This window comes from Oceaniglobus sp. K40-3, from assembly GCF_055808395.1.
This window is the reverse complement of sequence record NZ_JBVVRW010000004.1, coordinates 57,672-172,382: the sequence shown is the minus strand read 5'-3', so window position 1 is coordinate 172,382 and position 114,711 is coordinate 57,672. Positions and strand designations below refer to the sequence as shown.

Sequence of the window (114,711 nt, the reverse complement as noted above, 5' to 3'; positions counted from 1 at the left end):
CAAAATGCCGGGGTCTGGCCAGCCTGGGGCATCACGGGTGATCATGCGGGCTGGATGAACATGCGTTGGGTTTCCTCGCCGTCCCGATTTGGGCCGCGAATGGCGCGATAGGCATGCCAAGTGGCATGGCCCAGCACCGGAAACACCAGGATAAGGCCAAGCCCGGCCGTCAGAACCGACACCAGGAACAGGCCCAGAACAATGGCCCCCCAGGCGAGCATCACGGGAAGGTTGCTCCAGACCATCGCCATGCTGGTCCCGAGGGCCGTCATGGCGTCAACCCGTTCGGTCAACAACATCGGAACCGCGAAAATGCTGATGGCAAAGGCGAAAGCCGCAAACAGCCCCCCCACAACGCCGCCCGCAACCAACAATCCCCAACCGGTCGGGGTCAGGAACAGCATCGGCACGATTTCGGCCGTGCCGGGAAAGGTGACCATTCCGAAGAACAACGCATAAATCAACACGGCAGCGCGCATCCAAAGCATGAACAGCGCCAACAGCAACACCCCCATGAAATAGCCCGAACCAGCCTGCGGCCTGACAAATATCATCTGGCCAAAACCGGTGTGTTCGCCGTCTTCCAGGCGGCGGCTTTTTTCATACAAACCATTGGCAATCAGGGGACCAACCACCATGAACCCGGCCAGCGCGGGAAACAGCGCATAATCGTATTCAAGACGGAACAGGAACCAGACGACGAACGCCGACACCAGAAACACCCCCACGCCATAGACCAGACTGGGCAGGGGGTTTGTCCACAAATCGGACCATCCGGCGCGCAACCACGAAAATGCTGTCCGCCAGGGCAATTCACGGGCATGGGTCTTTTTGCGGGGCAGCGGCGGCACCACCTTGGGGATCATCCCGTGATCCTCATCCAGATCTTCGGGGGGCGGGGGTGTCTTGATCGTTCAGCATGCGGGTTTCGCCGCGCGATAGGACGCGGCGCCTTCTGTGGATGTCAGAACGCAGTCTGGTTGCGACGACAGTGAAACCGCAACCAGATGTGTATTGGCCGCAACAAAGAGCGCGACCACAAGAAACGCCGTGGTGACCGCAAAGAGTCGCGGGCGATTAATCAGCATGGTCCGTCTCCTTTGCAAGATCTTGAACATAGAGCGTCAGAATCTTCCGGTCGGCAAGGGTCAGGCGACTTTCCCAAGAGGGCATCCAGCCGTGCCGCCCACCATAGATGGTCGTGAACAATGTCGCATCATCGCTCCCGTAAATCCAGTTGGCATCGGTCAGGTTCGGGGCGCCCACATCATGCGATCCCGTGCCATCGTCCCCATGGCAACTGGCGCAGTTGTCCGCAAAAATCGTGGCCCCTTCGGCAAGGCGCTCCTGGCTGGCGTCGGTTTCCAGCCCCGACAGGGATCGCACATAATCGGCGACAATACGGATCTGGTCGCGCTCCAGCATGCCATCGCGGCCAAAGGCCAGCATTTCGGCATAGCGGGTGTCGGGATGGGGGGCATTGATGCCGACGCGCAGGGTTTCCATGATCGTGTCCGCATCACCACCCCAAAGCCAGGCGGCATCCACAAGGCTGGGAAAGCCGGGGCCGCCAGCCGCATTGATGCCATGACAGGCGGCGCAATTATCGCCGAACAGCATCGGCGCAGTGTCGTTGACATGGCGCATGAGGGCTGGATCGGCGCGGATGTCATCGGGGGCAAGCGCGGCGATCTGGCTGGTCCAGACCGAGCGTTCAACATTCGCTTCGGCAACCTGGCGTTCAACCCGTTTCTGTTGATCAACGCCCAGAATGCCCTTGGTATAGGTATCCCCCAAGGGCCATGCAGGCATCAGCACCCAGTAGATCACCGCCCAGATATGGGTGACGATGATGAAAAACCAGATCACCCGCGGCACCTTGGTGTTCAGTTCGGTGATGCCGTTCCATTCATGCCCGGTGGTCAGATGCCCGGTAAGCGGGTCGCGTTCTTTTACTGACATGGCCCGTCCTCATCATCGAGAATGCTGTTTGCCGCCTTGTCGAACCGTTTCCCAAGGGACGGCCAGAAGGCATAGATGGTTATCCCGACCGACAGGGCAATCAGATAGAAAAGCCCAAAGGATTTGGCGACCATCGAGGTCAGTTCATGGGTGATTTCCATCTGTTCACTCCCCTCTTTCCGGTTCGGTCTTTGCCGCCACGTCCGTCAGGCCCCCGAGAATCTGAAGATAGGCCACCAGCGCATCCATTTCGGTCAACTGTCCGGGGCGCCCGTCAAATGCGCGGATGTTGGTTTCATCACCATAGCGTTCAGAAACACCATCTGCACGATCCGAATCCGGGAGCGCCTGCCCCCCGCGTCAAGCGCGGCATTCTTGATCTGTTCATCCGTATAGGGAACGCCAACGGCGCGCAGCGCCGCGAGCCGATCCGGCAGGCTGTCCACCTCAAGTTCGCGCTCCAGCATGAAGGCATATTGCGGCATCACCGATTCAGGCACGACGTCGCGGGGATTCACAAGGTGGCGCACCTGCCAATAATCCGAATATTTTTCGCCGATACGGGCAAGATCCGGCCCGGTGCGTTTCGATCCCCAAAGCATCGGGTGATCGTATTTCGATTCCACCGCCAGCGAATACGGCCCGTAACGATCCACCTCGTCGCGCAAAGAGCGGATCATCTGACTGTGACAGGCATAGCACCCCTCACGGACATAGATATCACGCCCTGCCTGCTCCAACGGGGTGTAAAGCCGCATGTCGGGGGCGGCTTCAACGGTGTCATCAATGGTGAACAGGGGCGCGATCTCGACAAAGCCGCCGACACTGCCGGCAACGATAATGCCAATGGTCAGGGCCATCGAATGCCGTTCAGCCCGATAGTGGGTTTTCGCCTGAAATTCGAACAGGCGCGCGAATGGGGAAAGCAGTTTTCGGAACATCGGTTTACTCTCCTGCCGGCACGGCGGGTTCGCCCGCTTCGGAACGTGTCGGATAATCGCGTTGCGGTGCATGGTCAGGCACCCGGCGCACGGTCATGACGACGTTGATCAACGCCAGAACCGCCCCCGCAAGGAACAACCCGCCCCCCAGCGCCCGGGCAATATAATAGGGATGCATCGCCACCAGAGTATCGACGAAGGAATAGGCGAGCGTGTCACTTTCGGTATAGGTGCGCCACATCAACCCCTGGGTGATGCCACTGTTCCACATGGCGAAAACGTAAATCACCGTGCCCGCCAGCGCGAGCCAGAAGTGCCATTCGACCAGTTTCCAGGAATACATGGATTCCTTGCGCCACAGCACCGGCACCAGCGCGTAAATCGACCCAAAGGTGATCAGCGCAACCCAACCCATGGCCCCGGCATGAACATGCCCGACAGTCCAGTCGGTGTAATGGGACAGTGAATTGACGGGGCGCACCGCCATGAACGACCCTTCAAAGGTGGACAGCCCGTAAAACACCGCGGCCACCATCATGAACCGCAGGGTGGCGTCGTCGCGCACCTTGTGCCAAGCGCCGTTCAGCGTCATGAGCGCGTTGCCCGCACTGGCCCAACTGGGAATAAGCAGCATGATCGAAAAGGTCATGCCCAGGGTCTGCACCCATTGGGGCAAGGCGGTGTAATGCAGGTGATGCGAACCAACCCAGACATAAAAGAACGTGATCCCCCAGAACGACAGGATCGACAGCCGGTAAGAATAGATCGGCCGCCCTGCCCTTTTGGGCAGAAAGTAATAGAGCATCCCCAGAAAGCCCGAGGTCAGGAAAAACGCAACCGCATTATGGCCATACCACCATTGGGTCATCGCATCCTGAACCCCCGAGAAGGCGGAATAGCTTTTCGCCCCGGCAAACGACGCTGGAACCGCCAGATTGTTGACGATGTGCAGGATTGCCACAACAAGGATGAACGCCAGATAATACCAGTTCGCCACATAGATATGCGGTTCGTTCCGGCGGGCCAGCGTACGGATGTAAAGCACGAAATACACCACCCAGACAATCACCAGCCAGATATCGGCATACCATTCCGGCTCGGCGTATTCCTTGGATTGGGTCACCCCCATCAGATAACCCGACGCCGCAACGATACAAAACAGGTTGAACCCCATCAGCACAAACCAGGGTGAAATATGCCCCGCCATCCGGGCGCGGCTGGTGCGTTGCATGATATGGAACGACGTGGCGATAAGAGCGTTGCCGCCAAAGCCAAAGATCACGCCCGAGGTATGCACGGGCCGGATACGCCCGAAGCTGGACCAGGGGGCGTCAAACCGCAGATCGGGCCAGGCCAGTTGCGACGCCACCCAAACGCCCATCCCCATGGCGACAACCGCCCAGATCAGCGCCAGAATGATTCCGGCTTTGGTCGGGTCGTCGTAATAGGTTGTGGCGCGGTCCTCGGTTGGTTCGGGGTCGTACAATGCCTTCATGGCGACCACGAAAAGGCCCCCGGCAAAGATCAGCACGATCCAGCCATGGGCACCCATCGGATCGCCATGCCCGACCGCTGCCATCAGCAGGCCAACAAGGGCAACCACGCCGGTCAGGAGCATGGCAAGCTGGCGTTCTCCTGTGTTCAACCGTGTCATCAAGGGGCCGTCTCCTTTTGTTGGCGGGCCGTATGTCTGGGGTTGCGGGCAATCGGGCGATCTTCGGCGTAAAGAATACGTTCGGCATCACCCGCCAGATCCTCGTATTGGTCGGCGCGAAGGCTCCACAGAAAGGCGGCAAGCCCCGCGATACCCATCACCAGCGATACGGGAATAAGGACAATCAGGACACCCATGCTGTAACCTTTCGTTTCTGCCCCCGCCCGGAAAAGCCCCCGGCGCGGCGGAATTGCGGCTCACCCAAAGTTGATTGACCGTGAGTTCACCATAAAGTTGTGAGCTATCGCAAGCCTCATGTCTCGCACAAGGCCCACCCGAAGCGACAAATTGTGCTAAATGGCGGGAAAATGGGCTTTTTCAGGCCCATCGCGGCCACATGTCGCAGCATTCCGCCCGGATCCGCCCATGTGTCGTCATGCCGCCCCGCCCTTCATGCGTTGCGCCAGATAATCCTGCAACACAACCGCCTGATTGTGGTCGCGATCCTTTGCCGCATAAAGCAGCGTCACAGGGCCTTTGGCACACCATTCCAGACAACGATCAACGGCATCGGGGTTTTCCTTCAATTCATGCATGTAACGGTTTCGGAACTCTGCCCATTTTTCGGGGTCATGGCCGAACCATTTGCGCAGTTCCGTGCTGGGGGCCACGTCCTTGATCCAGGCATCGTGCCCCAGATCATCCTTGGACACGCCCCGCGGCCAAACCCGATCCACAAGAATCCGGGCGCGCTTGTCCGTTGCCGGGTCATCATAAACGCGGGAAATCGTGATGTCGGATTGTGCTGTCATACCAAGGCCTCCAAAGCAGATGCAGGGCATTGGAAAAGGCGGCGCAGGGCGGCCTGCCTGCGGCCACAAGATCGCCGTGCCTTCGATGCTGCTGCACGGGAAGGCTAGGGCGAATAATAGGTATTGTAAATGCCAATTATAGGGCGGGCAGCCCGCAACGCTAAATGTCTCGGGCGGCCTTCAACTGTGCAATGACCCGGTTTGCCATGCCCACACAGCGGGCACCATCGAACGGAAAGATCGCGTCAAACCCGCCCTTGACCCGCTGTTCAAGCGCGATCCGCAACCGTCTGCGGGCACGGAACAGGCGGGTTTTGACGGTAATCGGGTTCAGCGACAGATCCTGAGCGATGGTACGCACGCTCATCCCTTCGGCTTCGCGCATCAGAAACGGCAGGCGCAGTTCACTGGGCAGACCGGCAACCGCATCCTCCAGAAACACCCGCATCTGCGTGCGCCCCAGCGCCGCTTCGGGCCGGTCGGGGGTGTGACCGGGAAAGGCAAGGATGCCGGTGCTGTTTTGGTCAACTTCGGCCACGGTGTCGTATTCCTCTTCTGGGTGGGCACGGCGAACCTGCATCAGGGCGGTGTTCAGCGCGATACGGGTCACCCAGGTGGAAAACCGCGCCTCGCCGCGAAATGTCTCAAGCCGGGTGAACGCCTTGAGGTAGGTTTCCTGCACCACATCCTCGGCGGCGGCGTCGTTGGCCACAATTCCGCGCGCAACCCGGAACAGGCGCGGATTCATCCGCCGGATCAGCTCGCGAATGGCGGTTTCGCTGCCGTTTCGGGCCGCCGCGATCAGTTGCTCTTCGGGGGTCGATGTCTCCGAGCGCGCGGCATCGTGGTGGTTCGGCTGCGCGGTCATACCTTGCCTTTCCGGTCGATCCGGCCACGGGCGAGGATGTCTTTCACATCAGGAAACGCCGCCAGCACCTCGGGCGACACATCGTCGGTGTCCGCGCTCGGCCCTTCCCACCCTTTGTCATCGGGCGTGCCGACGACGATGCGCCCGACCATGGCCGCCATTTCGTGGGGGATACAATAGTAATCATAAACCCCCGGCACATCGAGCGTAACGTCAAAGCTTTCGTCAGGCAAAAGAAACCCGCTGTCCCACGGCTTTGCCGCGTTCGGAATACGGCGGACCCGGTCAAACACATCAGGGTGATAGGCCGTGGACGTATGGCTGTTGCCCGGGTCGCGATTGACGAAACGGATCGTCGTGCCCGGCGAAACCGCAAGGCCCTGTGGCGAGAACCAAACATGTTCCCCCCGGGCGGTGCCGCGCATTTCGATCACCGGCAGCGGTGCGGCGCGCAAAGGCAAGGGGAGCGAAAGGGTGGCAAGAATGCCACCCCCCAGCATCACAAAGCTGCGTCGGGCGAGGGTCATTTCGCCAACCGCTCTTTGGCGCCGTCATCGTGATACAGCACGACGTGGGCGTGGGGTTTGTCAACGCCGGGATGCCCCGCGTTGTAATAGATGTCGACCGAGCTGACATTGTGCATCCCAACCGGCAGATCATCGAACGAAACCCCGTTCTTGAGGTCATCAAGCGGGGTCATGTAAACCGTGGCTGACAGTTTTCCGTCATGGTCATAGGCAAGAAACGGCCCCGCGGGCAGTTTGCTCGCATCCACGAACAGCGTCCCCAAGCCCGGAAGAAATGCAGGCAAGGGCAAGACATCGCTTACCTGCACATAGGGATCACCCGGAGGCGCCTGAAGCAGCGCCTTTTCGTCATGGGCGGCGGCAAGGGTTGCGGATGCGGCCAATAGGGTGGCACCCAGCAAAAGGGATTTGATCATGTTGTATCCTTTCAGTCTCACAACAGCGCCATTTCTGTGGCACTTGTCCCTTTGATGCAGCCTGGCGCAAAAGGTTCCCGTCCCCCTGTGCAAAAGTCACACGATCGACGCGCCCCTGCCCGCAAAGGGGGCCTGATATCGGGATTGCCATTGCACGGGCCGCAGGATAGCAATTCGCAACACACAATGTGGCGATAGAGGAGGGGACCATATGATGTTCAGCAGAATTCGTGAAACGGCGCTGGTTGCGGTCGCGGCGGTGATTGCCGGCGGTGCGGCGGCGGCCCAAACCGAGGTCAAGATCGGCTATGCTCTGGCGCCCGATTCCCATTACGGTGTCGCCGCCGAGAAATGGCAGGAAGTGGTTGAGGCCGAGACAGACGGCAAATTCAAGTTCCGGCATTTCCCCTCATCCGGTCTGGGTGGCGAACGTGAAGTTGTCGAAGGTCTGCAACTGGGCACCATCGAGGCGGCGATCGTTTCAACAGGGACGCTCAGCAACTTTGTTCCCGAAACCGGTGTTACGGACATTCCGTTCCTGTTCCGCAGTCTGGACCACGCGCGCCATGTGCTGGATGGCCCCATCGGGCAGGAAATCCTTGCCAAGTTCGATGATGCCGGTCTGGTCGCGCTGGCCTGGGGCGAACAGGGGTTTCGCCACATCACCAACAACCGCAACCCGATCGAAACCCCCGAAGACCTGGCGGGCATGAAGCTGCGCACGATGGAAAACCCGGTTCACCTGGAGGCGTTCAATGCCATTGGCGCCGCCCCCACCCCGATGGCATGGCCCGAAGTAATCGGCGCGCTGCAACAGGGCACGATCGACGGTCAGGAAAACCCGCTTTCGGTGATCGTTTCAGTCAAGCTGAACGAAGTGCAGAAATATCTGACCCTGACCGGCCACGTCTATTCCCCGGCCATGCTGCTGATCTCCAAGCCATTCTGGGATGGCCTTACGGATGAGGACAAGGCCGCGTTTGAAAAAGGCGCAACCGAAGCCGTGACCGCCATGCGCGCCTATGTGGACAATGTCGAAAAAACCGGCGTCGCCACCTTGAAAGAGCGCGGCATGCAGGTCAACGAATTGTCGGTTGAACAAAAGGCGGCGTTCCGCGCGGCAATCGAAAGCGCCTATGAGGACTACTATAAAACCTATGGCAAGGATCTGATCGACCGTATCGCGGCGACCGAATAATCCATGACGTAAATGCAAAAGCGGCTGGCGGCCCATGTCGCCAGCCGCTTCGTTTTCTATCGCCGGAGGGACGGTGCCCAAGCTCGAACGCATATTCGTTTCGCTGAACGGGGCGGTTGTTATTGCCATCCTGTCTGCCATGGCGCTGATTGTCGGCGCCAATGTCGGGCTGCGCTATACCACCAACCATTCCCTGTCCTGGGCGGATGAAGCGGCGCGATACCTGATGATCTGGATGACGTTTCTGGGCGCCGGTCTGGCGTTGCGGCAAGGTGGCCATGTGGCGATCACCAACCTGCACGATGTCCTGAGCACCCGCACACAACGAATTTTGCGCGCCGGGATCGTTCTGGCGCTGCTGATCTTCTTTGCCTTTATGGTCTATGTCGGGCTGGAATACATGCAGCGCGCCCGGTTTCAGAAAACCCCGGCGCTACGGCTTTCCTTTGGCTATGTCTATGCGGCGATGCCGGTCGGGTTTTGCCTTTTGATCGTGCATCTGCTGTTGATCGCAAAACCCTTTGTTCTCGCGGGCCACTACAAGAAAGCAGGGGCCGAGGTCGATGCCATGCCCGGTGGCGCAAGTGGCTGAAATCCTGTTTATCGCCCTTTTCGTTCTGCTTGCCCTCGGGTTGCCGGTGGCCTTTGCCATGGCCATTTCCGTGTTCGTCGCCATCGGTCTGGGCAGCTCGTACCCGCAGATCGTTGTTGTAAAGGAAATGTTCGCGGGGCTGGACAGCTTTCCGTTGCTGGCGGTGCCGTTCTTTATTCTCGCGGCGGAAATCATGACCGGTGGCGCGATCACCCAGATGTTGTTGCGCTTTGCCTCGCAATTCGTGGGGCACCTGCGCGGGGGCCTTGGCTATGCCAACGTGATTTCATCCACCATGTTCGCCGGTATTTCCGGGTCGGCGCTTGCCGATGCCGCAGGGCCGGGGGCGATGATGATCCGCATGATGGAAAAGGGTGGCTATGATCGCAGCTATGCCGGCGCGCTGACCATTTCCAGCGCGGTGATCGGACCGATCATTCCGCCTTCGATCGTGATGATCATCTATGCGTTGCAGGATCAGGCGGTGTCGGTTGGCTCGCTTTTCATGGCGGGGGTTGTGCCGGGGCTGTTGCTGGGGTGCGGCAACCTCGCGGCGAATTGGCATGTCAGTCGCAAACGCAATTATCGCAGCACGGCGCCCCGTCCGGGCAAGGCCGAAATGCTGCGCAACACCGCCATGGCGCTGCCGGCGCTGGGGCTGATCATTCTGATCATCGGCGGCATCCGTGGTGGCATCTTCACCCCGACAGAGGCATCGGTGATCGCCGTATTCTATGCAATGTTTTGTGGCATGGTGATCTATCGCGCCCTGCGTTGGCGCGATTTGCCGGGGATCATCCTGCGCGCGGCGCTGATCAGCGCCGCGGTGCTGCTGATCCTCGGGGCGGCGCGGGCGTTCGCCTGGGTGCTGATCATCGAAGGCGTGCCTCAGTTCCTTGCCGAAACGATCATCGGGTGGGAATTATCACCCATTCTGTTTCTGCTGGCGGTCAACGTGTTGATGCTGATCTTCGGATTGTTCATGGATCCGCTTCCCGGCGTCATGATCCTTGTCCCGATCCTTGCCCCGATCAGCCATTCCCTGGGAATTGCGCCAGATCACTTTGCCATTGTCGTCATCGTCAACCTGACACTGGGCCTGACGACACCGCCTGTGGGCAGCCTGATTTTCGTCGTGTCCTCGGCGGCGGATCTTCGGCCCGCGGCCTTGGTGCGCGAACTGCCGCCATTCTTTCTGGCAAACCTGATCGTCCTGATGTTGCTTACCTTCGTCCCCGCGCTCAGCACCTGGTTGCCACATATCAGCGGCTTTTGACCAATACACCGGTTACGTCCCGCCAATGTCGGTCATCCCTGACAGATGCGCGCGGGCGCCGTGCGGTTCAGCCAATGGCAAGCCCGGGCGCCGCGACCGACTTGCGCTCTACCAGCGTACAGTCAAGCCGCACAGCGACCCGGCGCTTGACCGGCGGTGAATCGTCGTCGATCTGGCGGACCGCCCAGGCCCCCATAGCCCGCTGTGGCAAAACCAGCGTGGTCAACTGTGGGTGCAAATGGCGCGAGATTTCTTCATCGTCGTATCCGACCACCGAAATGTTGTCGGGGATCACCAACCCCGCTTCCTTGATCGCCTCGTAACAGCCGATTGCCATCCGGTCATTCTGACAGAAGATCGCGGTCGGCCGCTGGTCAAGCGACAGCAACCGGCGCGTCGCCTCATACCCGGCGCTGGCTGACCAGTCGCCTTCGATCACAAGGTCGGGGTCCATGGGGATTCCGGCGGCTTGGAGCGCGCGGTGATACCCTTTCAACCGGTCCCGTGTCGCCTCCATCCACGGCTCGCCCGTGATCGTGGCGATCCGGCGGTGGCCATGATCCAGCAGATGTTGGGTGGCCCGTGCGCCCCCCGCCAGTTCGCCGGGCACCACCGCAGGCAGCGCCGCCCCCTTGCTGTAACAATTCAGCAGAACGACCGGCACCTTCAGGTCGGTGATCCACGCAGGAAGGGTGACATGACGGGTAAAAATCGTCATGTAAATCAGCGCACTGACCCCCGCATCACACAGCGTTTGGACCGTGCGTTCCTCGACATCGGGGTCATTCATGGTTTGCGCGACCATGATCAGGCGCCCGTCGTCCCAGACGGCCTGTCGGACACCGTCGATGGCCACCACGGCCTCGGGGCTGGTGGCCAGTTGATCCACGATAAAACCGATAACCTGTTTCTTGCCACCTGCCGCGTTGCCCGGGCTTTCGGCGGGGTCGCGGTGGGCCATGCCGGACGCGCCATAATTCAGCCTGCGCGCCGCCTCGATCACCCGGGCGCGGGTGGCGTCGGATATGGTGACACCGGGGGTTCGGTTCAGCACGAAAGACACGGTCGCCTGCGAACAAAGGGCAAGACCGGCAATATCTGTCATGGTGACGCGTCGCTGGCCGCCTTTGGCCTGTCGCCGCTTTCGCGGTGGGTTGGCCGGGGCCGGATCGTTCTTGGCGTTCATGCTGTTCTCCGCCTGCCGGGCACTCGCCGACCACACCCTCAATACCATGGCTCACAACGGGGCTACAGGCTTTGTTGATGATTATAAATAGTCATTGACTTATAAATATAAATAGCACAGCGTTTCCCCGTGTCCACATCTATCGGCCTTTGGGAGGAGACCAGAATGAGCATTTCACGTCGTCGTCTTATGATTACCGCAGGTGCCGCCGCCTTTGCCCGCGCCGCCTTTGCAAGCGCCCCGCCACTGGCCGTCAAGGACAGCTATAAGGTTGGTTTTGCACAAACCGAAAGCAACAACCCCTGGCGCCTGGCCCAGACCCAATCAATGAAAGACGAAGCCGCCGCGCGGGGCTGGCAGCTTGTCTATACCGACGCTGCGGGATCTGCCGCCAAGCAGGTTTCGGACGTGAATTCGATGATTGCCCAAGGTGTCGATCTGATTTTTCTCGCTCCGCGCGAAGAAATTCCGCTGATTCCCGCCATCCGTTCGGCCAAGGGTGCCGGCATTCCGGTGATCCTGCTGGACCGCAACGTCGATCCGTCACTGGCCACCGCCGGCGAAGATTACGTGACCTTCATCGGGTCGGATTTCATCGAGGAAGGAAAACGGGTTGCCGATTGGCTGGTCGCCAATGCAAATGGCAAATCCAAGATCATCGAACTTGAGGGCACCACCGGTTCGTCCCCCGCCAATGACCGCAAAAAGGGCTTTGACGACGTGATCAACGCAACCGAGGGCTTTACCATCCTCGCATCGCAGACCGGCGATTTCTCACGGGATATGGGCCGTCAGGTGGCCGAAACGCTGCTTCAGGCCCACCCCGACGCCGATGTGATCTATGCCCACAACGATGAAATGGCCATTGGCGCGATTTCCGCAATCGAGGCCGCAGGCAAAGTGCCGGGCAAGGACGTGATAATCCTGTCGATCGATGGTGGCAAAGAGATCGTGCAGCTGATCATTGACGGCAAGGTTGCCGCCGTCTGTGAATGCAGCCCCCTGTTTGGCCCCAAGGCATATCAAACCGCAGTGGACTATGCGAGCGGCGCCGATATTCCGGCCAAGCTGATCAACCCTGACCGGTTTTATGACAGCTCCAACGCCAAGGAAAGCCTGGCTGCCGCCTACTGACATCGCATCAAAGGGGGTGGCACCGGCTGCCGCCCCCTGCTTACCCCCACCATTCTGCTTTGCTATACAGGAGTGCCCATGGCGCCCCCGCTGTTGACCATCCAATCCGTGACCAAGACGTTTGGCGGCATCACCGCCCTTGCCGATGCGTCGCTGACCGTGGAAACGGGCGAAGTTCACGCTTTGATCGGTCAGAACGGCGCCGGAAAATCCACGCTGATCAAGGTGCTGACCGGGTACCACCGCAAGACCACGGGCGATGTGCGGTTTCTTGGCGCGCCGTTCGAAGTTGCATCGCCGCGCGCCGCGCAGGATGCGGGGATCAGCACGATTTATCAGGAAATCAATCTTGTTCCCCAACGTTCGGTCGCGGAAAACATCTGTCTGGGGCGGGAAACGCGCCGGTTCGGTCTGCTGGACTGGCGCGCCATGCGGGCCGAGGCGCGGCGGCTGCTGGCGCGTTTCAACCTGACCCTGGATGTAGATGCGCCACTGGCGCATTTTGCCACTGCAACACAACAGATGGTCGCCATTGCCCGCGCGGTCGGCTTTTCGGCCCGTCTGGTGATCATGGATGAACCCACATCATCGCTGGATGATCGCGAGGTTCAGGTGCTGTTCGACGTGATCCGTGGATTGCGCGATGATGGCATATCGGTGCTGTTCGTCAGTCACCGGCTGGACGAACTTTATGCTGTCTGTGACCGGGTGACGATCATGCGCGATGGCCGCACGGTGAAAGTCGCCCCGTTGCCGGACATCGGCAAGATGGATCTTGTCTCGACGATGCTGGGCCGCGATGTGGCCCGCTCCGAAGGCCACGCCACCGGGTTTGGTGCACCGGGGCGCGCGCGCGGTGCCACCGTGCTCGAGGCTACGGGCCTGTCGGACGGCGCCCTTGCGCGCGATGTGTCGCTGGCCGTGGGCGAGGGTGAAATTATCGGGCTGGCCGGTTTGCTGGGGGCGGGACGGTCGGAAACCGCGCGACTGATCTTTGGCGACATGGCGCCACGGGCCGGGGCGATGACACTTGACGCCGCCCCCCACCGGCCCCAGGCCCCGGCCGAAGCGATTGCCGCCGGTCTGGGATTTTGCACCGAAGACCGCAAAGAGGAAGGGATCGTGCCGCACATGAGCGTGGCCGACAACATGATGCTGGCCCTGCGCCCGGCGCTGGGGCGAAGCGGAATTGTGGATGCCGCCCGGCAGCATGCCATTGCTCTGGATTTCATCGAAAGGCTGAAAATCAAATGCACCGGCCCGGAGCAGAAGATCAGCGAACTGTCGGGGGGCAATCAGCAAAAGGTGCTTTTGGCGCGCTGGCTGTCGATGTCGCCCCGGCTGTTGATCCTCGACGAACCAACCCGCGGGATCGATGTGGGCGCCAAGGACGAAATCCAGCGATTGATCCGGTCGCTGGCCGACAAGGGGCTGGCGGTGCTGATGATCTCGTCCGAACTGGAGGAAGTGGTGGAAGGCGCCGATCGCGTGTTCGTTCTGCGTGATGGCATCACCGTCGCCGATATTGCCCGCGCGGGTCTGAGCGAAAACGCCGTTCTGGCCGCCATGGCCGAAGGTCCGGTCCACGGCGGCCCGGGCGACGATGGCACATTGGCGGGACCTGCCCATGTCTGACACTGCTGTGGCCCGTCGCATCACCCTGACCGGCATCCTTGCCAGATACGGTACCGGAATTGCCTTTGGGCTGCTTGTTCTGTTCAATCTCGCCGTCACGCCAAATTTTGCCACCATGCAAACCCTGAACGTGAACCTTACACAGGTCTGCGCCATCGTCATTGTCGCTATCGGAATGACATTGGTGATCGCCACCGGAGGCATTGATCTGTCGGTCGGATCGCTGATGGCCATCGCCGGGGCCATCGCGCCGATGGTGTTCATGGGCAAATTGTTCGCCATTGGTTCGTTGCCGCTGGCCGTTACCTTGGGCATCGGTCTGGCCATTGGGGCGGCGGCCCTGTGCGGGGCGTTCAATGGCTGGTTGATTGCACGGTTTCGCATCCAGCCCATCGTCGCCACGCTGGTTCTGTTCATCGCCGGACGCGGGATTGCGCAGGTGATGACCAACGGCAACATTCAGGTGTTCCGGGTGCCGGAGTTTCAATTCATCGGGCTGGGCCGGATTGCGGGATTGCCGGTGCAGGTGATCATCATGGTGGTGATTGCCGTACTGGCGGCGCTGATGCTGGCGCGCACCAACCTTGGCCGACAGATTCTGGCGATCGGCGGCAACGAACGCGCCGCCCGCCTGTCCGGTATTGCCACGGGGCGGGTCAAGATCATGGTCTATGCCCTGTCCGGCGCGTTGGCGGGGGTGGCCGGGCTGATCGTGATCGCGATCAATTCGGCGTCGGATGCCAACCTTGTGGGCAAGAACATGGAGCTTGACGCCATTGCCGCCGTCGCCGTTGGGGGTACTTTGCTCAGCGGGGGGCGGGCGACGATCATCGGCACGATCCTTGGCGCCCTGACCATCCAACTGGTGCGCTATACGCTGCTGGCCAACGGGGTGCCCGATGCGGCCGCGCTGGTGGTCAAGGCCGCGATCATTGTCGGCGCCGTCTGGTTGCAGGAACGGGGGCGGTCGGCATGAGCGGCAAGATAAACACCGGCCGGCTGCTGGCCAGCTACGGGGTGGTTCTGGCACTGGCGCTGGTGATCCTGTTTGGCTGGCTGCGCTATGACAACTTTCTTGGCGCTTTCAACATTCTCAGCGTCCTGCGCTATAACTCGATGTTCGCGCTGGTTGCTTTGGGGATGTGTTTTGTCATCATGACCGAAGGGATCGACCTGTCTGTCGGTTCGGTTGCCGCCCTTGGCTCTGTTGTGGCAGCGCATGCCAGCCCCTATGGCCTGCTCCCCGGAATGCTGGCAGGGGTCGGGGCCGGATTGGCGGTGGGCGCGCTGAACGGGCTGATCGTGACGCGGTTAAAGATCATGCCCTTCATTGTCACCCTGGCGACGATGCTGGGGGCCAGCGGTACGGCGTTGTTGCTGGCGGACAACAAATCGATCGCCGTATCCTATGCGACAGATTTCACATGGCTGGGACAGGGCAATCTGTTGGGCCTGCCGGTGCCTGCGTTGATCGCGCTTGCGGCCTATATCGCCGGGTCTGTCGTTCTGAACCTTACCAGCACGGGGCGCACGGTTTTGTCCATCGGGGGCAACGAAGATGCCGCGCGGATGATGGGGTTGCCGGTGGGGCGGGTGAAATTCCTTGTCTATCTCGCCTCGGGCGGGTGCGCGGGATTGGCCGGGGTCATACTGGCCGCCCAGTTCGGGGCCGGTCAACCCATCGAAGGCGTCGGGTGGGAACTGTTCGCCATTGCCGCTGTCGTTGTCGGGGGCACCCTTTTGACCGGTGGTTCCGGGTCGGTTGTCACCACATTGGCGGGCGTTCTTTTGCTGGGCGTGGTATTCAACGTCCTGAATTTCGAAAACGGCAAGGGCTGGATTTCACTTTCGGCCTATTGGCAGTCGGTGATCCGCGGGCTGTTCCTGCTGGCGGTGGTCATGTTGCAGGCCCAACTGACCAACCGGGCCGGCCGGGGCGCGGGCGCGCGATGACAATACCGCTGCACGGCGCCGTGCGGTTTGCCCGGCACGGTGGGCGGGACATCCACCAGATCACCCTGACATCGGACAGCGGTTTTCAGGCCAAGGTTCTGACCTGGGGCGCGGTGATCCGTGATCTGTCACTGCTGCGCAACAATGACCGACAGCCCATCGTTCTGGGCTTTGACGATTTTGCGCCCTATCCCGCCCTGTCACCCTATTTCGGTGCGGTGGTGGGGCGATATGCCAACCGCATCGCGCAGGGGCAATTCACGCTCGACGGCCAACGATACACCCTGGACCGCAACGAGAACCAGCGTCACACCCTGCACGGCGGGAACGGGGGTATCTCCGGACGGATCTGGAATATCCTGGATCATTCAGCCAGTCATGTCTTGCTTGGGCTGCACACGGGCGATGGCGATCAGGGGTTTCCCGGCGCCGTCGATCTGACGTGCCTCTACACCATTGGACCGGGTGACAGGCTTGCCATGCAACTGGGCGCCATGACCGACCGGCCAACACCGGTCAGCCTTGCCCAGCACAGCTATTTCAACCTTGAGGGGGGCGGCGACCTGTCAGGGCATATGTTGCAGCTTTTTGCCGATGCCTATACCCCCGTCGATGCAGGCAAGATCCCCACCGGCAAAATCACCGGGGTTGTCGCGACGCAGTTCGATTTCCGCCGGCCCCGCGCCTTTGGTCCCGAAATGCTGGATCATAACTTTGTGCTGCGCCCGGGGGGCACCCTGCGCCCGGCCGCCATACTGACCGCAGCACGCGCCGGGCTGCGCCTGCACATCGACACCACGCAACCAGGGATTCAGGTCTATGACGGGTCGATGATCGAACCGGGCCTTGTCGGATTGGGCGGCCGTATCTATGGCCCGAATTCCGGTGTCTGTCTTGAAACACAGGCATTTCCCGACAGCCCCAACCAGCCGGATTTTCCCTGTACGATCCTGCGCCCCGGCGCAATTTATGCACAGCGAACGACCTATCTTGTCGAAAGGCTCTGATCGCCGTGAATGCCGGTCATGATGAAGCGGCCCGCGCTGCATCAACCCGTACCGATATGAAAAACACGACAAGGCCACCACCCCCCAGCAGGGCCGCCGCATATCCTATGGATGCAACACCATAGCCCCAACTGATTGTCAGGCCACCGACAAACGCACCGATGGCATTCGCGGTGTTGAATGCGGCGTGGTTCAGCGACGCAGCCAGGGTTTGCCCCTCTGCGGCCACGTCCATCAATCGGGTCTGCAACGCAACCGCCATGACGGCAAAAGCCCCCACACAAAACAGGCTTGCCAGTGCCAGCGGCGCATAGGATGCCGTGAACGGCAATGTCACCGAAACGCAGATGTTAAAGACAAGCAGCCCACCGATGGTTTTCATCAGAGCCTTGTCCACGCAATAGGCGCCCAGCGTATTGCCCGTCGCCATACCCAACCCGAACAAAGCCAGCGACGGTGGAATCCAGGCTGGTGAAATCTGTGCGACCTCGCTCAGAAGGGGCACGATATACGAAATGACGGCAAACATACCGCCACAGCCGATGACACCAATTCCCAGCGTAAGCCAAACCTGCGAATGGCGCAGCGCGCCAAGCTCGGTCAGGGGGCTGGCAATGGCGGACCCCGGGCTATCTGGTACAAACCGCATCACAAGCAACCATGACAGCGCGCTGACGACCGCCACAAAAACGAATGCAGGCCGCCAGCCCAACGTCTGCCCCATCCAGGCAGACAAGGGCAGCCCAAGCAAGGTGGACATGGTCAGGCCCAGCATCACATAACCCACCGCCCGCGCCCGGTGGGTCGATGGCACCATCGACGCGGCAACAAGGGCCGCAAGGCCAAAAAAGGCCCCATGGGGAAGCCCCGCCACGAACCGCGACAGGAACAACGTGGAATAGGTTGGCGATGCCGCGCTCGCAACATTGGCCAGCACAAAGAAACCCAGCATCGCCAGCAACACGGCGCGCCGTGGCAATCTCGCCGCGAAGACCGCAATCAGTGGCGCCCCAACCACAACCCCAAGGGCATAGGCGCTGATCAGATGCCCCGCTTGCGGCTCTGTCACCCCAATATCCTGCGCCAGGTCAGGCAGCAGGCCCATGATGACGAATTCTCCGGTGCCGATCCCGAATGTACCGACGCCAAGGGCAAGAACGGCCAACCACGTGGCCAATGTGATCGTTGAGGGAACCGAGTCTGATGGGAACGACACGAATATACCTGCCTTTGAGAATGCGATTGTTTCAGCGCGGAACAGGAAACCGGCCACGCACATGGCATGACCGGCGTTGGGCGCTCCGTCAGGGAGGGGCGCAGGTCAGCCGAGGTATTCAGCGATATACAGGCCCAGACCGGCGAAATCGGTGATATACATCAGGCGGTTTTCGTCCACAAAAACATCGGTCGTATTCGCCACCAGCGGCCTGCCCTTGCGGTGATCCACCAGACGTTTCGGCGCAGGCGGCACAAAGGCGCCGACCTCGACCGGGGCATATTGATCGCGGATATCAAAAATGCGCAGTCCGGCATTCTGATAGGTCGCAAAGATCAATTCATCGCTGACAAAGCTGCCGGGACGGTTTTCATGAATGTTATGAGGCCCGAAATGCCCCCCGATTGCCTTGTAATCCTGATCTTTTGGTTTGGGCAGGGTCGAAATGCTGATCGGGTTTGACGGCTCGCGGATGTCGAACAACCAGATCGGTTTGTCGCCATCCTCTTCGTTGTCAAGAACGGCTTCGTCCACCACCACCAGAAGATCACGATCGGGCAATGGCACACAATTATGGGTGCCGCCGCCAAACGGAGGTGACCAGATCGTATGCGAGATAAGCTTGGGATCGCTGCGGTCACTGATGTCAAGCATGACAAGACAGCCATCGCGCCATCCGCAATAGGCGGTATCGCCATGCACGATGGGGTGATGCAGGCTGTAACGCCCGTCGTCCGTCGGCCATTTCCCGACCTCGCCCGCCGCCGTATGCTGACCGGGCAACCAATACCGGCCTGCGATCGTCGGGCGGGTCGGGTCGGCCATGTCGATCGAGATGAAAATAAAGTCAGAGAACCCGTCGAATTTTGCCGAGGCATAGGCCCAGCGGCCGCCGGAATACCAGATCCGGTGCAGCCCGACACCTTCGATGTCGAGAAACCCGATCTGGCGCGGCTTTTCGGGATTGGACAGATCATAAACCGCCATGCCCGCCGACCAGTTCTTTTCGGTCGGTGCAAGGATCGCGCCGCCTGCTGTCGGCTTGTAATAGGCGCGTTCGTCTTCCACCACGTCCGGAATGGAATATTGATCCTGCGCATGCACGACCAGCAACAGATTGTCATGAACCTGCAAATGAAGGTTCCACGTATTGGGCGGTGCAGGCACGAAATTTACGGTTCGCGGGTTTCGGGGTCTTTCACGTCAATGATCGTGAAACCCTTGGAAAAGATATGGCCCACATAGGCATAGCCCTTTTCGACCATGACCTGTGTGCCATCCAGCCGCCCGCCCTGATCGGAATGTCCCAGGATGCGGACGTTCTTGAGGTATGCCGGTTCGAGGATGTTGTCCTGAAGCATCGTGGTTCTCCGTTTTGGTGGCCCGCTTGCGGGCACATTTCACCCGGCCGGTTCCATGCAAAAACCGGTGCCGTGCCCAAGCGGGCGGATGTTGATTGGAAAGTGGGGTTATCCGGGCACGGCCCTGCATGCCCGGATGATGTGGCGTGGCGCCCTCTGGCGCGGTGCCTCAGAAATCGTAGTCGGCGATGTTGTCCTTGGTGAATTCAACACGCTCGGGCAGAACGATGATCCCGTTGCCATCGGCCTCGTAATCCCAGCCCTGCACCGCGTTCGGTTCGACCGTCACTTTGCCGACACCGGGCACATCGATTGAATCTCCGACGTTGAGCGGGCCATTCTTGAGAACATAATCAGCGACATAGATCGTGATCTTGCCTTGCTTGGTGACATCCCAAAGGCCGAAACGCTCCAGCGAGCCGCGCTCGATATAGGGGCGCATCACGTTGGGGGTGGAAAAGCCGGCGATCGTTACATCCTTGGTGCGACCAAGGTTTTCAGCGGCCTGCACGGCGGCGGGCAGCGCGGTTGCATCGGGGGCAATGATCGCATCCAGATCGGGATAGGCGTTCAGGATACTTTCGGCGCCCTGCAACGATTTCTGCGCATCCTGATACCCGTATTGGGTCGTCACGATTTCCCAGGTCGGGTGATCTTCGGCGATCTTCTGCTTGGCGATTTCAACCCACTGGTTCTGGTCGGTCACAGTCGGACTGGAGTAAAACAACGCGACTTTCGCATCGTCCTTTTTGATACCCTTGGCCGCCATATCAACCAGCATCGCCCCCAGTTGCGGCGGTGTGCCCTGGCTGACATGATAAGAACGGCACTTGGGGTCAACGTCGCTGTCAAATGTCAGGATCAACGCGCCACGGCTGTGGGCCCGATCAAGGGCGGGGCACAATCCATCGGGCGACAGGCTGGCGATCGCGATGGCGTCATAGCCCTGGTTGGAAAAGTTGTTGATGAACTGGACCTGCGCGGAAACGCTGGGTTCGGTCGGGCCGTCATAGGTAACTTCGTCGCCCAATTCCTTGCCGGCTGCCATCGCGCCGTTGCCAAGGCTGGTGAAAACACCGATGCCCACAAGCTTTGGAATAAAGGCGATGCGGGCCTCTTCGGCGTGCAAGGCAATGCTGCTGGCAAGAAGACCGGCACTTACTGTGACTGTGGCAAGCCACGGGGTCAATTTCGACATATTACTCTCCCTTTTATTTGTCTGGGTACAGGGTTGGCGCCCGAAAGAACGTCAACAACGATACACCGTCAGCCAGATGACGCCCGCTGACGGCGATAAGGAGGAGCGCCCCGGAAAGCGCGCCTGAAATCTGACTGGAAACGCCGCTCATCTGCAGGCCCTGCTGAAGATAGCCAACAAGAAGGGTCGCTATAAGCGTGCCGAAAATGGTGCCCTTGCCGCCATAGACCGAGGCCCCGCCCAAAGCGACGGCAGTGACGGCCGAAAGAAGGGTCTGTGTCCCGAGGTCAGTACGGGCCGACCCGAAATAAGACGTCAGCACCAGACCAGCGACAGCGGCAAAGACGCCCAGCAGAACATATGTCCACATCCTGACGCGATCCACCGGCATGCCGTTATAGGTGGCTGCCTTTTCGCTTAGCCCGACAAGGTAAACCATGCGCCCGAACCGGGTATACTGAAGCACGGCACCCAGGATCAGCGCCTCGATCAGCAGAACACTCAGCGGCATCGGCAGGCCAAGGATGTTCATATTGGCAATGTCGGTGAAAAAGCGCGGAAACCCCCCGATGCCCTCGTATCCGCCAGCACCGACAGAGCCGGTCAGAACGACAGCGATGCCGGAAAACAGATACAGCGACCCAAGCGTCACAACCAGCGGCTGTATGCGCGATGTCAGGATAATCGCTGCATTGAACAGCCCGCACAGCGCCCCCGCCAGAACGGACAGAACCATCGCCACCGGCACGCTCAGCCCGAAATGAACGGCAACCCCGAACACGATGGCGCACAGCCCGATCACCGAGGCAAAGGACACATCAATGCCCCCGGCAATGATCACGAGTGTCAGCGGCAAAGCGACGATGCCGATCTGCACAAAGTCACTGGTGGAATAAAGCAGGCTGGACGTCCGCAGGAATCGCGGGTTGATCGCGCCAAAGATCAGGATCTCTGCAATCAGCAGGAAGACCAGAAAGGCTTCCCAACGCACAAGTCCTTGCAACACGCGGCTCATTGCTCACCTCCTGAGGTCGTCGTCATGGCGGGGGATGCCGGGGCGCGGTCCTGGCCCTTGTCGGCGTCAGGATGGATGGCATAGCGTTTCGCGCGGATGGATTTGTCGATCAGCAACCGCAACCGCCCATCCACCATCAGCACAAGCAACAACATCGCGCCTGCAATCAGGTCGTTCCAATATCCCGGAATACGCAGATAGATCAGCGCGCTGTCGATCGAGGTCAGGAAAAACACGGCGATGACAAGCCCCGCCACCGTTCCGCTGCCCCCCAAAAGGCTGACGCCGCCCAACACACAGGCCGCGATGACCCGCAGTTCGATCCCCGCCCCCGCCTGCCCGGGCAGAAACCCGATCTGCGCCGCGAATATGATGCCGCCGACCGCGCTCAGCAAACCCGCGAACACAAAGACCAACAGTTCGATCCGCCGCACCGGCAGGCCAATGTGGCGCGCCGCTTCGCGGTTGTCCCCAACCGCATAGACAAACCGGCCCCGGCGCGTTTTCGATAGGAACAGATGCGCCACAAGGACAAGCGCGATCACGAAAAAGATCAGCACCGGAAAGCCCGCGAACCTGGGGCTGGCCAGCGCCTTGAGGCTTTGCGGCAGGTTTTCGATCCAGACGCCGCCGGTCATGATCAGCAACAATCCGCGGTAAAGGCCCAGCGTTCCCAGGGTGGCAATGATGGCCGGAACACCGATGACAGACACCAGAACACCGTTCAGCAACCCGGCAAGCGCGCCCGCACACAACGCCCCCGCCATGGCCAGCGGCAACGCCACCTGTGCCTGCAACAGAACCCCCAGAACCGCCGCGCTCAGACCAAGTGTCGAGCCGACAGAAACGTCGATATTGCGGGTCAGCAGCACGCCCATGACCCCCAACGACACCGTCATCATGATCATGCCGTTGATCAGGATCGTGCGCACCGTCGTGAACGACAGGAAACCGGGCGCAAAGGCACCGATCATCAAAAAGCTGATCACGGTGATGAAAAGCAAGGATGCAGTGCGGTTCTTGCTGAAGAAATGGATCACAGTGAAACCTCCGCCGAGAATGCGAGCCGGGCGATGGATTTGACCGTCACGTCGGCCTTTTCCAGCGTCCCCGACACATGGCCATGGGCCATGACGGCAACCCGATCGCAGACTTCTTCGATTTCATCAAAGTCGGACGAGATGACGATCATTGCCGTCCCCGCCGCCGCGAGCGCGAAAATGATGTTATAGATGTCGGCGCGGGCGGCCACATCAACGCCGCGCGTGGGTTCATCCAGAATAAGAACCTGTGGTTTCGCCGCCAGACACCGGGCCAGCAGCACTTTTTGCTGATTGCCACCGGACAACCGCAGAACATGCTGCCCCGTATTGCGGCACTTGATGCCCAGATCGCGAACAAAGCCGTCGGCCCGGGCGTTTTCGGCCCCCCGCCCGAGAGCGCAGGCAGGCGGTGCATGATCGCCGCCGAGACATTCCAACTGATCGGCGCCTCAAGAAACAGGCCATTCGATTGGCGGTCTTCCGGCAGATAGATCAGCCCAAGATCCGCGCAGATGCTTGGAGAGGCCTGTTGAATATCCTTGCCGGAAAGGATGCGGCGCCCGCCCGAAAGCGCGCGAAGGCCCACGATCGTTTCCGCCAGCTCGGTGCGCCCGGCCCCGACAACGCCGGCAATCCCGAGGATTTCACCGCGCTTCAACGCCAGCGACACATCCTCAAAGCCTTCGCCGCTCAGCCGCTCCAGCCGAAGCACCACCTCATCCGCCGCATGCGACACGCCGCGCCGGGCGCGTTCGGCCATGGCGTCGGTCATTGCCTCGACGATCTTGTCGTCGGAAATATCCGCAATCGGCCCGGAATGCACCATCACGCCATCCCGCAGGATCGTGATCTCGTCACAAATCTCGCGCACTTCGCGCAGCTTGTGCGAGATAAAGATAATGCCCATCCCCCCGCTACCAGCCGCCGCATTGTGGCAAACAGGGCATTCGCCTCGCGCGGGGTCAGGGCCGATGTCGGTTCGTCCAGAATAAGGAACGACGCATCACGGATCAGCCCGCGCAGGATTTCGATAATCTGGCGATCTGCGATTTCCAGCGATCCGGCGATTGCCTCCAGATCGAGAGAAACGCCCATTTCGCGGATGAATTCATCCAACTTGGCACCAAGCGCCGCGTTGCTGCCCGGCACGCCGATAACGATGTTTTCATAAACCGTCAGGCTGGCGAAAACATGCGCCTCTTGCGGAACAAGATACAGGCCCAGCTTGTGCGCCCTGATGGCACTGGCGGGGCGCAGTTCCTGGCCACCGATGAACACGTCACCCTTATCCGCCTTGGTCAAACCGGCGATCACGCGCATCAGGGTCGATTTTCCCGCGCCATTGCCGCCAAGCAATGCATGGATCTGGCCGCGGTCAAGCTGAAGGGAAACCCCTTTCAGGACAGGCGTTCCCGCATAGCCCTTCCAGACATCGCGAACGGTGACACCTTCGGCGCTAAGACTCACGTCGTTCTCCCCCACTCCGTGTTCATTTGTATCGTCTGAAAACATACGAACAGCAAATTCCATCACCGGTCAAGCTTAATCTAAGCCCGAAATCACCCCGCCACCTTAAAGACAGGCACACCAGCCAAAACAATCACAGACAATGAGGAAGGGTGTAAATTCCGCCATATACGTATATTATAAAGACATTTATGACAAAGCCGCACGCCCGGCATCCAACAGGTCGCGCCCACCCGAAACATCGCGCCCGGTGCGATGCAGATATTTTTTTGTTGAAGTCACAAGAGAAATGGATGAAAGTTGTGAGAGATCGAATGATATCGAAACACACATATGCTCAAATAGTTGAACCAACCGCATGTCAGATTCCAATTTCGACGCCACAATGCCCCCGGACGAAGAAAGCCTGCTGCCGCGGGTTGCGTGGTACTATTACCATGACGGCCTGACCCAGAACGCCATCGGCGAAAGGCTCGGCTTGTCGCGGATCAAGATTTCGCGGATTCTGGATGCCGGCCAACGCTCGGGGCTGTTGCAGGTCAAGATCAACTCCAGTCTTCAGGAAAGTTTCGAGATGGAGCGCGAAATCGCCGAGCGGTTTGGCCTTGATGAGGTGCGCCTTATCCCTGCGCTGGAAAATGGCGTGACAAGTGAGCGTCTGGGCCAGGCCGCCGCGCAATATCTGATGCAAAAGCTCCCGGCCAAAAGCATGCTGGCCGTGGGCTGGGGCGAAATGGTCAGCGCCGCGATTCAGCGTCTTGGCCATCTGTCCAACCAGCGACAGTTCGATCTGGTCGCCATGACAGGCGGCGTTCAAAGCTATGTGGACGGACTCAGGGTCGTGGGGCTGGGGCGGAAGATATATCTTGTACCGGCGCCGCTGGTGTGCAGCAGCCCCGAATTGACCCGCCAGCTTCTTGAGGAACCGGACGTCATCAATACCCTGAACATGTCGCTGGGCGCCGATTATGCCCTGATCGGCATCGGCGCGGTGACTGAAAACGCCAGCGTGCTGCGCGCGGGGCATATCCACCCATCAGAGCTTCCGGCCATGCGCCGTCTGGGCGCTGTCGGGGATGTGCTGTGCCGCTTTATCGACGAAAACGGCGAGGAACTTCCTCTTCCGGTTCACGACCGCGTGGTCGGTCTGCCCCTGAAAAAACTCACATCCACCACCCGTCTGATCGCGGCGGCCGCCGGCCCTGAAAAGCTTGCCTCGATCCGCGCGGCGCTCAATGGGCAATTCATCAACATCTTTATCACCGACGAAACAACCGCGGCCGCCCTGCTGTCCTAGCACCCCCGCCCTGCCGGGACCGCGCGAACGAAAGAACAATGAAATGATTCAATCCCGCTGGAATGAGCAGGACGAAAAGCGACTGACCCAAGATGCGCGCAGCGACGCCGAGCGTCAGCTTGCCCTGCGCGTCTATAGTGCGCGTCTGATCGGATCGGACCCCGATCTTGTTCTGCATGGAGGCGGCAACACCTCTGTCAAGATGACCGTGACCGATACCGACGGCGCCCCCCTCGACGTGATCCACATCAAAGGCAGCGGGCACGATCTTGCCACCATCGACGCAGCGGGAATGCCCGCTGTCAGGGCAGCCCCCTTGAGGAGTTCCGCGACCTGACGCAGTTGGACGATCTGGAAATGGTCGCCGGGTTGCGCCGCAACCTTCTGGACCCCACCGCACCGACGCCATCACTGGAGGCGCTGCTGCATGCCTATCTGCCCGGCAGGAATGTCGACCATTCCCATTCCACTGCCGCGCTTGTCATTGCCAATCAACCCGACGCCGCAGATCTGGCGAAACAGATTTATGGCGACACACTCGCGGTGGTCCCCTATGTGATGCCCGGTTTTGAACTGTCGATCGCCGCAGACCGGATATTCCGCAACGCCCCCGCCGGGGCCGAGGGCCTTTTTCTGGTCAACCACGGCCTGTTCACCCAAGGCGAAACGGCGCGTCAGTCCTATGACCGGATGCTGAATGCGGTAACGGCAGCCGAATCATTCCTTGCCGGTCGCAACATCGCCGTTGGCCTGCCCGAGGGTCATGACACCGCGCGCGACGCACAGGCGAAACCGATAGCGGCGAAATTGCACGACGCCCTGGACCGCCATGGTCTGGGTCATCTGGATTTCCGCAGCACCCCGTCAATCCGCGCCTACAGCCTGCTGCCCGACCTTGCAGAGATCAGCGCCCGGGGAACGGCCACGCCCGACCATGTCATCCGCACCAAGCCCTTTCCGCTGATCCTTGCCGAAAATGCCAACGCCAAGGATGTGGCCGCCGCATTCGACGATTTCGCACAGCGGTATCGCGAATATTTCGACCGGAATGCCGCCCTGGCTGATGACCCGAAAACCATGCTCGATCCTTTGCCCCGGGTGGTTCTTGTTCCCGGCCTGGGGGCGTTCGGCATTGGCAACAGTGCCACAGCGGCCCGGATTGTCGCGGATCTGGTCGAACAGACCGCGCGCATCATTCTGGCCGCCGAGACGCTCGGTCGTTACACCCCCATCGGCGACGCCGAACTGTTCGAGATGGAATACTGGTCACTGGAACAGGCGAAGCTGAAGAAAGACTGAGATGTTTCAAATGTTAGGGAGGCATATAGCATGTTGATGGCAATTGATGCCGGCACCGGCAGCGCCCGCGCAGTCCTGTTTGACACGGACGGCACAGAAATCGCCGCCGCACAGGAAGAGTGGCATCATCTGGAAGATGCACGTTACCCCGGGTCCAGCGATTTTGACATCGCGACCAACTGGGCGCTGATCTGCCGCTGTATCCGCAAGGTTCTGGCGATATCCGGGCGATCTGCCGATGGTATCGTCGCAATCAGCGCCACCAGCATGCGCGAAGCTTTCGTGGCCTATGACGAAACCGGTTCTGAAATCTGGGCCTGCGCCAATGTGGACAGCCGCGCCTCTAACGAGGTGCGCGAACTGACAACCAGCAAGCCCAGATTGCAGGCCCAGCTTTACGAAATCAGCGGCCAGACCTTCGCCCTGGCCACCCTGCCCCGCCTTCTCTGGCTGAAACGCAACATGCCCGATGTGTTTGGCCGGGTCCGCCGGATTTCGATGCTGTCTGACTGGATTCTTGCACGGCTGAGCGGCGAATTGTTCAGCGATCCGACCAATGCAGGCACAACCGGCCTGTTGTCACTGGAAACCCGCGACTGGAACCGCCCCGCGCTTGATTTGCTGGAAATGCCGGCGGATATCCTGCCGCCGATTATCGAACCGGGCGGCGTGATCGGCAAACTGACCGGCAAGGCAGCATCCGAAACCGGTCTGAAACAAGGCACTCTGATCGTTGCGGGGGGCGGTGATTGCCAGATCGGCAGTGTCGGGCTCAATCTGGTGCGGCAAGGCGATTGTGCCGTTCTTGGCGGCACCTTCTGGCAGCAGTTGGTCAATGTTTCCAGTGACCTGCGCGATCCGAATATGGATCTGCGGATCAACCCCCACGCCATTGCGGGCCTGAATCAGGCCGAGGCGATCAGTTTTTTTGTCGGCCTGGCCATGCGGTGGTTCCGTGACAGTTTCGGCCAGGAGGAATTGCGCAAGGCCGGGGAGATCCGTCACAGGCCTATACCCTGCTGGAGGCCCTGAGCGCCGATATTCCCGCCGGGTCCAATGGCATTCTGCCGATCCTGTCGGATGTCATGCATTATGGCCGTTGGTATCACGCCGCCCCGTCCCTGCTGAACCTGAGCCTGGACCCGGTCAGATCCGGCAAGGGTGCGATTTTCAAGGCGCTACAGGAAAATGCGGCGATTGTGGCCTCGCTTAACCTGCGTCGGGTGTTTGCCTTGGCCAAACAGGTGCCGGACCGCGTTGTGTTTGCGTCGGGCGCCGCGAAAAGCGACCGTTGGTGCCAAATTCTGAGCAACGTCACCGGCCTGACCGTCATGGTGCCCAAGGTAACCGAGGCCACGGCCCTGGGCGGTGCGGCGGCCGCCTCGGTCGGGGCCGGTCTTTACAGCGATCTGGGCGAAGCCGGCAGCGCCATGGTGCGCCCCGACCGGGAATACACGCCCGACCGCGATCTTGTCAGCGTCTATGACGACATTCGCGAGCGTTGGCAGATCGCCTATGCAAGCCAACTCGCCCTGGTGGATCAGGGCGTCACGACATCAATGTGGAAAGCCCCGGGGCTGTAGAGGAAAACTCATGTTCGTCCAATTTGTCACTATCAACGTAAAACCCGGCTTTGCCGCAGAGTTCGAAAAGGCCTTTCGCATCAATTATGACGGTACACGAGGCGAACCGGGCAACCTGCGCTTTGACGTTCTCAAGAACCATGATGATCCGAACCGATACACCATCTACGAGGTGTTCCGGAACGAAGAAGCATTTCAGGCCCACAAGAAAACCGACCATTACGCCGAATGTGTGCGCCTGATTGATCCGATCATCGTGCTGCCGCGTCCAAAACAATATTTCGATGCCGTCATGTTTGACATCGAAACGCCCTGACATGGTCAGAACGCTGCCCTCGCGCGGGCGGGCGGACGGCGGGTGAACGGACCCGAAAACACCGGGAAAAACGTTCATCCGGGCCAAAATCGCCTGCCATGAAACTTTTCGCTTTTCACTGACGTGGTTGTGATGGCACGGTCGGAAAAGTGCATTGGGAGATAGGCGGATTATGACCAGACATTTCATTCTATGTAATTACCTCATCGTTGCGGCACTGAGCGCGACACCCGCCCTTGCCCACGTCGGCGGCGATATTGGCGGGTTTGAAGCGGGGCTGATGCACCCGATTTCAGGGCTTGATCATATCGTCGCCATGATCGCAGTTGGCCTGTGGGGCGGTATCCTTGGGGCGCCGGCCATCTGGCTGTTGCCTGTCGTGTTTCCCCTGGCCATGGCCGTTGCCGGTGCTGCCGGTGCTGCGGGCATCCCCTTACCGGGGGTTGAGGTTGGTATCGCCTTGTCAGGCGTTATCCTCGGGCTGATGGTCGTGTTTGCTGTCCGGGCGCCGCTTTGGATTGCGGCGGTTATCGTTGGGTTCTTTGCCGTATTCCACGGCCATGCGCATGGCGCCGAACTTCCGGCCTCGGCCAATCCGATCGCTTACGCCGTGGGCTTTGTGCTGGCGACCGGGGTTCTGCACCTGATCGGCATCGCCATCGGGCAGGTTGGCAAATGGCCCATCGGGCGCATCGCGGTGCGCATCTGTGGCGGCGCCATCGCGCTGGCCGGCGGTGCTTTTCTGATCGGCGCTGCGTGAAAAGGGGTGCCTGCTGCTGCCGGTCGGCGCCTTGCTGGCCGGCCCTGCGCAGGCCCATGGGGCGCTTCCGGGGGGCGGTGGCTTTTACGCCGGCATCGCCCATCCCTTTCTTGCCTGGGAACATCTTTTGTTGGTTCTGGCGCTGGGGCTTTTGCTTGGGCGTCATACGCACAGCAAAAGGCGGCCCGCCCTTATCCTTCTTGCCGCCGCACTGGGGATCGGTCTGTCACTGCAAAGCGCCGGGGTGTACTGGATCTATGGACCCGCAGCCATTCTTGGGCTTGGCGTCGTTCTGGGGGGGCTGGTCGCGGCGGATCTGCGTTTGCCCGCCTTTGCGCTTGCCGCGCTCGCGGTGGCATCCGGGGCGATGATCGGGCTTGATACCGGCGTTCCCGCACCGACCAGTACGAACATCGTGGCGATCTGCGCACCCTATGCCGGTGTGTTCGTGGGGGTCTTCCTGATCTTGCTGAACACCGTGGCGCTGACATCGCTTGCCCTGCGCCCGCCCTATACGATTGGCGTGCGCATCGTCGGGTCCTGGGTGGTGGCGGCCTGTCTGATGGTTCTGGCCCTGACCATGCGCCAGCTCATTACAGGACCATAGAGGTGACGCAGATTCAGGGCCAACGCAATCTGTCTGGCACGGTTGTAATCGTCGCTGCCGCAATTCTGCTTGTGGTGCTTGCCGCCGTATCCGTGCGGCCGGATGGTGGAGAAGGGACGCCAAGGACCGACGACACCGTGGTCGCGACGCTTCAGACTGCAAAGCGCCAACACTCCCCCGAGCTGCTTGGCAGTCTGCGGGCAAGCCGGGCCAAACCGGACGATCTGCCCCTTGCCAAATCCGCGGCGCGCATCCTGATTTCCGAAGGGCGCGCACAGGGCGATTCCCGGCTGGTGGGCGGGGCCATCGGCATATTGCGCCCTTTCCTGGCCAACCCCGACGCCGAAACACTGTATATAGAGGCAACGGCGCGCCAGTATCAGCATGACTTTGACGGGGCACTGGGCCTTCTTAACCATGCAATCAAACTCGACCCCCGCGACGTCAACGCCTTGCTGACCCGCGCCACCATCCACACCGTTCTTGGCCGGTTCGATGTGGCAGTTGCGGATTGCCACCGGATTTCCCGTCTGCAACGCCCGCAGGTCGGGCTTTTGTGTCAATCGACCGCGCTTTTGCTAACCTCACAGGCCCCCGCGATCGCCCAGCGGCTTGGCGCACTGCTGAGCCGCCCAGGCCTGCTCAACCCGGGGTTGACAGGCTGGGCGTCGGGGTTGCTTGGTGAAATTGCGGCGCTGCGCGGTGATGATGCAACCGCACGCACATGGTTTGAGGCGGTTCTGGCGGAAAATCCGGCGGCGATCCGCGAACGATTGCTTCTTGCGGATCTTCTGTTGCGGCAGAACGCGCCAACAGAGGTTTTGACCCTGCTCGCCGCCGCGCCGGATGTGGACGGCGTTCTGATCCGGCGGGCGCTGGCCGCGCGTCAGTTGAACCGGCAATCCATCGCCCCCCCGGCAACCAAGGAAATGGCGCGCCGCGTTCGCCTCAACCTTGATCTGGGGCTGAAGGCCCACGCGCGGGAAGAAACCATGTATTTTCTCTGGCTCGCCGACGATCCCGGCGCGGCGCTGGCACGGGCAAAGGTGAACTGGAACCTCCAGCACGAAATTGAGGATGCACAGCTTTTGATTGATGCCGCCACCGCCGCCGGGCAACCCCAAGAGGCCGCGCCGGTACTTGACTGGATCAAGGCACAGGATGTTTCGGTCCCGACCCTGCGCATTCCCGATGCCGTTCGCCAGGCAGCCCAATGATGCGGCTTTCATCTCTTTGCACCATCTCTGTCGTCTGGCTGGCGCTGATCCTGTCGTTCAGCGCGCCTGCCCATGCCCATGAAACCACCCGGTCCTATGTCACGATTCAGCGCAGCGGCGCCGCAATCGACGCCCGGTTTCGCGTGGCGTTTCGCGATGTCGAGGTGGCCGTCTGGATGGACGAGGATCTGGATGGCAAGATCACCTGGGGCGAGGTCCGGCGCCGCCAGGATGCGGTTGCAGCATTCATTCAGGCCGGTTTTTCCCTTGATGCAGAAGGGCCTTGCGCGCTGACCTTCCAGCGGGCCGACACCTCGCGCGAGGGGGGCGTGGATTATCTCGATCTGGAGATGTCAGGCACCTGCCCCAGCGCAACCGCCGCGCTGACCGTCAGATCGCGCCTGTTTTATGACATCGACCCGGATCACCGGATGTTTGTGTCTGCCCTTGTTGCGGGCCAGACCACCACGACCGTCCTCAGCCGGGATGACCCAGAGGTGGTTGTTTCCGGCAATTCAGGGGGGATGCTGGCCGCATTCTGGAGCTATTTTCAAGCCGGGGTGGAACACCTGTTAGAGGGCGCGGACCATATCGTGTTCCTTTTGGCGCTGATGCTGCCCGCCGTTTGCGGCGCACAGGGGCAGGCGCGCAAGGCGGCCATAGGCGTGCTGACCGCGATCACCGGATTTACCGTCGCCCATGCGATGACCCTGACGGCGGCCACGACCGATCTTTTGCGGCCGCCGACCGACCTGATCACGATCCTGATCGCCCTGTCCATTGTCGTGACGGCCGTGGACAATATCAAACCGTTCATTCCGGCGCCGCGCGCTGCTGTGGCTGCATTTTTCGGCATCATTCACGGTTTTGGCTTTGCAACGGCCCTTGGCGCCCTGCAACTGACGGGGGGCGGGTTGGCCGTGGCCCTTGTGGGGTTCAACATCGGGATCGAGGCGGCGCAGGTCGGCATCGTTCTGATCACCATGCCCGCACTCTTTATGCTTCGGGGGGGTCGGGGGCTTCTTTGGGGGGCAGCCTGGGCGCCGGCGTGATCGGGGTTTACTGGCTTTGGGAAAGGTTGGCGCCGCTGGTCTGAGGCGGGAACCGGGCCATTCATGCTGTATCTACAACCACTCTGGCACAATCGGCCCGATGACCCACAGCAGGAAAAACCCAGCGGCAAGCCATGGACCGAATGCAAGGTTATCCCTGGCACGCAACCCACCCGCCAGCGCAAAGACCAAGGCGCATCCGGCAGACACCAGCACCACCAGCGGCAATGCACCAACCCCAAGCCAGGCCCCCGCCGCCGCCAACAGCTTGGCGTCGCCCATGCCCAACCCCTCGGCGCCGCGGGCGCGGAAATAAACCGCACCGATCACCCAGAACACCAGATACCCCGTGATTGCGCCCCAGATCGCGACTGTCGGCAATCCCCCGACGCCATAAGCGTTTATCCCGAGACCCAGCAAAATCAACGGCAGGGTAAAGCGGTCGGGCAAGCGCCGCGTTCGGATGTCGATCACGACAAGGCGGGCCAACACCCCCCCAAGGACAAGCGTGGCGACCGCAAATAAAACCGGCGGTAGATTTGACAAGCTGTTCATCCCGCCTACTTTTTCATGACCACCTGAGAAAACAATAAAATCTTTTTGGCAATTTCGAAACTATTCCAGGGTGCGTCCGTGGCTTCGATTGTGCGGGAGCATCTTGTTACCGACCGCAGTTCGATCTTGCTCTGAAAGAGCAACGAAAGCCTTGAACGCATACACTGGGAGTGAAAAATGAATATTTCCATCCACACTTTGTTACGGGGCACATGTGCAAGCGCGCTGTGCCTGACTGCGACATTGGCATCCGCGTCGTCACACCGCGAAGCGCCGGGCATCACCGAACAGCCCAAGATCGACGCGACCGATTTTTACATGTTCAAAAGCTATGAACCGGGCCGTGGCGATTATGTGACGCTGATCGCCAACTATCAGCCCTTGCAGGCGCCCAATGGTGGCCCGAATTATTTCACGATGGATCCTGACGCGATCTATGAGATTCATATCAGCAACGACCACGACGCCGAGGAAGAAATCACCTTCCAGTTCCAGTTTGACAACAATCTGCGCGACAAGACCGGCATCCAGCTGGATATTGGCGGCGAAATGGTTTCGATTCCGCTGCGGGCTGCGGGTCAGGTCACCAAGGCACAGCCAAACGCGGGCCTGGGTGAAACTGAAACTTATACAGTCACCAAGATCACCGGTGACCGGCGCAGCGGTGAACGTGCGGCGTTAACCAACGCCAGCGGCGCGACCTTTACCAAACCGCTGGATAACGTCGGGAACAAGACGCTTCCCAACTATGCCGACTATGCCAATGCCTATGTTTATGACAACGTGAACATCCCTGATTGCGACCCGGGCCGTGTCTTTGTCGGCCAGCGTGCCGAAGCCTTTGCCGTGAACCTTGGCGAAATCTTTGACCTCGTGAATCTGGTGCCGATCCAGGGCCCCGATTCCGCCGCATGGCCCCAGTACAACGATCCCAATTTCAACCCGGGCGGCATCGTGCAGGATCGTGCAAATGACGATCTGATCGGCAAAGCGAATGTCACGGCGATCGCTCTTGAAGTTCCGATTTCCTGTCTGACCCAGGGTGACGAACCGGTGATCGGTGCCTGGACCACCGCCAGCCTGCCCCAGGCCGAGCTGGAAGACCCAAGCCCGAGCTATGAGGAAACGTCGAAGTATGGCGGCGCCTGGGTGCAACAATCGCGCCTGTCGAACCCGCTTGTGAACGAAGTGGTGATCGGCCTGCCCGACAAGGATCTGTTCAACGCAGCCGAGCCGACCATCGACGAGGCACTTGCCGTTTATGTAACCAACCCGACATTGCCCGCGCTGATCAACGCATTGTTCAACGCAAACAGTGAATTCGGGACCGACAACATCGCGCCGTCCAACTTTCCGCGCAATGATCTGGTTACGGCATTCCTCAGCGGTTTCCCGGGTGTGAACCAGCCACAAGGCTTTGACCCGGAAACCGATCTTTCGGAAATGCTGCGCCTGAACACGACGTTCCCGGCAACACCCGCCGCGCAACAGAACACCTTTGGCCTTTTGGCCGAGGATCTGGGTGGGTTCCCGAATGGCCGTCGCATTGGCGATGACACGGTTGATCTGGCGCTGCGCGTCATGATGGGCCGCCTGTGTCACAATGTACCCCTTGGTCAGGAAGTCAGCGGCGACCCGACTGCCGAAGACAGCATCAACCTGGGGTTGTGCGGCGAGGGTGATCCTGCCACTATCGCACCTGCGGGTCTTGTTCCGCTGACCGATGGCGCGCCCCTGCGTGCGACCGAGTTCCAGACCGTGTTCCCCTATCTGAACACACCGCTGGCCGGTTCGCCCGATAATTGATTGCAACGGAAAGGAGAATTCCAATGTTGAAGAATATCTCAATCCTAGCGGTCTGCGCCGGCATCCTTGTCGCCTGCGGTAGCGACGGGGTGGCAAATGGTTTGGAAAGTCTGGGGGCTGACTTTGCCCGCATCTTTGGACAAGACCGAAACGACGAACCGCTTCCCTTGGGAAACATCGCGTTCAACCTGACGCCAGAACGTGAACCGTTCAACCCGTAACGGGATTCAGGGCGCGCCCTCCCTCGCGCCCTGATAAACTGCAACGCGACTGTCCCTCGGGATGGTCGCGTTTTTTATTGCGCCGCAGGGTCAGGGGCGCAGAGGTGGCGGCGCCAGCGGTTCGCGATCCGCCCAGCCGCTGCCGAATTTCCGCGAAATGACAAAGACGTTTTTCTGGCCAAGCCGGGTCTTGCGCAAAAGCCGCGAGGTCAGCGTCAGGCTGACACCATCCACCTCTGCGGTGCTTCGCACATCGAAAATCTGCGAGGTGAACCCAACGCCGTTCATCGCAATCACGCCTGCGTCGGTCATATCCCCCGGGTCAAAAACCCTTTGCGTTCCCGGGATTTGACCAATTGCCGCGCGCTGCTGGCCGAGCCGAGCACAGCGGCAATCACCACCTCGCTGGCTGTGTTCACGTTGATGGGTCCGGCCTGGGGCAAGAGGCTTACATAGTCGGACAGAACCGCGCGGTCCTGTGCATCCAACCCGTTGATTTCAGATAAATCCTGAACCGGGCCGCGCTGCACCAGTTGCGAAATTACTTCTGCCGCAACCCGGTCGGGCAGGCCGATCGCCTTGGTCAGACGAGCAAACATCTGTTGTTGCGCCAGTCGCCCGGCGGCGAGCGCGTTAAGATCAAACCGTGACCGGGCATCCGTGACCGAGATTGAAAACCTGCCGCTGGCCAACGCCACCTCTTTCTGCGTGGCAAGCGCCCAAGGTTCTTGAAAATGATCGGTGTCGGGCGCGGTTACCATATCGCGGCGCAATGCCGTCACCAATGATGCCTCTGCGCCCAACGTCAGGGCTTCGGCCTGGGTGATGTCCGCCGCGCGGCGGGTGCGATCCGTCAGGTTTTCCTGTGACGTGAACATCAGCACGACAATCGCCGCCCCGATCGCCAGAGTGACCAGCACGCTTACCAGAATGACGCCCGAATCCTGTTTCATTCGGGGAACGGCTGCGGCAGTGCAACCAGCCGCCTGAGGGTTTCGCCGCCGGCAAGGTGAATGACCATATCCACGGCCAGCGCCGCGCGCGCGGTTGCGTCGGGCCAACTGTCGCGCCATTCCCGGTCCGGGTCGAGCACCCGAAACCGAACGTCTTTCACATCGCCGATCAAGGCCTGTTCAAGGGGGAGCCGGCGTTTTTCTCACCTATTTGACGGTGCAAATCCTGTTCGCTCAAACGATAGCTTTGCTGTTCACGCCCGCCCGGGCCAAGCGCCGTCAGCACGTTATCATCAAGCGTGATCGCCTTTGGGTCGCTTTGGGCCATGTCCCGGCCAAAAATCAGAAGGGCGCGGTCCAACCGGGCCAGTCGTTCCAGCCTGCCGTCGGTGCGTTCGCGCACCTTCAGGATCGTATCCAGCGTTGTAAAGGACGCCAACCCAACCAGCGCAAAGATCACAAGGGCCACCAGCATTTCCACCAGGGTGATGCCGGCCTCATGATCCCGCGGCCCGTTCATACGGAGGTGGACCCGATAAGGTTGGTTGCGCTGCTGGTCACGCTGAGAATGGCAAGGGCGCGTTCACATTGGCCGTTCTTCTGAAACCGGTACGGCCCGAGAACCCCGTCAAACCCCGCGTCGCGCAACAGCCCTTTTTGATTTTGCCGCCCAAGACGGCCAAGGATGCGGGCCATTTCAACCACATCAAACGTCAGCCCGGCGACCACGCCCGCATCGCTTTGCCCGGCTTTCTCAAGGGCGGTTGCGAAGGCTTCGAACTGAATCGGGTCGGGGGCGGCAAACCATCCGCCGTGCAAGGCCGAAACCCGGTAAGGTGTGATCGAGCCCCATTGTTCCGACCCCAACAACTGAACCCCTGCCTTGCTGAGCGCGGCTGCCTGTTCCTTGAACGGGCCACCAACAACCGGCAGATAGACCGCATCCGGCAATTTGCCGCCGTTCGCATTTTGCACCGCCGCCACCGCGCCCGAACCGGACGCAAGGGTCACGGGTGCGGGCATGGTTATGCCTGCGCTGGCCGCCACGGATTGGGCCGCCGCCGCAGACAGGGCGCCAAACGCGCCCGGCGGCACGAGCGTCACGATATTGCGCTTGCCCCGGCTGGCGGCAAAGCCAAGCACCGACTTTGCCGATTGCATCGGCGTTATGCCAAAGACAAAAAGGTTTGGCGCTGCGATCGAACTGTCATTGGACAAGGACACAACCGGCACATTGCGCCCGACGGCATTGGCCACCGCAACGCTTTGCCCCGAAAACAGCGGCCCGAGAATCATTTGCGCCCCGCTGGCAACGGCGGCTGTGGCGGCTCTTACGGCTGTTGCGTCATCGCTGCCCGCATCCACGACGGCAACTTCCGCATCGGCGCCCGTGGTATTGCCCCCAAGGCTTGCGGCGGTCTCCATAATCTGGCCTATTGCACTGCGCGGCCCGGACAGTGGGGCCAGCAATGCAGCCTTTCCCACGGTGCCCGCTGGTGGCAGATCATCCTGTCCGCCCAGAGAAAGCCCGCTACACCCCGCCAAACCAAACAGAGCAGATGACCCACCCAGACCCAACAGCACCCCCCGACGAGACATCACCCCCCGGACATTTCGCGGGCGTATTCGGCTGGCGATTTCAGTGATCCTGTTGGCATGTTTTGCGTTCCTGATTTATGCGGCGGCGATGTTGGTGACCCTACCTGTTTCTGCCCTGCGCGAAGTTATCGCAATCCCCGGGCAAGTCACAGGTTTATATGGTGGCGTGTGGCAGGGTCGCGCCAGTCTGAGCGGCGGATATTCGCTTGACTGGCAGGTGCGCGGCTGGCCGCTGTTTGCCGCACAGGGTGTGGCAGACTGGACATTGCAGGGGCCTGACACGCGGCTTACGGGGGTTGCGACCATAACCCCATGGTCGGTCAGCGGCACCGATATACTGGGGCGTGCCGGCCCCGGGCTTCTTGCTCTTTTCCCTGATATGGCGCTGAAAAACTGCACCTCGCGCGCGGTCGTCGATGTGCAGGAGGTGGCGTGGTGGTGGCGCGGCGCGGTGGCGGCCTCTGGCGCTGTTTCGTTCGATGCGGGCAGTTGCCAGGATTTTCTGGGCCGCGACACCAGCGTGCCGCAGATGACCCTTGATCTGAGCACCCAACAATTTGACGCCATCGGCGCGTTGCGCGACCGGGACGGCAGGCTGGCGCAGGTCACGGTATCGGGCGACCGGCGCATCATCCTGCGGATCGAGCCGGAAGGCGCCACGCTTGTTCCCGGTATGCCGACGGGTGGTCCCATGGTGGTTGAATATCCGTTCTAGTTCACCAGATTGTTCAGGTTCACGATGGGCAACAGGATCGACAGAACCAACAGCATCACGATTCCGCCCATCACCAACAGCACCGCCGGTTCGACCAGCGCCACCAAAGCCGCGACCAGCGCGTTAAGATCCCGTTCCTGATCGTCTGCCGCGCGGCTCAGGGTATCGCCCAGCACTCCGCCCGCCTCGCCGCTGGTGACCATGGCGATCAGCATGGGCGGGAAAACCCCGGCCTCATCCAGCGCCCGTGACAGGGCCATCCCTTCGCGCACCCTTGCGGTTGCCTGGGTAACCTTGGCGCGAATATGCAGGTTCGGCACAGTCCGCGCCGCCGCCGCCAAGGCATCGACCAGCGGAACGCGGCTGACCGTGAGCGTGGCCAATGTGCCGGCAAATTGCACCGCATTCACCTTGAGCGAAAATCCCCGCGTCAACGGAAAGCGCGACAAGAACCGATGCCAGCGCAGGCGAATGTCCGGCTGGCGCAAAAGCGCGGCAATGGCCATCGCCACTCCGGCAAGCCCGCCAGCCACGACCAGCCCCCATTGATTGATGACGCTGCTGACGGTGATCAAGGCGCGGGTCAGAAAAGGAAGCTCGGCGCCCCGCGACGTGAACACCCGCACAATATCGGGCACCACAAAGGTGAGCAGCGCGACGATCACCAGCAATGAAACAATGGCAAGGATGGTTGGATAGAGCAGCGCCAATTGCACCGTCTGGCGGTTCTTGGCGCGGGTTTCCACAAAGCTCGACAGGTGGTCCATGACCTGCCCCAACTGGCCCGATGTTTCGCCCGCCGCCACCGAGGCGCGATAAAAATCGCCAAAGGTTTGCGGATAATCCTCCAACGCCTGCGCGAAACTGCGCCCTTCCAGAACCGAGGCGCGCAGGTTCAGCAACAGCGATGAAACCGCCGGTTTGCCGCTTTGGTCGGCCACGGTTTTAAGGGCCTGTTCCACCCCGATCCCCGACCCGACAAGGGTTGCCAACTGCCGTGTCAGCAACGTAAGCGCGCGGCGGGAAATGCGCGATTTTCCGATCAGCGATGCCGATGATTTCGTGCCTTTGCGCGCGGCGGTCGGCTCAACCGAAAGGGGCGCGAGATTGATCTTGCGCAGGGCACCGCGCGCCGCCGTGGCGCTTGCCGCCTCAATGATCCCCTTTGAGGCTTTTCCAGTCGAATCAAGGGCATGATAGGCGAAGGCGGGCATCTATACCCCCGCCAAATCGTCTGGCACCGCTTGCGCAACGGCATCTTCGTGTACGGCGCGCGCCACCTCTTGGGCGGTGGTCAGACCGGCGCGCATCTTTTCGATCCCGTCCCCCAGAATCCCGGGCGCCCGTTTGCGCGCCTCGGCCACAAGCCCCGCTTCGGATTGGCCCTCATGCATCAGCCGCTCAAGCGCCTGGTCAATCTCGATCACCTCGTAAAGGGGCAGACGCCCGCGAAATCCGCTGTCCTGACAGGCATCACAGCCTTTGCCCCTTTTAACAATGGTGCCCGGCGCGATGTTATGGGCCAGCAGCTCAGTTTCAGCCTGGGTGATTTCATGATCCACCAGACATTCGGAACAATTCTGCCGGACCAGCCGCTGCGCGATCAGGCCGCGCAACATCGGCGCAAGAAGAAACCGTTCAACCCCCATTTCCACCAGACGGGCCACGGCCCCGATGGCGGTGTTCGTGTGCAGGGTCGAAATCACAAGGTGGCCGGTCATTGCGGATTCAACCGCAATCTGTGCCGTTTCCCGGTCCCTGATTTCGCCCACCATGATCACATCCGGGTCTTGGCGCAAAATCGCCCGCAGCCCCCGGGCAAAGCTTAACCCCGTTTTGGCGTTCACCTGCATCTGGCCCACACCATCCATGGTGTATTCGATGGGGTCTTCGACGGTCATGATATTGCGCTGCCGGTCATTCAGCATATCAAGCCCGGCATAAAGCGTCGTCGTTTTCCCCGAGCCGGTCGGGCCAGTAACCAACATCATGCCGTCGGGCCGCGCCAGAATGCGTTTCAGCGCGGCAAGGTCACGCGCGGACAGGCCAAGGTGATCAATGCCGCGCAGGGTTTGCCCCCGGTCCAGCAACCGCAGAACGACCCGTTCGCCAAATTGCGACGGCACGGTGGAAATCCGCACGTCAAGATCATACCCCCCACCCGCAGCGACACCCGGCCATCCTGGGGCAGGCGTTTTTCCGCAATGTCGAGTTTGCCCATCACCTTGATCCGGCTGACCAATAACGGGGCCAGTGCGCGTTTCGGGCTGATCACCTCGCGCAAGATCCCGTCAACGCGAAACCGCACCAAAAGGCGGCGTTCCTCGGTTTCGATGTGAACATCCGATGCGCCATCCTTGACCGCCTCAAGCAACAGCGCGTTGATCAGGCGCACCACGGGGGCGTCGTCATTCTGTGCCAGCAGATCGTCAACCGAAGCGGCAGTATCGGCCAGCGTGGCCAGATCGTCATCGACGCTTGCCGCAACCTGCGCCGCCTCGGACGAAGAATCGCGGTACACCGTACCAAGGGCTGCCTCAAATTCGGCGGCCGAAATCTCTTGGAATGTGAGGGGCGTGGCGCAGATTCTTTGCGCCTCGATGAATGCCTCGAACGGGGCGTTGTCGCGGTAATGGCAAACGGCGCCAGTTTCGCCTGCCACCAACACGACACCGCTACTTTGGGCATACCCATAGGCAAGACGCGGTAAATTTGGCTGATCACTCATGGTAACCTTTCCAGCAACAAACGGGCCGAGACAACGCCGGGTTCGGGGCGGCGATCAATCTGGATGGATTTGACCGTAACATCGTGCAGATCCTCCAGATCGGCAAGCCAGACCAAAACGGTGGAAAAGGCCGTGTCGTCCAGGGTCACGCGGCTGCCTTGGCCTTCGGGTTCGATGCGCCGCAGGGTCAGCCCCTTTTCGCTGGCGGAACTGGTGATGCGGGTGGGCAGGGGGGTGTCATCGCGCAGTTTCGGTTCCGGCACGCCGCCCCGCCGGGCAAGGGCCGCCGTATCCTGCACCAGCCGGAACGCGGAAATATCGGCGCGCGCCTGATCCTGCGCCACCTGCATCGGGGACCAGACAAAATAATATCCGGCGACGACCAGCGCCAGAGGCAACACCATCACGATCAGCACCTTTTCCCGCGCGCTGAGTTGGCTGAAAGCACTCATTGTTCAGTTCCCCTGTTGATGCGCATTTCCACCTCGGCGCCGCCATTGCCCGCATTTGCCGCCCCGCTGCGCACGGCGAACCCGCTGGCCTCCAACGTCTGCTGAACCTTCTGCAATTCCTCCAGCCCCTCGCCTTGTACCAGCGCCACAAGGGTGTTTTCCTCGGCCCCCCAGGCAAGCCTGCGAAAGCTGACGGTCGTGTCAGCGTCGGCCAAAGCTGCCGTCACGTCGTTGAGCAGGGGTAAGAAACTGCCTTTCGCCGCGCCCGCGGTTTTCGGTGAAAGCCGCGCCAGGATCGGGGTGATGTTTCCATCAATGCTGACGCCCGGCAGCGGCTCTGCGATGGCAAGCTGGGCCTTTTCACGTTCTGCCCCGGCAATCCGGCGCAACCCCATGGTATCCAGCGCCGACAGACCAAGTTGCAGAACAAGCGCAACAGCGACGGTGATGATCGCCCCCCGCCAGAGGCTTATGCCCGACGTTCCCGGCTTGCGCATCCGCGCAAAGCTGAACGCCATATCGGCGGGGTCAGGCGGCGGAGGCGCTGTGGATATATCCTGCGCAGGCAGGTCTTTTCCCAATGGCGCCCCAAGGGATTGCAACGCCGGGTTGCCCCCCGTGCCCACATGATCGCAAACATATCCATGGTCGCCGCAAAGCCAGAGCCATCGGAACAGCGCACCACCACCCGGTCGCCTTCGCGCCAGACGGACCAGCACGGCCCCAAACCCGCATCCGGACGGGGAATCATCAGGAATTCCGGCAAAAGCGGCGCATCGACAGCATCGAACCCCGCCAACACATTTCGCGCGATTACAAAGGCCAGAACCGCCCCCGGCGTGTCAGATTTCAGCGGTCCCTGGACAACCGCAACCGTTTCGATCGGCGCCGCGATGCGATCTTCCACGGCGTATGTTATCAAGGCGTTGCGTTGTTTTGCCGTCGATTTCGGCAAGGTCACGACGTAACTTCCCACCAGTTCTGCCGGGACCAGCCGCAGCGCCGGATCACGCGATGTTTCGCTATAGCGCGCGGCGCGTTCAAGCAGGGCCGTGGCGGGTTTGAACCTCAAAGCGGCCTGTGTATCTGGCCCGCGCACAAAAACGGGTTGCCCGGAGGCATCGTTTGACGCGGTAACGCTTTGATTAGTCACGAATTATTACCTTTTCATCCCACCTGTTCCTGCGATAGTATCGACAAAACCACGCAGCAGATAGGGAAAGAGTTTCATGGCGCATTGGCAAAGGTTGCAGCGGCGCATCGCAAGTGCCGCATCATCCGGACGCGTGCCCGATGCCGGTGTCACGCTGATCGAAATGATGGTTGTGTTGGTGATCATCGCGCTGGTGGCTGCGATCATCGTGCCCAATGTGATCGGTCGCCCGGACGAGGCGCGCGTGACTGTCGCGCAGGCCGACATTCGCGCCGTCGGATCGGCGCTGGAACTTTACCGCCTTGATAACCAGAATTACCCGACCACCACGCAGGGTCTCAAGGCATTGGCCGAACGCCCCACATCCCCGCCCGAACCGCGCAATTGGGTCAGCGGCGGGTATCTGGCCGCGGTGCCGGTTGACCCATGGGGCAATGAATATCTTTACCGCTCGCCCGGTGACAACGCCGGGTATGATCTGATGTCGCTGGGGGCCGATGGCGCCCCGGGCGGAGATGGCACGGCGGCAGACATCGCCCATGGTCAGACCAAGTGATGCACCCGGCCCCGCCAAAACGCAACGGCACAGCAGGCGTGACCCTGATCGAGGTGCTGGTGGTTCTGGTGCTGATCGGCATCATGGCCGGGGTCGTGGGCCTGAGTCTGGGCCGCGTCGGGCGTGGCGATGTGGCCGGGCGCGAGGCCGATCTTCTGGTCGCGCGGCTGAATCGCGCCGCGGATGAGGTGATTCTGACCGGCCAGCCGCTCAGTTTCGTCTGGGGCCAGGATGGGTATCGTTTTGCAGTGCGCAAGGAACAGGAATGGGCGCCGCACCCCTTGGCGATCCTGCATGATCTGCATGTTCTTCCCGACACTGTAACGATTTCCCAGGCCGCAGGCGCGATGGTGCTGGGCGATGATATGCGCCCGGTTCCCGACGCGCCGCTAACCCTTACGCTGGCCGGGCGCAGCGGGCTGCGGGAAACCATCCGTTTCGATGGCATCAATGCCGTGCGGATCGAGAGTGACCTATGACCCGCCAGGCCGACGCAGGTTTCACCCTGATCGAGGCCTTGGTGGCCATGGCTGTTCTTGCGCTGGGGGCGGTATCCCTGCTGTCAGCGACAGAGGGGCACGTCCGGCGCATTTCGGACCTGAGCGACCGGGTTGCGGCACGCTGGGCCGCCGATTATACGCTGTCCACCTTGCGCGTCGGGCTGACCCCGGAACCGGGCAGCATCGAATTCAACGGCATCACGTTTGACGTGACCACCGAACGCAGCGCAACCGACGATCCGGCCCTTGAAAAGGTCACGATCACGGCGGTCAAGGCCGGCGAGGATCAACCGTTGTATCTGTTGGACGGATATCTGGACGTAGGAGAACCTTCATGACGGCGGGCGCACGCAGCGGGCGTTGGATTCGCCTTTGCCTGATTCTGATCGCCGTCGGCAGTGTCGCGGTGATTGGTGCGCAGGTCACCTGGCACCTGTCGGGCCATGACCGGGTGATTCCCCCCGTCGCGGTGTTGAGCGAACAGAAAACAGACGCCGCGCCGCAGACCGATCTTGGCGCGGCCCTTGCGCTGGCGCCTTTTGGCACGGCCGCCGTGCCCTCCAGCGAACCGGATGCACCGGCGGCCACGCTTGATCTTGTGCTGCTGGGGGTGATCGTGCGCGATGACCCGGACAGATCGCTGGCGCTGATCCGCGTGGCCGGAGAAGAAAGCAACTATCGGGTTGGCGAAGACCTTGCCCCCAACACCACAATCACGGAAATCGTACAGGACAGGGTTGTTCTGGACGTGAACGGCAAACGCCAGACGCTGTATTTCGCTGGCGCGGAAATCGCCGCCGAAACCGAAACTGTACCCACCGGCACCGAACGTCTTTTGGCGCTTGCCACCTCGGGACAGGGCACGTCGATCAGCGAAAAGGTGGATGCCGCACAGCGCGCACAGCCGGTCACCACGCAGGATTACATCGACATGTGGCGGGATCGCATCAATGCGAACCCGGCTCAGGTTTTGGATGAGATTGGTTTGGTTCCAAGCGAAAATGGCTATATTATCGCCGACAAACACGACGTGGGGGTAAACCGCGCCGGATTAAAGGCAGGTGATATCGTGACCAGTGTGAATGGCCAATCGGTCGGTGATGTGGAAAAAGACCGCGCGCTTTACGATGTGATTGCCGAATCCGGCATGGCCCGAATCGAGATCGAAAGGAACGGCCGCAAAATCATGATGTCGTTCCCCCTCCAGTGAGCATGTTTTTCCGCCACATCTGCGCCGCGCTTCTTGTGCTGCATCTGCTGCTGCCTGCCCCGGCGCGGGCGCAGGAAACCTTTGTGATCAATCTGCGCAAAGCCGACATTTCGGCGCTGGTCGAACAGATTTCCGAAATCACTGGCCGCACTCTGGTGCTTGATCCGGGGCTGACCGGCGACGTGACCGTCGTTTCGGCAGAGGCGCTGGACAAGGATGGCGTCTGGTCGCTGTTCCAATCCATTCTGCGGGTCCGGGGCTTTGTCGCTGTGCAGGCCGGAACCATATGGCAGGTTGTCCCCGAGGGCGAGGCGCGCACGGTCAGCGGCACCTTGTCCACGGAAAAGGAAGACTCTGGCAGTCAGGATTTCATGACCAAGATGCTGCGCCTCAATCGCCTGCCCTCGGCCGAGGCGGTGCGCGTTCTGCGCCCGCTGATCGCCGATGCGGGCTATATCGAAGCGGTGGAAGACCCCAACGGCGTGGTCATCACCGATACCCGCGCGAATGTTGACCGGATCGTCGCCATCGCGCGCAGCTTTGACGGCGACACACAGGTCACATCCGAGGTTTTGCGGTTTCGCAGCGCCGACGCCGCCGCCGTGGGAAATGCAATTCTCGAAGTGCTTGGCCCGGCAGGGACCGGCGCGCGGCTGTCGGTTGATCCCGGATCGAACCTTTTGCTGGTGCGCGGCACTCAAAAGGACATCGCCGAAATCCGCAGCCTTGCCATTGCCATGGATGTTGCCCCCCGGCGCGATCCGCGCGCCGCAGTGGGCACCACGGTTTTCAACCTTCAGTTCGGGGATGCCGCCATTATCGCCGAGATCCTCAAGGGCACTGTTGGCGATGCCACAAACATCACCAACGCCGTTGCCGCCGATGTCGGCGCCGCCCCCCGCCGAGGAAACCCCCGAAGGCCGGTTTGTCGCCCTCGATCAGGCGACAGAGCCGGACGCCGTAACGATTACCGCATCCGTTGCCACCAATTCGATCATTGTGCGCGGCACCGCCGCACAGGTGCAGGAAATCGGGCAATTGGTTCACGCCCTCGACGTGCGCCGCCCACAGGTGATGATCGAAGCCGCCATTGTCGAGGTGTCGGGCGAGGTTGCAGAACGCCTTGGCGTGCAGCTTGGCATGGGGCCGAACATTCCGAATGGCGCCATCGCGGCCACGTCGTTTTCCAATGGCGGGGGCGTGTCGCTGGGGTCGGTTCTGGCGGCTGTCGGTGTGCCTGCCGGCTCGGCCCTGTCCACGGGCGGCACCCTTGGGCTGGGCACCAATGATTTCGGGGTTCTGGTTCAGGCGCTGTCGCAATCCAACAGCGCGCGGTTGCTGTCCACCCCGTCTGTCACCACGCTTGACAACGAACCGGCAACCATTGTCGTGGGTCAGAACGTTCCCTTCCGCACCGGCAGCTTTGCAACGGATGGCAACACCGTCACCCCCTTTACAACCATCGAACGGCGCGATGTCGGCATCACCATGAACGTCGTGCCACGCATCACGGCGGGCGGGGTCGTGCAACTGTCGATCGAACAAGAGATTTCAAGCCTGACAAATGCCACCGTGGAAGGCGCCGCCGATCTTGTCACCAACCGCCGCGTCATCAACACGACCGTCATGGCAGACAACCGCGGCACCGTCGTGTTGGGCGGGCTTATCACCGACGACCGGATAAACGGCAGCACCAAGGTGCCGGGTCTGGGCGATATTCCACTGGTTGGCGAATTGTTCAAAACCCGCAACGGGCGCAACACCCAAAGAACGCTGTTCGTGTTCCTGCGCCCCACCATCCTGCGCAACCGCGAGGATGTGACGGCGGCAGCGGCCAACCGCTATGACCGGCTCAAGGCGGCCGATGTCAGACAGCCCCCGAGAACGGTCCTGAAAGAACGCGAGGTGCGTCAGTTGCCCTTGGAAATTCAGGGGCTTTACTGAACCGGATTTTCCGGCAGGCCCCACAACCCGGGGGTTCCGATATCGTCAGGGTCTACGGCAACCGATTTCATGATGGAAAAACAGGCGGTTCCGGGGGCCAGCCGCAGCGCGTCACATGATCGTTGCGTGACCCGGGCCAGCAATGTCTGACCGCCGATCGCCACAACCACCATGGCCCCCGGCCCGTTTCCCTTTCGGACCTCGCGAACCCGACCTTCAAGCATGTTCAGCGCCGAGATGCCTTCGGGCTTTTTCAGGGCCAGAATAACATCCTGGGCCGCGATCCTGACCCTGATCCGCGCCCCCACTGGCGAGGCGATGCGCGGCAAATGCAATTGCCCCGCCTCAACCGCAAGCTGGCTAAGCCCGTCGGTGTGATGGGCGACAACCCGGGCCGACAGCACCGCCCCGGCGCCGCGCACCCCAAACGCAGGGGAAACCGAAGGGTCGCCCAACACCTCGGTTGCGGGGCCTGTGCGGATCGCCCGACCGTCTTTTATCACCACGATCGTCGTGGCGAGGCGGGCAATTTCGGCCACGATGTGGCTGACATAGACAATGGGAATTTTGGTCTCGTCGCGCAGCCGCTCCAGATACGGGAGGATTTCCGATTTTCGCGCCTCGTCCAAAGCAGCCAAAGGTTCGTCCATGAGCAAAAGCCGAGGCGCCGACAACAACGCGCGACCGATGGCAACACGTTGCTTTTCCCCCCGACAGCGCGGCAGGGCGCCGCAACAGCAAAGGCCCGATGCCAAGCATATCGACGATGCGCTGAAATTCAGCGTTGCTGTGGCGCTGTTCCCCGAACCACTGCCCATAGCGCAGGTTTTGACGCACGCTCAGATGCGGAAAAAGCCGCCCTTCCTGAAACACATAGCCAACCCGCCGCCTGTGTGGCGGCAGCCAGCGTTTGGCCGAACTGTCAAACAGAACCTGCCCCTTTACGCTGACGTGGCCCGCATCGGGGCGCAACAGCCCCGCCACGGCCTGTACCACCGTCGTTTTGCCAGATCCCGACTGGCCGAAAAGGGCCGTCACGCCCGTAGGGGCATCAAACGCCACATCAAGATCAAAATCCGCAAAGCGATGGCGCAGGGAAACCGACAGGCTCATGCGCCACGCACCCAGCGCGCGACCCGAACGGCCAGAAGCTCGGACAGTAACAGCGCGGCCATGGCAACAACGACCGAGACAATAACCAGACGTATCGCCGATTTTTCTCCGCCGGGCACCTGAAGAAAGGCATAGATCGCTGACGGCAAGGTCTGGGTCTGTCCCGGAATATTCGACACAAAGGTGATCGTTGCGCCGAATTCCCCCATGGCCTTGGCAAAGGCAAGGATCGCCCCGACGATAATGCCGGGCAGGATCAGCGGCAAAGTGACCGTGGCGAACACCCAAAGGGGCGACGCCCCCAGCGTCGAGGCCGCCTGTTCCAGCTTTGGATCAACCGCTTCGATCGACAGGCGCACCGCCCGCACCAACAGCGGAAACGCCATGACCCCAGCCGCCACCACCGCCCCCGTCCAGCGAAACGCAAAGACGATTCCGAGATTCTGAAGCAGACCGCCGACCGGCCCCTGTGTGCCAAGCGTCAGCAGCAGCACATAGCCGGTCGCGACGGGCGGCAGGATCAGGGGCAGATGAACGATCCCGTTCAACAGATGTTTGCCCGGAAACTGCCAACGGGCCAGGGCATAGGCGACGAAAACCCCCAACGGCAAGGTAACAAGCGTCGCCCAAAGCGAAACCCGAAGCGACAGCGCCACCGCCTGCCATTCCTGAGGGCCAAGCCACGCCAACAGACCGCCCTATTCGCCCGGAACCGTAAAGCCCTGCCGCGCGAACGCCGCCTTGGCCGCGTCACTGTGCAGGAACGTCAGAAAGGCCGCGCACAGCGGGTTGTCCCCCGCCGCCATGGCCGCCGCCGGATAGATGATGGGCGGATGTGTATCCTCTGGAAAGGTGCCCACAACCGTCACGTTGTCATCGGCAACGGCATCTGTGGCGTAAACAATCCCATACGGCGCCTCTCCGGTAGACACAAACGCCAAAGCCGCGCGCACGTTGTCTGCCTGCGCCACCTTCGGTTCAACCGCCGCCCAGATGCCCAGGCTGGTCAGCGCCGCCTTGCCGTATATGCCGGCGGGCACGGCATCAACCAATGCCATGGCAAGCCGGTTGTCGCCCAGCATCCCGGCAAGATCAAACCCCGGCACAATGTCGACCGGCGCCGCATCGGGGCCATGGGCAATCAGAACGATGGAATTTCCCAAAAGGTCAAACCGTGTTCCTTGCGCGACAAGCCCCTGGGATTCAAGAATATCCATCCAGTCGGGATTGGCCGAAATGAAAATATCGGCCGGGGCGCCTTGCTGGATCTGCCGCGCGAGGCTTGAACTTCCCGCAAGGGAAACCGCGATGGTGTTGCCGGTGTCGCCGGCCCATGTCGCGGCGATGTCATCCATTGCGTTTTTCATGCTTGCTGCGGCGAAAACCGTTATTTCTCCGGCGGATGCGGCAAAGGGCGCGGTCATCGCGAAACCGGCGAAAAGGGCCGATGCACACCCATTCGCGGCCATGGATCTGAGGGTTCGGCGGATCGATGGTTTGGATTGCATGGTCTGCTCCCGGTCGAACGAATTCTTCTGGGGGATATATCGCAGAGGGTCAGGCGGCGTGGCAAGCTGATTGACGGTTAAGACGGACCGGGCGCGCGGGATGATCCGATCAATCATCCCATTCCACGTCAAACCGTTCTACCACTTGCCCGACTTGGGGGGCAGACAGGCCGATGGCCCCCAGACCGCGCGTCAACAGTGCAAGTTTCGCGGTTTCTTCCAGCTCTTCCATTGCGTAAACCGCCGCCTCAAGCGATTTTCCCGCAACAACCGGGCCATGATTGGCCAAAAGCACAGCAGAGCGCCGCCCGGCAAGCCCGCGCACCGCCGCGCCCATCCCGGCATCACCGGGCAGGAAAAACGGCAACAGCCGCACCTTGCCCAACCGCATGACGGCATAGGGCGTCAGGGCCGGAAGGGCGTTGTCCGGGTCCGTGTCGGGCAGCATCGACAGGGCAACGGCATGGCTGCAATGCAGGTGAACGACCGCGCCGGTGGTCTGGCGCGTGTCATAAAATGCGGTATGCAGCGGAATTTCCTTGGTCGGGGCATCCCCCGCCAACAATCGCAGATCGCTGGCCAGATGGCTGATGCGGGCCGGGTCGAGAAACCCCATGGACGACCCTGTTGGTGTCATCAGCAAAGACCCATCCGACAGGCGCATGGAAATGTTGCCCGAGGATCCACAGGTCAGCCCGCGATCAAACAGGGATTTCGCGAAACGGGCGATGTCGTCGCGCGCCTGTGCCTGTTCGCTCATGCCGGTTTTCCCAGCGCGGCAAGGGCCGTGGCAAAGAAATCGGGGCCACCGAAATTGCCCGATTTCAAGGCCAGTGCCAGATCACGCCCCGCGACCTGCAACGCCGGAACACCCGCCGCAAGCTTTGGGCCAATCCGCAGCGCCTGCGCGCCAAGGCCGCCGACCACAGCGCCCGAGGTTTCCCCCGCCACAACGATGCGCGCCACGCCATGTTCGACAAGCTTGCGGGCAAGCCCGGCAAACAGGGTTTCAATCGCTTCGGCCACGGTGTTTTGGCCAAACCGATCCTGCGCCGCGCGCACCACTTGCGGATCGGCAGAGGTGTAAAGCAGGGGCGCGTCGGTTTGCGCCAGCACCCAACCGGCCAGCGTTTCAACGTCTGCCGCGCCGGACATGACATCTTCTGCCGTGATTTCACGGTGCGGGGCGCGGGCGGCAAAGGCGGCAACCTGTGCGCGGGTCGCGCGGCTGCAAGACCCCGAAAGCACCACACCGGGGCCAGTCACCCCCGCCCAATCCGGGGTCGCGGGCCGCGCGCCAAAATTGCGCGGCAGGCCGATGGCAATGCCTGACCCGCCAGTCAGCAACCGCCGCCCCTGGGCCGCCGCGCCGATGCGGCGCAAATCATCATCGCTGATCGCATCGACGATCACCATGGCGCTTGTGTCGGGCAGGGCCGCGCGGATCGCCGCCGGCCCTTCCGCCACATGCGACGCCTGCACATGGGCAACCGGCCAATCGGTTTGTGCGCCCAGAACCCGGCGCAGATCGGGGTCGGTCATGGGGGTCAGGGGGTGGTCCTGCATGCCGCTTTCATTCAGCAGGCGATCACCGACAAAAAGATGCCCCATGAACACGCTGCGGCCATTTTCGGGAAACGCCGGACAGACCATCACGCAGCTTTCCCCAAGACGCTCGGCCAGGGCCGCCGTGACCGCGCCGATATTGCCCGAGGGCGTGGAATCGAAGGTCGAACAGACCTTGAACACGATCTGTTCGGCCCCCTGCGCCAACAGCCAGTCACAGGCGGCAAGGGATTGACGCACCGCGTCCCCTGCCGGGATGGTGCGGGATTTGAGCGCGACAACCCCCGCATCAATATCACCTGCGGTCCCTTCCGGGACACCGACAAACTGCACCACCCGCATCCCGCCTTCGGCAAGGGTCAACGCGATATCAGACGCGCCGGTGAAATCATCTGCGATCACCCCGATTTTCATGCCGCCCCCATGTTGATTGGCCCATGATCCAGCCGCACGATATGGTCGGCCTTGTCCCGGGCAAACCTCTGCATCACCAGCGGATCATGGCCGGGCACAATCAATTCCGGGCGGCTTGCCAAGCGTTCAAGGGTGGCGAAACCATCCAGCATGTCTTGCAGATCAACCACGATGGGAAAGGGTTTGCGACGCTGGACATTCTCGTAAAAATGCGCCGCATCCGAGGCAAGAACAAGCCAGCCCGCCGAGGTGCGCACCCGCACCGCCTGCAAGCCCCGGCTGTGCCCGCCGATGCGGTGAACACTTACGCCCTCGGCAATCTCGGCGTCGCCATCGTGAAAGATCACCTTGCCGGAATAAAGTCGCATGACCGCCTCGCAGATATGCGGGCCGCTGAACGGCAGACGCAAGGTGTCGTGGCACATGCAGGGGCCGGTGGCATAGGCCATTTCGGCCGCCTGCATATGCAGCGTCGCCTGCGGGAACAGATGCAACCCGCCTGCGTGGTCATAGTGCAGATGGGTGACGATGACGGTCTCCACAGCCTCGGGCGCGATCCCCAGAGGCGCCAGCGCCCTGCGCGGGTCAAGCTGAATGGGGCGGCCGCGCACCCGCGCTTCGGTGCTGTCATATCCGGTATCGACAAGGATCACCGCATCGCCGCGCCGCAACACCCAAATAAAATAATCCATCGGATGCGCGACATCATGGTTTTCATCGAACAAAAAGCTGTCACCGCGCACCCTTGCGTTGCGGTCGGCATATTTGACGGCGTGAACCTCCCAATCGCTCATGGTGCGACCTGCCCCCAGGTTGTCACCTCTTTTTCCGCGATCATCGCTGCGGTGGCGGTGCTGAAGCCCTGAAAATGTGCGCTGGCGCAGTGGGCATCAAACGCCGCCTGATCGGTGTAAAGTTCATACAGAAACACCTCATCGGGCCGTTTCTCATCGCTCAGCACATCGAAACGGTGGCACCCCGGTTCCTCGGTCAATGACGTTGCCGCATTGGCACGCATCAGCGCCATGAAATCACCCATCACCCCGGGATGCACCCGGAAGGTTACACAAACTGCAATCATCAATTCCTCCTCAAGCGGGCAAAGGCGCGGCGCACGATCGGCAGTTGCCCGGCAATAAGCGCCACGTTCAGCGCCAGCAGGATCGCCGCCGTCGGGCGGCTGACAAACCCCGACAAATCACCATCGCTCAGCAAAAGCGAGCGGCGGAAGGTTTCGTCAAACAGCCCGCCAAGAATGACCCCGATCACCAGCGGCGCAATGGGATATTTCATCAGGTTCATGAAATAGGCCAGCGCGCCAACCCCCAACATCAGGTAAAGATCGTTGATGCCGCCGCCGACACTGAAACTGCCGATGGTGGTCAGGATCATCACCACGGGCAGAAAGATCGTCTGGGGCAGGCGCAAGATCTGAATGAAAATCCGGGCGGTGAACAGGCCCATGATGAACATGGTGAACGACGCCAGAACCATGATCGCACAGACCCGCAGGATGATTTCGGGGTCAATGGTCGGCCCCGGAATGATATTGTTGATCTTGAACGCCCCCATCAATGCCGCAGCAGGCGGAGAGCCGGGAATCCCCAACACCAGAAGCGGAATCAAGGCCCCGCCGATACAGGCGTTGTTGGCGGTTTCCGAACACAGCAACCCTTCGATAGAGCCTTTGCCAAAGTTCTTGCCATCGTGGCTGACCGATTTTCCAACGCCATAGCTGACCCAGCCTGCAACGTCCTCGCCCACCCCGGGCAAGGCGCCAACGCCTGTGCCGATCACGCCGGACCGGGCGATGGTTGGCATATGGCGGCGCATGGCGCGGGCATTGGGCAGGATGCGCCCGGTCAGGGCGATGACATGGGCCGTTTTTGTGTGGCGCAGCCCGTCAATGATTTGCGGCACCGCAAAGGCACCCATCAGAACCGGCACCACCTGAAACCCCGAAAACAGATAGGACCAGCCAAAGGTATAGCGCGGCTCGCTCAACAGCGGGTCAAGCCCGACCATCGCCATGGCCAGCCCCGCCAGCCCCGCAATCCAACCCTTGACCACAAGATCCTCGGACATCAGCGTCCCGGACAACAGAATTCCGAACAGCGCCAAAAGCGCCTTTTCCGGGCTGGCGATGGATTGCGAAATCATCAGCAAAAGCCAGACAAACACCAAAAGCGCCGCCGTGCCGATCAACGTGCCGATAAAGCTGGCCGTGGTGGTCAGGCCCAACGCCTCGGCGCCGCGCCCTTTTTTGGCAAGGGGATAGCCATCCATCGCGGTTGCCGCACTTGCCGCCGTGCCGGGGATGTTCAACAGGATCGACGGGTAAGAGCCGCCATAAATCGCCCCGACATAGGCGCCAAGAAGGGCGATCAGCGCGTAATCCAACGGAATCTTGTTGCCGAAAAAACCGGTCAGGATCGTTACCGCAAGGGTTGCCGTCAGGCCGGGCAGCGCGCCGAACACAATGCCAAGAAAGACAGAAATGATGATATAGGGATAGGTGATTGGATCAGCGACAAGGCCCACGAAGGCAGATCCGAAGCCTTCGATCTGGGTAAGGAAGAAATGCATCAGCGGCTCCAGATCGGGCGAAGGTTGACGTAATACTGGTATTCGATCTGCGCAAACAGCAGCCCGCCCCGGTTCGGAATGTTCTGGCGAAACCCGAACGCCATGGCACAGACCAGAATAAGCGGGGTAAGAAGCGCGATCCACGGGGTCGCGCGGGCGATGCGGCCGCGATCCTGCACCAGCATCCAGACCGTCAACGCCAGCCAGACAGCCAGAGTGACCCAATCATCGTCATGGGGTTTGTTCCATTCCGATTGCGGCAGATGGGCAATCAGGGCGTAAAGCCCCGGCAGGGCAACCGCCCCGGCAACCAGCATCATCCGCCCCGGTTTACCGGCATGAAACCCATAGATGAACGCCGTGATGGTCAGCCCGCTTGCCAGAATGAAATCAACGCGCGGGACAAGGGCGAAGATGTAAAACACCATGATGACGGCGATACTGGCGATGCGCAGCGCCTCGTGCCGGTCCCAGCCGATGCCGACAGCCGAAAACGCGCGTTTTGCCCCGCCTTCGCGGATCGCGATGGTCAACAGAACAAAACCAAGGGCCAGCATCGCCACCCAAACACCAAAGGGGACGATCGCGGCGGAATTATACCAATCCGCCCCACTGACCCCGGCGCGGTTTTCGCCCAGAAACGGAATGAAACTGGTGCGCCACAGAAAGAACACCGCGCAGCAGATCAGAACCAGCGCCGCCCAGAAATCACGCGCGCGCAACAGCGTGGTGTCGTCGCTCGCCTCGTCCGGCCCGTGAATGTCCATATATCGCCCCTCACTTTTCGAAAAACGGGGCGTGAACCACGCCCCGTTGCTTATGTATTTACCAAAAGGCCTTACGGCTTTTCGATGCCAAGGCTTTCCGGATCAACGCTGGTAGAGCCAAGATCCTTGAGGGTATAGGCAAAGGTGCTTTCCAATGTAGCGAAAATCGCCTGGGCATCCGCGCCCGACTGACCGCCAATATCGTAATGGTTGGCGGCGGCCCATTCTGCCACGGTGTCAGATGCCATGGCCGCGTCGAACGCCTTGGTCAGCGTGGCTTTTACATCGTCGCTGGCCGAATTGGCGACGCCAAAACCGATGGATTGCTTGAGCGGCAGATAGGCATCAAGCCCGTCATACATCCCGAACGCCGACGGAATCGTCATGTCGCCCAGTTTGCCCTCGTCGGGCGTCAGCATCGCCAGCGGGCGCAGCTTGCCGCCTTCGATCAGCGGCGCCTGTTCGGCAAGGGATGTCACCACAAGCGCCACTTCGCCCGCCATCGCGGCCTCTTGCCCTGCGGCAGAGCCTTCGTAGGGGATGAATTTGAACTCGGCACCGGCGCCTTTTTCGATGGCCAGCAGGTTGAGATGGTGGATCGACCCGGCGCCAGACGCCGCCGCCGGAATGGACCCGGGCGCGGCCTTGGCGGCATCCACCAGCTCTTGCATGGTGGTATAGGGGCTGTCAGCGGGAACCGAGATCAGATCGGGAGAGCCGCCGATGATGAACGGATACCAGAAATCAAATTTCTTGTCCCAGCCGCCCTGAACCGCCGCCGTCACGTTGGATTCGGAAATACCGGCAAGGGTGTAACCGTCATCCGGCTGGTTCATCACGAATACCATGCCGTTCGATCCGGCAACGCCGCCGGTCTGATTGGTGACGTTGATCGACACCGGCAGATGTTTTTCCATCTCGGCCATGATCATCCGGTTGATACTGTCGGTGCCGCCACCGGCGCCCCAGACAACGACATCGGTGATGTCGCGAAACGGATAATCCTGCGCATGGGCCGCACCGGCCAAACCTGTGGCAAGTGCGGCAACAGCGGCAAGCTGTGCAAATCTTGTTCTCATCTTATCCTCCCATCGGATTGTGTTGGCTATTGCATTTTCTTGCGTATGCATTAATAAATGCATTGTCAACTCACAGATACAATACGGCCCGGTTTCCCCATCCCAGGGATGCCAGCCGAGAACAGGTAGGATAGCAATGCGGACTTTTAATATCGCGGTTTTCGAAGGGGATGGCATCGGCCCTGAGATCATGGCCCCCACCACTGCCATTCTGACCGCTTTGGCGGAAGATGCCGATGACTATGCCTTTGACTTCAACGTGGTCCCTGCCGGCGCCGCCCATTATGCGCAAAGTGGTGAAAGCCTGCCCGCCGCCTCGCTGGACGTGGCGCGCAGGGCCGATGCGATCCTGCTTTCGGCCATGGGGCTGCCCGATGTGCGCTATCCTGATGGAACGGAAATTTCGCCGCAGATCGAATTGCGCAAGATCCTGAATCTGTTCGCCGGGGTGCGCCCTGTCCGAATCGCACCGGGGCAACGCACCCCCTGAACCTGCCCGAAGGGCGCGCGGTGGATTTCGTTCTGGTGCGGGAAAGCACGGAAGGGTTGTTTTTCAGTCAGGGTCAGGGCGAGGTGTCACAGGACGAAGCCCGCGAAACCCTGCGCATCACCCGCGACGTTTCGGAAAAACTGTTCCGCTTTGCCTTTCAACTGGCCCATGACCGCAAGGCGCAAGGGGTTGGCACAGGCCGCGTGACCTGTGTGGACAAGGCGAACGTGTTCCGCGCCTTTGCCTTTTTCCGCAGCATCTTTGATGCTGAGGCAAAAGCGCACCCCGATCTGCGCGCGGATCATGCCTATGTTGATGCGACAGCCCTGTGGATGGTGCAAAAACCTTGGGATTTTGACGTGCTGGTAACGGAAAACATGTTTGGCGACATCCTGTCCGATCTTGGCGCCGGGCTGATGGGGGGCTGGGCCTGGCCCCATCGGCGGATATCGGTCTGGATCATGCGGTGTTCCAGCCCTGTCACGGCTCGGCCCCCGATATTGCGGGACAGGGGCGCGCCAATCCGATGGCGATGATCCTGTCAGCGGCGATGATGCTGGATTGGCTGGGCTTGCGCCACGAGGTGCCGGGCCTTGTGCGGGACGGTGCCAGATTGCGCACAGCGGTTGAGCGCGTCGTGGCCGAGGGAAAAATGCTGACCGCTGATATTGGCGGAACCGTCGGCACGCTTGAGGCCGCTCAGGCGATCGAAAAGGCTTTGCAGGCATGAGCCTGCGCGTTGCCTGTCTGGGGGCGGGTTATTTCAGCCAGTTTCATCTGGATGGCTGGCGGCGGATTGACGGCGTTTCCCTTGTCGGGGTCGGCGATACGTCACTGGCCAAGGCCAAGGCAACGGGTGCGCCCGCCTTTGGCGATCTTGACGCGCTTCTTGGCACCGCCCCTGACATTCTGGATGTCATACTGCCCCCTCAGGGCCATGCAGCGGCCATTCGCAAGGGGCTGAACGCGGGGGTGCGGGCGATCATCTGCCAGAAACCCTTCTGCACCTCGCTGACCGAGGCACGTGAAATGGCCGATCTTGCAGACACCGCAGGCATCCCGCTGATCGTGCATGAGAATTTCCGGTTTCAACCGTGGTATCGCGCGATCAGGGCGGCGCTGGAGGCCGGGCAGATCGGCACACCGCTTCAGGCGACGTTCCGGCTGCGTCCGGGCGATGGGCAGGGGCCGCGCGCCTATCTTGATCGCCAGCCCTATTTTCAACAGATGAAACGGTTTCTGGTTCATGAAACCGGGGTTCACTGGATCGACACGTTTCGCTATCTGTTCGGTGATCCCACCCATGTCTATGCCGATCTGCGCCGCGTCAATCCCGCGATTGCGGGCGAGGATGCGGGCTTTGTCACCTTTGATCACCCGGCTGGCGTGCGCACCCTGTTTGACGCGAACCGCAGCCTTGATCACGCCGCCGACAACACCCGCCGCACCATGGGCGAGGCGCTGTTTGAAGGCACCGGCGGCGCGCTTGATCTGTGGGGCGACGGCTCTGTCTGGATGCGCCCCTTTGGCAGCACCGACCGCGTTGAGGTTTTGGCGGCGGACCGCCATGATGGTTTTGGCGGCGATTGTACCCGTGCCTTGCAAAACCATGTGGTCTCTGCGCTGTTGCACGGAACGGCACTGGAAAATCAGGCGCGCGATTATCTGCGGGTCATCGAGATTGAAAACGCCGTCTATCGTTCGGCCCATGAGGGGCGCAAACTGGAGTTGTGATGCCTGAATCCGTCGACAAGCCCATATCAAACGCCGCCAGCGCCGTGGACCGGTTGCGCGCGCTGATCTTTGACGGAAGTTTGGCCGCCGGGTCGGACCATCTGGAAAGTGAGCTGGCGCTGCGGTTGGGCATGTCGCGCACGCCGGTGCGCGAGGCGGTGCTGATCCTTGCGGCGCAGGGATTGCTTGAGGTGCGACCGCGCAAGGGGGTGCGTATTCTGCCGGTTTCCGCCGCTGACATGCGCGAAATTTATGATGTGCTGACCGAACTTGAAAGCCTGGCCGCCGCAAACGCCGCGCAGGCCGGGCACCCCCGAGGCGCTGAACCCTCTGGCGCAAACCATCCTGGACATGGACAAGGCGCTTGCGACCGATAACCGCGAGGCATGGGCACAGGCGGATGACCGGTTTCACACGGAACTGGTCCGTCTTGGCGGCAATTCCCGGATCATTTCCATCGTGGGCATGATGGCCGATCAGGTGCGCCGCGCCCGGATGGTGACGCTTTATATGCGGCCCATGCCATCAAAATCCAACGCTGACCACCGCGGCGTTCTGGATGCGATCCGCAAGGGCGATGCCATCAGCGCCGAACGTATCCACCGCGCCCATCGCATCGCCGCCAAGGACATGCTGACCGGGCTGCTGGACCGGCACCGTTTTCAGCACCTCTGACCATCCGTGCAGATTTGGGTTTCTGGCGCCGCCCCCGTTCGCGATCATGCGTCCTTTTGCAACATATCGTCCCGCAGCGGCACGGCCTGACGTTCAATCATCCGGTGGACGACCGGATTCCCCTGTCCGCGATGCAACTGCCTGAGGCGGTTGGCCGTCTCGCCATCCGCCTGCAAACGCCGTTCGTTGTGGCGCACATATTCGCCCCATGTGGGGACATGGTAACTTTCGCTCCAATGGCCGGGCTGATGCAGGTCGCGCAACAGCGCCCATTGCTGTGCGCCGTCCCGAATGCGCATCCGGCGCCGCTGCGCCATCAATGCCAGAAATTCAGACACGTCGGATTGGGCGATTTCATAATCCACCATCACCATCACCGGGCCGCTGCGGTAACTCAGATCGAACCGCGTGGTTGGTTCCTTGAACTGGTTCAGCGGGTCAAGGTTCAGCCCGCCGAATTCAGGCAGGGGCAACCGAAGCCCGATCAGCGCGCCGATCAACAGCAGGCACGCCGCGCCCGACAGGGCCGTTCCCGACCCGAAATGATCGGCCGTAACACCCCAGATCAGACTGCCCAGGGCCATCCCCCCGAATGTTCCGGTCTGATACAGCGCGATAACCCGGCCAACGACCCAGCGCGGAGTCGAAAGCTGGATCGTGACATTGAACATCGACATGGCCAACACCCAGCACGCGCCCGTCAACATCAGGGCGACAGCCGCGATGATCACATGCCCCCCAAGCGCCAGAATGCCACAGCTTACCCCATATCCAACGAATGCGGCGCGGGCGATGAATTCATTGCGGAACCGCACCCGCAGCCGGGCATTCATCAAGGCCCCGCTCACGGCGCCCATCCCGAAACACCCCAGCAACACGCCATAGACGAACGCCGTGGAATGCAGGGTTTCGCGCACGACAACAGGCAACAGCGCCAAAAGCGCCACCGCCGAAAGCCCGAACCAGAACCCGCGCAGGATCACCCGCATCAGGTTTGGGGACATGGCAACATAGCGCAGCCCGGCGCCAAAGGCGCTGCCCATGGGTTCGCGGGGAAGGTGGGTGTCGCGCGCCGGGGCCTGCCATCGCAACAAGGCCAGAATGATCGCGATATAGCTAAGCGCATTCACCGCAAAGGCCGCCGCCGCCCCCGCGATGGCCACGATCGCCCCCCTGCCGCCGGGCCGATGCTGCGCATCAGGTTGAACCCCATGCTGTTCAGCGACACCGCCGATGGCAATTCCCCGCGCGAAACAATATCGCCCATGGTCGCCTGCCATGACGGATTATGAAGCGCGGTTCCGCAGCCGATCAGAAACGTGAACCCCAAAAGGGACCAGGGCGACAGCCACCCCTCAAAGGCCATGAAGGTCAGAACAACCGACACCCCGAACATGAACCCCTGCGCGATCAGCATGACGCGCCGCCGGTCAAAATTATCGGCAAACACCCCCGCCAACAGCGAAAATATCATGATCGGCAGCGTGACAGACCCCTGCACAAGCGCGACCATATTCTGGGAATCCGACAGCGATGTCATCAACCACGCCGCGCCCACCGCCTGAACCAAACCCCCGAAATTCGATGCCAGCGCCGCAACCCAAAGCGTGCGAAACGTCTGGTTGCGGAACAATACCAATGGCGACACATAATCCGGCACTTGCTGAACCCTCTTACTGCACCCTCCCTTCGTACGGGGTTCTCGGGTTCACTGTCGAGGGTCCGCGTGCTGTTCAGGCGTGATCAGATGCAAAGCGCCGACACCTATGGCGCCAGATCCTCGGGCCCGGTTTCGATTCCGTTGAATTCGTCAAGCAGCGCCAGAAGCTGGCGGTATTTGTCCTGTCCGAACTGCGCCTCGATCCGGTCGGTGATGCTGCGGCTGACCGCGCCGTATTCTTTCAGAACCCGCGATCCGGCGGGGCAGATCGACACGATCTGCCGCCGCCGGTTGGTCATGTCCTGCACCCGCGCGATCTGTTCCTTCTGAACCATGGTCTGCAAAAGCCGCGACACCGACGCCGGTTGCAGGCACGCCGCCGCGGCCAGTTCCTGTCCCGACATCGGGCCTTCCTCGTCCAGCACCCTGAGAATGCGCCATTGCGGTTCGCTCACCCCTGCCTCGGCCAGCATACGCCGGATCGGCACAAGAATACGTTCGCGCGCCCGCAGCAGGGCAATCGGCAACGACCGCCCGGTCGGCGCAAGCACAGCAGCAGCTTTGTCGTGGTTCATCGCGATCCTTTCCTTGCACATGCCGCCATTACAGCAGCCAGAGCGATAGCGCCGGCACCAGGACCAACAGCGCCAGCCGCGCAATATCCGCAATCCAGAACGGGATGATCCCGCGAAAGATCGTGCGCAGGGGAATATCCGGCAACGTGGCGCGCAGAACGAACACATTCATCCCCACAGGCGGCGTGATCAGGCTGATTTCCGTAACCACCACAACGACCACCGCAAACCAGATCAGAATGTTTTCCGGGTCGGCCAGCGGGCCGGCGCCAAAATCAAGCTGGGCCACGATGGGGTAAAACACCGGCACCGTCAGCAGGATCATCGACAGGCTTTCAAAAACGCAGCCCATGACAAGATAGATCATCACCATCAGGCCGATCACCGCCCAGGGGCTGATGTCGAACTCATAGATCAGATCCACCAACCCATCGGGAAGCCCGGCAAAGTTGACGAAGGCGGAAAAGATTTCAGCGCCAATGATGATGGCAAAGATCATGGCCGAAGACACCACCGTATCGCGGCAGGCCGTGCTGAACCCTTCACGCCCAAGGCTGCGCATGGCGAGGGCAAGAAGCAGCGAAAAAATCGCCCCCATGCCCGCCGCCTCGATCGGGTAAAAAAGCCGCCATAGATGCCGATCATGATAAAGGCAAACAGGCCCAGCGTGCCGAACACCCCCATCGTGTCGCGGCGCGACATCGGTTCGGGGTCGGTCACGGGCGGGGCCAGGTCGGGGTTGATGCGCACGGCGATCATCACCGCGATCAGGTAAAACACCACGCCGATGGCACCGGGGATCAGCCCCGCGATGAACAGCTTGCCGATGTCGCTTTCGGTCAGCAGGCCATAGATGATCATGATGATCGACGGCGGAATCAGAATGCCCAGCGTCCCGCCCGCCGCGATGGACCCGGCAGCAAGGCTGTCGGAATACCCGAACCGGCGCATGGGCGGCATGGCCACGCGCGACATGGTCGCCGCCGTGGCCAGGGACGACCCGGAAACCGCGGAAAAGCCACCGCAGGACAGGACAGTCGCCAACGCCAGCCCGCCGCGCATCCGCCCGAACAGCCGGTCCGCCCCGGCAAACAGCCCGTGGGCAATGCCGGAATTGGCAAGGATATTGCCCATGAAAATGAACAGCGGCACCACCGAAAGGGAATAGGAAAAGCCGGTTTCAAACACTGCCGCGCCCACCATGGCGCCCGCCGGTTCAAGACCGCGCAACCAGGCAAACCCAAGCCCGCCAACCATGGCCATGGCAAAGGCAATGGGCACCCGGGCAAACACCAGCACCAGCAGGATGATCACAGCGACCAAAGATTCAATCATTGCGCAACCCCCGCATCAAACCGAACACCGCCGCAACCACACAGGCCAGCGCACCCAGAAACGCAAACGGCCCCAACGGCACCCCAAGCGAAACCGAGCGTGACCCGTCGCTGAACTGTCCGATGCCCAGAATAACCAGCCGCCAGGCGAAAAAGCCAAGCACAGCCGCCGAAACCAGCCCGGCAAACACGCCCAGCACCCGGTTAACCGGACCTGGCAGAAGATCGACCAGCAGGTCAACCTCCACATGGGCGCCGGCGCGGCTGACCAGCGGCAGGGCAACAAACACCAGCGCCCCCAGCAAAAGCTCGGTCAGTTCAAACGCCCCTGACAGCGGCGCGTTGAACAGATAGCGCCCCACGACATCCACCCCGGTCACACCCATCAGGGCCAGCAGCAATATTGCTGCCAGCCCCTTGAGAACACTTTCCAGACGCTGTGCAATCATTTTGCCGCGTCACCAACGCCGGTCATTTTCCGCAAACGGGCCAGTGCGGCGGCGCCGTCCTCGCCTTCGGGCAGGGAGGCGGCCCATGCGTCTTCGTATTTGGTTGCGGCGGTGCGGATCGCATCGACAACCGGCGCGGGCGCTGCGTAAAGCTCGATCCCCGCCTCTTCGATTTCGCCGGTCGCCACGCGGTCGGCCTCGTTCCAGGCGGCGCCCACACGTTCGGCAAAGGCCAGGCCGGAAATGGCGTCGATCGCCGCCTGATCCTCGGGCGAGATTTCGTCCCACTTGTCCTCGTCCATCACCAGAAACCATGTGGTGTTGTACATGCCGCCGGGCACCGTCATCGAATATTTGATATAGTCGGTCAGTTTGAACGCCGTCAGCGCCTCATAGGTAAAGGCCACGCCGTCGATAACCCCGCGCGAAAGTTTTTCATAAACCTCAGGCGAGGACATGAACAACGGCGTTGCACCCAGATCACCCATCAGATCGGCCACATAGCCACCGGGCACGCGGATTTTAAGGCCCTCGAAATCGGCGGGCGTTTCAATCTTGCGCTGGTTGTTGTGAAACAGACCCGGGCCATGCATGAACAGGCCCAGCAAATGTGTGCCTTCGTGTTCGGCGCGGGCGTTCAGATCTTCGGTGTAGACCGTCCAGAACGCCTTGGAGCTTTCCACGGCGTCATCGCCCAGAAACGAAAACTGGCCAAGCTCGCTCCCGGCGAAACGATCATCCTGGGTAAAGCTGTGCAGACCATAGGTGATGTCGGCGATGCCATCACGGGCCATGTCGAAATGCGCCGGCGGGCTGCCCAGAGGTTTGCCCAGCACCCGCACCGAAACGCGGCCCTCGGTGACCTTTTCAATCTCTTTCGCCCATGGCTTGATCGCGTTAACGACAATCGGATGGCGCGGCGGCAGCCAGCTTGACAGGGCCAGCTGCACATCGGCGGCCTGAGCGGCCAGTGGCGACAGGAATGTGCCAAGCGCCAGAACGGCGGCGGTGGTCAGGTGTTTCATTTGGTGTCCTCCCAGAGTGGTTAGTGGCCTTGCGGGGTTTCCCGGCTGGCCGGTCGGTGGTGTCAGGATATGGGGCGCACCGCATCCGGATGCGCCCCCTTGAAGGCGGGCAGTTGCGCACAGGCGGCGGCCACGCGGGTGATATTGGGCAGATCGTCGGTTGCGACCTGCCAGCGGTCGGCATTGTAAAGCTGCGGAATCAGCACGACATCGGCCTGGCTTGGCGTGTCGCCCATGGCAAAGGGGCCGGTCGCATCCAGCAGCGTTTCCACCGCCTCCAGACCCGGGCGCATGAAATGGCGAATCCAGTCGGCACGCGCCCCGTCCTGCCCGCTCAGCCGGGCAGCGTGGGATATGACGCGCAGGTTGCACACCGGATGTATGTCACAGGCCACGGCCTGCACCACGGCACGCATCCGCGCCACCTGTGCCGGATCATCCGGGCGCAGGGCCAGACGCCCGGTGTCTTCGAGGTAGTCAAGGATCGCCATGGATTGCGTCAGCCGCAGCCCGTCGATCTCCAGCACCGGAACAAGCCCCTGAGGGTTGCGCGCCAGATGCGCCGCGGCGCCCTGCTCGCCCTCGACCAGATCAACCGGCACCGCGCGATAGGCAATGCCAGCAAGGTTCAGGGCGATGCGCAACCGATAACTGGCGGTGGAGCGCCAGTAATCGTAAAGAACAACCTCTGCGGTCTGTCCTGCTGCGGGGTGCATATCCGTGACTGTCATTGATCAGCCACCGCTTCGGCCATGGCCGCACGGGCGGCGCTCAGCGCCGCGCGGATCGTGTCGGGATCACCGATCTGGTTCATCATGATCAGGATAAGCCGCGCGTTCAGCATATCACTTTGCGCTTTGCTCAGCCCGTGATGGGCGGCAATCAATGCGGCATAGGCATCATCCGGCGCGGCAATATTGGGGGTCAGGATCAGGCTCATGTCTGCCTCGCGGTGGCGCGGCGCAGGGCCGCGCGCAGTTGGGTTTCATCGGCAACAGGCCAGCGCCCCGCCACGTGTTGATCGGGGCGGATCAGATAAACCGCTGCCGGGGCATCGCCCAGATACCGTTCAATCAGGGCATCGCTCAGGGTTTCCTTGGGCAGGGTCAGGCCGGTCGCGGTAATGCCATCTTCGCTCAGGCTGTCAGACACGGTGCAGCCGATCCCGAGAAGCATGAACCCGTTCCCCAACCGGTCAAGCAAAAACCCATCCCCCAGCGGCGCGTCAGGGCAGGCCGCACCGGGGCGCGTGCGCGCGGGGCCGGTGGGCAGCGCATCAGGCGTGTTCAGCGCCATGCCGTCATAAACGCAGGGCGTGGACAGGCGCCCGGAGTTCACCAATGGCCGGGCAAAGGCATGTTCCCCCGCCAGACCCAGCACCGCGTTGCGGAATATCTGGCTGATCTCGGATTTCGGGGTAATGAAATCGGTTGCCCGGGTGGAATGCAGGATGTTTTCATCCGCCCCGTGCCGCCGTTCCTGACAATAGCTGTCCAAAAGGGCATCGGGGGCATGGCCCTGCACCACAAGGCCCAGCTTCCAACCCAGATTGTCCACATCCTGAATGCCGGAATTGGCCCCGCGTGCGCCAAAGGGCGACACCTGATGTGCCGAATCCCCGGCAAAAAGAACCCGCCCGTGACGGAATTTTTCCATCCGCCGACATTGGAACGTATAGATCGAGGACCAGACGATTTCATAGTCGACATCATCGCCCAACATCGCATCAAGGCGGGCGCGGATGTTTTCCTCTTTCATCTCTTTCTTGCGGTCAATGTCCCAGCCGATCTGAAAATCGACCCGCCAGATATCATCGGGCTGGCGGTGCAACAGGCAGGATGCGCCGGATGATTTGAACGGCGGTTCGAACCAGAACCAGCGTTCTGTCGGAAAGCTCTCGTTCTTCATCTTGATGTCAGCGATGAGAAAGCTGTCCTTGAAAACCCGGCCCTCAAAATCAAGGCCCATCATGGTGCGCAAGGGGGACGAGGCACCATCACAGCCCACCAGCCAATCCGCAACAATGCGATACGGCCCTTCGGGGGTCATCACATCCAGAAGAACGTGATCGCCCTGTACCTCAACCCTGTCAACGCGGTTCTTGCCACGGATTTCAATCGGCGCGCCTTCGGCCTGCGCCTTGCGGATACGTTCAACAAGGATGCGTTCGAAATGCGGCTGTTGCAGGTTGATGAAGGCCGGATTGGCGTGGCCGTCCTCGGGCAGAAGATTGAATTCGAATACCTTGCGGTCTTCGTGAAACACCTTGCCGACGTTCCACAAGATTCCCTGGTCGAGCATGGGGGCCGCGCACCCCCAGCGGTTGCAGATTTCAAGGGTGCGCATGGCAAAACAGATTGCCCGGCTGCCCTGCCCCACGCCTTCGTGATCGTCCAGAATTACAACCGGAATGCCCTGCAACCCCAGATCAAGGGCCGTTGCCATGCCAATCGGCCCGCCGCCCTGAATGACGACAGGATGGCGCACCGGGGCGTCGGAATCCTGATCGCTGCTGCGTTCATATGGATAAAGCCTGAACGCCAGCGTGTAACGGTCATCAAGCATCGTTCCCTCCCAAGATATGCGCGGGCCGGTCAAACGCCGGCCCGCCTGACCCGCTCAGCCCTGAAGGGCGGCCCACATGTCGCGGTCACGCTCAGCCGTCCAGACTCGGGGCGTGTCGATGCCGCGCGCTTCGTCAAAGGCGCGGGCGACGTTGAACGGCAGGCAATGTTCATAAATGGCGTAATCGGCGAACTTGGGGTCACAGGCGGCGCGCACCGCGTCCCATGCCTCTTTCAACGATCCGCCCCGGGCAACGACCCGTTCAACCGGCTTATAGGTTGACCGCACGAAATCGGCGGTGGCCTCCAACGCTCTTGCCACCATTTCTTCGCCGACAAGGGCATCGCCCCGGCCCGGCGCGATGCTTTTGGGTTCAAAAGCGGCGATATTGGCCAAAGTATCTTCCCAATCGCCAAAGTGGCCGTCACCGCAATAGCAGGCGGAATGATATTCAACGATGTCGCCGGTGAACATGACCTCTTGATCGGGCACCCAGATCACCGCGTCACCTGCGGTGTGGGCACGGCCCAGTTTCATGATATCGACCCGGCGTTTGCCAAGATAAACGGTCATTTGTTCGGAAAATGTGGTGGTGGGGCGGGTCAGGCCGGGAATTTCCTCGTGCCCCTGAAACAGCCGGGGAAAGCGGCCAAATTCGCTGTCCCAGTCCTCTTGCCCGCGTTCCTCGACCATGGCGGCGGCGGTGTCGGACATGATGATTTCGCGCGCGCCGTAAGCCGAGGCGCCAAGGACGCGCACGGCGTGATAATGGGTCATGACCACATGGCTGATCGGTTTGTCGGTGACTTCGCGCACCTTTTCGATCACCATCCGGGCCAGACGCGGGGTCGCCTGTGCCTCGACGATCATCACGCTTTCGTCGCCGATGATAACGCCGGTGTTGGGATCGCCCTCGGCGGTAAAGGCGTAGAGCCCGTCACCCACCTTGGTAAAGCTGATCTTCTTGTCTGCCATGTCGCCCTGGGATGCGAATGCCTTGGCCATGTTGTGCCTTTCTGTTCTGTTGGCGCAGATGCTGCGCCCTGTTTTGATGTTCAGCGCGCGAAGGGGTCATCAAGCGCGGCAATCACCGTGCCTGTACATTGACCAAACCCGATGCGGAATCCGTCGCCCTGGGCCGCGCCTGTCAGGGTCAGGGTATCGCCGTCTTCGATGAAACTGCGGGTTTGGCCCGAAACCTCGAACGGTTCCTTGCCGCCCCAACTGAGTTCGAGCAGCGAACCGCGACTGTCCTTTTCCACCCCCGAAATGGTGCCCGAGCCAAGCAGATCGCCGGTGCGCATGGCACAGCCGCTGGTCGTGTGATGGGCCAGTTGTTGGGCCGCGGAATAATACATTTCACGGTAATTGGTGCGGGCGATGGTTTCGGCCGCGGCGCCTTTGGGGGCCATCTGCACGCTCAGGTCGATATCGTACAGCATCGGTTTCGGTTCTGACAGATAGGGCAGCAGATCGCGCTCGCGCTCTGGCGTCGAGGTGCGGAAACCATCCAGCGCGGCGGCGGTCACGATCCACGGGCTGATCGAGGTGGCGGTTGCCTTGGCCTGAAACGGGCCAAGGGGTTGGTATTCCCATGCCTGAATATCGCGCGCCGACCAATCGTTGAGCAGCACATAGCCAAAGATCATCGCGTCGGCCTCTGCCACGGTGACCGGGCCATTTGAGGCCGTGCCAACCACTGCGCCCAGTTCCAGTTCGATATCGAACCGCTTGCAGGGCGCAAACACCGGCAGATCGGCATCAGGCGCCTTGAGCTGCCCCCAGGGGCGGCGCACATCAGTGCCGGAAACGACGACGGACGAGGCCCGCCCGTTATAGCCGATAGGAATGCTGAGCCAGTTCGGCGGCAGCGCGTTTTCCGCGCCGCGAAACATGGTGCCAACATTTGTGGCGTGGTGTTTGGAGGCATAGAAATCAGTGTATTCGGCAACCGCAAAAGGCATGTGCAACGTGGCACCCTGCATCGCCACCAGATGCGGTTCAACCGCCGGCCTGTGGGCGGAATCAGACAACAGATCAATCAGCCGGGCGCGAAGGCTGGCCCAGATTTGCGGCCCGGCGGCCATCACCGCATTCCATGCGGGTTGAGCAAACAGCGCGCTGTCCAGCCCGTGATCGACCTGCGCCACGTCAAGGATGAAATCGCCAATGGCCACGCCCATGCGCGGCCCCTGCCCTGCGTCGAACACGCCATAAGGCAGGTTGTTCAGCGGAAAATCGCTCTGCGGATCATTGGCGGATGTGACCCAACTTTTGATGAGACTCATGTCTCCTCCTTGTCTTGCGTTGCGGATGGACGGCGGCGGGCAGTGCCTGCCGCCTGTCCCGATGTCAGTCCCAATTGCCCTCGGGTGTGCCGTCGAAATGCTTTTTCAGACTGTCCCAGCAGTCGATATAATCGTCCTGCAACGGGGCCTCTTTCGCCGCAAAGGCGGTCAGGTGCTGGGGAAAGCGGGTTTCGAACATGAAGGACATGGTATTGTCCAGCTTCTCGGGCTTCAGGTCCGTATGGGTCGCCTTGTCAAAGGCATTCTGGTCTGGCCCGTGGGGCAGCATCATGTTGTGCAGGCTCATCCCGCCGGGAGCAAAGCCGTTGGGCTTGGCATCATATTGGCCATAGATATTGCCCATCAGTTCAGACATGACGTTTTTATGATACCACGGCGGGCGGAAGGTGTTTTCCATCGTCATCCACCGTTCGCGGAACAGCGCAAAATCAATGTTGGCGGTGCCATCGACACCCGACGGCGCGGTCAGCACGGTAAAGATCGACGGATCGGGATGGTCAAACAGGATCGCGCCAATGGGGCAATAATCGCGCAAGTCATATTTGACGGGGCAGTAATTGCCATGCCACGCCACCACATCCAACGGGCTGTGCCCGATGTGGGTCTTGTGGAACTGCCCTTGCCATTTGATCGTCACCGTTGATGGCGCGTCGCGGTCTTCGAACGCCGCCACGGGGGTTTTGAAATCGCGCCGGTTGGCCATGCAGTTCGCGCCGATCGGGCCACGGCCCGGCAGGTCAAATTTCTGACCATAGTTTTCACAAACAAACCCACGCGCCGGCCCGTCGATCAGTTCGACCCGATACACCAGACCGCGCGGCAGGATGGCGATTTCCTTTGGCTCCAGATCGATGATCCCCAGTTCAGTGCAAAACCGCAGACGGCCCTCTTGCGGAACAACCAGAAGTTCACTGTCGGCGGAATAGAAATATTCATCCACCATGGATTGCGTCACCAGATAGATATGGCTGGCCATGCCCACCTGGGTGCAAACGTCACCCGCAGAGGTCATCGTGCGCATCCCCGTGACCCAGTTCAGGGGTGCGTCGGAATGGGGCACCGGATCCCAGCGGTACTGGCCCAGACTGGTCACGTCGGGGTCAACATGGGGCGCCGAGATCCAATAGGGCATCTCGATCTTTTCATAGCGGTGCGAATGTTTCACCGAAGGGCGGATGCGATAGCACCAGGTGCGTTCATTCTGATGGCTGGGCGCAGTGAATGCAGTGCCCGACAGCTGTTCGCCATACAGCCCATAGGCGCATTTTTGCGGGCTGTTGCGCCCCACGGGCAGGGCACCGGGCAGGGCCTCGGTTTCAAAATCATTGCCGAACCCCGGCATGTACCCTTCTTTCAGGGCGCTGATCCCCGCTGCGCGGGTCAGGCCGGAAAGGTTTGTCATGTCATTCATCGAAGCTCTCCTCCTCGTTGATGATTGACATGTTGATAGTAGATTTTGTAACTATCAACAGTGAATTTGTGAACGGATCAGAAAAATGCGCCAGGACAGCTTCGAACTTGATGGGTTTACGCCCTATCTTCTCAATCAGGCCGCCGAGACACAAAGCCGTTCCTTTTCAGCGTTCTACCGCGATAATTATGGCATGTTGCAAACCGAATGGCGGGTTCTGTTCCATCTTGGCCGCTACGGGCCGATGACTGCCAAGGAAATTTCCGACCGGGCCACGATCCACAAAACCAAGATTTCACGCGCCGTCCGCGCATTGGAGGAAAAGCGATTCCTGTCGCGCGAAATCACCGAAAAAGACCGCCGCGCCGAATGGCTCGACCTGCGGCCTTTGGGAAAAAAGGCATTCGATCACCTTGTCCAGGCGGCCGCCGATTACGAAAGCGCGCTGATCGGCACGTTGGGGCAGGATGAGGTGCATCTGCTCAAGCGACTGCTCAGAGAACTGGGTGACAGCTAAATCACTTTCGCAAAAACCTGGCTCACCCAACACTGCCTGAAATCAGAGATTTCAATGCGTTGGGTGATCCTGACAGCTTCAGGTATTACGAGACGTGCTGTAGGCGAACACTGTGCGCCCGACATCACCGCGACGTATCGTGATGCAGAATCCGCCCCCCTGGACGGCAAAAACAGCCCCCTGTTCCAACGGTTCCCACGGCGCATCGCTTAGGGGGACGCTGGCGAACAGCACCACATCGGCTGGCAGATCCTTCAGATGCGCCCCCGCGCAGGCATGGCTTTGCCCCAATCCGCCGGGACCGGGCCGCAACATATGCAAGCCGGGGGCCTGTGGCGCGGTCAGCCCGTCGGGTGTTTCATGGCGGCGCCGGTCGCCATGGACATATAGCACGTCGCCATCCAGCCACAGAAAATTGGCCGGGCCATGCGCCGCCATGTCGTGGCAAAAGCTGCGGAACACTGCAAACCGCGCGGCAATATCGCCGCTGTCGCCGACGGCGCGGCGGACCCGTTCCAGCAACACAAGAAAGGCCAGCTCACTGTCGGTTTCTCCGATCCGGTCGCACAACAACCGGGCCGCACCGGCGTGATCCTCAAGCCCGCCCAGGGTTCCGTTGTGGGCGAAATGCTGGGCGTGGCCGTCGCACACCCGGCGAAACGGATGCGTATTGGCCAGCGACACCGGCCCCGCAGACGCGCGCCGCACATGGGCGATGACATGGGCATGGGGGGTGGCATGTTCCCGCACGAACCGATCAAGCGGACTGTCGCTTGCCGCTGCCGCCTCGCGGTAATAATGGGCATCGCGCCCTTCGCCGATGACAATCCCCCAACCGTCACGGTTCTGGTGCCGCTCGCCCCCTTCGGCGGCGAACCTGTCCAGATCATACCTGACCCGCACAGGACCGCTGGCCGACATTGCAAAAAGCTCACACATCCCGGGGTTCCTTGTTCGCTTTACCATTGTTGCCCGCATCCGCACCGAACGCAGGCCAATCCGCAAATCCCTGCGCCCCTCCTGCCAGAGCCGATGTGCCGGAAACGCATTACGGCATGTTAGGCGCAAATGCCTGAAAGATGCCAGAATAGCCTTACAAACCTTACCTCAAATGTTGATGAGGGGCGGTGGCGGGTGAGTTATTTGCCCCCGCGTCAATTTGACCATGTTCTTTCTTGCGGCATGGCCTGCATTCACGAGAATGTCACCATATTTCCAACGCCAGGTATTTTCGGGAAATGCCCGGGCACCGCGACGTGGGCAAAGCCCGACATTTGACGGCTTGACGAAATATAAAATTAAAACAGACCAATTTTCCACGCGCGCTCTTACCTAAAGCAAGAATGTTTTACGACGGAAACGCGACGCCGATCCATCTGGTTCCAAACTATTTTTTCAAAATGCGGTAATCAATTTTCAGTTACCATCAGATCGCAATATCAAACCCCGCGAATCGCCGGGCCCATCTGCACCGTTCAATTGTTATCGACCGGCCAGATACATCGCCGCCCAACATTTCAGCCTTGATTTGAAAATGCACCGTTCCATATTGTCGAATACGAAAGAGGCGTCTGCCTCCAGATTCCTCTTATATCATTCAGCTTGCATCAGGCTGAAGAATGATGGTTAAAAGGAGAAACCCATGAAACGCAGATTGTTTGTCGCGCTGGCCTTGCCGCTTGCCACCAGCCTTGCGTTCACATTTACCACGCCGACCAACGCGACCGCTCAAAGCGCGGATATGACCAATATCGTCGTTGGCGCCGACACCACCTTTCCACCGTTCGAAACGGAAAAGGATGGCAAGGTCACAGGCTTTGACATCGACATGATCGAGGCCATCGCCAAGGCCGAAAACATGACGATCACATTCAAGACGATGCCGTTCAACGGGATCATCCCAAGTCTTCAGGCCGGTTCGATCGACGCGGCGGTGGCCGGTATCACGATCAAGACCAGCCGGATGGAAAACGTCGATTTTTCTGACGCATACTATAAATCCGGGCTTTCAGTGCTGGTCAAGGAAGGATCGGACATCACCGGTTTTGATGATTTGACGGGTCACGTTGTCGCGACCAAGAAAGCCACATCATCGGTCGATTACCTGACCGATCACGGGTTCGCGTCAGACTATATCAAACAGTTTCAGAACATCGATTCAGCCTATCAGGCCCTGATGACAGGCGGCGCCGATGCCGTGATTTTCGACAATCCGGTCAACCTGAATTTCAAGACGGCGCAGGGCGGCGTCAAGGTTGTGGGTGATCTGCTGACCGGCGAATACTATGGCATCGCCATAAGCAAGGAAAAGCCCGACCTGACGGCCAAACTTAACGCGGGTCTGGCCAAGATCAAGGAAAGCGGCGAATACGACCAGCTTTTCAAAACCTACTTTGGCGGCGACATGAGCGGCGCAGTCGAAAGCGTCGAAAAACCCGACGCCGTTGCCGTTTCCGGCTAACCGGCATTTGGCAAAAAACGGGGCGCTGGCCATCGGGCCTGCGCCCCCTGCCCCGTTCGTTGTGACAGGGCGCACTGCAACATAAGGTAGGGATCACATGGAGACAATTTGGCAAAACCTGCCCGAAATCCTCGTGGGTCTGCGGTTGACGATACAATATGCGGCGATTGCCATCATCCTGATGGTTGCCATCGGTCTGGTCGCGGCCCTAATGCGCCTGTCGAAAATCGCGCCCCTGCGATGGATCGCCACCGCCTATGTCGAGATATTCCGCTCGACCCCTCTTCTGGTACAACTTTTCTTTATTGTTCTGGGGTTGCCCGCCATCCTGCCCGTCAACGAATGGTTTGGGCAGTTGTGGTATCCGATCCTTGCGGCGGCCCTCACCCTGAGCCTGAATGAAGGCGCATATGTGACCGAAATCATTCGCGCCGGCATTCTTGGGGTTGATCGCGGCCAAAAGGAAGCGGCGGCAAGTGTGGCGATGAACAACTATCAGTCCATGCGCTATATCGTGTTGCCGCAAGCGTTCAAAAGGATGATTCCGCCCCTGGTCAATCAGGCGGCACAGACGATCAAGGATACGTCTTTGCTGGCGCCGGTCGGCATTGCCGAGCTGGTTTACAAAGGCGAAATCGTGATCGCCACGACATTTGCATCCTTCACCATATGGGCCTTCATCGCGTTCCTGTATTTCGTTCTGATCTTTTCGGTTTCGAAATTCTCGAACTATCTCGAAAGGAGACTTCAGGTTGATAAACGTTAAAGATCTTCACAAGGCGTTCGGCGACCTTGAGGTTCTCAAGGGGATCGACGCCAATATCGAGGAAAGCGAAGTCGTGACCGTCATCGGCCCGTCGGGCAGCGGCAAAAGCACGTTCCTGCGCTGTCTCAACGGGTTGGAAAAAGCAACCAGCGGCGAAATCGAAGTCGCCGGCATGCGGCTCACCGATCCAAAGACCAACATCAACAAGCTGCGTGAACATATCGGCATGGTGTTTCAACAGTTCAATCTGTTCCACCATCTGACCATTCTGGAAAACATCACCATCGCCCCCTGCAAGGTGAAAAAGATCAAACAGGGCGAAGCGAACGAAATCGCCCGTGAATTGCTGGCCAAGGTCGGCCTTGATGGCAAGGAAGACAGCTATCCTGATGAACTTTCGGGGGGTCAGCAGCAACGTGTCGCCATTGCCCGGGCGCTGGCGATGAAACCCGATGTCATGCTGTTTGACGAACCGACATCCGCGCTTGACCCTGAAATGGTGGGCGAGGTGCTTGAGGTCATGCAGGCGCTGGCAAAAGACGGCATGACGATGGTTGTCGTCACCCATGAGATGGGGTTTGCGCGCGAGGTCGGCCACCGCCTGATCTTTATGGATGACGGCAAGATCGTCGAGGAAGGCAAGCCAACGGAATTGTTCGCCAATCCGCAAAGGGAACGCACCAAGGCGTTTCTGGCAAAGATACTTTAGCCAGAATCATGCATCCCGTTGTTGGGCGCGGGTGCGCCTGGAAATCCGTCAACGGTTTGCGCGGCCCGCGCCGCGTCACCGAAAGCCCCCTACCAGAGTGACGCAAACCCGCATATCTTTGTGGCTGGGAGAAAACAGATGACTCAGAGCCACGAAAACGCCGACAGCGAAACCAAAAAACGCCCGCTGGCCGCGGTTTCCCTGGCGGCGCTCGGGATTGTGTATGGCGACATCGGCACCAGCCCGCTGTATGCGTTCAAGCAATGTTTCAATGGCGTCAACGCGATCATCGCAAGCCCGGAAAACGTGCTTGGGGTATTGTCGCTGATTGTCTGGTCGCTGATCATCGTCGTTTCGGTGAAATACCTGTTGTTCGTGCTGATGGCCGACAACAAGGGCGAAGGCGGCATTATCGCGCTGGTCGCCCTGCTGAACCCCTGGAACGTGGCCCGGGGGCGCCCCGATATATTCTGATGATCATGGGTCTTTTTGGCGCGGCCCTGTTGTTTGGCGATGGCACGATCACACCGGCGATTTCGGTTCTCAGCGCGGTTGAGGGCCTGCAAGTGGAAAACTCCGCGTTCGGGCCATATGTCATTCCCATCACCATCGGCATTCTGCTGGTGCTTTTTTCGGTTCAGAAACACGGAACCGCAAAGATCGGGGCGCTGTTCGGGCCGGTCATGCTGGCGTGGTTCATCATCCTTGGCCTGCTCGGGATCGGCGGCATACTACAGGAACCGCGCGTCTTTGCCGCCGTGCTGCCCACCCATGGGCTTGCCTTTCTGCATGACAACGGGATTGTGGGGATTGTTGTTCTGGGCACGGTTTTTCTGGCGGTGACAGGGGCCGAGGCGCTTTATGCCGACATGGGGCATTTCGGCACAACGCCGATCCGGCTCGCGTGGTTTTTCGTCGCCCTTCCGGCCCTGCTTTTGAATTATTTCGGGCAAGGCGCCATGGTTTTGACCGATGCGACGGCGATCGAAAGCCCGTTTTACGGTCTCAGCCCGGGTTGGGGCCATTATCCGTTGGTGATCATGGCCACAATCGCCACGATCATCGCCTCGCAGGCGGTGATTTCCGGCGTTTTCTCACTGACCCGTCAGGCCGTGCAACTGGGCCAGTTGCCGCGCGTGGACATCATCCAGACGGATCGCCACCAGATCGGCCAGATCTATATTCCAAGCGTAAACTGGATATTGATGATTGCGACGATTGCACTGGTTCTTGGCTTTCGCACCTCTGACAATCTGGGGGCGGCCTATGGTCTGGCGGTGTCGGCCGACATGGTGATTACCACCTGTCTGGCGTTTTTCGTGGCGCGCCGGTTTCGCTGGCATCCGGTTTTTGCCGCCGCTCTGGCGGGCGCGTTTCTTGTGGTGGATCTGACATTCATGGTCGCCAATTCGTTCAAGTTCTTCGAAGGCGGCTGGTATCCTGTTCTGGTTGCCGGGGTGATTTTCACGATCATGGCAATCTGGAGAAACGGCACCGGAAAGCTGGGGGATCTGACACGCGACACCCACAAATCGGTCGATACCTTTCTGAAAGAGATCAAGGAAACGCCGCCTGCCACCATTCCCGGAACCGCCGTTTACCTGACGGCGCAACCCGAAACAACGCCAACCGCCTTGCTCCACATCATGGAACAAATGCCGATCCTGCATGAAAGAAGCATCTTTCTGACGGTGAAAATCAAGGATGTGCCACGGGTCGCGGGGGCCGACCGTGTTGAACTGTCGGACCTGGGAAACAACATTCACCGCGTCGTTCTTCATTACGGTTTCATGCAAAGCCCAAACGTGCCCGCCGCGCTGAAACTGTGCGGCGTGCTTGGGCTGGACATCGACCTTGATACCATAACCTATTTCGTCAGCCTGGACGGGCTCAAACCGACGGAACGCGGGGCGCTGCTGACCCGGTTGCAAAAGCGGGTCTTTGCATTCTTGTGGCACAACGCCGAACGTGTGGCGGATTCCTATAAACTTGCCCCCGATCAAACGATTATCGTTGGAAAACTGATCCGGGTATAGCCAAAGCCACATTTCGCGGCGCCGATCAGGGTTGTCGTTTATCCGCAGCAGTATCGCCTGCGGAACCAAAATGGCCCACCGAACGTTAAGAAACCGAAAAGGGACGCAGCTTGCAATCCCGACATCAACCACCCTACCGAGGCGACGCTGCAAAGAGGCTGATCCCGGGGTTCTGCGCAGCCTCAGCCGGGGCGGGCGTTGCGATGGCGGTGTCGGGGAATTTCACCCGATGCAGCACAGCGCCCGACCAAGCAGGAGCGCAACCACATGATAAACCTGTTCAAGCGATGCATCGTGCCGATCGGCGCGCTGGTGGTCGCTGTTTTTGCGCTGGGGGCGGCGACAATAAACCCCTGGTGGCTGGTGTTGTTTGCAATCTCGCTGGGCGTGGTGATCCTGGGCGCCTATGATTGGTTTCAGACCCGTTGGACCTTGACCCGCAACTATCCCGTTGCCGCCCGCATCCGGTGGCTGTTTTACGATCTGCGCCCCTATCTGCGGGCCTATATCGTCGAGGGGGATCTTGACGGCAAACCCTACAGTTTCGAGGCGCGCAATCTGGTGCATGCACGGGCGCGCGGCGAAAATGACACCCACCCGTTCGGCACCGAACGTGACACCCAATCCGAAGATTACATGTGGCTCAACCACTCGGTTGCGCCGGCATCAAACCCGGAAAAACACCCCCGTGTCCGGGTCGGGAACGATCAATGTTCCAAACCCTATGATGCCTCGGTTCTGAATATCTCCGCGATGAGCTTTGGCGCCCTGTCGGCCCGCGCTGTCGAGGCGCTGAACCTTGGGGCGAAACAGGGCGGATTCTATCATGATACCGGCGAAGGCGGGCTAAGCCCCTATCACCTGAAACATGGGGGCGATCTGGTTTGGGAACTTGGCTCTGGCTATTTCGGGGCGCGCGACGATCACGGCAATTTCGACCCGGCGCTGTTTGCTGATGGCGCCCAGCACGACGCCGTAAAGATGACAGAGATCAAGCTGAGCCAGGGCGCAAAACCCGGGCACGGCGGGTTGCTTCCGGCGGCGAAGGTGACACAGGAAATCGCCGATACCCGCAAGGTGCCCGCCCATGAGGATTGTTTGTCGCCGCGCGGCCATTCGGCCTTTTCCACCCCGGTCGGGATGCTGGAATTCGCGGCCAGAATGCGCGAACTGTCCGGCGGTAAACCCGTTGGCCTGAAGATGTGCGTCGGACAACCCCACGAGGTTTTCGCGATCATGAAAGCGATCATGAAAACCGGCATCCACCCCGATTTCATCGTGGTTGATGGCGCCGAAGGCGGCACTGGCGCTGCGCCGCTGGAACTGTCCGATTGGGTGGGCATGCCGCTTTTGGACGGGCTGACACTGATGCGCAACGCCTTGGTCGGAGCGGGCCTCAAGGGCAATATCCGGCTTGTCGCCAGTGGCAAGGTGTATTCCGGGGTCGGTTTGGCGCGCAACATGGCGATCGGCGCCGATTGGTGCAATGCCGCCCGCGCCTTCATGTTTTCGATCGGGTGCATTCAGGCCCAGCGGTGCCACACCGGCACCTGCCCCACGGGCATCACCACCCAGGACGAATGGCGCCAGCGCGGGCTGCAGGTGGATGTTCAGGCCGAACGCGCGGCGCGGTTTCACGAAAAAACGCTGGATTCCCTGTCCGACATTGCGGCAGCCGCCGGTGTGACCCACCCCAAAGACCTGCTGCCGCACCACCTGATGCACAGGGTCGGCGTGAACAAGGCCCTGCCCATCGACCGAATCTATCCATTCCTGCCGCCGGACATCCTGAACCATGACCCCGACGCAACGCCCTATGGCGATTGGTGGCACGCGGCCAGCGCCGACAGTTTTGCCCCGCAGATCGATCTTGCCCGGCACCGCGCCCGCCCCGACATCAACCCGAATCTGGAGAAACAAACATGAGCACAACCGTCGCAGAGGTGATTGCAGACGTTTTGGTAAAAGCCGGAGCAAAGCGGTGTTACGGGATTGTCGGGGATACGATCAACCATTTCACCGATGCCGTGCGCCGTTCCGACCTCGACTGGATACACGTCCGCCACGAAGAGGTCGGCGCATTGGCCGCCGGCGGTGAATCCTATATGACCGGCGAACTTGCGGTCTGTGCCGGAACCGCCGGGCCGGGGTCGCTGCACTTTGTGAATGGTATCATGGAAAGCCACCGCAACGGGGCGCCTGTGGTTCTCATCGCCTCGAATATCAGCCGGGTCGAGGCGGGGTTGGGGTTTCCGCAGGACGTGGATCAGCGCAAGATCTATGAACAATATTCCGTCTTTTGCGAATATGTCGCGCACCCCGATCAGGCCCGCCGCATTGCGACCGCTGCCGTTCAGGCGGCGCTGACCCGCAAGGGGGTGGCGGTGCTGATCGTCAACGGCGACACGTTTCAGGAAACCACCAAGGACGCGATGGATTGGACGGTGCATCGCCCCACCCCGGTTTTGCGCCCCAATGACGACGACCTTGATACACTGGCCGAGATGATCAATGGGGCGGCAAAAGTCACCCTTTACGCGGGCATTGGCGCGCGGGATGCCCACGATCAGGTTGTCGCCCTTGCCAAAAAACTGAACGCGCCCGTCGCCCATACCTCGCGCGCAAAGGAATTTATTGAACCGGACAACCCCTTTAACGTGGGCATGACCGGGATTCTGGGCAATCGCGCCGGGCTGCATGCGGTGGGCGATTGCGATCTGGTGATCTGCCTTGGCACCGATTTCGCCTATACCCAATTCTATCCGGCCAAGGCAAAGGTTGTTCAGATCGACACCGATCCAACCCACATCGGGCGGCGCAGCCCGGTGCATCTGGGCCTTGTGGGCGATGTCGGTGACACGATCGACGCCCTGCTGGGGCGCATCACCGACAGTGATGATGACGGCTGGCTGGAAAAGCTGCGCAAGCAATGGCAGAGCGACCTTGGCACCTACCGCGAACGGGCCGAAGAACCCGATCCAACGCTGATCCACCCGCAATATCTTACGCAGATGCTTGACCGGCTGGCCGCTGACGACGCGATGTTCACGGCTGACGGCGGCTCGCCCATGGTCTGGCTGCTGCGGCACCTGACGGCAAACGGCAAACGCCGGTTCCTGACCAGCCTGCTGCACGGCACCATGGCCAATGCCTATCCTCAGGCCCTTGGCATGGCGCTCGCCTATCCCGACCGGCAGGTCGTGGCCATGTGCGGGGACGGTGGCATGACGATGCTGATGGGCGATCTTTTGACGCTGGTGCAGGAAAATGTACCGGTCAAGCTGCTGATCTTCGATAACGGCGCCCTTGGGTTTGTAGAAATGGAACAGCGCGTCGAGGGGCTGCTTGACGCCTTCACCGAACTCAGAAACCCGGATTTTGCCGAAGTGGCCCGCGCCTGTGGCCTGTGGAGCGCAAACGTGACCGAAATCGGGCAACTGGAAACGGAAATGGCCCGCTGGCTGGCCGCCGATGGCCCGGCCCTGTTGACCGTCAGGGTGAGCCGACTGGAACTTGTCATGCCACCGGAAATCGAGGCCGGTCAGGTCGCCTCGACCGCGCTGTTCGGGGTCAAAGCCGTGCTGAGCGGCCGCATGAGCGAAGCATTCTCGCTGCTGCGCGACAACTTCCTGCGTTGATAGGCGGCCAAAACGCGGGATCAACCCCGGCTCTGGTCAGACTGCCAGGGCCGGCAGCCCTCCAGCTCGAACAACAGATGATCCACAAAACGGCGCAGTTTGGGGGGCATCGGCGTGACCGGCGGCCAAAGGGCAACGATTTGCAGGGGGCGGGTTTCCAGATCGGGCAGGATGCGTTCAAGCCTGCCGTCGGCGATCGCCGGGGCGGCGATAAAGCCGGGCAACATCGCCACGCCCAGCCCTTCAATGGTCATGTCGCGCATCGCCTCGCCGTTGTTCAGGGTGATCCGGTTGTGCAACGCGGGCGGAACGCCCTTGCCCAGATCCCAAAGCCGCGCATTGGACAGGTGATGATAGCCGATCACCTGGTGCTGTCCCAAATCCGCCAGCCCCGTCGGCCGCCCGTGCCGTTCCAGATAAACCGGGCTGGCGCAAGGGATCGCTTCGTCCTCGCACAGCTTGCGCTGCATCAGGGCCGTATCGCGCAGATGGCCGATGCGGATAGCAATATCAAACCCCTCGCGCAACAAATCGCGCGCCCGGTCGTCATAATCGATCCGCAGGTCCAGATCCGGGTGTTGCGCCGCAAAGCGGGCGATGATCGGCGACAGATAAAGCGTGCCGAAACTCATCGGTGCGGCAATCGACAGGGTGCCACGCAGGGTGTCATCGCCCCCTTTGCCCCAGGCAACGCTTTCGGTGGCCGCTGTCAGATCGGACAGAACAGGCCGCAGCCGTTCATCAAGCCGCAGCGCCGCTTCGGTCGGGGTGATCCGGCCCGCGTTGCGCCGAAAAAGGGCCGCGCCAAGCGTGCGCTCCAGATCGGAAATCCGTTTGCTTATCACGGACTTCGACAGGTTCAGACGCGCGGCGGCGGCCGTGACGGTGCCAAGCTCCATCACCGCAAGAAACGTTTCGATGTCATCCAGAGTGTAGCGCACCCCGCCAGTGTAGCAGCCGCCCCACCGTTCGCAATAACAGAACACGGCATTCGCGGATGTTTCACTGGCCCGAATCCTGCGGCACCCCGATATTGGATGCAACGAAAGGAGGCCATCATGGACCTGACCGGAATTCACCACCTGACGGCGATCACCGCCAACGCCCCCGCAAACAAACGGTTTTACACCGAAACGCTGGGCCTGCGGCTGGTCAAAAAGACCGTCAACCAAGACGACACATCCGCCTATCACCTGTTTTATGCCGACGGACAGGCGACGCCGGGCACAGACCTGACGTTTTTCGACTGGCCAACAGCGCCCGAACGGCGCGGCACCCATTCCATCAGCCGCACCGGGCTGCGCATTTCTGAGGACAGCTTTGATTTCTGGGCGGGCCGCCTGCACGATGCGGGCCTGACCACTGGGGCGATGGGCGTTCTGGACGGGCGCGCAACCCTTGATTTCGAAGACCCCGAAGGCCAGCGATTTCGCCTGACCGCCGACGACACCAAAGAGGCACATCCATGGGATCACAGCCCGGTGCCAAAACAGCATCAGATCCGCGGGCTTGGCCCCATAACCATTTCGGTGCCTGCCCTTGATCCGACCAGGGCAGTGCTGACAACCGCGTTGAACATGCGCGAAACGCGGGACTATGCCAGCCCCGACGGCACCGGTCGGGTGCATGTATTCGAAATGGGCAAAGGTGGCGCGTCAGGCGAATTGCACGTCGCGGTTCAACCCGATCTGCCGGTGGCGCGACAGGGGGCGGGGGCCGTGCATCACGTCGCCTTTCGCACCCCGGATACCGAGGCAATCCACGAATGGACCAAGCGGTTGAAAGCACAGCGCATTCCCAACTCGGGCGAGGTAGAGCGGTATTATTTCCGCAGCCTGTATTTTCGCGAACCGGGCGGCAACCTGTTTGAGATTGCCACAGACGGGCCGGGGTTTGCGGTGGACGAACCGATGGAAACCCTTGGTGAAACCCTTGCCTTGCCGCCATTCCTTGAGGATCGTCGCGGCCAGATCGAGGCCGGTCTGAAACCGCTCGGATAAACAAAAGGCCGCCGGGACATCCGGCGGCCTTTTCACTGGCGAAAACCGGGGCGCACCCCCGTCACTCAGGCAGAATCGCGCATGGCCTTGAGGCCAACAGCCCAACGGTGCAGTTCATTCAGAAGCGTGACGGCAGATTTGTCGATCAGGTCGTTGGACTGAAATGCGCCATTGTCATCAATCAGACCACCGGCCATGGGCACCATGACACCCTCGGTCATCGGCATCATTTTAAGGGTGGTGATCTGAAGCTTGGCCGCCTGCGCCGCGCGCAAACCGCCGGAAACGCCACCATAGCTGACAAAGCCGCAGGGTTTGTAATTCCATTCCCGATAGACATAGTTCAGTGCGTTCACCAGCGACGGCGGCGGGCAGAAATTGTATTCCGGCGTCACGAACACATAGGCATCCGCCGCATTCACGCTTTTGGCCCAGGCCTTGGTATGGGCGTTCTGATAATTCTGCTGTGCCGGATGATTGGGTTCATCATAGACCGGCAGGTTGAATTCGGCCAGATCGACAATATGCGTGTCGAATTCGGCATGGGCCCGGGCGAATTCATCGAACCAACCGGCGATGGAGGGTCCGATTCTTCCCGGCCGGGTCGAGCAGATAATGACGTGCAGTCTGGGAGCCATTTGGCATCTCCTGTTCAAAGGGGTGAAATTCAGGCCAATCCGGCACCCACCCTCAGGGGGCAGGGTTGGCAGGATCGGTTTCATTACATTCGGGCAGATACCCCGAATGCCATGTCAGGTACAGGCGAGCAGGGACGAATGCAGTGTCCGTCACCGCAGAACATCACCGCCCCGCACAGGCCCGAATTGACAGCGCGCAGGACACAATGCACCTTCGTTTCAGCCTGCCGGGCGGCGCCGCGGGCGCAAACGGCGGCTTTGGAGCAGGGACAACATGACAAGCGATGCCGATATTCAGGCCCGGATTGCGGCCCTGCCATGTTGGTCCGGCCCGATCACCGCCACGCCGCTGGACGGCGGAATCACCAACGTCAACTATCGCGTGGACGACGGGGCGGGCCGCTATGTGGTGCGCCTTGGCGATGATATTCCCGCGCATCAGATCATGCGCTTCAACGAACTGGCCTGCGCCCGCGCGGCCCATGGCGCCGGTGTGTCGCCTGCCGTGATCCACGCCGCCCCCGCCATGACCGTGATCGAATACATCGAAAGCCGCACCCTGACCCCGCAAGACGTGCGCGCGCCTGACATGATGCCACGCATCCTTGCCCTGTTGGGGCGGTTTCACCGCGACGCGGCCCGGCATCTGCGGGGGCCTGTGCTGATGTTCTGGGTGTTCCATGTGATCCGCGATTACGCCGCGACGCTGGCGGACCATGACCATGGCGACATGGCGCTGGTGCGCGATCTTGTGGCGATCGGTGACATGTTGGAAACCGCCGCAGGCCCGTTTGACATGGTGCTGGGCCATAACGATTTGTTGGCGGCCAATCTGCTGGATGACGGAACGCGGCTCTGGCTGATTGATTTCGATTATGCCGGGTTCAATTCGCCGCTGTTCGATCTGGGCGGGCTGGCCTCTAACAACGGGCTGAGTGGCGCGCAGGAACATCAGATGCTGGAAACCTATTTCGACGCGCCCGCCACGGATGCCCTGCTGCACCGTTACGGCGCCATGAAATGCGCCTCGCTGCTGCGCGAAACGATGTGGAGCATGGTATCACAGCACACCTCGACCCTCGATTTTGACTATGCCCGCTATGCCGACGAAAACCTTTCCCGGTTTCGCGCGACCCATGAAACATTCCTGAACACCTGAGGTAACGCCGATGAAAGATCTGCCAACCACTGCAAAAGCCGTCATCATCGGTGGTGGCATCATCGGCTGTTCCACCGCCTATCATCTGGCCAAACTTGGCTGGCGCGATACCGTGTTGCTGGAACGCAAAAAGCTGACATCCGGCACCACGTTCCATGCGGCGGGGTTGGTCGGGCAGTTGCGCTCTAACGCCAACATCACCCAATTGCTGGGCTATTCCGTCGACCTGTATAACAGCATCGAACAGGAAACCGGCCTTGGCACCGGCTGGAAAATGAACGGCGGTTTGCGGCTGGCCTGCAACCCGGAACGCTGGACCGAGGTAAAGCGACAGGCCACCACCGCCCGCAGTTTCGGGCTTGAGATGGCGCTTTTGACCCCGCAAGAGGCGCGTGATCTGTGGCCGTTGATGAACATCGACGATGTGATCGGCGCCGCATTCATGCCAACCGACGGACAGGCCAACCCATCGGACATCACCCAGGCCCTGGCCAAGGGCGCGCGCATGGCTGGCGCTGCGATCCTTGAGGATACCAAAGTCACCGACATCGAAATGAACAAGGGCAAGATCCGGGCCGTTATCACCGACCGGGGCCGCATCGAATGCGAGGTGGTCATATGTTGCGCCGGCCAATGGAGCCGCGATTTCGCCGCCCGTTTCGGGGTCAATGTGCCGCTGGTGTCGATGCAGCACCAATATATGGTCACGGAACCATTCAACGGCGTTTCCCCGAACCTGCCCACCCTGCGCGACCCTGACCGGCTGACCTATTACAAAGAGGAGGTGGGCGGTCTGGTCATGGGTGGCTATGAACCGAACCCCATTCCATGGGCCACGGATGGCATTCCGCCGGGGTTTCATTATTCATTGCTCGACAGTAACTTCGACCATTTCGAACCCCTGATGGAACAGGCCCTTGGCCGGGTGCCCGCGTTGGAACATGCCGGGATCAAGACACTGACCAACGGCCCCGAAAGCTTTACCCCCGATGGCAATTTCATCATCGGCGAGGCACCTGAATTGCGAAACTTCTTTGTCGGGGCGGGGTTCAACGCCTTTGGCATTGCGGCGGGCGGTGGCGCTGGCATGGCGCTGGCGGAATGGGTTCACAAGGGCGAACCGCCCTTTGATCTGTGGGCAGCAGACATTCGCCGGTTCGGGCGGCCCCATTTCGACACCGATTGGGTGCGCACCCGCACCGTTGAGGCCTATGGCAAACATTACACCATGGGCTGGCCCCATGAGGAAAACACATCCGCGCGGCCCTGCCGGAAATCCCCGCTTTATGAGGTGCTGAAAGATCAGGGTGCCTGTTTCGGCGAAAAATTGGGGTGGGAGCGGCCAAACTGGTTTGCCGATGCGACAAAAGGGGAAACCCCGCAGGATACATACAGCTTTGGGCGCCAGAACTGGTTCAATGCCGTCGGGCGCGAACATACGGCGGCGCGCGAAACGGCGGTGCTGTTTGATCAGACATCATTTGCCAAATTCGCCCTGAAAGGCCCCGATGCCCTTGCCGCGCTGAACTGGATCGCCGCCAACAACGTGGACAAACCCGTAGGCACCCTGACCTATACCCAAATGCTGAATGACAGGGGCGGCATCGAATGTGACCTGACCGTCGCGCGCATTGCCGAAGACGAATTCTACATCGTCACCGGCACCGGCTTTGCCACCCATGATTTCAACTGGATCAGCCGGAATATTCCCGACGGCATGAATTGCCAGGTGTTCGATATCACCTCATCGAACGCGGTGCTGTCGCTGATGGGGCCAAGGGCGCGCGATATTCTGCAAAAGGTCACGCGCGCCGATATATCCAACCACGGGTTCGGGTTTGGCACCATCCGCACCATCGGCATTGCCGGTTGCCCGGTGCGGGCGCTGCGCGTGACCTATGTTGGCGAACTGGGGTGGGAGCTGCACCTGCCGGTCGAATACGCCACCACGGTTTATGCCGCCCTGATGAAGGCGGGGCGTCCCCTTGGGTTGGCCAACGCCGGATACCGCGCCATTGACTCCCTGCGCCTTGAAAAGGGGTATCGCGCCTGGGGGTCAGACATCGGCCCGGATCACACCCCGCACGAGGCGGGGCTGGGCTGGGCGGTCAAACTGAAATCAGGCATCCCGTTCAAAGGGCGCGCGGCCGCACAGGCGCAAAAGAATAACGGCGTCAAAAAGATGCTGGCCTGTTTCACCACCACGCCGGACATTGTGCTGTTGGGTCGTGAAACGATCTATCGCAACGGCGAACGCGTTGGATGGCTGAGCGGGGGTGGGTATGGCTATACGGTCGGGAAATCGATCAGTCTGGGCTATGTGCGAAACCCCGATGGGGTTGACGCCGCCTTTGTGACTTCGGGCCAATATGAATTGGAGGTCGCGACAAAACGGGTGCCCTGCGAGGTGCAGCTTGGCCCGTTGTATGATCCCGACATGAGCCGCGTAAAACAATAGCGCGGGGTCACAACGCCAAGGCAACGGTAAAGCCAACATGTGGCCAAAGCGCGGATCCGCGCTTTGGCCGGTTTTACTGTCGAATCAATTCCAGGACGACACCAATTCGTCATAGCTGACGGTCTTGGGGTCTTCGTCCTCGTTGGCCAGCGCGGGCTTGGGTGCGCCGGGCTGTTCGAGCCAGTAGGAATCGTCCTTCTTCTCGTTCAGCTTCGGCCCCAGATCACCCTGGATGCCCGCACGCTCCAGACGCGCCATCACGTCTTCCATGTCGGAACAAAGCTGATCGAGCGCCTCTTGCGAGGTCTTGGCGCCGGACATCGCATCGCCGATGTTCTGCCACCACAGCTGTGCCAGCTTGGGATAATCCGGCACGTTCGTTCCGGTCGGCGACCACCGCACACGGTCAGGCGAGCGATAGAATTCAACCAGACCGCCCAGTTTGTCCGCACGATCAGAGAAGTGATCGGAGTTGATGGTCGATTCACGAATGAATGTCAGGCCAACATCCGCCTTTTTCACATCCACCGTCTTGGACGTCACGAACTGGGCATAAAGCCAGGCCGCCTTGGCACGATCCACCGGGGTGGATTTCATCAGCGTCCATGAACCCACGTCCTGATAGCCGACCTTCATGCCGTCTTCCCAGTACACGCCGTGGGGCGACGGGGCGAGGCGCCATTTCGGCGTTCCGTCCTCGTTCATCACGGCATCCGACGCGACCAATGGCGCGACAAACGTGGTGTACATGAACATCTGCTGGGCAATGTTCCCCTGTGCGGGCACGGGGCCAGCTTCGGAGAATGTCATCCCGGCAGCGGCGGGCGGTGCGTATTTCTGAAGCCAGTCAATGGCCTTGTTCACCGCATAGACAGCCGCAGGCGAGTTGGTTGCACCGCCCCGGTCAACACAGGCGCCAACCGGCTGTGACTTGTCGTTGACACGGATGCCCCATTCATCGACCGGCAGGCCGTTGGGTTCACCCTTGTCGCCCATGCCGGCCATGGACATCCACGCATCGGTGTAACGCCAGCCAAGCGAGGGGTCTTTCTTGCCATAGTCCATGTTGCCATAGACATCGACGCCATCGATGTTTCGCCCGGTAAAGAATTCGGCGATATCCTCATAGGCCGACCAGTTGACCGGAACGCCCAGATCATAGCCGTACTTTTCCTTGAAATCCGCCATGATTTGTGGATCCGTGAACCAATCGTACCGGAACCAGTAAAGGTTCGCGAACTGCTGATCGGGCAGCTGATACAGATCGCCGTCCGGTGCGGTCGTGAACTGCGTGCCGATGAAATCATCAAGGGCCAGGGTCGGTGAGGTGACATCTGCCCCTTCGCCTGCCATCCAGTCAGTCAGGTTGCGCACCTGCTGATAGCGCCAGTGGGTGCCGATCAGGTCACTGTCGTTGACATAGGCGTCAAAGATGTTTTCGCCGGTCTGCATCTGCGTTTGCAGCTTTTCAACCACGTCACCTTCGCCAATCAGACTGTGATTGATCTTGATACCGGTGATCGCGGTGAATGCGGGTGCCAACACCTGAGATTCATATTCATGCGTGGTGATGGTTTCGGAAACGACGTTGATTTCCATACCCTTGAACGGTTCGGCGGCATCGACAAACCACTGCATTTCCGATTCCTGATCCGCGCGTGACAGGGTTGTCACATCGCCTATTTCGGAATCCAGAAATTTCTTGGCTGCCTCCATATCGGCAAACGCCGGTGCTGCCACCATACTCAGGGCAAGGCCCAGAGCGGTGGAAGATTTTAACAGAACGTTCATTTGGTTTCCTCCCATGGTCAGAACGCTTCGAAAGAACTGCCCCTGCGGCGTGGCCCCAGGATCAGGTTTTGACCTGCCTCACACCCAGCGAAACACCGCCGCGGCAAACGCAAGACAGACAAGCAGCGCAAGGTACTGAGGCCCCAGCGCCAGACCCAGCCAGATCAGATTGATAAAGCCCGAGCCAAGTAACGTGATAAACAGACGATCCCCCCGCGTCGTTTCGATCTGCAACACCCCCTTGCGGGGCGTTTCGGGGAATTTCACCGCGAGGACCGTAAAGGTGACAAGCAACAGCGCGATCACCCCGAAAAAGGCCGCCGTGGGCCATGTCCATGCCATCCAGTCAAGCATCACAAAGCTCCTTTTGTTGTCAGTTGGCCCATCACACCCGCCCCAGGGCAAAGCCCTTGGCGATGTAGTTGCGCACGAAATAGATCACCAAAGCGCCGGGAACGATGGTCAGCACCCCGGCGGCGGCCAGAACGCCCCAATCAACCCCCGCCGCGCCCACCGTGCGGGTCATAGTGGCGGCGATGGGTTTGGCATCCACCGATGTCAGGGTGCGCGACAGCAGCAATTCAACCCACGAGAACATGAAACAGAAGAATGCTGCGACGCCGATTCCGCTGGCAATAAGCGGCGTGAAAATCTTGATGAAGAACCGCGGAAAGGAATACCCGTCAATATAGGCGGTTTCGTCGATTTCCCGGGGCACGCCGCGCATGAACCCTTCCAGAATCCAGACCGCCAGCGGCACGTTGAACAGGCAATGGGCCAGCGCCACGGCGATATGGGTGTCAAACAACCCGATGGATGAATAAAGCTGAAAGAACGGCAGGGCGAAAACCGCCGGTGGCGCCATCCGGTTGGTCAGCAGCCAGAAAAACAGGTGCTTGTCGCCCATGAACGAATAGCGGCTGAAGGCATAGGCGGCAGGCAGCGCCACGGCCAGGCTGATCGCCGTGTTCATCACCACATAGATCAGCGAATTCACATAGCCCATGTACCAGCTTGGATCGGTCAGGATCTTTTCATAATTCGCCAGCGTGAAATTCTGCGGCCAGAGCGAAAACGTGCCCAGAATTTCACTGTTGGTTTTCAGGCTCATGTTCAGCAACCAATAGATCGGCAGCATCAGAAACAGCAGGTACAGCGCCATCACGATGGTTGAACCAGAGGGCCGGAACCGGCGCGTGGCATTGCGCGGGCGCTCAATGGTCATGTCGTGGGTTTCGGTGACGACTTCGGGGATTGTCGTGTCGGTCATCATTTGCCCTCCCTTTTGTCGATTGTCGTCATGACGGTGTAGAACACCCATGAAATCAGCATGATAACCAGGAAATACATCAGGCTGAACGCTGCCGCAGGCCCCAGATCGAACTGTCCCAACGCCATTTTCACCAGGTCGATGGACAGGAACGTGGTGGCATTGCCCGGCCCGCCGCCGGTAACGACAAAGGGTTCGGTATAGATCATGAAACTGTCCATGAACCGCAGCAGGATCGCGATCATCAGCACCCCAGCCATCTTGGGCAGTTCGATATAACGGAACACGGCCCAGCGGCTGGCCTGATCAATCTTGGCCGCCTGATAATAGGCATCAGGGATCGAACGCAGCCCGGCATAGGCCAGAAGCGCCACCAGCGATGTCCAGTGCCACACATCCATCACGATCACCGTTACCCAGGCGTCAATGATATCCTGCGTATAGTTGTAGTCGATGCCGAGAGATTCCAGCGTATAGCCCAACAGCCCGATATCCACCCGGCCAAAGATTTGCCAGATCGTGCCGACGACGTTCCACGGGATCAGCAGGGGCAGCGACATGGTGACCAGACAAAAGGACGACCAGAACCCCTTTTTCGGCATATTCAGGGCCACGAAAATGCCCAGCGGCACCTCGATCGCCAGAATGATCGCCGAAAAGGTCAACTGACGCCACAGCGCGCTCCACATCCGGTCGGAATGCAGCATCTCCTTGAACCAATCCAGCCCGGCCCAGAAAAAGACGTTCTGCCCGAATGTATCCTGCACCGAATAATTCACCACGGTCATCAACGGAATGACGGCGGAAAAGGCAACAAGCACCAGAACCGGAAGGATCAGAAACCATGCTTTCTGGTTGACGGTCTTGTTCATCAGGCAACCTCCCCCTGGGGCGCGACGCGCCAGTCGTCGGCGTAAACATTCACCCCCTCGGGGGCGAAGGTGATGCAATTGGTGTCCGCCGCGATGGTTTCATCTTCGCCCGCGATGGCGGCAACCTCGGTGCCATTTACCTCAAGGCGCACGATCTTGTGGCGGCCCACGTCCTCGACCCGACGAATAGTGGCCGGAATACCCGCGCCACCGGTGCCAAGGCGAATGAATTCAGGGCGCACGCCGATCTGGGTGTTGCCCGTGGCGGCATAGGGACGGGTCAGATCAACCGTGGCATCGCCGATCCGGGCCTGCGCGCCGTCGATCCGGGCATCAAACAGGTTCATCCCCGGCGAGCCGATGAAATAGCCGACAAACGTATGGGCGGGGCGTTCAAACAATTCCTGTGGCGTGCCGATCTGAACGACGCGCCCGTCATACATCACCACCACTTTATCAGCAAAGGTCAGCGCCTCGGTCTGGTCATGGGTGACGTAAATCATCGTATGGCCGAAATCCTGATGCAGCTTTTTCAACTGCGTGCGCAATTCCCATTTCATATGCGGGTCGATCACGGTCAGGGGTTCGTCAAACAACAACGCGTTCACATCCTCGCGCACCATGCCCCGGCCAAGCGAGATTTTCTGCTTGGCATCCGCCGTCAGGCCGCGTGCCTTGCGATCAAGGCCGGATTCCATGTCGATCATCGCGCTGACCTTTTGCACCCGGCGTTTGATTTCCGCCGCATCCAGCCCGCGGTTTTTCAACGGAAAAGCCAGATTCTCGCGCACCGTCATCGTGTCGTAAACCACCGGAAACTGAAACACCTGCGCGATGTTGCGGTCTGCCGTGGGGGCCGTCGTCACGTCGCGCCCATCGAACAATACCCGCCCCTGTGACGGGATCAGCAGCCCGGAAATGATGTTGAGCAAGGTGGATTTGCCACAGCCCGATGCGCCAAGCAGGGCGTAAGCCTCGCCATCGGCCCAGTCGTGTTTCAGCTCTTTCAGGGCGAAGTCATCTTCCTGGGTCGGGTTGGGCAGGTATGAATGCGCCAGATTATCAAGCGTGATCTTGGCCATTATGCAGCCTCCGCATAGGGGGCACCGGCGACAAGCGCGCCATCCTCGGCAAACAGATAAACACGGCTGGGGTCCAGATAGACCGGCAACGCCTGACCCAGGGCGAGATCGCGCACCCCATGAATCAGCCCGACCCAGCGATCCGTGCCGTGATGCAGGTGAATAAACGTTTCCGACCCGGTAATTTCCTTGACGTTCAGCGTGGTGTCGAACCGGATCGCACCTTCGTCCGGCTCCAGCGTCAGATGGCTGGGCCGGAACCCGGCCAGATAACGCCCATCGGCCAGCCCCTGCCCCATGGTGCGCGCCGGAAAACTGCCGCCGCCGTGCTGCATGGTATCGCCGCGTTTGTCCAACGTGATGAAATTCATCGGCGGGTCGGAAAACACCCGCGCCGTCGTGGCATCTGCGGGCTGGCGATACACCTGCGCCGTGGGGCCGAATTGCGTGACCCGCCCTTCCCACAAGGCGGCGCAATTCCCACCCAACAACAGCGCCTCTTCGGGTTCTGTCGTGGCATAGACAAAGATCGACCCGGATTTTTCAAAGATCCGTGGAATTTCGGCGCGCAATTCTTCGCGCAGCTTGTAATCGAGGTTGGCCAGCGGTTCGTCCAGCAGCACCAATCCGGCGTTCTTGACCAAGGCACGGGCCAGCGCACAGCGTTGTTGCTGCCCCCCGACAATTCCAGCGGCTTGCGCTTCAGCATCGGCGTCAGCTTCATCAGATCGGCGGTTTCGCGAACGCGGGTGTCGATTTCCGCGCGCGCGATCCCCATCAGCCGCATGGGCGAGGCGATATTGTCATAGACGCTCATCGACGGGTAATTGATGAACTGTTGGTAGACCATCGCGATCTGGCGGTCCTGCACGCGCTGGCCGGTCACGTCCTGATCGTTCCACAGGATGCGGCCAGTTGTCGGCTGATCCAGCCCCGCCATCAGCCGCATCAGCGATGTCTTGCCCGCCTGCGTCGGCCCCAAAAGCACGTTCATCGTGCCATTTTCCAGCGTCAGGGTTGTTTCGTGAATATGGGTGCGTCCGCCAACGATATGGGTCACGCCGTCAAGTGTCAGTGTCACGTTGTCCTCTCCTTTTGCGGCGTCATTCTGCGGCCGATGTTACGGTATCGGCACGGTGTTCGGTCATATATTCATCCAGCGCGGCAACCTCGTCGGGCAACAGGCGCAGCCCAAGTTTGGAACGCCGCCACAGCACATCTTCGGCGGTGCGCGCGAATTCGCGCGCCATCAGCCAATCCACCTCGGTCGCGCTTAGCGTCGCGCCGAAATCACGGCCCAGGTCCGACGCCTGCGCGGCATCGCCCAAAATCCGGCGGGCGTCGGTGCCATAGGCCCGGATCAACCGGCGCGCCCAAACAGCACCAAGAAACGGATAATCCCGCCCCAGCGCGGCAATCTGCGCCGCAACATCGCCAACCGGAAAATCACCCCCGGGCAGGGACGCGCCCGCTGTCCAGGGGCCTTTCACATCGCCCAGTTCGGCGCCGATCTTTTCCAATGCATGTTCGGCAAGGCGGCGATAGGTGGTGATCTTGCCGCCAAAGACATTCAACATCGCCGCCCCGGCACTGTGATCGACCTTCAGCGTATAATCCCGCGTCGCCGCCGTGGCCGAGGACGCGCCTTCGTCATACAGGGGCCGCACGCCGGAATAGCTCCAGACAATATCATCCACATCGATCGGATCTTTGAGATACCCGTTGATGAACGCCAGCATATAATCGCGTTCCGCATCGGTGCAGGTGGGTTTGGTGTCGGGGTCGGCATGTTCGCGGTCGGTTGTGCCGATCAGGGTGAAATCCGTTTCATAGGGAATCGCGAACATGATCCGCCCGTCGGTGCCCTGAAAGAAATAGCATTTGTCGTGATCGAACAGGCGGCGCGTCACAATATGACTGCCGCGCACCAGACGCACGCCATCACTGCTGTCAACGCCCACCCGATTGTGCAGCACATCTTCAACCCACGGACCACCCGCGTTGACGATCATCCGCGCCCGCACCGTGGATTCCTGCCCGGTGATCGTATCTTGCAGCGTCGCCTGCCAAGTGCCACCGGCCTGTTCCGCACGGATCAGCTTGGTCCGGGTCAATACCCTGGCGCCAAGATTGCGCGCATCCCGGGCGTTCAGCGCCACAAGGCGCGAGATCCTCGACCCAGCAATCGGAATATTCATAGGCCTTGGCGAATTTATCGTTCAGGGGCGCACCTTCGGGGCCTTTGGTCAGGTCGATGGTTGACGTTGCCGGCAAAATCTTTCGCCCACCCATGGTATCATACATGAAAAGCCCCAGCCGGATCAGCCAGGCCGGGCGCCGCCCGCGCATCCAGGGCATTACGACATTCAACAGCTTGGACGTGGGCGTGTCACTTTCGAACCGCATGTCGGCGCTGTAGGGCAGAACGAACCGCATGGGCCATGAAATATGGGGCATCGCACGCAGCAAGGTTTCACGTTCAATCAGGCTTTCGCGCACCAGTCGGAATTCGAAATACTCAAGATAGCGCAATCCACCGTGAAACAGCTTGGTCGACGCCGAAGAGGTTGCCGACGCAAGATCGGCCATTTCGGCCAGCGTAACAGAAAGCCCTCGTCCTGCCGCATCCCTGGCAATGCCGCAGCCGTTTATGCCGCCGCCAATCACCAAAAGATCACATATGCCGTTATCTGATGACACGCAGACCCCCCAATCCTCGTCTGGGGTAACTGTAACCAAAGCGTGACCAAAAGAACAACAATAATGTTCGTTTTTTTTCACTTTTCGTTATCAGATTGTTTTCAATATATTTTCTGAATCACGCTCAACAAATTCGCGCATTTCCTTGTGCCAGGCAGGGGATTCGGGTCGCGCTGCTCTCTTTGGAAAAGTGGTTTCCTCTGAACCGAAAATATGCGAAACATTCCGCCAACCCGTGGAAAGGCGTCAATGTCGCAAACGATCCGACATCCGGAAATTCTCGAAATCGCCCGGCGCGAGGGTAAAGTGACGGTTGAGGGTCTGGCCGATCATTTTGATGTCACCCTGCAAACGATCCGCCGCGATCTGACCGACCTGGCCGAGGCGGGGCGCCTGGAACGGGTGCATGGGGGCGCGGTTCTGCCCTCGGGAACCACCAACATTGATTATGAAGAACGCCGACGGCTGAATGCCGAGGGTAAAATCACCATGGCACGGGCCTGTGCCGCAGAGATCCCCGAGAATTGCACCGTTTTCCTTAACATCGGCACCAGCACCGAGGCGGTGGCAGGTGAACTCCGGCATCATCGCAATCTGCTGGTTGTCACCAACAACATGAACGTGGCCAACATCCTGTCGCAAAATCCCGACTGTCAGGTGATCGTGACCGGTGGCAGTCTGCGCCAGTCCGACGGCGGGCTGGTCGGTGACATCACCACCGCCGCGATCCGGCAGTTCAAGTTCGACATCGGCATCATCGGGTGTTCCGCCATCGATCAGGACGGCGACATCCTTGATTTCGACGTTCAGGAGGTCGGCGTAAGCCGCACGATCCTGCATCAATCCCGGCGCACGATCCTGATTGCCGATCACAGCAAATTCAAACGCACCGCCCCGGCCCGGATTGCCTCGCTCGGGGAATTGGACGCCTTGGTCACCGATCAGCGGCTTAGCCCGAGCCTGCAACGCCGCTGCGAAGAGTGGCAAACCCAACTCATCGTCAGCAAACCGGTGCGCACCAGACGCTAACCGAACACCGTGCACGTCCGATAATTGAACTGCCGGGCGATATCCCCTAGAATGGGAAACATGACAGATACCCGCACGCCAGACCGGCCCGCCCCTGACCTTTTGGTCCGTTCCGGCAACCTTGAACGGCTGATTGACACCGCAAGGGATTATGCCCGTCAGGCGACGGCGGAAAACACCAACAAGGCTTATAAAAAGGACTGGGCGCATTTTCAGCATTGGTGCCGCAGACGGGGCGCCGACCCTTTGCCGCCGCACCCGGAACTGATCGGTCTTTACATCGCAAATTGCGCCGCACCCGATGACCACACCCCCGCTCTTTCGGTCAGTACGATCGAGCGGCGATTGTCCGGGCTTGCCTGGCACTATCAACAGCGCGGCTATACCCTTGATCGCAAGGATCGCCATATTTCCACTGTTCTTGCCGGGGTTCGGCGCAAACATGCCCGGCCCCCCGTTCAAAAAGAGGCGGTGCTGGCAGAGGATATCATCGCCATGATCGCGACGCTGCCGTTTGATCTGCGCGGTCTGCGGGATCGGGCGATGCTGCTCGTGGGGTATGGGGGCGGGTTGCGCCGGTCGGAAATTGTCAGCCTTGACCACGGGCGTGACGATACGCCCGACAGCGGCGGCTGGGCCGAGATCGAAGACCAGGGCGCGCTGCTTTGTCTGCGGGGCAAGACCGGCTGGCGCGAGGTTGAAATCGGCCGCGGTTCATCCGAACAAACCTGCCCGGTTCATGCGCTGGAACAATGGCTGCACTTTTCCAGGATCGACTTTGGCCCGCTGTTCCGCCGCACCAGCCGCGACAACAGGCGCGTTCTGGATGCGCGGCTGTCCGACAAACACGTCGCGCGGTTGATCAAGCAAACGGTGCTGGAGGCCGGCATTCGCGGTGATCTGCCTGAAAAAGAGCGATTGGCGCTGTTCTCGGGCCATTCCCTGCGCGCCGGACTGGCCAGCAGCGCCGAAGTGGATGAACGTTACATCCAGAAACAGCTTGGCCATGCCTCGGCTGAAATGACCCGGCGCTATCAACGGCGGCGCGACAGGTTTCGGGTGAACCTGACCAAGGCGGCAGGGCTTTAACGGGCTAACCCCGTGCCACGGCGGCGTGCCACCGGGCGGCGTATTGGGCGAGGGACGCGGAGTCTTTGGGCGTGCTGGCCGCTTCGGGCAGGGCAATCCCGCCCGCCCCGAACAACAGCGCCGCACCGGTGCTTGTGCCCGTCGCTGATTGGCTGAACAACACCGGACGGCCCGTGGCAACCCCCAGCATGGCCAGATATTGCGCGTTGCGTGCAAACGGCCCTTCAACAATCGTCGGGCCGCGTGCCCCACACAGGCGCAGGCAGGTGTCCGTCATCATCGCCAGATAAAACGCCAACGCCGCCGCCCTTTTGCCCGACCCCACCGTCGGCACAGGCCCGGACCAGCCCATGGCGCGGCCCTGAAATGGCCCGCTTGACGGATCAACCGCAGGCAACAGCATCAGCGGGGCATCAAGAACGGCATGCAAATCATCGGGGGTGGGCGTGCCCCCTGCCCTTCGCTGATCACCTCATATTCGCGCCCACCCATGAACCGGGCCGACGGCACCGCATCACCCAGGGCGTTGACGTTGATCAGCGTATCGCGCGCAGGATCAAGGGGCTGATCCGCGCCGCCCATCGCCATGACCACAACCCAGGTGCCGGTGGAAACCGTTGAAAACGCGCCGGGTTGCGTCAGGATGTGAGGATAAAGCGAGGCGTTGGAATCGTGAATGCCCACGGCCACCGGGGTGTTGGCGGGCAGGCCCGTCGCCTGTGCAATTTCGGGGCGGATCACCCCAAGGACATCGCTGGATTTACGCACCGGGGCCATTTTTCCGGCAATCCCCAGGCGGTTGATCAGATCGGAATATCGGCCCTCACGCGGTAGCCACAGATCGGTATGACACCCCAGCGACGTCACATCGCTGGCCACAACCCCCGTCAACCGATGGCCCCAATATTGTGGATACCCCATCACATGGGCGGTGCGCGCCCGCAGGGCCGGATCGGCCTGAAACTGCCAGTGCAGTTGCGCGCCCACGTTCAACCCGCCGCCAAGGCGCGGCGATCCGGTTTGGGTAAAGGGCGGGCGGATGGCATCGTATTCTGCCGCGACCGAGGCCGGGCCATCATGTTCATAATCAAGGATCGGCGCGGCCAGGGTTCCGTCAGATTGCAACAGAACAACACTGGCGCCATGGGTCGTGATCGAAATGGCATCAACCCGGTGTTCCCGGTGAAACCGCCCAAGCGCATCAAGAAAGAACGCCCAATGCCCGTCAACATCGAAATGCAGCCAGGGCGGGCCGGGGCGCACCCGGTTGGGACGGGTCAGAACGGCGATTTCCGACAGACTGGCCAGATCGACCAGCGCCAGTTTCGCGTTGGTCTTGCCCACGTCGATCACGGCGATATGGCGCGGCCCGGTCATGGCATATGAAACAGGCGGGGCAAGGTGACGCTGACGGGTTCATTGTCGGCCTTCGTTTCCATGATATCGGCCATATGCGCCCACCATTTCTGCATCACCGGATGATCCGGCAGCGTATCCATGCCATGGCCATCGGCCCGGATCAGCACCCCGATCAACAAGCCGGTTTCCGCATCCAGGTGGATCGAATAATCGCTGACACCCGCATTCTGCAACAGCGCGGCCAGCTCGGGCCAGATGGCATCATGGCGGCGGCGGTATTCATCGGCCTGCCCCGGGTTCAGGCGCATCCGAAACACATGTCGTTCGCTCATCGTGCCCTCCTGTTGGCGGCCATAGTCCAAAGGCGCGGCAGGGCGATAACCCCGATCAGCAGCAGGCCGATAAAGATCGACATGACGATCCCCGGCACGTTCAACAGGCCCAGCCCGAATGTCACCAGCCCCATGACAAATGCCGCAATCACCACGCCGGGGATCGACCCCGATCCGCCCAGAATGTTCACGCCGCCAAGAACCACCATCGTCACCACCTCAAGCTCCATCCCCTGTGCGATGCTGGGGCGGGTCGACCCAAGGCGCGAGGTCAGACAGATCGCCGCAACCCCCGACATCAGACCCGTCAGCAGGAACAGGATGAACTTGACCCGCTGCACCCGGATGCCGCTGAACAGCGCGCCGGTGGGGTTGTTGCCGATGGCATAGACGGCGCGGCCAAAGTTGGTTTTATGCAGCAACACGCCATAGATTACGGCGATGATGACAAAGAACAGCATTTCAACCGTGAAGATCCAGTAAACATACCCCTGCCCGAACCAGGCAAAGCTGTTTGGATAGCCACGAAAGGCATCATCGCCCAGGATGATGTAACTGATGCCGCGAAACAGGCTCATCGTGCCGATGGTCACAACGATCGAGGGCAGGCCAAGGATGGTCACGAAAAACCCGTTGAACGCCCCGCACAGCAGGCCCACCACCAACCCGATCACCACCAGTTCCGGCGTACCGGCCCCCGATTGCACCGCCAGCCCCATGGCCGTGCTGGCCAGCGCGATGATCGAGGCGACGGACAGGTCGATTTCACCCGCGATGATCAACAGCGCCATGGCGAATGCGATCATCGCCTTTTCGGTAAAGTTGAACGTCGCGTCGCTCAGGTTCCAAGCGTTCAGGAAATACGGCGAGGCAAAGCTGTTGACCACGAAAATCGCAACCGCAACGGCCAGCAGCAGGGTTTCCCAACTGCGCAGCATGCGATAGGCGCGACTGTGCAACCGGTCGGGAATGTGGCGTGGTGTGGCGGCTTCGCTCATGCCTTGGCCTCCGCTGATTTCAGGATGATCCGCCCCTTGGCGCGCCCTGCCCGGGCGTTGAACGCGACGGCGATCAGGATCGCACTGCCGGAAATGGCCAACTGCCAGAACGGTGAAATATTGACCACCGGCAGCGCGTTTTTGACAACCCCAAGGAAAATCGCGCCCAGAACCGCACCGCCAACCGACCCGATTCCACCGGCAATCGAAATGCCGCCGATCACACAGGCCGCCACAACATCGAGTTCAAACCCTCCGGCAATATCGACATAGGCCACGGCATAGCGCGACACCCAGAGATATCCGGTCAGCCCGGCCAGCGCCCCGGAAATGACAAAGGCCAGAAACTGGGTCTTGCCCACGTCGATGCCGGTATAGACCGCCGCATGTGGGTTGCCCCCCACCGCAAAGATCGACCGGCCCAGGGGCGTGCGCGCCATCATCACCGCGAAAACGATCACCGTGAGAATGGCAATCCACGACAGCACCGGCAACCCGAGAAAGGCGGCACGGGGGAACCCGGTGAAGGCGGCGCTCATCTCGTGGCTGTTCACCCATTTACCGTCTGAGATCAAAAAGATGATGCCGCGAAAGATGGTCATGGTGCCCAGCGTCACCACGATGGGCGGGATCGACAGTTTCCACACCAGAATGCCGTTAAACGCCCCCATGAGCGCGCCCAGAAACACCGCAAAGGCGATAATCAGCGGAATCGGCAACCCCGGCATCGCAACATTGACCATCGCGGCGGCCATACCGGCAAGGGCAAGGTTGGCCGCGACAGACAGGTCAATACAGCGGGTCAGGATCACCACCATCTGCCCCAGCGCCAGAATGATCAGGGGTGCAGTATCGTTGAACACATTGGCCAGATTGCCCGGCGCCACAAAGCCGGAAAACCGCGAGGCGATCAGCACCAACAGCACAAGGATGGCGCCGGCAAGGATCGTTTCGCGAACGGGGATCAATCGCGTCATGGCTTATGCCTCCTGTGCATGGGGTGCGCTGTTGATACCTGCCGCATGGCGCACAAGGGTTTCAGGGCGCAGACCCCCGCCCTCCAGTTCGGCGGCGATCCGGCCATCGCGCATCACGATCACCCGGTCGGACATGCCGATCACCTCGGGGATTTCGGAACTGACCATGATCACCGACAATCCCTGCCCCGCCAGTTCGACCATGAATTCATGCACCGCGGCCTTTGATCCAATATCAATGCCCTTGGTCGGTTCATCCAGAATGATGACCTGTGGCTGCGTGGCCAGCCATTTGGCAATGACCACCTTTTGCTGGTTCCCCCCGAAAGGTTGCCCACATCCTGATCAAGGGACGCGGCGCGCAGATCCAGCCGCTCGGAATATTCGCGGGCCAGTTTGAATTCCTCGGCCAGTTGCAGAAAACCGCGCCGTGACGTGCGGGTCAGCGATGGCAGGGTGATATTCTGAAAGATCGGCAGGCCGATGATCGCCCCCTGTTTGCCCCGGTCCTCGGGGACGTAAACGATGCCGCTGGCAACCGCATCGGCGGGCGAGCGGATGACGGTGATCTTGCCGTTTATCCTGCACACGCCCTTGCTGGGCCGGGTGATACCCATCAGCGCCTGCATGAATTCCGAACGCCCCGCCCCGACAAGGCCATAAAACCCAAGGATTTCACCCCGTTTCAGGGTAAACCCGATATCGGCAAATTCACTGGGGTGGTCATAGCCGACGACCTGAAGCACGTCTTCGCCCACGTCATGGGCGCGGGTCGGGAAAATCTGATCGACGGAACGGCCAACCATCATTTTCACCAGCGCGGATTCATCAATATCGGCAATCAGCCCGTCACCCACAAAGGCACCATCGCGAAACACCGTGTAACGGTCGGCGATGCGGAAAATCTCATCAAACTTGTGGCTGATGAACAGAATGGCCTTGCCCTGCGCCTTGAGGGTTTCAACCAGATCGTAGAGTTCTTCGATTTCCTTGTGCGACAGGGCGGCGGTGGGTTCGTCCATGATCACCACCCGGGCATCCACCGAAAGGGCGCGGGCGATGGCGACAAGGTGTTTGTTGGCGATGCCCAGATCGCGCAGGGGCGTATGACCGTCGAACGGCGCACCAATGTCATCCAGCAGCTTGCGCGCGGCGCGGTGCATTTCCCCCTTGTCGATCAGGCCCAATCTGGTGCGGGGCGCGTGGCCGATAAAGATGTTTTCGGCCACCGACAATTCATCAAACAACACGGTTTCCTGATGAATCGCGGTGATCCCCGCCCGTGCCGCATCATTGGGCGTGGCAAATGTGACAGGTTCGGAATTGACGCGGATCGTGCCGCCATCGGGGCGGTAAATCCCGGTCAGAATCTTGACGGTGGTTGATTTTCCCGCCCCGTTTTCACCAACCAGGGCGGTCACCTGACCGGGGTAAAGCTCCAGCTTCACGCGGTCCAGTGCCTTCACCCCCGGAAAGGTTTTGGTGATTGTGTCCATCGCCACGACGGGCGAACTGGAAAGCGGGGCACGCTCTTTCATGGTCACACTCTTGGGGTTGGGAAAGGGGCGGTGGGTGTGGCCCGACGCGGGGCATCGGGCCACTGGGGCAAGTCTCAGAAGATCGACTTGAACTGTTCGATATTGCTGGCGTCATACACGAAAGGATCGGCCATGGCGCCTTCGTTGTTGTCATCAAGGGTCAGCGTGCCCATGCGGCCCATGGGGATTTCCGCACCCGGCGCTGCCTCGACGCCATTCTGGCTCAGCTCATAAGCCAGCATCGTGGCGGAATACCCCAGATCGATCGGGTTCCAGATCGCAAAGGATTTTGACGCGCCGCTTTCGATGGCACCGGCCATTTCCGACGGCAGGCCAAGGCCCGTCACGTTCACCTGACCGACCTTGCCCGCATCAACCACGGCCTGCGCGGCGGCCACGATGCCCACGGATGTGGGCGCGATGATCGCATCCAGATCAGGATAGGATTGCATCAGGCCCGTCGCCTCGCGATAGGATTTGTCAGCCAGATCATCGCCGTAAACCGTCGCCACGACCTCGATTCCGGGGTAATTGCCCATCACCTTGTTCATTTCATCCATCCAGACGTTCTGGTTGGTTGAGGTGGTGGTGGCCGACAACAGCGCCACTTCGCCCCCGTCAGGCAAATGATCGGCGGCCAGTTTGATGATCATGTTGCCGATCAGCGGATTGGACGACGGGTTCAGGTGCAACTGACGGCCCTCGGGGGCAACGCCGCTGTCCCAGCTTATAACGGTGATCCCGCGCTGCATGGCGCGTTTCAGGGCCGGGACCAGGGCGTCGGTGTCATTGGCGGAAATCGCGATCGCATCGACCTTTTGGGCGATCAGCGCGTTGATGACTTCGATCTGGCCTTCTGCCGTGGTGTCGGTGGGACCGGTATAGATGATCTCGACGTTGCCCAACTCGTCGGCGGCCTCTTCGGCGCCTTTTGCTGCGGCCTCGAAAAACCCGATGCCAAGCGCCTTGACGACAAGCGCGATGCGCACGTTGTCTTGCGCCAGAACCGGCGTGGTGAACATGGCCGTGGCCAGCGCGGCGCTGGTCAGGACTTTCTTGAATACACTCATGGTTTCCTCCCTGGAGTGGTTGCAAACGGGGCGGTCACGATGCCACCCCTTCTTTCTGTGCGGCGCCCGCGGGCACCACGATCAAAGTCACGTCAGCCGCCTCAAGCATCGCGGCACTGCGATCATCAATGCCCTCGTCGGTGATGATCGTGTCGATCCGTTCCAACGGACAAAGGATCAGGCTCGATCGGTTGGCGAACTTGGAACTGTCCACCAGCACGATCAATTCCTCGGCTTGCCCGATCAGTTTCTGTTCCGCCTGAATCAGCAGCGGATCCTGTTCCATCAGGCCCAGCGGGCCGATCCCCTGCGCGCCCATGAACATCCGTTTGGCATAGAAATTGCGCGTCACGTCGTTGTCGAACGGCGACAGCACGATGTTCTGTTCGCGGTAAATGATGCCACCGGACAACAGCACCGTGTTGCGGCTGTTGTTCAAAAGATGTTCGGCAATGGGAAAGGAATTGGTAAACACCTGCATGCGCAGGGATGCCAGCGGATGCACCATCTGAAACGTGGTTGTTCCACCATTGATGATGATCGGTTCACCGTCATTGCACAGCTCGACCGCGGCGGCGGCAATCGCCTGTTTTTCGGCGATATTCATGGTTTCGTTCACCGAAAACGGCCGCCCGGCAAGACCGCCAAAGGGCGCGGCGGCAAGGGCCTCGGCGCCGCCACGCACCCGGCGCAACCGTTTCTGGCCGTCCAGCGTGTTGATGTCGCGGCGCACGGTCGCCTCGGATGCGCCGGTCAGCGCGCAAAGATCGGCCACAGTGACCAGAGACCGGTCCTGAACAGCCGACAGAATAACGCGGTGCCTGTCCTTTTCGTGCAACGTCCATCCTCCACTTGTTCCCGTCAACGTGAGGCGAGATTCGCAGTCTGTCAATCATTAATTGTCATTTCCAATCATTCTGCGACGCAGCATGACAATAATTGATTGAAAATGATTGACACGCCATCAACCCGCCGTCACGTTGCCGGTCAACGACCTACACATCCCTGCCGCCCATGGAGACACCGATGAGCACCACAGCAAACACCCAACCCCTTGAAAACAAATGGGACACCGCGCACGCCAAAGACATGAGCGAGCCGGAGAAGCTGCTTTATCGCTCCAACCTTCTGGGGTCTGACAAGAGAATCACCAATTATGGCGGCGGCAATACATCGGCCAAGGTGATGCAAAAGGATCTGCTGAGCGGCGCCATGGCAGAGGTGCTGTGGGTGAAAGGATCGGGCGGGGATGTCGGGTCGATCAAGATGGACGGGTTTGCGACCCTTTACATGGACAAGCTGAACGCGCTGAAAGGCCTTTATCGCGGGGTGGAATATGAGGACGAGATGGTCGCCTATCTGCCCCATTGCACCTTTAATCTGAACCCCCGCGCGGCCAGCATCGACACCCCCCTGCACGCCTATGTGCCGAAAAAGCACGTCGATCACATGCACCCCGACGCCATTATCGCCATCGCCGCCGCGAAAGACAGCAAGGCGTTGACGCAAAAGATTTTTGGCGATGTTATCGGCTGGCTGCCGTGGAAAAAGCCGGGGTTTGAACTGGGTCTGTGGCTGTCGGATTTCTGTGCAAAAAACCCGGATGCCAAGGGCGTTGTGCTGGAAAGCCACGGGTTGTTCACCTGGGCCGATGATGCACAGGAATGCTATGATCTGACCCTGAACGTGATTCAGACGGCGATGGATTGGTTTGCCAAACAGACTGCCGGTGGCGATTCCTTTGGCGGTGTCCGGCATCAAAGCCTGCCCGCCGATCAACGCCGCGCCACCGCTGCGCGGCTGATGCCGGCGATCCGTGGCATGGTATCGGGCCAACAGCACATGGTCGGCCATTTCACCGATGCCGACGCGGTTCTGACCTTTGTGAATGCCAGGGAGATGGAGCGGCTGGCCGCCCTTGGCACATCCTGCCCGGACCATTTCCTGCGCACCAAAATCCGCCCCCTCGTGGTGAATTTCGACCCGGCAAACCCGGATGTTGACGCCACGCTGGCCGGTCTGGCCGATGCGGTGGCGCAGTACCGCGACGGCTACAAAGCCTATTACGACCGCTGCAAACGCGCCGACAGCCCTGCCATGCGCGACCCGAACGCCGTGGTCTATCTGGTGCCCGGTGTCGGCATGATCACCTTTGCCAGGGACAAGGCAACAGCGCGGATTTCAGGCGAGTTTTATATCAACGCGATCAACGTGATGCGCGGTGCCGATGCGGTTTCACAATATCAGGGCCTGCCCGAACAAGAGGCGTTCGATATAGAATACTGGCTGTTGGAAGAGGCGAAACTGCAGCGCATGCCAGCGCCCAAATCCATGGCCGGGCGTGTGGCCCTTGTCACAGGTGGTGCCGGTGGCATCGGATCGGCCACGGCGGAACGATACCTGCGCGAAGGCGCCTGTGTGATGCTGGCCGATATTGACGATGCCGCGCTGGCCGACACCGCCAAGAACCTGAGCGCGCAATACTCTGCCGATGTTGTGCGCACGGTGAACATGAACGTCACCGATGAGGGGGCCGTCACCGCCGCTTATGCCGACATCGCCGCCGAATTCGGGGGGGTCGATATTCTGGTGTCAAACGCCGGCATCGCCAGTTCCGCCCCGATCGAAAACACGACGCTGGCGCTGTGGGACAAGAACATGGCGATCCTGTCCACCGGGTATTTCCTTGTCAGCCGCGAGGCGTTCAAACTGTTCAGGGCGCAGGATATGGGCGGCGCCGTGGTCTTTGTCGCGTCAAAGAACGGTCTTGCCGCCTCGCCCAACGCTGCCGCCTATTGCACCGCCAAGGCGAGCGAGATTCATCTGGCGCGCTGTCTTGCACTGGAAGGTGCGCCCATGGGGGTCCGGGTGAATGTGGTAAACCCGGATGCGGTGCTGAAGGGATCGAAAATCTGGCAGGGCGAATGGCTCGATCAGCGGGCCGGCACCTATGGCACCGACAAGGAAGGGCTGGAACAGATGTACCGCGACCGTTCCATGCTCAAACGTTCTGTCCTGCCCGAGGATATTGCCGAAGCGGCCTATTTCCTTGCCTCTGACCTTTCGTCAAAATCGACAGGCAACATCATCAACGTGGACGCAGGCAACGTTCAGGCATTCACACGGTAGGGGGGCCAAGCCATGATCAAACAAAGCATCATCGACCAAAGCAACGATGCCACCAGGGCGCGCCTGCAATCAGATTACGACGCCCTTGGCGAACACCTTGACCGGCGCGGCATTGATATTGCCACGATCAAGGCCAAGGTCGCGGATTATGGCGTTGCGGTGCCCAGTTGGGGCGTCGGCACCGGCGGCACGCGCTTTGCCCGCTTTCCCGGCGCGGGCGAACCCCGCGATATTTTTGACAAATTGTCCGATTGCGGCGTTATCCAACACCTGACCCGGGCAACGCCCACAGTATCGTTGCATATCCCGTGGGATGCACAGCCCGCCGCCGATCTGAACGCCAAGGCCGAAGAAGTCGGGCTGCGCTTTGATGCGATGAATTCGAACACCTTTCAGGATCAGCCCGATCAGCCCCACAGTTACAAGTTCGGGTCGCTTTCCCACACCGATGCGGCAACCCGCCAGCAGGCGGTTGAACATAACATCGCCTGCATCGAGCTGGGCCAGAAGATCGGGTCAAAGGCGCTGACAATCTGGGTTGGCGACGGGTCCAACTTTCCCGGGCAAACCAACTTTACCCGGCAGTTTGAACGCTATCTGGACGCCGCGCGGCAAATCTATGGCGCGCTGCCCGATGGTTGGACCATGCTGACCGAACATAAAATGTATGAACCGGCGTTTTATTCGACCGTGGTGCAGGATTGGGGCACCAACCTGTTGATTGCACAGCAGATGGGCGACAAGGCGAAATGCCTTGTCGATCTGGGCCACCACGCGCCGAACGTGAACATCGAAATGATCGTCGCGCGGCTGACGCAATTCGGCAAACTGGGCGGATTCCACTTTAACGACAGCAAATATGGCGACGATGATCTGGATACCGGCAGCATCGACCCCTATCGCCTGTTTCTTGTGTTCAACGAATTGGTCGCGGCTGAATCCAACCCCGATTTCAACCCGATGCACATGCTGGATCAAAGCCACAACGTGACCGACCCGATCGAAAGCCTGATGGTGTCGGCCACCGAGGTGCAGCGCGCCTATACCCAGGCCTTGCTGGTGGATCGCGCCGCACTGGGCGGGTTTCAGGATGAAAACGATGCCCTGATGGCAACGACAACCCTGAAACACGCCTTCCGCACGGATGTTGAACCGATCCTTGCCATGGCCCGTCTGGACAGGGGCGGCGCGATTGATCCGGTGGCCACCTATCGCGCGTCTGGTTACCGCGCGCAGGTGTCGGGGGAACGGCCCGCGGTCAGCGGCGCGGGTGGCGGGATCGTGTAACGCACCGAAGGCGCCAATCCGTTCTTTCGGCCACGTTAATCGCCTCATCCTGCGGTTAATTCCGCGCTGGCGTCTTGAGGAGTCGCGGAAAATCCCGCACACATGGGAGCACTGCGTTTCTGACGGAACTGGAGGCCCTTTTGTCGCTCTTCCTTGTTGTTGCACTGCCATTTCTGGGCGCACTTCTGCCCGGCTTGCTGATTGGGGCGGGGCGCAAGGTCTGTGCCGGCACCACCTTTGCGGTGTCCCTGACGGCGCTGATCGGGTTGCTGTCGAACCTGCCCGCGCTGCTGCGCGGTGAGATCGTCGAGGCGCGGCTTGACTGGCTTCCGGCGCTTGGCATGAACATGAACCTGATGATGGACGGACTGGGTGCGTTTTTCGCCTGCCTGATCCTTGGCATCGGGTTGCTGATCATCGCCTATGCCCGCAGCTATCTGTCGCGCGACGACAATATGGGCGAATTTTTCTCCTATCTGTTGCTGTTTCAGGGCGCGATGGTCGGGATTGTTCTCAGCGACAACATCCTTGTGCTGCTGGTGTTCTGGGAACTGACATCGCTGTCGTCGTTCCTGTTGATCGGCTATTGGAAACACCTGCCCGAGGGGCGACAAGGCGCGCGCATGGCCCTGACCGTGACCGGCATGGGCGGGCTGGCGATGATCGGTGGGATGCTGATTTTGGGGCAGATCGCCGGGTCGTATGACCTGAGCACGATTTTGCAGCATCGCGAGATGATCCAGAACTCGCCGCTTTATGTGCCGGCGCTGATCCTGATCCTGCTGGGATGTTTCACCAAATCGGCGCAATTCCCGTTTCATTTCTGGCTGCCTCACGCCATGGCCGCGCCGACGCCGGTGTCGGCCTATCTGCATTCCGCCACCATGGTAAAGGCCGGGATTTTCCTGATGGCCCGCATGTGGCCGGTGCTGTCGGGCACGCCAGAGTGGTTTTATATCGTCACCACCGCAGGCCTGATCACCATGGTTCTGGGTGCTGTGATCGGGGTGTTCAAACATGATCTCAAGGCGCTGCTGGCATTTTCCACGGTCAGCCACCTTGGGTTGATCACCATGTTGCTTGGCACCGGAACGGCGTTCGGGGCGATGGCGGCGGTGTTTCACATTTTCAACCACGCCACGTTCAAATGCGCCCTGTTCATGAGCGCCGGAATCATCGACCACGAAACCCACACCCGCGATATCCGCAGGTTGGGCGGGCTGCGCCACCTGATGCCGATCACCTTTGTGATTGCCACCATCGCGGCCCTGTCCATGGCGGGCATTCCGTTGTTCAACGGCTTTCTGTCAAAAGAAATGTGGTTGGAGGAAACCACCCATACGGCGCTGTTCGGCCCCGGCTGGCTGGTCCCCGCGATTGCCACCTTTGGCGCGGTGTTCTCGGCGGCCTATTCGTTTCGCTATATCGGGCATGTGTTTCTGGGCCGTGAACGCGATGATTACCCGGCCCACCCCCATGATCCGCCTGCGGGAATGTGGATGCCGCCCGCCTTTCTGACGGTGCTGGTGCTGCTGATCGGGGTGCTGCCGTTTCTGGCCGAACCGGCGGTGCGGTTTGTCACGGCGGCGGTACTGGGCGGCGCAGCGACCCTGCCCCACGAACATATCGCCCTGTGGCACGGCGTAACGCCCGCCCTGTTCATGTCGGTCATTGCGGTGGTCGGTGGTTTGATCCTGCTGGCGCTGTTCACGCCGCTGCTGAACCTGTGGGATGCCACCCCCCGCCCCGAAGCAAAGGTGATATTCGAAGGGCTGATCAACGCCTGCGCGGCCCTGGCCCGTGGCGTGACGGAAAAGCTGCACAATGGCGCCTTTACCCAATACGCCGGCATTCTGACACTGGCGATCATCGCTGCCGGGGGCCATGCTTGGATGACCGGGCAAAGTGCGGCATCGACGCGAACGTCAATTCCGATCCACGCGATTGCCGCCATTGGGTGGCTGATGCTGATCGCGGCCACCGGGTTTCTTGTCATCAAACATCGCAACCGCCTGTTGGCGCTGATCCTGATGGCGATCATCGGGTTGATGGTATCAATCGGCTTTGCCTATTTCAGCGCGCCGGATCTGGCGATGACGCAAATCTCGGTCGAGGTGGTGTCGATCGTGCTGCTGTTGCTGGCCCTGAATTTTCTGCCCGACACCACCCCAAGCGAAAGCAGCACCGGCAAAAAGCTGCGCGACGGGATCGTGGCGCTGGCCGGGGGCGGCGGCCATGGGGTTTACCTGGTTCCTGCTGATGCGCGATTTCGTCGAGCCGTCGATTTCGCAATATCATCTGGCGAATTCCTATAAGGGCGGCGGCGGCACCAATGTTGTCAACGTGATCCTGGTTGATTTCCGGGGTTTTGATACCTTTGGTGAAATCATCGTGCTGGGCATCGCCGCGCTGGTGATCTTTGCCCTGACCGAGGCGCTGCTGGGCGGGCCGATCCGCGCGCGCCTGTTGAACCGGGTGCCGGACAAACCGCTGGCGGGGGATCGCCACCCGCTGATGATGGTGGTGCTGACGCGGGTGATCATGCCTGTGGTGCTGATGGTGGGCATCTATATTTTCCTGCGCGGGCACAACATGCCCGGTGGCGGATTTATCGCCGGTCTGATCGTCGCCATCGCCGTGGTGATGCAATATATGGCCAGCGGTTTTGCCTGGGCCACGGAACGGCAGCGCTATCCCTATCACGGGATCATCGGCGCCGGGGTTCTGGCGGCGGGGCTGACCGGGATCGGCGCCTGGTTCACCGGCAACGAATTTCTGACCTCGGCCTTTGGATATTTCCGTATCCCGCCAATGGAGAAATTCGAGCTGGCCTCGGCGGCCGCCTTTGACCTTGGGGTGTTCCTTGCGGTGCTGGGGGCGGTGATGCTGTCGCTTGAATCCTTCTCGCGGCTGGCGCGCCGCGCCCATGTGAAAGAATCGGAATACGCGATGGACATCGACCCCAGCCGCGACGAAACACCGCCGCCCGCCACAGAGGGGACCTGAGCATGGAAATCCTTGTTGCCTCTGCCGTCGGAATACTGACTGCCGCCGGTCTTTACCTCGTGTTTCGCCTGCGCACCTTTCCGGTGATCATTGGCACGTCATTGCTGACCTATGCGGTCAACGTGTTTCTGTTTGCCTCGGGGGGGCTGACCATTGGCGCGCCGCCGATCCTGATGGATGGCGTTGAACGATACACCGATCCCCTGCCACAGGCATTGGTTCTGACCGCCATCGTCATTTCCTTTGGGATGACAGCTGTTGTGGTGATGATCGCACTGGGGGCGTACCTTGGGGGCGACGATGACCTTGTGAACGATGCCACCGACAAAGAGGCCGACACATGAGCCATTGGATCATCGCCCCGGTCGTTTTGCCTGCGATGCTGGCGGCCTTCATCGTGCTGGTGGTGCGGTTTCACCAGAACCTTCAGCGGGTGTTTTCCGTCGCGGGCGTGCTGGCGCTGGTGACCATCACCGCCGGGCTGGCCTGGCGCGCGTCGGACGGCACCATCGCCATGTACCAGCTTGGGAATTGGGCCGCGCCCTTTGGGATCGTTCTGGTCGCGGACCGGCTTTCGACGATGATGGTGCTGCTGACGGCGGTTCTGGCGCTGTTCGTGCTGCTTTATGCCATCGGATCGGGGTGGGACCGGCGCGGACAGCATTTTCACGCCCTCTATCAGTTTCAGCTGATGGGGATCATGGGCGCGTTTCTGACCGGCGATGTGTTCAACCTGTTCGTATTCTTCGAGGTGCTGCTGATTGCCTCTTACGGCCTGATGATCCATTCCGGCGGCACCGTGCGCCTGCGGGCGGGCACGCAATATGTGCTGTACAACCTGCTTGGCTCTACCCTGTTTCTGTTTGCCCTTGGGGCGATCTATGCCGAAACCGGCACCCTGAACATGGCCGATCTGGCCAACCGCGTGGCGATGATTGCGCCGGACAACAGCACCGGAATCAGGATCGCGGCGGTGCTGCTGCTGATGGTCTTTGCCATCAAGGCGGCGATTGCGCCGCTGCATTTCTGGCTGCCTTCCAGCTATGCCGAGGCGCCCGCACCGGTGGCGGCCCTGTTCGGGATCATGACCAAGGTGGGTGCCTATGCGATCATCCGCATTTATACGCTGGTGTTTCCCCCCGATCTGGGAACGACGGCGGGGCTTTATGGCATGTGGCTGTTGCCCGTGGCGCTGATCGGGCTGGTGATTGGCATGGTCGGGGTGCTGGGCACCCGCGATCTGGGGCGTCTGGTGGCGTTTTCGGTCATCGGTTCCATGGGGATGCTGGCCACGGCGGTGGCCCTGTTCACCCCTGCGGGCATTTCGGCGGCGCTCTATTATGTGATCCATTCAACGCTGGCCACCGCCGCGCTGTTCCTGATTGCCGATCTGGTGCGCGCCGGGCGTGGCCAGGCCGGATTGGGCCTGCGGGCATCGCAGCCGGTGATCGGGGGCGCAATGATCGCGTCGTTCTTTTTTGTCGCTGCCATCGCCATGGTCGGCATGCCCCCCTGTCGGGATTCGTCGGCAAGCTGCTGATCCTTGACGCGGCATGGGGCACGCCGCAGGTCTGGGCCGTTTGGGCCGTGGTCCTCGGGGCCAGCCTGATCGCGCTGGTCGGGTTTTCGCGCGCCGGCAGCGTGGTGTTCTGGAAGGCCCACCAGATCAGCGGCGAAGCGGAAACCGCCACCGCCCCCGAAGATATTCAGGGCGCCGCCGAACCCCACGACCCACGCCACCACTTTCCCGTGCTGGAACTGGTGTCGGTCGGCGCGCTGCTGGCCCTGCTGGTGGCGCATACGGTGCTGGCCGGGCCGGTGACGCGGTATATGCAGGCAACCACAGCACAGCTTTTCGCGCCGCAGCCCTATATCAACGCGGTGCTGGATGTGCCGGGCAAGGATCTGTCGCACGATCCCCACGCCACAGACACCGGCGATGCCCCCACAAGCGAGGGAGGACATTGACATGACCAAAGCCGCCCGATCCCTTTTTCCGCATCCGTTTCTCACGGCGCTGCTGATCGTCGTCTGGTGCCTGCTTAACAACAGTGCCAGCCTTGGCACCGTTGTTTTTGGCGCGATCCTCGGGGTGGTAATTCCCCAGGGGACGGCAGCCTATTGGCCTCATTCCCCCCGTAACATCCGGGCGGGCAAACTGTTGATTTATGGCGTGATCGTGATCTGGGATATCCTTGTCGCCAATGTTGAGGTGGCCTGGATCGTCATCACCCGCCCGAATGCCAGAATGCGCACCCATTGGGTGACCATCCCCCTTGACCTGCGCACCCCCGAGGCAATCACCATATTGGCCGGCACCATCACCCTGACCCCCGGCACGGTATCGGCAGATATGTCAGACGAGGGGCATTGCCTGTTGGTGCATGCCCTTGACGCGGCCAGCCCCGAAGAGGTGCGCGACGACATCAAACAGCGCTATGAACGCCGCCTAAAGGAGATTTTCGAATGATCGCGCCGGACAGGTTCTATGATATCGCGCTGGTCATCGCCTTTTTGGCGGTGGCGCTGGCAATGATCCTTGCGATGATCCGGCTGGTGATCGGCCCGGGCACCAGCGACCGGATACTTGCGCTGGATACGATGGCGGTGGATGCGATCGCGCTGATCGTGCTGTTGGGCATCGCACAGGGCACGCAGATCTATTTCGAGGCGGCGCTGATCTTTGCCATGCTCGGCTTTGTGTCCACCGTTGCCTATGCGCGGTTCATCCTGCGGGGGGACATCATCGAATGAGCACAACATTCATCGCTGAAATCGCCATTGCCCTGTGCCTGATTGTCGGGGCCGTCTTTACATTGGTCGGCTCGGTCGGGCTGCTCAAGCTGGACAGCCCGCTCAAGCGGCTGCACGCGCCCACCAAGGCCTGTACGCTGGGGGTTGGCGCGCTTTTGGCTGCGTCAATGATCCATGCCTTTACCTTCATGGACGGGTCATTGCAGGAACTGTTGATCATGGCGTTCCTGTTTGTCACCGCGCCCATTTCCGCCAATTTCATCGCCAAGGTGGCGATCCATCAGGGGCAGGACGTGCCACCGCCCGAACCACCCCACGACGAAACATGGTCAACCCTGGACACGCCTGAAAACACCACGGCCTATGCGCCGCCCGACACCCCGGGACGCCCCGGCCGTAACGCGCTGAAACACAACGTGGCGGCCTGCCGTCGTTCCAACGGAGAAAATCATGCAACACTTTACCAAATCTTTGCTTTTGGCCTGCGCTTTCGGGGTCATGTCGGGCGCCGCCTTTGCGCAAAACGATTGTGCGGCGGGAAAAACTCTTGACGCCGGCGTTCTGACCATCGCAACCGGCAATCCGGCGTTCTTTCCCTGGGTCATCAACAACGACCCGGCCAGCGGCGAAGGGTTCGAGGCCGCCGTCGCCTATGAAATCGCCGCGCGCATGGGGTTTGACAGGGACCATGTCACCTGGACCAGAACCACGTTCGATCAGGCGATCCAACCGGGCGCCAAGAATTACGATCTGAACATGCAGCAATATTCGATCACCGAAGAACGCCGCCAGACGGTTGATTTTTCGCGCCCCTATTACACCTCTGCCGCCGCCGTTCTGGTGCGCCAACCCACCGTCGATGCCGGGGCCACCCCCACCGGCGCATCGATCAGGGAATTGAAATGGGGCGCGGTTGCCGGCACCACCGCGCTGCAAACGCTGGATAATCTGGTAAAGCCCACATCCGACATCCTGCTTTATGACGACACCACCGATGTGTCCGAGGCCCTGAAGGCCAATCAGATCGACGCCACGCTGCTTGATCTGCCTGCCGCCCTGTTCATGGCCGCGGTGATGGTGGATGATGGGGTGGTGCTGGGGCAATATCCCCCCGACGCGACCGGTGGGCTGGATCAGTTTGGCGCGGTTCTGGAAAAGGGCAATCCTCTGTTGAAATGCGTTGATGCGGCCCTTGGCGCGATGACCGATGATGGCACGCTGGCCGGGATCGAGGCGCGCTGGCTGCAAAGTGAAACCGGCGTTCCGGTGATCAAGTAACCTGTTCGATGAGCGCCGCCAAGACAACGCCCCCGTCTCTGGCCCCGGCGGGGGCCAGCATGGCGACCGCCGCCGCGCGACAGGCGCTTGAGCGTCGACAGCGCCGCCGCAGCGCCATCATTGCCACCTCAAGCACGGCGATTGTCGTGCTGGCGATTTATTTTCTTGTCCCGCTCGCACCCGGGTGGGGGAAGGTGCAAAAGGCGTTCTTCAACTGGCCGATCTTCCGCGATACCTTTCCGACGCTGCTGGATGCCTTTCTTCTTGATCTGGCAATCTTTGCGTGGTGCGCGCCGATGATCGCCATCTGGGGGCTTGTCATTGCGCTGTGTCGCGATGCGCGCTCGCCTGCGCTGTTCCCCCTGCGGCTGTTCGGGATTGCCTATAACGACATTTTTCGCGGGGTGCCGGTTATTCTGATCATCTATCTGATCGGCTTTGGCGTGCCCGGTCTGGGCCTGCCCCGGCCCTGGAACAGCCCCTATCTCTGGGGCACTGTCGCGCTGGTTCTCAGCTATTCCGCC

Annotated in this window: 103 protein-coding genes and 18 pseudogenes (1 of these 121 cut by a window edge); 52 read left to right on the top strand and 69 right to left on the bottom strand. The window is 60.6% G+C overall.

The annotated features are described in order from the left end of the window. Nucleotides 1-41: 41 nt before the first annotated feature. The 11 genes and pseudogenes from AC0L7P_RS20260 to AC0L7P_RS20210 form a co-directional block, all read right to left on the bottom strand. A complete protein-coding gene (locus AC0L7P_RS20260; protein WP_473435927.1) occupies nt 42-866 on the bottom strand; it encodes a DUF2189 domain-containing protein in 825 nt (274 codons plus the stop codon). 48 nt (nt 867-914) lie between these two features. Next, nucleotides 915-1,088: a hypothetical protein gene (locus AC0L7P_RS20255; protein ID WP_473435926.1), complete on the bottom strand. Its 174-nt coding sequence runs from the start codon at nt 1,086-1,088 to the stop codon at nt 915-917. Next, nucleotides 1,078-1,962, bottom strand: a complete 885-nt coding sequence (ccoP, locus tag AC0L7P_RS20250) for a cytochrome-c oxidase, cbb3-type subunit III (protein WP_473435925.1) — start codon at nt 1,960-1,962, stop codon at nt 1,078-1,080. The genes AC0L7P_RS20255 and ccoP overlap by 11 nt, the downstream gene beginning before the upstream one ends. After that, complete coding sequence (locus tag AC0L7P_RS20245; protein WP_473435924.1) at nt 1,953-2,123, bottom strand: cbb3-type cytochrome c oxidase subunit 3; 171 nt, start codon at nt 2,121-2,123, stop codon at nt 1,953-1,955. The genes ccoP and AC0L7P_RS20245 overlap by 10 nt, the downstream gene beginning before the upstream one ends. A gap of 4 nt (nt 2,124-2,127) precedes the next feature. Continuing rightward, nucleotides 2,128-2,822: pseudogene (ccoO, locus tag AC0L7P_RS20240) on the bottom strand (cytochrome-c oxidase, cbb3-type subunit II). An 85-nt stretch (nt 2,823-2,907) separates the two neighbouring features. Then, nucleotides 2,908-4,557 (bottom strand): cytochrome-c oxidase, cbb3-type subunit I, encoded by a 1,650-nt coding sequence (gene ccoN, locus AC0L7P_RS20235; protein WP_473435923.1) that lies wholly within the window; start codon nt 4,555-4,557, stop codon nt 2,908-2,910. Continuing rightward, nucleotides 4,557-4,754 carry a cbb3-type cytochrome oxidase assembly protein CcoS gene (gene ccoS / locus AC0L7P_RS20230; RefSeq protein ID WP_473435922.1) on the bottom strand — a complete coding sequence of 66 codons (198 nt, stop codon included), beginning with the start codon at nt 4,752-4,754 and terminating at the stop codon, nt 4,557-4,559. The genes ccoN and ccoS overlap by 1 nt, the downstream gene beginning before the upstream one ends. 237 nt (nt 4,755-4,991) lie before the next feature. Then, nucleotides 4,992-5,369 (bottom strand): DUF488 domain-containing protein, encoded by a 378-nt coding sequence (locus AC0L7P_RS20225; protein ID WP_473435921.1) that lies wholly within the window; start codon nt 5,367-5,369, stop codon nt 4,992-4,994. Nucleotides 5,370-5,529: 160 nt separating this feature from the next. Beyond that, on the bottom strand, nt 5,530-6,237 hold the full coding sequence (locus tag AC0L7P_RS20220; protein WP_473435920.1) for an RNA polymerase sigma factor: 708 nt from the start codon (nt 6,235-6,237) through the stop codon (nt 5,530-5,532). After that, nucleotides 6,234-6,764, bottom strand: coding sequence for a plastocyanin/azurin family copper-binding protein (locus AC0L7P_RS20215; RefSeq protein WP_473435919.1), 531 nt, complete (start codon nt 6,762-6,764; stop codon nt 6,234-6,236). The genes AC0L7P_RS20220 and AC0L7P_RS20215 overlap by 4 nt, the downstream gene beginning before the upstream one ends. Continuing rightward, the gene (locus AC0L7P_RS20210) at nt 6,761-7,180 is read right to left on the bottom strand and encodes a hypothetical protein (protein ID WP_473435918.1); all 420 of its coding nucleotides are present in this window, start codon (nt 7,178-7,180) and stop codon (nt 6,761-6,763) included. The genes AC0L7P_RS20215 and AC0L7P_RS20210 overlap by 4 nt, the downstream gene beginning before the upstream one ends. Nucleotides 7,181-7,394: 214 nt before the next feature. Here AC0L7P_RS20210 and AC0L7P_RS20205 point away from each other — a divergent pair, with 214 nt between their 5' ends. From AC0L7P_RS20205 to AC0L7P_RS20195, 3 genes are all read left to right on the top strand, one after another. Continuing rightward, the gene (locus AC0L7P_RS20205; protein ID WP_473436231.1) at nt 7,395-8,378 is read left to right on the top strand and encodes a TRAP transporter substrate-binding protein; all 984 of its coding nucleotides are present in this window, start codon (nt 7,395-7,397) and stop codon (nt 8,376-8,378) included. A 73-nt stretch (nt 8,379-8,451) separates the two neighbouring features. Further along, nucleotides 8,452-8,970: a TRAP transporter small permease gene (locus AC0L7P_RS20200; protein WP_473435917.1), complete on the top strand. Its 519-nt coding sequence runs from the start codon at nt 8,452-8,454 to the stop codon at nt 8,968-8,970. Further along, on the top strand, nt 8,963-10,246 hold the full coding sequence (locus AC0L7P_RS20195) for a TRAP transporter large permease (RefSeq protein WP_473435916.1): 1,284 nt from the start codon (nt 8,963-8,965) through the stop codon (nt 10,244-10,246). The genes AC0L7P_RS20200 and AC0L7P_RS20195 overlap by 8 nt, the downstream gene beginning before the upstream one ends. A 67-nt stretch (nt 10,247-10,313) precedes the next feature. Here AC0L7P_RS20195 and AC0L7P_RS20190 read toward each other — a convergent pair whose 3' ends face one another. Then, nucleotides 10,314-11,351 carry a LacI family DNA-binding transcriptional regulator gene (locus AC0L7P_RS20190; RefSeq protein ID WP_473436230.1) on the bottom strand — a complete coding sequence of 346 codons (1,038 nt, stop codon included), beginning with the start codon at nt 11,349-11,351 and terminating at the stop codon, nt 10,314-10,316. A 246-nt stretch (nt 11,352-11,597) separates the two neighbouring features. Between AC0L7P_RS20190 and AC0L7P_RS20185 the strand changes: the two genes are divergently transcribed. The 5 genes from AC0L7P_RS20185 to AC0L7P_RS20165 all read left to right on the top strand — a co-directional run bounded on the left by AC0L7P_RS20185 (nt 11,598) and on the right by AC0L7P_RS20165 (nt 17,161). Continuing rightward, entirely contained in the window at nt 11,598-12,566 is a 969-nt protein-coding gene (locus AC0L7P_RS20185; protein WP_473435915.1) for an ABC transporter substrate-binding protein, read from the top strand. Nucleotides 12,567-12,644: 78 nt separating this feature from the next. Further along, nucleotides 12,645-14,201 (top strand): sugar ABC transporter ATP-binding protein, encoded by a 1,557-nt coding sequence (locus AC0L7P_RS20180; protein ID WP_473435914.1) that lies wholly within the window; start codon nt 12,645-12,647, stop codon nt 14,199-14,201. Beyond that, nucleotides 14,194-15,177, top strand: a complete 984-nt coding sequence (locus tag AC0L7P_RS20175) for an ABC transporter permease (protein ID WP_473435913.1) — start codon at nt 14,194-14,196, stop codon at nt 15,175-15,177. Before AC0L7P_RS20180 ends, AC0L7P_RS20175 begins: the two co-directional genes overlap by 8 nt. Beyond that, the gene (locus tag AC0L7P_RS20170; RefSeq protein WP_473435912.1) at nt 15,174-16,154 is read left to right on the top strand and encodes an ABC transporter permease; all 981 of its coding nucleotides are present in this window, start codon (nt 15,174-15,176) and stop codon (nt 16,152-16,154) included. Before AC0L7P_RS20175 ends, AC0L7P_RS20170 begins: the two co-directional genes overlap by 4 nt. Continuing rightward, nucleotides 16,151-17,161 carry an aldose epimerase family protein gene (locus AC0L7P_RS20165; protein ID WP_473435911.1) on the top strand — a complete coding sequence of 337 codons (1,011 nt, stop codon included), beginning with the start codon at nt 16,151-16,153 and terminating at the stop codon, nt 17,159-17,161. The genes AC0L7P_RS20170 and AC0L7P_RS20165 overlap by 4 nt, the downstream gene beginning before the upstream one ends. 16 nt (nt 17,162-17,177) lie before the next feature. On the opposite strand, the gene AC0L7P_RS20160 is transcribed toward AC0L7P_RS20165, so the two are convergent. From AC0L7P_RS20160 to lsrA, 6 genes and pseudogenes are all read right to left on the bottom strand, one after another. Next, the gene (locus tag AC0L7P_RS20160; RefSeq protein ID WP_473435910.1) at nt 17,178-18,377 is read right to left on the bottom strand and encodes an MFS transporter; all 1,200 of its coding nucleotides are present in this window, start codon (nt 18,375-18,377) and stop codon (nt 17,178-17,180) included. A 105-nt stretch (nt 18,378-18,482) separates the two neighbouring features. Continuing rightward, nucleotides 18,483-19,738: pseudogene (locus AC0L7P_RS20155) on the bottom strand (LVIVD repeat-containing protein). A gap of 169 nt (nt 19,739-19,907) precedes the next feature. Beyond that, entirely contained in the window at nt 19,908-20,936 is a 1,029-nt protein-coding gene (gene lsrB / locus AC0L7P_RS20150) for an autoinducer 2 ABC transporter substrate-binding protein LsrB (protein WP_473435909.1), read from the bottom strand. Between the two features lie 13 nt (nt 20,937-20,949). Beyond that, entirely contained in the window at nt 20,950-21,951 is a 1,002-nt protein-coding gene (locus AC0L7P_RS20145; protein WP_473435908.1) for an ABC transporter permease subunit, read from the bottom strand. Next, entirely contained in the window at nt 21,948-22,991 is a 1,044-nt protein-coding gene (locus AC0L7P_RS20140; protein WP_473435907.1) for an ABC transporter permease subunit, read from the bottom strand. Before AC0L7P_RS20140 ends, AC0L7P_RS20145 begins: the two co-directional genes overlap by 4 nt. Then, a pseudogene (lsrA, locus tag AC0L7P_RS20135) lies at nt 22,988-24,506 on the bottom strand (autoinducer 2 ABC transporter ATP-binding protein LsrA). Before lsrA ends, AC0L7P_RS20140 begins: the two are co-directional and overlap by 4 nt. Nucleotides 24,507-24,819: 313 nt before the next feature. Here lsrA and AC0L7P_RS20130 point away from each other — a divergent pair. The 8 genes and pseudogenes from AC0L7P_RS20130 to AC0L7P_RS20095 all read left to right on the top strand — a co-directional run bounded on the left by AC0L7P_RS20130 (nt 24,820) and on the right by AC0L7P_RS20095 (nt 32,592). Beyond that, complete coding sequence (locus AC0L7P_RS20130) at nt 24,820-25,758, top strand: sugar-binding transcriptional regulator (RefSeq protein ID WP_473435906.1); 939 nt, start codon at nt 24,820-24,822, stop codon at nt 25,756-25,758. A gap of 46 nt (nt 25,759-25,804) precedes the next feature. Further along, nucleotides 25,805-27,057, top strand: a pseudogene (locus AC0L7P_RS20125) (class II aldolase/adducin family protein). Between the two features lie 30 nt (nt 27,058-27,087). Then, nucleotides 27,088-28,640: pseudogene (gene lsrK / locus AC0L7P_RS20120) on the top strand (autoinducer-2 kinase). A 10-nt stretch (nt 28,641-28,650) separates the two neighbouring features. Beyond that, nucleotides 28,651-28,956 carry an antibiotic biosynthesis monooxygenase gene (locus AC0L7P_RS20115; protein ID WP_473435905.1) on the top strand — a complete coding sequence of 102 codons (306 nt, stop codon included), beginning with the start codon at nt 28,651-28,653 and terminating at the stop codon, nt 28,954-28,956. A gap of 172 nt (nt 28,957-29,128) precedes the next feature. After that, entirely contained in the window at nt 29,129-29,716 is a 588-nt protein-coding gene (locus AC0L7P_RS20110; protein ID WP_473435904.1) for a HupE/UreJ family protein, read from the top strand. Between the two features lie 31 nt (nt 29,717-29,747). Beyond that, the gene (locus AC0L7P_RS20105) at nt 29,748-30,323 is read left to right on the top strand and encodes a HupE/UreJ family protein (protein WP_473435903.1); all 576 of its coding nucleotides are present in this window, start codon (nt 29,748-29,750) and stop codon (nt 30,321-30,323) included. A 2-nt stretch (nt 30,324-30,325) separates the two neighbouring features. Continuing rightward, a complete protein-coding gene (locus AC0L7P_RS20100; protein WP_473435902.1) occupies nt 30,326-31,540 on the top strand; it encodes a tetratricopeptide repeat protein in 1,215 nt (404 codons plus the stop codon). Further along, nucleotides 31,537-32,592: a HupE/UreJ family protein gene (locus AC0L7P_RS20095; protein WP_473435901.1), complete on the top strand. Its 1,056-nt coding sequence runs from the start codon at nt 31,537-31,539 to the stop codon at nt 32,590-32,592. The genes AC0L7P_RS20100 and AC0L7P_RS20095 overlap by 4 nt, the downstream gene beginning before the upstream one ends. Nucleotides 32,593-32,664: 72 nt before the next feature. On the opposite strand, the gene AC0L7P_RS20090 is transcribed toward AC0L7P_RS20095, so the two are convergent. Continuing rightward, nucleotides 32,665-33,147, bottom strand: coding sequence for a prepilin peptidase (locus AC0L7P_RS20090; RefSeq protein WP_473435900.1), 483 nt, complete (start codon nt 33,145-33,147; stop codon nt 32,665-32,667). A 177-nt stretch (nt 33,148-33,324) separates the two neighbouring features. Here AC0L7P_RS20090 and AC0L7P_RS20085 point away from each other — a divergent pair, with 177 nt between their 5' ends. Together AC0L7P_RS20085 and AC0L7P_RS20080 are read left to right on the top strand one after the other, a co-directional pair. Continuing rightward, entirely contained in the window at nt 33,325-34,953 is a 1,629-nt protein-coding gene (locus AC0L7P_RS20085) for a DUF4331 domain-containing protein (protein WP_473435899.1), read from the top strand. Nucleotides 34,954-34,976: 23 nt separating this feature from the next. Then, nucleotides 34,977-35,174 (top strand): hypothetical protein, encoded by a 198-nt coding sequence (locus AC0L7P_RS20080; RefSeq protein ID WP_473435898.1) that lies wholly within the window; start codon nt 34,977-34,979, stop codon nt 35,172-35,174. Nucleotides 35,175-35,264: 90 nt separating this feature from the next. Here the strand turns inward: AC0L7P_RS20080 and AC0L7P_RS20075 are convergent, their stop codons facing one another. Genes AC0L7P_RS20075 through AC0L7P_RS20055 form a run of 5 tightly spaced genes read right to left on the bottom strand, consistent with a single transcriptional unit; the run spans nt 35,265 to nt 37,726 of the window. Then, entirely contained in the window at nt 35,265-35,486 is a 222-nt protein-coding gene (locus AC0L7P_RS20075; RefSeq protein WP_473435897.1) for a hypothetical protein, read from the bottom strand. Continuing rightward, a complete protein-coding gene (locus tag AC0L7P_RS20070; RefSeq protein WP_473435896.1) occupies nt 35,483-36,127 on the bottom strand; it encodes a type II secretion system minor pseudopilin in 645 nt (214 codons plus the stop codon). Before AC0L7P_RS20070 ends, AC0L7P_RS20075 begins: the two co-directional genes overlap by 4 nt. After that, entirely contained in the window at nt 36,124-36,300 is a 177-nt protein-coding gene (locus AC0L7P_RS20065; RefSeq protein ID WP_473435895.1) for a type II secretion system protein GspJ, read from the bottom strand. The genes AC0L7P_RS20070 and AC0L7P_RS20065 overlap by 4 nt, the downstream gene beginning before the upstream one ends. Further along, nucleotides 36,297-36,647 carry a PulJ/GspJ family protein gene (locus AC0L7P_RS20060; RefSeq protein ID WP_473435894.1) on the bottom strand — a complete coding sequence of 117 codons (351 nt, stop codon included), beginning with the start codon at nt 36,645-36,647 and terminating at the stop codon, nt 36,297-36,299. The genes AC0L7P_RS20065 and AC0L7P_RS20060 overlap by 4 nt, the downstream gene beginning before the upstream one ends. Beyond that, nucleotides 36,644-37,726 carry an ABC transporter substrate-binding protein gene (locus AC0L7P_RS20055; protein WP_473436229.1) on the bottom strand — a complete coding sequence of 361 codons (1,083 nt, stop codon included), beginning with the start codon at nt 37,724-37,726 and terminating at the stop codon, nt 36,644-36,646. The genes AC0L7P_RS20060 and AC0L7P_RS20055 overlap by 4 nt, the downstream gene beginning before the upstream one ends. 43 nt (nt 37,727-37,769) lie before the next feature. Here AC0L7P_RS20055 and AC0L7P_RS20050 point away from each other — a divergent pair, with 43 nt between their 5' ends. Then, nucleotides 37,770-38,441, top strand: a complete 672-nt coding sequence (locus tag AC0L7P_RS20050; RefSeq protein WP_473435893.1) for a hypothetical protein — start codon at nt 37,770-37,772, stop codon at nt 38,439-38,441. Here AC0L7P_RS20050 and gspF read toward each other — a convergent pair. From gspF to AC0L7P_RS20020, 6 genes are read right to left on the bottom strand one after another with little or no spacing between them, the layout of a single operon-like run. Continuing rightward, entirely contained in the window at nt 38,438-39,655 is a 1,218-nt protein-coding gene (gspF, locus tag AC0L7P_RS20045) for a type II secretion system inner membrane protein GspF (RefSeq protein ID WP_473435892.1), read from the bottom strand. The genes AC0L7P_RS20050 and gspF overlap by 4 nt on opposite strands. Further along, on the bottom strand, nt 39,656-40,576 hold the full coding sequence (locus AC0L7P_RS20040; protein ID WP_473436228.1) for a GspE/PulE family protein: 921 nt from the start codon (nt 40,574-40,576) through the stop codon (nt 39,656-39,658). Next, nucleotides 40,459-41,169 carry a GspE/PulE family protein gene (locus AC0L7P_RS20035; protein ID WP_473435891.1) on the bottom strand — a complete coding sequence of 237 codons (711 nt, stop codon included), beginning with the start codon at nt 41,167-41,169 and terminating at the stop codon, nt 40,459-40,461. The genes AC0L7P_RS20040 and AC0L7P_RS20035 overlap by 118 nt, the downstream gene beginning before the upstream one ends. After that, nucleotides 41,166-41,621, bottom strand: coding sequence for a type II secretion system protein GspM (gspM, locus tag AC0L7P_RS20030; RefSeq protein WP_473435890.1), 456 nt, complete (start codon nt 41,619-41,621; stop codon nt 41,166-41,168). The genes AC0L7P_RS20035 and gspM overlap by 4 nt, the downstream gene beginning before the upstream one ends. Further along, nucleotides 41,618-42,139, bottom strand: coding sequence for a GspL/Epsl periplasmic domain-containing protein (locus tag AC0L7P_RS20025; protein WP_473435889.1), 522 nt, complete (start codon nt 42,137-42,139; stop codon nt 41,618-41,620). The genes gspM and AC0L7P_RS20025 overlap by 4 nt, the downstream gene beginning before the upstream one ends. Next, entirely contained in the window at nt 42,091-42,774 is a 684-nt protein-coding gene (locus AC0L7P_RS20020; RefSeq protein ID WP_473435888.1) for a type II secretion system protein GspL, read from the bottom strand. The genes AC0L7P_RS20025 and AC0L7P_RS20020 overlap by 49 nt, the downstream gene beginning before the upstream one ends. Nucleotides 42,775-42,850: 76 nt before the next feature. Here AC0L7P_RS20020 and gspG point away from each other — a divergent pair, with 76 nt between their 5' ends. The 7 genes and pseudogenes from gspG to AC0L7P_RS19985 all read left to right on the top strand — a co-directional run bounded on the left by gspG (nt 42,851) and on the right by AC0L7P_RS19985 (nt 46,984). Further along, the gene (gene gspG / locus AC0L7P_RS20015; RefSeq protein WP_473435887.1) at nt 42,851-43,330 is read left to right on the top strand and encodes a type II secretion system major pseudopilin GspG; all 480 of its coding nucleotides are present in this window, start codon (nt 42,851-42,853) and stop codon (nt 43,328-43,330) included. Next, a complete protein-coding gene (locus AC0L7P_RS20010; protein ID WP_473436227.1) occupies nt 43,330-43,809 on the top strand; it encodes a prepilin-type N-terminal cleavage/methylation domain-containing protein in 480 nt (159 codons plus the stop codon). Before gspG ends, AC0L7P_RS20010 begins: the two co-directional genes overlap by 1 nt. Beyond that, the gene (gene gspI / locus AC0L7P_RS20005; RefSeq protein ID WP_473435886.1) at nt 43,806-44,168 is read left to right on the top strand and encodes a type II secretion system minor pseudopilin GspI; all 363 of its coding nucleotides are present in this window, start codon (nt 43,806-43,808) and stop codon (nt 44,166-44,168) included. The genes AC0L7P_RS20010 and gspI overlap by 4 nt, the downstream gene beginning before the upstream one ends. After that, a complete protein-coding gene (locus AC0L7P_RS20000) occupies nt 44,165-45,040 on the top strand; it encodes a type II secretion system protein N (RefSeq protein ID WP_473435885.1) in 876 nt (291 codons plus the stop codon). Before gspI ends, AC0L7P_RS20000 begins: the two co-directional genes overlap by 4 nt. Before the next feature lie 2 nt (nt 45,041-45,042). Beyond that, a pseudogene (locus AC0L7P_RS19995) lies at nt 45,043-45,735 on the top strand (secretin N-terminal domain-containing protein); the annotation flags it as partial. Then, nucleotides 45,650-46,054 (top strand): annotated as a pseudogene (locus tag AC0L7P_RS19990) (hypothetical protein); the annotation flags it as partial. The pseudogenes AC0L7P_RS19995 and AC0L7P_RS19990, both read left to right, overlap by 86 nt. 186 nt (nt 46,055-46,240) lie before the next feature. Further along, nucleotides 46,241-46,984: a type II secretion system protein GspD gene (locus tag AC0L7P_RS19985; protein WP_473436226.1), complete on the top strand. Its 744-nt coding sequence runs from the start codon at nt 46,241-46,243 to the stop codon at nt 46,982-46,984. On the opposite strand, the pseudogene modC reads toward AC0L7P_RS19985, so the two are convergent. From modC to AC0L7P_RS19935, 10 genes and pseudogenes are all read right to left on the bottom strand, one after another. Next, a pseudogene (modC, locus tag AC0L7P_RS19980) lies at nt 46,978-48,097 on the bottom strand (molybdenum ABC transporter ATP-binding protein). The gene AC0L7P_RS19985 and the pseudogene modC overlap by 7 nt on opposite strands. Beyond that, entirely contained in the window at nt 48,094-48,786 is a 693-nt protein-coding gene (gene modB, locus AC0L7P_RS19975; protein WP_473435884.1) for a molybdate ABC transporter permease subunit, read from the bottom strand. Before modB ends, modC begins: the two are co-directional and overlap by 4 nt. Before the next feature lie 9 nt (nt 48,787-48,795). Beyond that, nucleotides 48,796-49,566, bottom strand: coding sequence for a molybdate ABC transporter substrate-binding protein (gene modA / locus AC0L7P_RS19970; RefSeq protein WP_473436225.1), 771 nt, complete (start codon nt 49,564-49,566; stop codon nt 48,796-48,798). A 148-nt stretch (nt 49,567-49,714) separates the two neighbouring features. Then, nucleotides 49,715-50,365 carry a 3-oxo-tetronate 4-phosphate decarboxylase gene (gene otnC / locus AC0L7P_RS19965; RefSeq protein ID WP_473435883.1) on the bottom strand — a complete coding sequence of 217 codons (651 nt, stop codon included), beginning with the start codon at nt 50,363-50,365 and terminating at the stop codon, nt 49,715-49,717. Next, complete coding sequence (gene otnK / locus AC0L7P_RS19960; protein WP_473435882.1) at nt 50,362-51,585, bottom strand: 3-oxo-tetronate kinase; 1,224 nt, start codon at nt 51,583-51,585, stop codon at nt 50,362-50,364. Before otnK ends, otnC begins: the two co-directional genes overlap by 4 nt. Continuing rightward, on the bottom strand, nt 51,582-52,379 hold the full coding sequence (locus AC0L7P_RS19955) for an N-acyl homoserine lactonase family protein (protein ID WP_473435881.1): 798 nt from the start codon (nt 52,377-52,379) through the stop codon (nt 51,582-51,584). Before AC0L7P_RS19955 ends, otnK begins: the two co-directional genes overlap by 4 nt. Continuing rightward, complete coding sequence (locus AC0L7P_RS19950) at nt 52,376-52,666, bottom strand: putative quinol monooxygenase (protein WP_473435880.1); 291 nt, start codon at nt 52,664-52,666, stop codon at nt 52,376-52,378. Before AC0L7P_RS19950 ends, AC0L7P_RS19955 begins: the two co-directional genes overlap by 4 nt. After that, nucleotides 52,666-54,171 carry a tripartite tricarboxylate transporter permease gene (locus AC0L7P_RS19945; protein ID WP_473435879.1) on the bottom strand — a complete coding sequence of 502 codons (1,506 nt, stop codon included), beginning with the start codon at nt 54,169-54,171 and terminating at the stop codon, nt 52,666-52,668. The genes AC0L7P_RS19950 and AC0L7P_RS19945 overlap by 1 nt, the downstream gene beginning before the upstream one ends. Continuing rightward, complete coding sequence (locus tag AC0L7P_RS19940) at nt 54,171-54,938, bottom strand: hypothetical protein (protein WP_473435878.1); 768 nt, start codon at nt 54,936-54,938, stop codon at nt 54,171-54,173. The genes AC0L7P_RS19945 and AC0L7P_RS19940 overlap by 1 nt, the downstream gene beginning before the upstream one ends. Before the next feature lie 71 nt (nt 54,939-55,009). After that, nucleotides 55,010-56,017 carry a Bug family tripartite tricarboxylate transporter substrate binding protein gene (locus AC0L7P_RS19935; RefSeq protein ID WP_473435877.1) on the bottom strand — a complete coding sequence of 336 codons (1,008 nt, stop codon included), beginning with the start codon at nt 56,015-56,017 and terminating at the stop codon, nt 55,010-55,012. A 136-nt stretch (nt 56,018-56,153) separates the two neighbouring features. On the opposite strand from AC0L7P_RS19935, the pseudogene AC0L7P_RS19930 reads away from it, so the two are divergent. From AC0L7P_RS19930 to AC0L7P_RS19915, 4 genes and pseudogenes are all read left to right on the top strand, one after another. Further along, nucleotides 56,154-57,237, top strand: a pseudogene (locus AC0L7P_RS19930) (isocitrate/isopropylmalate dehydrogenase family protein). Beyond that, entirely contained in the window at nt 57,234-58,241 is a 1,008-nt protein-coding gene (locus AC0L7P_RS19925; protein WP_473435876.1) for a Gfo/Idh/MocA family protein, read from the top strand. Before AC0L7P_RS19930 ends, AC0L7P_RS19925 begins: the two are co-directional and overlap by 4 nt. Next, a complete protein-coding gene (locus AC0L7P_RS19920) occupies nt 58,241-58,618 on the top strand; it encodes a GntR family transcriptional regulator (protein WP_473435875.1) in 378 nt (125 codons plus the stop codon). Before AC0L7P_RS19925 ends, AC0L7P_RS19920 begins: the two co-directional genes overlap by 1 nt. Continuing rightward, on the top strand, nt 58,593-58,916 hold the full coding sequence (locus AC0L7P_RS19915) for an FCD domain-containing protein (protein WP_473435874.1): 324 nt from the start codon (nt 58,593-58,595) through the stop codon (nt 58,914-58,916). The genes AC0L7P_RS19920 and AC0L7P_RS19915 overlap by 26 nt, the downstream gene beginning before the upstream one ends. 44 nt (nt 58,917-58,960) lie before the next feature. Here the strand turns inward: AC0L7P_RS19915 and AC0L7P_RS19910 are convergent. The 11 genes and pseudogenes from AC0L7P_RS19910 to hmgA form a co-directional block, all read right to left on the bottom strand. Continuing rightward, nucleotides 58,961-60,576: pseudogene (locus AC0L7P_RS19910) on the bottom strand (MFS transporter). Between the two features lie 104 nt (nt 60,577-60,680). Further along, the gene (locus tag AC0L7P_RS19905) at nt 60,681-61,151 is read right to left on the bottom strand and encodes a MarR family transcriptional regulator (protein ID WP_473435873.1); all 471 of its coding nucleotides are present in this window, start codon (nt 61,149-61,151) and stop codon (nt 60,681-60,683) included. A gap of 28 nt (nt 61,152-61,179) precedes the next feature. Further along, nucleotides 61,180-62,486, bottom strand: a pseudogene (locus AC0L7P_RS19900) (TRAP transporter large permease). Then, nucleotides 62,479-62,934 (bottom strand): TRAP transporter small permease, encoded by a 456-nt coding sequence (locus AC0L7P_RS19895; protein ID WP_473435872.1) that lies wholly within the window; start codon nt 62,932-62,934, stop codon nt 62,479-62,481. Before AC0L7P_RS19895 ends, AC0L7P_RS19900 begins: the two are co-directional and overlap by 8 nt. Next, a complete protein-coding gene (locus AC0L7P_RS19890; RefSeq protein ID WP_473435871.1) occupies nt 62,931-63,959 on the bottom strand; it encodes a TRAP transporter substrate-binding protein in 1,029 nt (342 codons plus the stop codon). Before AC0L7P_RS19890 ends, AC0L7P_RS19895 begins: the two co-directional genes overlap by 4 nt. A 62-nt stretch (nt 63,960-64,021) precedes the next feature. Then, nucleotides 64,022-64,690 (bottom strand): maleylacetoacetate isomerase, encoded by a 669-nt coding sequence (maiA, locus tag AC0L7P_RS19885; RefSeq protein ID WP_473435870.1) that lies wholly within the window; start codon nt 64,688-64,690, stop codon nt 64,022-64,024. Beyond that, nucleotides 64,687-64,899, bottom strand: a complete 213-nt coding sequence (locus tag AC0L7P_RS19880; protein ID WP_473435869.1) for a DUF2783 domain-containing protein — start codon at nt 64,897-64,899, stop codon at nt 64,687-64,689. The genes maiA and AC0L7P_RS19880 overlap by 4 nt, the downstream gene beginning before the upstream one ends. Continuing rightward, entirely contained in the window at nt 64,896-66,524 is a 1,629-nt protein-coding gene (locus tag AC0L7P_RS19875) for an FAD-dependent oxidoreductase (protein ID WP_473435868.1), read from the bottom strand. Before AC0L7P_RS19875 ends, AC0L7P_RS19880 begins: the two co-directional genes overlap by 4 nt. 54 nt (nt 66,525-66,578) lie before the next feature. Continuing rightward, nucleotides 66,579-67,529 carry an MBL fold metallo-hydrolase gene (locus AC0L7P_RS19870; RefSeq protein WP_473435867.1) on the bottom strand — a complete coding sequence of 317 codons (951 nt, stop codon included), beginning with the start codon at nt 67,527-67,529 and terminating at the stop codon, nt 66,579-66,581. Between the two features lie 50 nt (nt 67,530-67,579). Beyond that, entirely contained in the window at nt 67,580-68,812 is a 1,233-nt protein-coding gene (fahA, locus tag AC0L7P_RS19865; protein ID WP_473435866.1) for a fumarylacetoacetase, read from the bottom strand. Nucleotides 68,813-68,876: 64 nt separating this feature from the next. Further along, nucleotides 68,877-70,235: a homogentisate 1,2-dioxygenase gene (gene hmgA / locus AC0L7P_RS19860; RefSeq protein ID WP_473436224.1), complete on the bottom strand. Its 1,359-nt coding sequence runs from the start codon at nt 70,233-70,235 to the stop codon at nt 68,877-68,879. A 94-nt stretch (nt 70,236-70,329) separates the two neighbouring features. Here hmgA and AC0L7P_RS19855 point away from each other — a divergent pair, with 94 nt between their 5' ends. Then, complete coding sequence (locus AC0L7P_RS19855) at nt 70,330-70,761, top strand: MarR family winged helix-turn-helix transcriptional regulator (protein WP_473435865.1); 432 nt, start codon at nt 70,330-70,332, stop codon at nt 70,759-70,761. 78 nt (nt 70,762-70,839) lie between these two features. Here AC0L7P_RS19855 and AC0L7P_RS19850 read toward each other — a convergent pair whose 3' ends face one another. Further along, complete coding sequence (locus AC0L7P_RS19850) at nt 70,840-71,700, bottom strand: class II glutamine amidotransferase (protein ID WP_473435864.1); 861 nt, start codon at nt 71,698-71,700, stop codon at nt 70,840-70,842. A 703-nt stretch (nt 71,701-72,403) separates the two neighbouring features. On the opposite strand from AC0L7P_RS19850, the gene AC0L7P_RS19845 reads away from it, so the two are divergent. From AC0L7P_RS19845 to AC0L7P_RS19820, 6 genes and pseudogenes are all read left to right on the top strand, one after another. Continuing rightward, a complete protein-coding gene (locus tag AC0L7P_RS19845; RefSeq protein ID WP_473435863.1) occupies nt 72,404-73,222 on the top strand; it encodes a transporter substrate-binding domain-containing protein in 819 nt (272 codons plus the stop codon). 97 nt (nt 73,223-73,319) lie between these two features. Further along, nucleotides 73,320-73,988 (top strand): amino acid ABC transporter permease, encoded by a 669-nt coding sequence (locus AC0L7P_RS19840; RefSeq protein WP_473435862.1) that lies wholly within the window; start codon nt 73,320-73,322, stop codon nt 73,986-73,988. Then, entirely contained in the window at nt 73,975-74,697 is a 723-nt protein-coding gene (locus AC0L7P_RS19835) for an amino acid ABC transporter ATP-binding protein (RefSeq protein ID WP_473435861.1), read from the top strand. Before AC0L7P_RS19840 ends, AC0L7P_RS19835 begins: the two co-directional genes overlap by 14 nt. A 138-nt stretch (nt 74,698-74,835) precedes the next feature. Beyond that, nucleotides 74,836-76,733, top strand: a pseudogene (locus AC0L7P_RS19830) (potassium transporter Kup). A 267-nt stretch (nt 76,734-77,000) separates the two neighbouring features. Next, on the top strand, nt 77,001-78,659 hold the full coding sequence (locus tag AC0L7P_RS19825) for an FMN-binding glutamate synthase family protein (RefSeq protein ID WP_473435860.1): 1,659 nt from the start codon (nt 77,001-77,003) through the stop codon (nt 78,657-78,659). After that, nucleotides 78,656-80,371 carry a thiamine pyrophosphate-dependent enzyme gene (locus AC0L7P_RS19820; protein ID WP_473435859.1) on the top strand — a complete coding sequence of 572 codons (1,716 nt, stop codon included), beginning with the start codon at nt 78,656-78,658 and terminating at the stop codon, nt 80,369-80,371. The genes AC0L7P_RS19825 and AC0L7P_RS19820 overlap by 4 nt, the downstream gene beginning before the upstream one ends. Before the next feature lie 20 nt (nt 80,372-80,391). Here AC0L7P_RS19820 and AC0L7P_RS19815 read toward each other — a convergent pair whose 3' ends face one another. Next, nucleotides 80,392-81,312 carry a LysR family transcriptional regulator gene (locus AC0L7P_RS19815; protein ID WP_473435858.1) on the bottom strand — a complete coding sequence of 307 codons (921 nt, stop codon included), beginning with the start codon at nt 81,310-81,312 and terminating at the stop codon, nt 80,392-80,394. Between the two features lie 117 nt (nt 81,313-81,429). Between AC0L7P_RS19815 and AC0L7P_RS19810 the strand changes: the two genes are divergently transcribed. After that, nucleotides 81,430-82,371, top strand: a complete 942-nt coding sequence (locus tag AC0L7P_RS19810) for a ring-cleaving dioxygenase (RefSeq protein WP_473435857.1) — start codon at nt 81,430-81,432, stop codon at nt 82,369-82,371. A gap of 65 nt (nt 82,372-82,436) precedes the next feature. Here AC0L7P_RS19810 and AC0L7P_RS19805 read toward each other — a convergent pair whose 3' ends face one another. Beyond that, nucleotides 82,437-83,009: an NADPH-dependent FMN reductase gene (locus AC0L7P_RS19805; RefSeq protein WP_473435856.1), complete on the bottom strand. Its 573-nt coding sequence runs from the start codon at nt 83,007-83,009 to the stop codon at nt 82,437-82,439. Between the two features lie 274 nt (nt 83,010-83,283). On the opposite strand from AC0L7P_RS19805, the gene AC0L7P_RS19800 reads away from it, so the two are divergent. After that, nucleotides 83,284-84,168 carry a phosphotransferase gene (locus AC0L7P_RS19800; protein ID WP_473435855.1) on the top strand — a complete coding sequence of 295 codons (885 nt, stop codon included), beginning with the start codon at nt 83,284-83,286 and terminating at the stop codon, nt 84,166-84,168. 10 nt (nt 84,169-84,178) lie between these two features. Further along, nucleotides 84,179-86,626: a GcvT family protein gene (locus AC0L7P_RS19795; RefSeq protein WP_473435854.1), complete on the top strand. Its 2,448-nt coding sequence runs from the start codon at nt 84,179-84,181 to the stop codon at nt 86,624-86,626. 84 nt (nt 86,627-86,710) lie between these two features. Here AC0L7P_RS19795 and AC0L7P_RS19790 read toward each other — a convergent pair whose 3' ends face one another. From AC0L7P_RS19790 to glpD, 8 genes and pseudogenes are all read right to left on the bottom strand, one after another. Further along, nucleotides 86,711-88,417 carry an ABC transporter substrate-binding protein gene (locus AC0L7P_RS19790; protein WP_473435853.1) on the bottom strand — a complete coding sequence of 569 codons (1,707 nt, stop codon included), beginning with the start codon at nt 88,415-88,417 and terminating at the stop codon, nt 86,711-86,713. Between the two features lie 78 nt (nt 88,418-88,495). Continuing rightward, on the bottom strand, nt 88,496-88,771 hold the full coding sequence (locus AC0L7P_RS19785; RefSeq protein WP_473435852.1) for a DUF2160 domain-containing protein: 276 nt from the start codon (nt 88,769-88,771) through the stop codon (nt 88,496-88,498). 31 nt (nt 88,772-88,802) lie between these two features. Continuing rightward, nucleotides 88,803-89,687: a carbohydrate ABC transporter permease gene (locus AC0L7P_RS19780; RefSeq protein ID WP_473435851.1), complete on the bottom strand. Its 885-nt coding sequence runs from the start codon at nt 89,685-89,687 to the stop codon at nt 88,803-88,805. Then, nucleotides 89,687-90,559, bottom strand: a complete 873-nt coding sequence (locus AC0L7P_RS19775; RefSeq protein WP_473435850.1) for a carbohydrate ABC transporter permease — start codon at nt 90,557-90,559, stop codon at nt 89,687-89,689. The genes AC0L7P_RS19780 and AC0L7P_RS19775 overlap by 1 nt, the downstream gene beginning before the upstream one ends. Further along, nucleotides 90,559-91,641, bottom strand: coding sequence for an ABC transporter ATP-binding protein (locus tag AC0L7P_RS19770; protein ID WP_473435849.1), 1,083 nt, complete (start codon nt 91,639-91,641; stop codon nt 90,559-90,561). The genes AC0L7P_RS19775 and AC0L7P_RS19770 overlap by 1 nt, the downstream gene beginning before the upstream one ends. Further along, a complete protein-coding gene (locus AC0L7P_RS19765; RefSeq protein ID WP_473436245.1) occupies nt 91,641-92,285 on the bottom strand; it encodes an ATP-binding cassette domain-containing protein in 645 nt (214 codons plus the stop codon). The genes AC0L7P_RS19770 and AC0L7P_RS19765 overlap by 1 nt, the downstream gene beginning before the upstream one ends. Before the next feature lie 15 nt (nt 92,286-92,300). Beyond that, nucleotides 92,301-92,635: pseudogene (locus AC0L7P_RS19760) on the bottom strand (ATP-binding cassette domain-containing protein); the annotation flags it as partial. Nucleotides 92,636-92,744: 109 nt separating this feature from the next. After that, nucleotides 92,745-94,341, bottom strand: a pseudogene (glpD, locus tag AC0L7P_RS19755) (glycerol-3-phosphate dehydrogenase). Between the two features lie 249 nt (nt 94,342-94,590). Between glpD and AC0L7P_RS19750 the strand changes: the two are divergent. After that, nucleotides 94,591-95,370, top strand: coding sequence for a DeoR/GlpR family DNA-binding transcription regulator (locus tag AC0L7P_RS19750; RefSeq protein ID WP_473435848.1), 780 nt, complete (start codon nt 94,591-94,593; stop codon nt 95,368-95,370). 60 nt (nt 95,371-95,430) lie between these two features. Next, on the top strand, nt 95,431-96,459 hold the full coding sequence (locus AC0L7P_RS19745; RefSeq protein WP_473435847.1) for a tyrosine-type recombinase/integrase: 1,029 nt from the start codon (nt 95,431-95,433) through the stop codon (nt 96,457-96,459). A gap of 4 nt (nt 96,460-96,463) precedes the next feature. On the opposite strand, the pseudogene AC0L7P_RS19740 reads toward AC0L7P_RS19745, so the two are convergent. From AC0L7P_RS19740 to AC0L7P_RS19710, 7 genes and pseudogenes are all read right to left on the bottom strand, one after another. Then, a pseudogene (locus AC0L7P_RS19740) lies at nt 96,464-97,836 on the bottom strand (FGGY-family carbohydrate kinase). Then, nucleotides 97,833-98,150, bottom strand: a complete 318-nt coding sequence (locus tag AC0L7P_RS19735) for an L-rhamnose mutarotase (RefSeq protein ID WP_473435846.1) — start codon at nt 98,148-98,150, stop codon at nt 97,833-97,835. The pseudogene AC0L7P_RS19740 and the gene AC0L7P_RS19735 overlap by 4 nt, the downstream one beginning before the upstream one ends. Next, on the bottom strand, nt 98,147-99,148 hold the full coding sequence (locus tag AC0L7P_RS19730; RefSeq protein WP_473435845.1) for an ABC transporter permease: 1,002 nt from the start codon (nt 99,146-99,148) through the stop codon (nt 98,147-98,149). Before AC0L7P_RS19730 ends, AC0L7P_RS19735 begins: the two co-directional genes overlap by 4 nt. Then, entirely contained in the window at nt 99,145-100,125 is a 981-nt protein-coding gene (locus tag AC0L7P_RS19725) for an ABC transporter permease (RefSeq protein WP_473435844.1), read from the bottom strand. Before AC0L7P_RS19725 ends, AC0L7P_RS19730 begins: the two co-directional genes overlap by 4 nt. A gap of 3 nt (nt 100,126-100,128) precedes the next feature. Next, nucleotides 100,129-101,663: pseudogene (locus AC0L7P_RS19720) on the bottom strand (sugar ABC transporter ATP-binding protein). 74 nt (nt 101,664-101,737) lie between these two features. Then, on the bottom strand, nt 101,738-102,733 hold the full coding sequence (rhaS, locus tag AC0L7P_RS19715; protein ID WP_473435843.1) for a rhamnose ABC transporter substrate-binding protein: 996 nt from the start codon (nt 102,731-102,733) through the stop codon (nt 101,738-101,740). A gap of 34 nt (nt 102,734-102,767) precedes the next feature. Continuing rightward, nucleotides 102,768-103,571 (bottom strand): DeoR/GlpR family DNA-binding transcription regulator, encoded by an 804-nt coding sequence (locus AC0L7P_RS19710; protein WP_473435842.1) that lies wholly within the window; start codon nt 103,569-103,571, stop codon nt 102,768-102,770. Between the two features lie 188 nt (nt 103,572-103,759). Between AC0L7P_RS19710 and AC0L7P_RS19705 the strand changes: the two genes are divergently transcribed. The 10 genes and pseudogenes from AC0L7P_RS19705 to AC0L7P_RS19660 form a co-directional block, all read left to right on the top strand. After that, entirely contained in the window at nt 103,760-105,862 is a 2,103-nt protein-coding gene (locus AC0L7P_RS19705; RefSeq protein ID WP_473435841.1) for a bifunctional rhamnulose-1-phosphate aldolase/short-chain dehydrogenase, read from the top strand. A gap of 12 nt (nt 105,863-105,874) precedes the next feature. Then, nucleotides 105,875-107,149 (top strand): L-rhamnose catabolism isomerase, encoded by a 1,275-nt coding sequence (gene rhaI, locus AC0L7P_RS19700; RefSeq protein ID WP_473435840.1) that lies wholly within the window; start codon nt 105,875-105,877, stop codon nt 107,147-107,149. 140 nt (nt 107,150-107,289) lie between these two features. Further along, nucleotides 107,290-110,155: pseudogene (locus AC0L7P_RS19695) on the top strand (monovalent cation/H+ antiporter subunit A). Nucleotides 110,156-110,157: 2 nt separating this feature from the next. Then, on the top strand, nt 110,158-110,499 hold the full coding sequence (locus AC0L7P_RS19690) for a Na+/H+ antiporter subunit C (RefSeq protein ID WP_473435839.1): 342 nt from the start codon (nt 110,158-110,160) through the stop codon (nt 110,497-110,499). Further along, nucleotides 110,496-112,123: pseudogene (locus AC0L7P_RS19685) on the top strand (monovalent cation/H+ antiporter subunit D). Before AC0L7P_RS19690 ends, AC0L7P_RS19685 begins: the two are co-directional and overlap by 4 nt. 1 nt (nt 112,124) lies before the next feature. Next, the gene (locus tag AC0L7P_RS19680; RefSeq protein ID WP_473435838.1) at nt 112,125-112,625 is read left to right on the top strand and encodes a Na+/H+ antiporter subunit E; all 501 of its coding nucleotides are present in this window, start codon (nt 112,125-112,127) and stop codon (nt 112,623-112,625) included. Continuing rightward, nucleotides 112,622-112,909: a K+/H+ antiporter subunit F gene (locus tag AC0L7P_RS19675; protein ID WP_473435837.1), complete on the top strand. Its 288-nt coding sequence runs from the start codon at nt 112,622-112,624 to the stop codon at nt 112,907-112,909. Before AC0L7P_RS19680 ends, AC0L7P_RS19675 begins: the two co-directional genes overlap by 4 nt. After that, nucleotides 112,906-113,460, top strand: a complete 555-nt coding sequence (locus AC0L7P_RS19670) for a Na+/H+ antiporter subunit G (RefSeq protein WP_473435836.1) — start codon at nt 112,906-112,908, stop codon at nt 113,458-113,460. The genes AC0L7P_RS19675 and AC0L7P_RS19670 overlap by 4 nt, the downstream gene beginning before the upstream one ends. Then, nucleotides 113,360-114,187 (top strand): ABC transporter substrate-binding protein, encoded by an 828-nt coding sequence (locus AC0L7P_RS19665; RefSeq protein WP_473435835.1) that lies wholly within the window; start codon nt 113,360-113,362, stop codon nt 114,185-114,187. The genes AC0L7P_RS19670 and AC0L7P_RS19665 overlap by 101 nt, the downstream gene beginning before the upstream one ends. 59 nt (nt 114,188-114,246) lie before the next feature. After that, nucleotides 114,247-114,711 carry the 5' portion of an amino acid ABC transporter permease gene (locus AC0L7P_RS19660; RefSeq protein ID WP_473436223.1) on the top strand. The gene runs 354 nt beyond the window's last position, so only the first 465 of its 819 coding nucleotides appear in the window; the start codon lies at nt 114,247-114,249; the stop codon falls past the right edge of the window.

Coding starts and splice junctions, on each gene's coding strand:
- AC0L7P_RS20025 (WP_473435889.1), bottom strand. CDS start 42,139: ATGGCGTTCAGCTTTGCGCGGATGCGCAAGCCGGGAACGTCGGGCATA.
- AC0L7P_RS19820 (WP_473435859.1), top strand. CDS start 78,656: ATGAGCACAACCGTCGCAGAGGTGATTGCAGACGTTTTGGTAAAAGCC.
- AC0L7P_RS19825 (WP_473435860.1), top strand. CDS start 77,001: ATGATAAACCTGTTCAAGCGATGCATCGTGCCGATCGGCGCGCTGGTG.
- AC0L7P_RS19770 (WP_473435849.1), bottom strand. CDS start 91,641: ATGGCCAAGATCACGCTTGATAATCTGGCGCATTCATACCTGCCCAAC.
- AC0L7P_RS19920 (WP_473435875.1), top strand. CDS start 58,241: ATGCCTGAATCCGTCGACAAGCCCATATCAAACGCCGCCAGCGCCGTG.
- AC0L7P_RS19880 (WP_473435869.1), bottom strand. CDS start 64,899: ATGAGCCTGATCCTGACCCCCAATATTGCCGCGCCGGATGATGCCTAT.
- AC0L7P_RS20190 (WP_473436230.1), bottom strand. CDS start 11,351: ATGACAGATATTGCCGGTCTTGCCCTTTGTTCGCAGGCGACCGTGTCT.
- fahA (WP_473435866.1), bottom strand. CDS start 68,812: ATGAGTCTCATCAAAAGTTGGGTCACATCCGCCAATGATCCGCAGAGC.
- AC0L7P_RS20010 (WP_473436227.1), top strand. CDS start 43,330: ATGCACCCGGCCCCGCCAAAACGCAACGGCACAGCAGGCGTGACCCTG.
- ccoS (WP_473435922.1), bottom strand. CDS start 4,754: ATGGGTGTCCTGATTGTCCTTATTCCCGTATCGCTGGTGATGGGTATC.
- AC0L7P_RS19935 (WP_473435877.1), bottom strand. CDS start 56,017: ATGAGAACAAGATTTGCACAGCTTGCCGCTGTTGCCGCACTTGCCACA.
- modA (WP_473436225.1), bottom strand. CDS start 49,566: ATGGCCGCGAATGGGTGTGCATCGGCCCTTTTCGCCGGTTTCGCGATG.
- AC0L7P_RS20260 (WP_473435927.1), bottom strand. CDS start 866: ATGATCCCCAAGGTGGTGCCGCCGCTGCCCCGCAAAAAGACCCATGCC.
- AC0L7P_RS20130 (WP_473435906.1), top strand. CDS start 24,820: ATGTCAGATTCCAATTTCGACGCCACAATGCCCCCGGACGAAGAAAGC.
- AC0L7P_RS20180 (WP_473435914.1), top strand. CDS start 12,645: ATGGCGCCCCCGCTGTTGACCATCCAATCCGTGACCAAGACGTTTGGC.
- AC0L7P_RS20115 (WP_473435905.1), top strand. CDS start 28,651: ATGTTCGTCCAATTTGTCACTATCAACGTAAAACCCGGCTTTGCCGCA.
- AC0L7P_RS20220 (WP_473435920.1), bottom strand. CDS start 6,237: ATGACCGCGCAGCCGAACCACCACGATGCCGCGCGCTCGGAGACATCG.
- AC0L7P_RS20205 (WP_473436231.1), top strand. CDS start 7,395: ATGTTCAGCAGAATTCGTGAAACGGCGCTGGTTGCGGTCGCGGCGGTG.
- AC0L7P_RS20245 (WP_473435924.1), bottom strand. CDS start 2,123: ATGGAAATCACCCATGAACTGACCTCGATGGTCGCCAAATCCTTTGGG.
- hmgA (WP_473436224.1), bottom strand. CDS start 70,235: ATGACAAACCTTTCCGGCCTGACCCGCGCAGCGGGGATCAGCGCCCTG.
- AC0L7P_RS19915 (WP_473435874.1), top strand. CDS start 58,593: ATGGACAAGGCGCTTGCGACCGATAACCGCGAGGCATGGGCACAGGCG.
- AC0L7P_RS19665 (WP_473435835.1), top strand. CDS start 113,360: ATGCAACACTTTACCAAATCTTTGCTTTTGGCCTGCGCTTTCGGGGTC.
- AC0L7P_RS19735 (WP_473435846.1), bottom strand. CDS start 98,150: ATGAGCGAACGACATGTGTTTCGGATGCGCCTGAACCCGGGGCAGGCC.
- AC0L7P_RS19690 (WP_473435839.1), top strand. CDS start 110,158: ATGGAAATCCTTGTTGCCTCTGCCGTCGGAATACTGACTGCCGCCGGT.
- gspG (WP_473435887.1), top strand. CDS start 42,851: ATGGCGCATTGGCAAAGGTTGCAGCGGCGCATCGCAAGTGCCGCATCA.
- AC0L7P_RS19925 (WP_473435876.1), top strand. CDS start 57,234: ATGAGCCTGCGCGTTGCCTGTCTGGGGGCGGGTTATTTCAGCCAGTTT.
- AC0L7P_RS20085 (WP_473435899.1), top strand. CDS start 33,325: ATGAATATTTCCATCCACACTTTGTTACGGGGCACATGTGCAAGCGCG.
- AC0L7P_RS19890 (WP_473435871.1), bottom strand. CDS start 63,959: ATGAAACACCTGACCACCGCCGCCGTTCTGGCGCTTGGCACATTCCTG.
- AC0L7P_RS19705 (WP_473435841.1), top strand. CDS start 103,760: ATGAGCACCACAGCAAACACCCAACCCCTTGAAAACAAATGGGACACC.
- gspF (WP_473435892.1), bottom strand. CDS start 39,655: ATGCCCGCCTTCGCCTATCATGCCCTTGATTCGACTGGAAAAGCCTCA.
- AC0L7P_RS19680 (WP_473435838.1), top strand. CDS start 112,125: ATGACCAAAGCCGCCCGATCCCTTTTTCCGCATCCGTTTCTCACGGCG.
- AC0L7P_RS20255 (WP_473435926.1), bottom strand. CDS start 1,088: ATGCTGATTAATCGCCCGCGACTCTTTGCGGTCACCACGGCGTTTCTT.
- AC0L7P_RS19750 (WP_473435848.1), top strand. CDS start 94,591: ATGTCGCAAACGATCCGACATCCGGAAATTCTCGAAATCGCCCGGCGC.
- AC0L7P_RS19670 (WP_473435836.1), top strand. CDS start 112,906: ATGAGCACAACATTCATCGCTGAAATCGCCATTGCCCTGTGCCTGATT.
- AC0L7P_RS19745 (WP_473435847.1), top strand. CDS start 95,431: ATGACAGATACCCGCACGCCAGACCGGCCCGCCCCTGACCTTTTGGTC.
- AC0L7P_RS19945 (WP_473435879.1), bottom strand. CDS start 54,171: ATGCATTTCTTCCTTACCCAGATCGAAGGCTTCGGATCTGCCTTCGTG.
- otnC (WP_473435883.1), bottom strand. CDS start 50,365: ATGAGCGAACAGGCACAGGCGCGCGACGACATCGCCCGTTTCGCGAAA.
- maiA (WP_473435870.1), bottom strand. CDS start 64,690: ATGACAGTCACGGATATGCACCCCGCAGCAGGACAGACCGCAGAGGTT.
- AC0L7P_RS20110 (WP_473435904.1), top strand. CDS start 29,129: ATGACCAGACATTTCATTCTATGTAATTACCTCATCGTTGCGGCACTG.
- AC0L7P_RS19845 (WP_473435863.1), top strand. CDS start 72,404: ATGAAACGCAGATTGTTTGTCGCGCTGGCCTTGCCGCTTGCCACCAGC.
- AC0L7P_RS20000 (WP_473435885.1), top strand. CDS start 44,165: ATGACGGCGGGCGCACGCAGCGGGCGTTGGATTCGCCTTTGCCTGATT.
- AC0L7P_RS19850 (WP_473435864.1), bottom strand. CDS start 71,700: ATGTGTGAGCTTTTTGCAATGTCGGCCAGCGGTCCTGTGCGGGTCAGG.
- AC0L7P_RS20090 (WP_473435900.1), bottom strand. CDS start 33,147: ATGAACAGCTTGTCAAATCTACCGCCGGTTTTATTTGCGGTCGCCACG.
- rhaI (WP_473435840.1), top strand. CDS start 105,875: ATGATCAAACAAAGCATCATCGACCAAAGCAACGATGCCACCAGGGCG.
- gspI (WP_473435886.1), top strand. CDS start 43,806: ATGACCCGCCAGGCCGACGCAGGTTTCACCCTGATCGAGGCCTTGGTG.
- AC0L7P_RS19785 (WP_473435852.1), bottom strand. CDS start 88,771: ATGCTTGACTGGATGGCATGGACATGGCCCACGGCGGCCTTTTTCGGG.
- AC0L7P_RS19870 (WP_473435867.1), bottom strand. CDS start 67,529: ATGGCCAAGGCATTCGCATCCCAGGGCGACATGGCAGACAAGAAGATC.
- AC0L7P_RS20070 (WP_473435896.1), bottom strand. CDS start 36,127: ATGAAACAGGATTCGGGCGTCATTCTGGTAAGCGTGCTGGTCACTCTG.
- AC0L7P_RS19955 (WP_473435881.1), bottom strand. CDS start 52,379: ATGAGCGATTGGGAGGTTCACGCCGTCAAATATGCCGACCGCAACGCA.
- AC0L7P_RS20145 (WP_473435908.1), bottom strand. CDS start 21,951: ATGAGCCGCGTGTTGCAAGGACTTGTGCGTTGGGAAGCCTTTCTGGTC.
- AC0L7P_RS20210 (WP_473435918.1), bottom strand. CDS start 7,180: ATGATCAAATCCCTTTTGCTGGGTGCCACCCTATTGGCCGCATCCGCA.
- AC0L7P_RS20095 (WP_473435901.1), top strand. CDS start 31,537: ATGATGCGGCTTTCATCTCTTTGCACCATCTCTGTCGTCTGGCTGGCG.
- AC0L7P_RS19895 (WP_473435872.1), bottom strand. CDS start 62,934: ATGATTGCACAGCGTCTGGAAAGTGTTCTCAAGGGGCTGGCAGCAATA.
- AC0L7P_RS20080 (WP_473435898.1), top strand. CDS start 34,977: ATGTTGAAGAATATCTCAATCCTAGCGGTCTGCGCCGGCATCCTTGTC.
- AC0L7P_RS19800 (WP_473435855.1), top strand. CDS start 83,284: ATGACAAGCGATGCCGATATTCAGGCCCGGATTGCGGCCCTGCCATGT.
- AC0L7P_RS19795 (WP_473435854.1), top strand. CDS start 84,179: ATGAAAGATCTGCCAACCACTGCAAAAGCCGTCATCATCGGTGGTGGC.
- AC0L7P_RS19855 (WP_473435865.1), top strand. CDS start 70,330: ATGCGCCAGGACAGCTTCGAACTTGATGGGTTTACGCCCTATCTTCTC.
- AC0L7P_RS20075 (WP_473435897.1), bottom strand. CDS start 35,486: ATGACCGACGCAGGCGTGATTGCGATGAACGGCGTTGGGTTCACCTCG.
- AC0L7P_RS19905 (WP_473435873.1), bottom strand. CDS start 61,151: ATGAACCACGACAAAGCTGCTGCTGTGCTTGCGCCGACCGGGCGGTCG.
- AC0L7P_RS19875 (WP_473435868.1), bottom strand. CDS start 66,524: ATGCTTGATGACCGTTACACGCTGGCGTTCAGGCTTTATCCATATGAA.
- AC0L7P_RS19675 (WP_473435837.1), top strand. CDS start 112,622: ATGATCGCGCCGGACAGGTTCTATGATATCGCGCTGGTCATCGCCTTT.
- AC0L7P_RS20055 (WP_473436229.1), bottom strand. CDS start 37,726: ATGTCTCGTCGGGGGGTGCTGTTGGGTCTGGGTGGGTCATCTGCTCTG.
- AC0L7P_RS19790 (WP_473435853.1), bottom strand. CDS start 88,417: ATGAACGTTCTGTTAAAATCTTCCACCGCTCTGGGCCTTGCCCTGAGT.
- otnK (WP_473435882.1), bottom strand. CDS start 51,585: ATGAAAATCGGGGTGATCGCAGATGATTTCACCGGCGCGTCTGATATC.
- AC0L7P_RS20225 (WP_473435921.1), bottom strand. CDS start 5,369: ATGACAGCACAATCCGACATCACGATTTCCCGCGTTTATGATGACCCG.
- AC0L7P_RS20185 (WP_473435915.1), top strand. CDS start 11,598: ATGAGCATTTCACGTCGTCGTCTTATGATTACCGCAGGTGCCGCCGCC.
- AC0L7P_RS19725 (WP_473435844.1), bottom strand. CDS start 100,125: ATGACGCGATTGATCCCCGTTCGCGAAACGATCCTTGCCGGCGCCATC.
- AC0L7P_RS19730 (WP_473435845.1), bottom strand. CDS start 99,148: ATGAGCGAAGCCGCCACACCACGCCACATTCCCGACCGGTTGCACAGT.
- AC0L7P_RS20170 (WP_473435912.1), top strand. CDS start 15,174: ATGAGCGGCAAGATAAACACCGGCCGGCTGCTGGCCAGCTACGGGGTG.
- AC0L7P_RS19950 (WP_473435880.1), bottom strand. CDS start 52,666: ATGATTGCAGTTTGTGTAACCTTCCGGGTGCATCCCGGGGTGATGGGT.
- ccoP (WP_473435925.1), bottom strand. CDS start 1,962: ATGTCAGTAAAAGAACGCGACCCGCTTACCGGGCATCTGACCACCGGG.
- AC0L7P_RS20175 (WP_473435913.1), top strand. CDS start 14,194: ATGTCTGACACTGCTGTGGCCCGTCGCATCACCCTGACCGGCATCCTT.
- AC0L7P_RS20035 (WP_473435891.1), bottom strand. CDS start 41,169: ATGAGTGATCAGCCAAATTTACCGCGTCTTGCCTATGGGTATGCCCAA.
- ccoN (WP_473435923.1), bottom strand. CDS start 4,557: ATGACACGGTTGAACACAGGAGAACGCCAGCTTGCCATGCTCCTGACC.
- AC0L7P_RS19780 (WP_473435851.1), bottom strand. CDS start 89,687: ATGACCGACACGACAATCCCCGAAGTCGTCACCGAAACCCACGACATG.
- AC0L7P_RS19840 (WP_473435862.1), top strand. CDS start 73,320: ATGGAGACAATTTGGCAAAACCTGCCCGAAATCCTCGTGGGTCTGCGG.
- gspM (WP_473435890.1), bottom strand. CDS start 41,621: ATGAGTGCTTTCAGCCAACTCAGCGCGCGGGAAAAGGTGCTGATCGTG.
- AC0L7P_RS20165 (WP_473435911.1), top strand. CDS start 16,151: ATGACAATACCGCTGCACGGCGCCGTGCGGTTTGCCCGGCACGGTGGG.
- AC0L7P_RS19810 (WP_473435857.1), top strand. CDS start 81,430: ATGGACCTGACCGGAATTCACCACCTGACGGCGATCACCGCCAACGCC.
- AC0L7P_RS19940 (WP_473435878.1), bottom strand. CDS start 54,938: ATGGACATTCACGGGCCGGACGAGGCGAGCGACGACACCACGCTGTTG.
- rhaS (WP_473435843.1), bottom strand. CDS start 102,733: ATGAGTGTATTCAAGAAAGTCCTGACCAGCGCCGCGCTGGCCACGGCC.
- AC0L7P_RS20215 (WP_473435919.1), bottom strand. CDS start 6,764: ATGACCCTCGCCCGACGCAGCTTTGTGATGCTGGGGGGTGGCATTCTT.
- lsrB (WP_473435909.1), bottom strand. CDS start 20,936: ATGTCGAAATTGACCCCGTGGCTTGCCACAGTCACAGTAAGTGCCGGT.
- AC0L7P_RS19775 (WP_473435850.1), bottom strand. CDS start 90,559: ATGAACAAGACCGTCAACCAGAAAGCATGGTTTCTGATCCTTCCGGTT.
- AC0L7P_RS20060 (WP_473435894.1), bottom strand. CDS start 36,647: ATGAACGGGCCGCGGGATCATGAGGCCGGCATCACCCTGGTGGAAATG.
- AC0L7P_RS19805 (WP_473435856.1), bottom strand. CDS start 83,009: ATGGCTCCCAGACTGCACGTCATTATCTGCTCGACCCGGCCGGGAAGA.